The sequence below is a fragment of the Alistipes montrealensis genome (genome assembly GCF_018362775.1).
GTDB lineage: Bacteria > Bacteroidota > Bacteroidia > Bacteroidales > Rikenellaceae > Alistipes > Alistipes montrealensis.
Genome location: NZ_JAGYXY010000003.1, coordinates 393,859 through 509,201 on the forward strand (window position 1 = coordinate 393,859; position 115,343 = coordinate 509,201).

General features: G+C 59.0%; 95 protein-coding genes and 2 tRNA genes (2 of these 97 only partly in view). 46 read left to right on the plus strand and 51 right to left on the minus strand.

Translation table 11 applies throughout. From position 1 onward, the window contains the following. The 5 genes from KG007_RS07800 to KG007_RS07820 all read left to right on the plus strand — a co-directional run. On the plus strand, positions 1-2,339 hold the 3' portion of the coding sequence (locus KG007_RS07800) for a DUF748 domain-containing protein (protein WP_213348005.1). Its footprint begins 109 nt before the window's first position; the window shows 2,339 of its 2,448 coding nt (coding positions 110-2,448); the start codon falls outside the window, past its left edge; it ends in the stop codon at positions 2,337-2,339. 225 nt (positions 2,340-2,564) lie between these two features. Continuing rightward, positions 2,565-2,639, plus strand: a tRNA-Pro gene (locus KG007_RS07805). A gap of 226 nt (positions 2,640-2,865) precedes the next feature. Then, positions 2,866-2,940, plus strand: a tRNA-Pro gene (locus tag KG007_RS07810). A gap of 122 nt (positions 2,941-3,062) precedes the next feature. After that, positions 3,063-3,383: a hypothetical protein gene (locus KG007_RS07815; protein ID WP_213348007.1), complete on the plus strand. Its 321-nt coding sequence runs from the start codon at positions 3,063-3,065 to the stop codon at positions 3,381-3,383. Continuing rightward, complete coding sequence (locus tag KG007_RS07820) at positions 3,370-4,035, plus strand: ATP-binding cassette domain-containing protein (protein ID WP_195460777.1); 666 nt, start codon at positions 3,370-3,372, stop codon at positions 4,033-4,035. The genes KG007_RS07815 and KG007_RS07820 overlap by 14 nt, the downstream gene beginning before the upstream one ends. 4 nt (positions 4,036-4,039) lie before the next feature. On the opposite strand, the gene KG007_RS07825 is transcribed toward KG007_RS07820, so the two are convergent. Together KG007_RS07825 and KG007_RS07830 are read right to left on the minus strand one after the other, a co-directional pair. Beyond that, positions 4,040-5,113: a TIGR04133 family radical SAM/SPASM protein gene (locus tag KG007_RS07825; RefSeq protein WP_213348009.1), complete on the minus strand. Its 1,074-nt coding sequence runs from the start codon at positions 5,111-5,113 to the stop codon at positions 4,040-4,042. Between the two features lie 3 nt (positions 5,114-5,116). Beyond that, positions 5,117-5,407 carry a hypothetical protein gene (locus KG007_RS07830; protein ID WP_213348011.1) on the minus strand — a complete coding sequence of 97 codons (291 nt, stop codon included), beginning with the start codon at positions 5,405-5,407 and terminating at the stop codon, positions 5,117-5,119. A gap of 207 nt (positions 5,408-5,614) precedes the next feature. On the opposite strand from KG007_RS07830, the gene KG007_RS07835 reads away from it, so the two are divergent. The 3 genes from KG007_RS07835 (at position 5,615) to KG007_RS07845 (ending at position 8,206) form a co-directional block, all read left to right on the plus strand. Then, positions 5,615-5,815, plus strand: coding sequence for a cold-shock protein (locus tag KG007_RS07835; RefSeq protein WP_195460783.1), 201 nt, complete (start codon positions 5,615-5,617; stop codon positions 5,813-5,815). A gap of 143 nt (positions 5,816-5,958) precedes the next feature. Further along, complete coding sequence (locus tag KG007_RS07840) at positions 5,959-7,194, plus strand: 6-phosphofructokinase (protein ID WP_195460784.1); 1,236 nt, start codon at positions 5,959-5,961, stop codon at positions 7,192-7,194. 91 nt (positions 7,195-7,285) lie between these two features. Then, entirely contained in the window at positions 7,286-8,206 is a 921-nt protein-coding gene (locus tag KG007_RS07845) for a hypothetical protein (protein WP_213348013.1), read from the plus strand. Between the two features lie 31 nt (positions 8,207-8,237). Here the strand turns inward: KG007_RS07845 and KG007_RS07850 are convergent, their stop codons facing one another. Beyond that, positions 8,238-8,744 (minus strand): SLOG family protein, encoded by a 507-nt coding sequence (locus tag KG007_RS07850; RefSeq protein ID WP_213348015.1) that lies wholly within the window; start codon positions 8,742-8,744, stop codon positions 8,238-8,240. Positions 8,745-8,812: 68 nt separating this feature from the next. Between KG007_RS07850 and KG007_RS07855 the strand changes: the two genes are divergently transcribed. Then, positions 8,813-9,022 carry a YtxH domain-containing protein gene (locus KG007_RS07855; protein WP_195460787.1) on the plus strand — a complete coding sequence of 70 codons (210 nt, stop codon included), beginning with the start codon at positions 8,813-8,815 and terminating at the stop codon, positions 9,020-9,022. 21 nt (positions 9,023-9,043) lie between these two features. Further along, on the plus strand, positions 9,044-9,379 hold the full coding sequence (locus KG007_RS07860) for a hypothetical protein (protein ID WP_195460788.1): 336 nt from the start codon (positions 9,044-9,046) through the stop codon (positions 9,377-9,379). 234 nt (positions 9,380-9,613) lie between these two features. Here the strand turns inward: KG007_RS07860 and KG007_RS07865 are convergent, their stop codons facing one another. Both KG007_RS07865 and KG007_RS07870 read right to left on the minus strand, forming a co-directional pair. Next, positions 9,614-10,165, minus strand: coding sequence for an NADH peroxidase (locus tag KG007_RS07865; protein WP_195460789.1), 552 nt, complete (start codon positions 10,163-10,165; stop codon positions 9,614-9,616). A gap of 189 nt (positions 10,166-10,354) precedes the next feature. Then, positions 10,355-11,287: a DUF5106 domain-containing protein gene (locus KG007_RS07870; protein ID WP_195460790.1), complete on the minus strand. Its 933-nt coding sequence runs from the start codon at positions 11,285-11,287 to the stop codon at positions 10,355-10,357. A 192-nt stretch (positions 11,288-11,479) separates the two neighbouring features. On the opposite strand from KG007_RS07870, the gene gadC reads away from it, so the two are divergent. After that, positions 11,480-13,030 carry a putative glutamine/gamma-aminobutyrate antiporter GadC gene (gene gadC, locus KG007_RS07875; protein WP_353885380.1) on the plus strand — a complete coding sequence of 517 codons (1,551 nt, stop codon included), beginning with the start codon at positions 11,480-11,482 and terminating at the stop codon, positions 13,028-13,030. Between the two features lie 7 nt (positions 13,031-13,037). Then, a complete protein-coding gene (gene glsA / locus KG007_RS07880; RefSeq protein ID WP_195460792.1) occupies positions 13,038-14,021 on the plus strand; it encodes a glutaminase A in 984 nt (327 codons plus the stop codon). Positions 14,022-14,102: 81 nt separating this feature from the next. On the opposite strand, the gene KG007_RS07885 is transcribed toward glsA, so the two are convergent. From KG007_RS07885 to KG007_RS07915, 7 genes are all read right to left on the minus strand, one after another. Further along, complete coding sequence (locus KG007_RS07885) at positions 14,103-14,657, minus strand: outer membrane beta-barrel protein (RefSeq protein WP_195460793.1); 555 nt, start codon at positions 14,655-14,657, stop codon at positions 14,103-14,105. 146 nt (positions 14,658-14,803) lie between these two features. Then, complete coding sequence (locus KG007_RS07890; protein ID WP_195460794.1) at positions 14,804-16,528, minus strand: acyl-CoA dehydrogenase family protein; 1,725 nt, start codon at positions 16,526-16,528, stop codon at positions 14,804-14,806. Continuing rightward, positions 16,528-17,547 (minus strand): electron transfer flavoprotein subunit alpha/FixB family protein, encoded by a 1,020-nt coding sequence (locus KG007_RS07895; RefSeq protein ID WP_195460795.1) that lies wholly within the window; start codon positions 17,545-17,547, stop codon positions 16,528-16,530. Before KG007_RS07895 ends, KG007_RS07890 begins: the two co-directional genes overlap by 1 nt. 14 nt (positions 17,548-17,561) lie before the next feature. Then, the gene (locus KG007_RS07900; protein ID WP_195460796.1) at positions 17,562-18,440 is read right to left on the minus strand and encodes an electron transfer flavoprotein subunit beta/FixA family protein; all 879 of its coding nucleotides are present in this window, start codon (positions 18,438-18,440) and stop codon (positions 17,562-17,564) included. Positions 18,441-18,592: 152 nt separating this feature from the next. Beyond that, positions 18,593-19,858 carry an adenylosuccinate synthase gene (locus KG007_RS07905; protein ID WP_213348016.1) on the minus strand — a complete coding sequence of 422 codons (1,266 nt, stop codon included), beginning with the start codon at positions 19,856-19,858 and terminating at the stop codon, positions 18,593-18,595. A 210-nt stretch (positions 19,859-20,068) separates the two neighbouring features. Further along, the gene (locus KG007_RS07910) at positions 20,069-20,677 is read right to left on the minus strand and encodes a leucine-rich repeat domain-containing protein (protein ID WP_213348018.1); all 609 of its coding nucleotides are present in this window, start codon (positions 20,675-20,677) and stop codon (positions 20,069-20,071) included. 8 nt (positions 20,678-20,685) lie between these two features. Continuing rightward, the gene (locus tag KG007_RS07915; protein WP_195460799.1) at positions 20,686-21,021 is read right to left on the minus strand and encodes a hypothetical protein; all 336 of its coding nucleotides are present in this window, start codon (positions 21,019-21,021) and stop codon (positions 20,686-20,688) included. Positions 21,022-21,172: 151 nt separating this feature from the next. Between KG007_RS07915 and ligA the strand changes: the two genes are divergently transcribed. The 4 genes from ligA to KG007_RS07935 are packed head-to-tail and all read left to right on the plus strand — an operon-like array spanning position 21,173 to position 26,363. Further along, on the plus strand, positions 21,173-23,200 hold the full coding sequence (gene ligA, locus KG007_RS07920) for an NAD-dependent DNA ligase LigA (protein WP_213348020.1): 2,028 nt from the start codon (positions 21,173-21,175) through the stop codon (positions 23,198-23,200). A 34-nt stretch (positions 23,201-23,234) separates the two neighbouring features. Further along, positions 23,235-24,125, plus strand: a complete 891-nt coding sequence (gene dapA / locus KG007_RS07925) for a 4-hydroxy-tetrahydrodipicolinate synthase (RefSeq protein WP_213348022.1) — start codon at positions 23,235-23,237, stop codon at positions 24,123-24,125. Between the two features lie 28 nt (positions 24,126-24,153). Next, complete coding sequence (locus tag KG007_RS07930) at positions 24,154-24,891, plus strand: DUF4919 domain-containing protein (protein WP_213348024.1); 738 nt, start codon at positions 24,154-24,156, stop codon at positions 24,889-24,891. Further along, positions 24,888-26,363: a clostripain-related cysteine peptidase gene (locus KG007_RS07935; RefSeq protein ID WP_213348026.1), complete on the plus strand. Its 1,476-nt coding sequence runs from the start codon at positions 24,888-24,890 to the stop codon at positions 26,361-26,363. The genes KG007_RS07930 and KG007_RS07935 overlap by 4 nt, the downstream gene beginning before the upstream one ends. Positions 26,364-26,378: 15 nt before the next feature. Here the strand turns inward: KG007_RS07935 and KG007_RS07940 are convergent, their stop codons facing one another. Both KG007_RS07940 and KG007_RS07945 read right to left on the minus strand, forming a co-directional pair. Next, positions 26,379-27,974: an ABC-F family ATP-binding cassette domain-containing protein gene (locus tag KG007_RS07940; RefSeq protein WP_213348028.1), complete on the minus strand. Its 1,596-nt coding sequence runs from the start codon at positions 27,972-27,974 to the stop codon at positions 26,379-26,381. A 333-nt stretch (positions 27,975-28,307) separates the two neighbouring features. Next, positions 28,308-29,714: a pseudouridine synthase gene (locus KG007_RS07945; RefSeq protein WP_213348030.1), complete on the minus strand. Its 1,407-nt coding sequence runs from the start codon at positions 29,712-29,714 to the stop codon at positions 28,308-28,310. Between the two features lie 319 nt (positions 29,715-30,033). On the opposite strand from KG007_RS07945, the gene KG007_RS07950 reads away from it, so the two are divergent. Both KG007_RS07950 and KG007_RS07955 read left to right on the plus strand, forming a co-directional pair. Continuing rightward, positions 30,034-31,356 (plus strand): MATE family efflux transporter, encoded by a 1,323-nt coding sequence (locus KG007_RS07950; RefSeq protein WP_213348318.1) that lies wholly within the window; start codon positions 30,034-30,036, stop codon positions 31,354-31,356. A gap of 11 nt (positions 31,357-31,367) precedes the next feature. Next, complete coding sequence (locus KG007_RS07955; RefSeq protein ID WP_195460806.1) at positions 31,368-32,111, plus strand: AAA family ATPase; 744 nt, start codon at positions 31,368-31,370, stop codon at positions 32,109-32,111. A gap of 38 nt (positions 32,112-32,149) precedes the next feature. On the opposite strand, the gene KG007_RS07960 is transcribed toward KG007_RS07955, so the two are convergent. The 7 genes from KG007_RS07960 to uxaC form a co-directional block, all read right to left on the minus strand. Further along, positions 32,150-33,202: a pectinesterase family protein gene (locus tag KG007_RS07960; RefSeq protein ID WP_195460807.1), complete on the minus strand. Its 1,053-nt coding sequence runs from the start codon at positions 33,200-33,202 to the stop codon at positions 32,150-32,152. A 4-nt stretch (positions 33,203-33,206) separates the two neighbouring features. Next, positions 33,207-34,694 carry a UxaA family hydrolase gene (locus KG007_RS07965; RefSeq protein WP_195460808.1) on the minus strand — a complete coding sequence of 496 codons (1,488 nt, stop codon included), beginning with the start codon at positions 34,692-34,694 and terminating at the stop codon, positions 33,207-33,209. Positions 34,695-34,793: 99 nt separating this feature from the next. Next, a complete protein-coding gene (locus KG007_RS07970; RefSeq protein ID WP_195460809.1) occupies positions 34,794-36,248 on the minus strand; it encodes a tagaturonate reductase in 1,455 nt (484 codons plus the stop codon). Positions 36,249-36,261: 13 nt separating this feature from the next. Continuing rightward, a complete protein-coding gene (locus KG007_RS07975) occupies positions 36,262-37,686 on the minus strand; it encodes an MFS transporter (protein ID WP_394369666.1) in 1,425 nt (474 codons plus the stop codon). A gap of 131 nt (positions 37,687-37,817) precedes the next feature. After that, the gene (locus tag KG007_RS07980; protein WP_195460811.1) at positions 37,818-38,486 is read right to left on the minus strand and encodes a bifunctional 4-hydroxy-2-oxoglutarate aldolase/2-dehydro-3-deoxy-phosphogluconate aldolase; all 669 of its coding nucleotides are present in this window, start codon (positions 38,484-38,486) and stop codon (positions 37,818-37,820) included. Between the two features lie 158 nt (positions 38,487-38,644). Continuing rightward, positions 38,645-39,664: a sugar kinase gene (locus KG007_RS07985; protein ID WP_195460812.1), complete on the minus strand. Its 1,020-nt coding sequence runs from the start codon at positions 39,662-39,664 to the stop codon at positions 38,645-38,647. A 14-nt stretch (positions 39,665-39,678) separates the two neighbouring features. Beyond that, entirely contained in the window at positions 39,679-41,091 is a 1,413-nt protein-coding gene (gene uxaC / locus KG007_RS07990; RefSeq protein WP_213348032.1) for a glucuronate isomerase, read from the minus strand. A 204-nt stretch (positions 41,092-41,295) separates the two neighbouring features. On the opposite strand from uxaC, the gene KG007_RS07995 reads away from it, so the two are divergent. Together KG007_RS07995 and KG007_RS08000 are read left to right on the plus strand one after the other, a co-directional pair. Then, positions 41,296-42,417, plus strand: a complete 1,122-nt coding sequence (locus KG007_RS07995) for a DUF4861 family protein (protein WP_213348034.1) — start codon at positions 41,296-41,298, stop codon at positions 42,415-42,417. A 206-nt stretch (positions 42,418-42,623) separates the two neighbouring features. Continuing rightward, on the plus strand, positions 42,624-43,670 hold the full coding sequence (locus tag KG007_RS08000) for a sugar kinase (RefSeq protein ID WP_213348036.1): 1,047 nt from the start codon (positions 42,624-42,626) through the stop codon (positions 43,668-43,670). Between the two features lie 335 nt (positions 43,671-44,005). Here the strand turns inward: KG007_RS08000 and KG007_RS08005 are convergent, their stop codons facing one another. The 11 genes from KG007_RS08005 to KG007_RS08055 all read right to left on the minus strand — a co-directional run bounded on the left by KG007_RS08005 (position 44,006) and on the right by KG007_RS08055 (position 60,788). After that, positions 44,006-45,352: a tetratricopeptide repeat protein gene (locus KG007_RS08005; protein WP_213348038.1), complete on the minus strand. Its 1,347-nt coding sequence runs from the start codon at positions 45,350-45,352 to the stop codon at positions 44,006-44,008. A gap of 44 nt (positions 45,353-45,396) precedes the next feature. Continuing rightward, complete coding sequence (gene gyrA / locus KG007_RS08010) at positions 45,397-47,946, minus strand: DNA gyrase subunit A (RefSeq protein WP_195460817.1); 2,550 nt, start codon at positions 47,944-47,946, stop codon at positions 45,397-45,399. A gap of 402 nt (positions 47,947-48,348) precedes the next feature. Further along, positions 48,349-49,302, minus strand: coding sequence for a hypothetical protein (locus KG007_RS08015; RefSeq protein ID WP_213348040.1), 954 nt, complete (start codon positions 49,300-49,302; stop codon positions 48,349-48,351). Between the two features lie 46 nt (positions 49,303-49,348). Further along, on the minus strand, positions 49,349-50,263 hold the full coding sequence (locus KG007_RS08020; protein WP_213348041.1) for a glycosyltransferase family 8 protein: 915 nt from the start codon (positions 50,261-50,263) through the stop codon (positions 49,349-49,351). Positions 50,264-50,267: 4 nt separating this feature from the next. After that, complete coding sequence (locus KG007_RS08025) at positions 50,268-50,834, minus strand: LolA family protein (RefSeq protein WP_249413279.1); 567 nt, start codon at positions 50,832-50,834, stop codon at positions 50,268-50,270. Between the two features lie 159 nt (positions 50,835-50,993). Next, entirely contained in the window at positions 50,994-53,741 is a 2,748-nt protein-coding gene (locus KG007_RS08030) for an FtsK/SpoIIIE family DNA translocase (protein WP_213348043.1), read from the minus strand. Between the two features lie 225 nt (positions 53,742-53,966). Continuing rightward, entirely contained in the window at positions 53,967-54,767 is an 801-nt protein-coding gene (gene murI / locus KG007_RS08035; RefSeq protein ID WP_213348045.1) for a glutamate racemase, read from the minus strand. Further along, a complete protein-coding gene (locus tag KG007_RS08040; RefSeq protein WP_213348047.1) occupies positions 54,760-55,287 on the minus strand; it encodes a shikimate kinase in 528 nt (175 codons plus the stop codon). Before KG007_RS08040 ends, murI begins: the two co-directional genes overlap by 8 nt. A 14-nt stretch (positions 55,288-55,301) precedes the next feature. After that, positions 55,302-58,175: a DNA gyrase/topoisomerase IV subunit A gene (locus KG007_RS08045; RefSeq protein WP_213348049.1), complete on the minus strand. Its 2,874-nt coding sequence runs from the start codon at positions 58,173-58,175 to the stop codon at positions 55,302-55,304. 6 nt (positions 58,176-58,181) lie between these two features. Beyond that, positions 58,182-60,059, minus strand: a complete 1,878-nt coding sequence (locus KG007_RS08050) for a DNA topoisomerase IV subunit B (protein WP_195460824.1) — start codon at positions 60,057-60,059, stop codon at positions 58,182-58,184. 6 nt (positions 60,060-60,065) lie between these two features. Beyond that, complete coding sequence (locus KG007_RS08055) at positions 60,066-60,788, minus strand: lysophospholipid acyltransferase family protein (RefSeq protein WP_195460825.1); 723 nt, start codon at positions 60,786-60,788, stop codon at positions 60,066-60,068. 229 nt (positions 60,789-61,017) lie between these two features. Here KG007_RS08055 and KG007_RS08060 point away from each other — a divergent pair, with 229 nt between their 5' ends. Then, positions 61,018-61,848 (plus strand): MerR family transcriptional regulator, encoded by an 831-nt coding sequence (locus tag KG007_RS08060; protein WP_213348050.1) that lies wholly within the window; start codon positions 61,018-61,020, stop codon positions 61,846-61,848. A gap of 122 nt (positions 61,849-61,970) precedes the next feature. Here the strand turns inward: KG007_RS08060 and KG007_RS08065 are convergent, their stop codons facing one another. Beyond that, positions 61,971-62,315 (minus strand): DUF4377 domain-containing protein, encoded by a 345-nt coding sequence (locus tag KG007_RS08065; protein ID WP_213348052.1) that lies wholly within the window; start codon positions 62,313-62,315, stop codon positions 61,971-61,973. Between the two features lie 231 nt (positions 62,316-62,546). Between KG007_RS08065 and KG007_RS08070 the strand changes: the two genes are divergently transcribed. Together KG007_RS08070 and KG007_RS08075 are read left to right on the plus strand one after the other, a co-directional pair. Then, positions 62,547-64,907 (plus strand): outer membrane beta-barrel family protein, encoded by a 2,361-nt coding sequence (locus tag KG007_RS08070; RefSeq protein ID WP_213348054.1) that lies wholly within the window; start codon positions 62,547-62,549, stop codon positions 64,905-64,907. A 74-nt stretch (positions 64,908-64,981) separates the two neighbouring features. Next, positions 64,982-65,788 (plus strand): DUF4396 domain-containing protein, encoded by an 807-nt coding sequence (locus tag KG007_RS08075; RefSeq protein WP_213348056.1) that lies wholly within the window; start codon positions 64,982-64,984, stop codon positions 65,786-65,788. A 3-nt stretch (positions 65,789-65,791) separates the two neighbouring features. Here the strand turns inward: KG007_RS08075 and KG007_RS08080 are convergent, their stop codons facing one another. The 6 genes from KG007_RS08080 to pgmB form a co-directional block, all read right to left on the minus strand. Continuing rightward, on the minus strand, positions 65,792-66,709 hold the full coding sequence (locus tag KG007_RS08080; protein ID WP_213348058.1) for an EamA family transporter: 918 nt from the start codon (positions 66,707-66,709) through the stop codon (positions 65,792-65,794). Then, positions 66,710-67,285 (minus strand): LemA family protein, encoded by a 576-nt coding sequence (locus KG007_RS08085; RefSeq protein WP_213348060.1) that lies wholly within the window; start codon positions 67,283-67,285, stop codon positions 66,710-66,712. A 42-nt stretch (positions 67,286-67,327) separates the two neighbouring features. Further along, positions 67,328-68,230 (minus strand): TPM domain-containing protein, encoded by a 903-nt coding sequence (locus tag KG007_RS08090; RefSeq protein ID WP_213348062.1) that lies wholly within the window; start codon positions 68,228-68,230, stop codon positions 67,328-67,330. A 126-nt stretch (positions 68,231-68,356) separates the two neighbouring features. Next, on the minus strand, positions 68,357-69,637 hold the full coding sequence (locus tag KG007_RS08095) for an alpha-amylase family glycosyl hydrolase (protein WP_213348064.1): 1,281 nt from the start codon (positions 69,635-69,637) through the stop codon (positions 68,357-68,359). Beyond that, positions 69,634-71,916, minus strand: a complete 2,283-nt coding sequence (locus tag KG007_RS08100; RefSeq protein WP_213348066.1) for a family 65 glycosyl hydrolase domain-containing protein — start codon at positions 71,914-71,916, stop codon at positions 69,634-69,636. Before KG007_RS08100 ends, KG007_RS08095 begins: the two co-directional genes overlap by 4 nt. A gap of 64 nt (positions 71,917-71,980) precedes the next feature. Next, complete coding sequence (gene pgmB / locus KG007_RS08105) at positions 71,981-72,658, minus strand: beta-phosphoglucomutase (protein ID WP_249413280.1); 678 nt, start codon at positions 72,656-72,658, stop codon at positions 71,981-71,983. Between the two features lie 143 nt (positions 72,659-72,801). On the opposite strand from pgmB, the gene KG007_RS08110 reads away from it, so the two are divergent. Genes KG007_RS08110 through KG007_RS08120 form a run of 3 tightly spaced genes read left to right on the plus strand, consistent with a single transcriptional unit; the run spans position 72,802 to position 76,459 of the window. Beyond that, the gene (locus KG007_RS08110) at positions 72,802-73,599 is read left to right on the plus strand and encodes a polysaccharide biosynthesis/export family protein (RefSeq protein WP_195460836.1); all 798 of its coding nucleotides are present in this window, start codon (positions 72,802-72,804) and stop codon (positions 73,597-73,599) included. A 9-nt stretch (positions 73,600-73,608) separates the two neighbouring features. Continuing rightward, a complete protein-coding gene (locus tag KG007_RS08115; RefSeq protein ID WP_213348068.1) occupies positions 73,609-76,062 on the plus strand; it encodes a GumC family protein in 2,454 nt (817 codons plus the stop codon). A 7-nt stretch (positions 76,063-76,069) separates the two neighbouring features. After that, entirely contained in the window at positions 76,070-76,459 is a 390-nt protein-coding gene (locus KG007_RS08120) for a hypothetical protein (RefSeq protein ID WP_213348070.1), read from the plus strand. A gap of 97 nt (positions 76,460-76,556) precedes the next feature. Here the strand turns inward: KG007_RS08120 and KG007_RS08125 are convergent, their stop codons facing one another. Continuing rightward, entirely contained in the window at positions 76,557-77,468 is a 912-nt protein-coding gene (locus KG007_RS08125; RefSeq protein ID WP_213348072.1) for a nucleotidyltransferase family protein, read from the minus strand. Positions 77,469-77,600: 132 nt separating this feature from the next. Between KG007_RS08125 and KG007_RS08130 the strand changes: the two genes are divergently transcribed. From KG007_RS08130 to KG007_RS08225, 20 genes are all read left to right on the plus strand, one after another. Next, positions 77,601-78,467, plus strand: coding sequence for a murein hydrolase activator EnvC family protein (locus KG007_RS08130; RefSeq protein ID WP_213348074.1), 867 nt, complete (start codon positions 77,601-77,603; stop codon positions 78,465-78,467). A gap of 7 nt (positions 78,468-78,474) precedes the next feature. After that, the gene (locus KG007_RS08135; RefSeq protein WP_213348076.1) at positions 78,475-79,626 is read left to right on the plus strand and encodes a 1-deoxy-D-xylulose-5-phosphate reductoisomerase; all 1,152 of its coding nucleotides are present in this window, start codon (positions 78,475-78,477) and stop codon (positions 79,624-79,626) included. Between the two features lie 12 nt (positions 79,627-79,638). Further along, positions 79,639-80,949: an RIP metalloprotease RseP gene (gene rseP / locus KG007_RS08140; protein ID WP_213348078.1), complete on the plus strand. Its 1,311-nt coding sequence runs from the start codon at positions 79,639-79,641 to the stop codon at positions 80,947-80,949. A gap of 12 nt (positions 80,950-80,961) precedes the next feature. After that, complete coding sequence (locus KG007_RS08145) at positions 80,962-81,135, plus strand: hypothetical protein (RefSeq protein ID WP_213348080.1); 174 nt, start codon at positions 80,962-80,964, stop codon at positions 81,133-81,135. Positions 81,136-81,328: 193 nt separating this feature from the next. Continuing rightward, positions 81,329-81,919: an RNA polymerase sigma-70 factor gene (locus tag KG007_RS08150; RefSeq protein ID WP_249413281.1), complete on the plus strand. Its 591-nt coding sequence runs from the start codon at positions 81,329-81,331 to the stop codon at positions 81,917-81,919. A gap of 162 nt (positions 81,920-82,081) precedes the next feature. Next, entirely contained in the window at positions 82,082-83,251 is a 1,170-nt protein-coding gene (locus KG007_RS08155; RefSeq protein ID WP_213348082.1) for a FecR family protein, read from the plus strand. A 135-nt stretch (positions 83,252-83,386) separates the two neighbouring features. After that, positions 83,387-86,107 carry a TonB-dependent receptor plug domain-containing protein gene (locus KG007_RS08160; RefSeq protein WP_213348084.1) on the plus strand — a complete coding sequence of 907 codons (2,721 nt, stop codon included), beginning with the start codon at positions 83,387-83,389 and terminating at the stop codon, positions 86,105-86,107. A 14-nt stretch (positions 86,108-86,121) separates the two neighbouring features. Continuing rightward, positions 86,122-87,495, plus strand: a complete 1,374-nt coding sequence (locus KG007_RS08165; RefSeq protein ID WP_213348086.1) for a RagB/SusD family nutrient uptake outer membrane protein — start codon at positions 86,122-86,124, stop codon at positions 87,493-87,495. Between the two features lie 15 nt (positions 87,496-87,510). Beyond that, a complete protein-coding gene (locus tag KG007_RS08170; protein WP_213348088.1) occupies positions 87,511-90,996 on the plus strand; it encodes a SusC/RagA family TonB-linked outer membrane protein in 3,486 nt (1,161 codons plus the stop codon). Between the two features lie 12 nt (positions 90,997-91,008). Further along, on the plus strand, positions 91,009-92,589 hold the full coding sequence (locus tag KG007_RS08175; protein ID WP_213348090.1) for a RagB/SusD family nutrient uptake outer membrane protein: 1,581 nt from the start codon (positions 91,009-91,011) through the stop codon (positions 92,587-92,589). 13 nt (positions 92,590-92,602) lie between these two features. Continuing rightward, positions 92,603-93,343, plus strand: a complete 741-nt coding sequence (locus KG007_RS08180) for a DUF4843 domain-containing protein (protein WP_213348092.1) — start codon at positions 92,603-92,605, stop codon at positions 93,341-93,343. 13 nt (positions 93,344-93,356) lie between these two features. Beyond that, positions 93,357-94,922: a hypothetical protein gene (locus KG007_RS08185; protein ID WP_213348094.1), complete on the plus strand. Its 1,566-nt coding sequence runs from the start codon at positions 93,357-93,359 to the stop codon at positions 94,920-94,922. Positions 94,923-95,015: 93 nt separating this feature from the next. Then, positions 95,016-95,657: a YiiX/YebB-like N1pC/P60 family cysteine hydrolase gene (locus KG007_RS08190; RefSeq protein WP_213348096.1), complete on the plus strand. Its 642-nt coding sequence runs from the start codon at positions 95,016-95,018 to the stop codon at positions 95,655-95,657. A 32-nt stretch (positions 95,658-95,689) separates the two neighbouring features. Beyond that, on the plus strand, positions 95,690-98,347 hold the full coding sequence (locus KG007_RS08195) for a zinc-dependent metalloprotease (protein WP_213348098.1): 2,658 nt from the start codon (positions 95,690-95,692) through the stop codon (positions 98,345-98,347). An 11-nt stretch (positions 98,348-98,358) separates the two neighbouring features. Further along, a complete protein-coding gene (locus KG007_RS08200) occupies positions 98,359-100,890 on the plus strand; it encodes a DUF5117 and DUF5118 domain-containing protein (protein WP_213348100.1) in 2,532 nt (843 codons plus the stop codon). A gap of 147 nt (positions 100,891-101,037) precedes the next feature. Further along, positions 101,038-101,679: a lactate utilization protein gene (locus KG007_RS08205; RefSeq protein WP_213348102.1), complete on the plus strand. Its 642-nt coding sequence runs from the start codon at positions 101,038-101,040 to the stop codon at positions 101,677-101,679. Further along, the gene (locus KG007_RS08210; protein ID WP_213348103.1) at positions 101,676-102,272 is read left to right on the plus strand and encodes a hypothetical protein; all 597 of its coding nucleotides are present in this window, start codon (positions 101,676-101,678) and stop codon (positions 102,270-102,272) included. The genes KG007_RS08205 and KG007_RS08210 overlap by 4 nt, the downstream gene beginning before the upstream one ends. A gap of 7 nt (positions 102,273-102,279) precedes the next feature. Then, positions 102,280-103,653, plus strand: coding sequence for a DNA repair protein RadA (gene radA / locus KG007_RS08215; RefSeq protein WP_213348105.1), 1,374 nt, complete (start codon positions 102,280-102,282; stop codon positions 103,651-103,653). Positions 103,654-103,775: 122 nt separating this feature from the next. Next, complete coding sequence (locus KG007_RS08220) at positions 103,776-104,744, plus strand: NAD-dependent epimerase/dehydratase family protein (RefSeq protein ID WP_213348107.1); 969 nt, start codon at positions 103,776-103,778, stop codon at positions 104,742-104,744. A gap of 36 nt (positions 104,745-104,780) precedes the next feature. Continuing rightward, positions 104,781-105,107, plus strand: a complete 327-nt coding sequence (locus KG007_RS08225) for a thioredoxin family protein (RefSeq protein WP_213348109.1) — start codon at positions 104,781-104,783, stop codon at positions 105,105-105,107. Here KG007_RS08225 and KG007_RS08230 read toward each other — a convergent pair. From KG007_RS08230 to secDF, 11 genes are all read right to left on the minus strand, one after another. Beyond that, the gene (locus tag KG007_RS08230; RefSeq protein WP_213348111.1) at positions 105,104-105,760 is read right to left on the minus strand and encodes a DNA alkylation repair protein; all 657 of its coding nucleotides are present in this window, start codon (positions 105,758-105,760) and stop codon (positions 105,104-105,106) included. The genes KG007_RS08225 and KG007_RS08230 overlap by 4 nt on opposite strands. Positions 105,761-105,770: 10 nt before the next feature. Then, positions 105,771-106,664, minus strand: a complete 894-nt coding sequence (locus KG007_RS08235; protein WP_195460860.1) for a DUF4831 family protein — start codon at positions 106,662-106,664, stop codon at positions 105,771-105,773. 52 nt (positions 106,665-106,716) lie between these two features. Beyond that, entirely contained in the window at positions 106,717-107,373 is a 657-nt protein-coding gene (locus tag KG007_RS08240; protein ID WP_249413282.1) for a tRNA1(Val) (adenine(37)-N6)-methyltransferase, read from the minus strand. A gap of 81 nt (positions 107,374-107,454) precedes the next feature. Then, positions 107,455-108,219: a TIGR02757 family protein gene (locus tag KG007_RS08245; RefSeq protein WP_213348113.1), complete on the minus strand. Its 765-nt coding sequence runs from the start codon at positions 108,217-108,219 to the stop codon at positions 107,455-107,457. Between the two features lies 1 nt (position 108,220). Then, positions 108,221-109,204 (minus strand): S8 family serine peptidase, encoded by a 984-nt coding sequence (locus KG007_RS08250; RefSeq protein WP_213348115.1) that lies wholly within the window; start codon positions 109,202-109,204, stop codon positions 108,221-108,223. Position 109,205: 1 nt separating this feature from the next. Then, entirely contained in the window at positions 109,206-109,874 is a 669-nt protein-coding gene (locus KG007_RS08255) for an ABC transporter ATP-binding protein (RefSeq protein WP_213348117.1), read from the minus strand. Continuing rightward, a complete protein-coding gene (locus KG007_RS08260; protein ID WP_213348119.1) occupies positions 109,871-110,671 on the minus strand; it encodes a hypothetical protein in 801 nt (266 codons plus the stop codon). Before KG007_RS08260 ends, KG007_RS08255 begins: the two co-directional genes overlap by 4 nt. A gap of 2 nt (positions 110,672-110,673) precedes the next feature. Then, positions 110,674-111,507 carry a dihydropteroate synthase gene (folP, locus tag KG007_RS08265; protein ID WP_449500915.1) on the minus strand — a complete coding sequence of 278 codons (834 nt, stop codon included), beginning with the start codon at positions 111,505-111,507 and terminating at the stop codon, positions 110,674-110,676. After that, the gene (gene coaE, locus KG007_RS08270) at positions 111,488-112,078 is read right to left on the minus strand and encodes a dephospho-CoA kinase (RefSeq protein WP_213348324.1); all 591 of its coding nucleotides are present in this window, start codon (positions 112,076-112,078) and stop codon (positions 111,488-111,490) included. The genes folP and coaE overlap by 20 nt, the downstream gene beginning before the upstream one ends. After that, positions 112,078-112,473: a hypothetical protein gene (locus KG007_RS08275; RefSeq protein ID WP_195460865.1), complete on the minus strand. Its 396-nt coding sequence runs from the start codon at positions 112,471-112,473 to the stop codon at positions 112,078-112,080. The genes coaE and KG007_RS08275 overlap by 1 nt, the downstream gene beginning before the upstream one ends. A gap of 153 nt (positions 112,474-112,626) precedes the next feature. Then, a protein-coding gene (gene secDF, locus KG007_RS08280) for a protein translocase subunit SecDF (RefSeq protein ID WP_195460866.1) crosses the window boundary here: on the minus strand, positions 112,627-115,343 show its 3' portion. Its footprint extends 316 nt past the window's final position; the window shows 2,717 of its 3,033 coding nt (coding positions 317-3,033); the start codon falls outside the window, past its right edge — the gene reads right to left on this strand; its stop codon occupies positions 112,627-112,629.

A 115,343-nucleotide genomic window follows, 5' to 3' on the forward strand; every position in this document is an offset into this window, starting at 1 on the left:
ACGACCGCGAACTGCTGGGCCGCTCGATACGCATGGAGCGCCTGCGGATCAACATTTTCACGGGCCGCCTGCGTGTCGAAGGCCTGCGGATCGGCGGCACGAACGATTCGACGGTCTTCTTCGCGCTCGACAGTTTCGACATGCGCATGCGCATCCTGCCGCTGCTCTCGAACCGCGTCATGGTGAAGCACCTCCACTTCACGGCCCCCGACATAAAAGTCTACCAGCAGGGCAGCGCATTCAGCTTCGACGATATTCTCCGGCGTTTCGCGTCGGCGGACACCGTCGCCGCGGCCGAAGAGCCGTCGAAACCGTGGGAAATCGGGCTTTACGACATCCGCATCCGCAAGGGGCGCATTTTCTACAAAGACCTCGAACTCGACGCCATATGGGGGCTCAACGACATCGACCTGCAAATTCCGGGCGTCTACTTCGGCGGCGAAAAGACCGACGTAGGGGCCGTGCTCAACTTTGCGGAAGGCGGTTCGCTGGCGACGAGCGTAGCCTACGACATCGCTTCGTCGGAATTCGACATCGGGCTGAAACTCAAAGACCTGACCCTTACGGGAATGCTGCCCTACTTCCGCCAGTCGCTCGACATCGGAAGCGTCGCGGGACGCCTCTCGGCCGACATCCGCCTCCGCGGCGACACGGAGCACCTGCTTTCGCTGCGCACCGAAGGAACAGCTTCGCTGGCGGGATTTTCGCTGACGGACATGCAGCAACGCCCCGTGGCCGGGGTCGACACGCTGGGCATGCAGTTGGCCGAAGGCGACCTCGGAAAGATGCGCTTCCGCTTCGACCGTCTCTACGTCGGGGGATTTTCGCTCCTGGCGGAACTCACGCCCCAGGGCGACAACCTCTCGGCGCTGATGAAGCCTTCGCCCGAAACCCCTGCCGCATCGGCCGAACCGGTCCCGGAGGCCGCAGCATCCGAAGGAGGCCCTACGCTCCAGATCGCCGACCTCGAAATCGCCGGGGGACGGGTGACGCTGCGCGACCTGACGATGAACCGTCCGTTCGAATACGCCATGACCGATATCCGCATGCGAAGCCGCAACTTCGATCCCTCGGCACGCAACAACCTCCAGATCGAGGCACGGATGCAGCGCACCGGACAGGCGAAACTCCGCTGGGAAGGGACGCTCGACAACCTGAACAACCAGAACATCACACTCTGGCTTTCGAACCTCGACCTGCGCGACTTCTCGCCCTATTGCGAGCATTTCACGGCCTATCCGCTAACACGCGGCAACCTCACGTTCCGCAGCCAGAACGTCATCCGCAACCGTTACCTCGACGGCACGAACCACCTCGACGTGTTCGAACCGCGCGTGGACAAGAAACGCAAGGACCTGAAACCCGAAATGAACATTCCGCTCAAATTGGGGCTTTACGTGCTCAAAGACAAGAAAGGCCACGTCAAAATGGACCTTCCGGTGGGCGGAAACCTCGATTCGCCGGAGTTCTCCTACCGCAAAATCGTGCTCAAAGCCATCGGCAATGTGCTGCTCAAAGTCGTAACGGCGCCCTTCTCGTTCCTTTCGGGCAGCCGCGACAATCTCGAATACATCCCCGTCGATCCGGCGCAATATGCCTTCACCTCGGAGCAATACGCCTCGTTCGACCAGATTGCCCAGATGCTCAAGGACAAGCCCGAAATCCAGATCGCACTGACCCAGCGCATCAACCTCACCCGGGCCCTGCCCGCACAGGCTGCCAACGCCCTGCGGCTGGCCTACCACAACAGCCTCGCGGCGGCAGACTCGACCGGACAGCGCCCGCAGCTCTCGATGCTCGAATACGAAAAACTCCAGCAGATCGACATCCGCACCCCGGCAGTCGCGGCCTTTGCCGATTCGCTGCTCTCGGTGCAGGGACGTTCGCCGCAAGGCATGTCGCCGGATACCAAAGCCCTCGCGCTCTACCGCGAACAGGCCCTCGGACTGCTCCGGCGGATGATGGCCGCACGCGACAAAGCGTTGGCGGAGTATATGTTCACGACGCATGGAGTTCAGCCGCCGTCGTTCCGCCTGCAACCGCTGGATTCGCTCGCGCTGGCGGCCTACACGGGCCGCGACCGCTACACGATCGCCCTGGGCGTCGACGGCGAAACCATCGAGATCGGAGAAGAACAACCCGCGGAACCCGATGCCGCCGGGACTACCGCAGAATCCGGAGCCGGCACGACGGCGAATCCGCCCGCAATTCCGGCGGACAGTTTGCCGGCAACGACTCCGGCCGCACCCGTTCCGGCGACGAGCGTATCAACGGAAGCGACAGCGGGCAACGCTTCGGCGGAGGCTCCCGCAGGCGATGCCCCGGCGGTATCGTCATAACAATTTTCGGGCGAATGCTCCGGTCCCGGAACCGGGGACCGGAGTCGCCTTCAAAACAGCGCCGGAAACGTCTCCAATCCATTAGCCGCGCTTTTCCCGGCAAAAGTTTGCCGGAACGGAAAAAAGCGGTTATCTTTGCACCCCGGAATCGCAAGGTTCCCCCGACCGAAAAAGTCCGGGGATGATCCCGAAAGGATCATTCGCAGGCCTCGAGGCCGGGAACGACGGGGTGTAGCGCAGTCCGGTTAGCGCACCTGCTTTGGGAGCAGGGGGTCGTGGGTTCGAATCCCGCTACCCCGACGAAAATCGAAAAATCCTTAGCCAATCGGCTAAGGATTTTTTTTACAGACACACGGAAAGCCGCAATACATTGCAAGACTGGTTGAAAAACGACAGCAATCAAAGAAAAGTTTTCCGGCGGCACAGCCGAATTGCCCGCAAAGGGTTAATTTTTCCGGATTTTATTTTGACTTTTCGGATTTTCGGCTTATCTTTGTGCGCTCTTAAAACGATAAGGGTACTTGTTCGGGGTGTAGCGCAGTCCGGTTAGCGCGCCAGCTTCGGGAGTTGGAGGTCGCTGGTTCGAATCCAGTCTCCCCGACAAAAGAAAAACCTTTGCTCAGGCAAAGGTTTTTTGTTTTTATACATAGCCGAGCCTGTATATACCGGCAATCTCACGAACATTTACACACGGCAAACGGATTTTTTCCGTATATTTGGACAATGACCCGCAAACCGACACTCATACTCCGCTTCTACCGCTCGACGATGTTCTTCTTCTGCGCGGCGGTGAGCATAGCGTTGGCATGGGTCGCCAAGCGACACGGGGCACAGATCGTTCCGGCGCTGCTGCTGGGAAAAATCCTGATCTATCCGCTTTACCTCTATGTGTGGATCGTGCCGCGCTATTCGAACGAATTCCATTACTACCTCAACCTGGGCATCCGCCGCCGTATCCTGTTGGGCGTAAGCTGTGCGGTGGATTTCCTGCTGTGTTACCTGTTGTTGAAATGTTCCGTCGCCCTGCTGTATGCCGCCCACTGAAAAACATATCCTCGAAATCGACTCCGTAGAGTTGGCATTCGGCGAACGGAAGATTCTTTCGGGAGTTTACCTGCTCGTCGAAACAGGCGGCGTGACGGCTGTGCTCGGGCGCAACGGATGCGGAAAAAGCTGCCTGATGAAGATTCTTTCGGGGGCACTGAAAGCGGGATTTTGCTCGATGCGCATCGACGGAAAATGGCACAGGCGGTTTACCGAAAAGGAGGTTCGCTACCTTCCGCAACATCCGTTCATTCCCGGATGGCTGCGGCTGGAACGCGTGCTCGGCGATTTCGGACTGCAAAGGGAAGAACTGGAACGGTGGTTTCCGGAGTTTATTCCCCTGCGCGGAACCCGCATCAGGGAGTTATCGGGCGGGGAACAGCGGATTCTGGAATGTTTCATCATCCTGCGCAGCCCGGCCCGGTTCGTCCTGCTCGACGAGCCGTTCTCGCAGATTGCACCCCTGCACGTTGCAACGCTCCAAACACTCATTCGGCAGGAAAAGGCGACGAAAGGGATTTTGCTCACCGACCACATGTACCGCCACGTAACCGGGATTGCCGACCGGATGTACGTGATGGCCGACGGGCAGGCCTATCCGTGCGAAAACGACGAAGACCTGATACGCCGGGGCTACCTGAACCACCTCTGAGCGGTCAGAGCCGGTGGTAATGGCAGTAGAGCAATTCGCCGTCGTCGCCGCGCAGGTGCATGCCGCCGCCCTGGCAGTAGCGGAACATGCCGCAATCGGCGCATTCACCCTTGCGGGCCCATTCTCGGTCGCGGAAGGGTTCGAAACGATGCTGCCACACGTCCCAGAATTTATCCCGGTAGATATTGCCCTGGTGGTAGTTGGCACGGATCGAGGTACAGCCCGAAATGGCTCCGTCGACGCGGATCGAGGCCACCGAGACGCCTGCGGCGCATTGGTAGAACTGGTCGCGGACCTCGGCCTCATAACCGCCCAGGAAACCCTCGCAGGCATAGCTGGCGTCGATGAGGCCCTCCTGACGGGTTCGGCGGATAAACTCCAGCAGTTCCCGGAACTGGGCGTCGGTCATTCGCAGCGAAAGATCGTTCCGGGCCCGCCCCATCGGGAAGATCGAGAAAAGCCGCCAGTGGCGCACTCCCTCCGAAATAAGCATATCACGGAAAGCCTCCAGTTGCGGGATCATCGCCCCGGTCACACAGGTCACCACGTCGCAGGAGAGCGACGGTTCGCGGACGACGAGCCGCACGGCATCCAGCGCCCGGTCGTAACTGCGGGGATTGCAGCGGATGTAGTTATGTTCGCGTTCGAAACCGTCGAGGCTTACCGATACGGATTTCAGGCCTGCATCCAGCAGACGCCCGAACCGCTCCGGGGTCAGGGCCAGGCCGTTGGTCACCATGCCCCAAGGATAGCCGCGGCGCGTGACCTCGGCGCCGGCCTCTTCGAGGTCCCCGCGAACCAGCACTTCGCCGCCCGAGAAGATAATCAGCACATCGGCGGGATCGACGTGAGGCGTAACCTCCTCGTCGAGCACCTTCAGGAAGTCGGCCAGCGGCATGTCCGCAACGCCGGGGTCCACGCGGCAGTCGCTGCCGCAATGGCGGCACGAAAGGTTGCAGCGCAGCGTACACTCCCAAAAGAGCGTATCGAGACGGTGCTCACGCACCTTCGAAGCATAAAGATCGGAAAAAATATTGAGGGCAAGTCGCTTGCGAAGCCCCAGCCGGCGGGACGGCATGACTTATTTCTTGCCGGAGGAAGGGTCCTCTTCCCGGGGACGTTCGGCCACGGGAGGCAACGTATCGGGGCGCTCCAGGCGTTTGAGCCGTTCCACCCGGGCGCTGTCCTGCCTGGGCGCAGGCACACCATACATCACAACCACACGGCGGGGAAAATCGGAGGTCCCCTTCACAGCCGTCGTGTCGGCGTCCTTGGGTTGGCGGGTCTCCTCTTTAGGGGCGTTTTTCACCGATGTACAGGCCGTAGAGAATCCCAAAAGGGCTGCCAGTGCAAGTTTGATTTTCCTGTTCATATACGCGATGCGGTTTTACATTCGCCAGGCAAGACGGCGCCGAATCGATCCGACGATGCCGGAACGCAGCCTGCCCGAGCCGAAGTTTATCTCCGGCAAATATAAGAATTTTCCGTTAAAGACAAAAAAACATGCCAAAAAGTTTTGAAAGCCAGTGATTTTTACTTTACTTTGCCGAACACATTAACACTTTAATTCTCTATTTTTATGACAGGTAAGGTAAAATGGTTCGATGGCAAGAAAGGCTACGGATTCATTACAGCGGAGAACGGAAAAGAGATTTTCGTACACTTCTCGGGCATCGCTAAGGACGGTTTCAAGTCACTCAACGAAGGTCAGGCAGTCGAGTTCGAAGTTGGCACCGGAGCCAAAGGCGAGCAGGCTATTAACGTAAATGTAGTTGAGTAAATACGCAAACTATATTACAGAGATCAAAAAGGAGGCTACCTCGACGAGGAGGCCTCCTTTTTTCTTGCCCGTTTGAAAAATAAATCGTACTTTTGGGCGTCCGAAACCGAAAAAAAGGTTCTCAAAACATAAAAATTCAAATCATGAAAGAAGCAATCGCAATTCTGACCGGCGGCGGACCGGCCCCCGGCATGAATACAGTAGTGGGCAGCGTCGCCAAAACGTTCCTGCGCCAGGGCTATCGCGTCATCGGCCTTCACGAAGGCTACACGGGCCTGTTCAACCCCTCGCCCCGCACCGTAGACATCGACTACCCGATGGCCGACGGCATCTTCAACCAGGGCGGTTCGTTCCTGCAGATGAGCCGTTTCAAACCCAAGGATACGGATTTCGAAAACAACTTCAACCTCAAGTTCTTCACCGACAACAACGTGAAACTGCTCGTTACCGTCGGCGGCGACGACACGGCTTCGACCGCGAACCGCATCGCCAAGTTCCTGGAGGCCAAACAATACCCCATCGCCAACATCCACGTTCCGAAGACCATCGACAACGACCTGCCGCTTCCGAAGGGCGCGCCGACGTTCGGTTACGAATCGGCCAAGGACAAGGGCGCCGTTATCGCCCGCGCGGTCTACGTCGACGCACGCACGAGCGGCAACTGGTTCGTGCTGGCTGCCATGGGCCGCTCGGCAGGCCACCTGGCATTCGGCATCGGCGAGGCATGCCACTACCCGATGATCGTCATTCCGGAGATGTTCGACAAGACGGAGATCACCGTCGAGAAGATCGTCAACCTCGTGATTTCGTCGATCATCAAGCGTAAGATCATGGGCATGGACTACGGCGCCGCCGTCATTTCCGAAGGCGTGTTCCACGCACTGTCGGACGAGGAGATCCGCAAGAGCGGCATCCACTTCACCTACGACGACCACGGGCATCCCGAGTTGGGCAAGGTGTCGAAGGCGCACATCTTCAACGAGATGATCGAGATGAAGCTCAAGGAACTGGGCCTCAAGGTCAAGAGCCGTCCGGTGGAACTGGGCTACGAGATTCGCTGCCAGACCCCGATCGCCTACGACCTCACCTACTGCTCGGAGCTGGGTATCGGCGTCCACAAGCTCTTCGCCGAAGGCAAAACGGGCTGCATGGTTTACGTGGATTCGGAGGGCAACGTGTCGCCGCTCTACCTCAAGGACCTGCAGGACCCCACGACGGGCAAGATTCCGCCCCGTCTGGTGGACATCAAGTCGGACAAGTTCACCTCGGTGGTGGAGACGATTCTCAACGCCATCACCCCGGCCGACTACGAAGCGGCAAAGGCATACGTGCCCAATCCCGAGGAGTATGACTTCCACAAGATCCTGAACTGGAAATAATCCGTCAATGATCCGATAAAATTCCCGGAAGGCTTGCTGCTTCCCGGGAATTTTTCTATATTTATAAATCACTCAAGCATCTGAACCCATCATGAAGCAAACCCAGGAACCCGTGTTCGAGCCGATGCCCGAAACACCCCGGGAGCCGGAGTCCCCGGCCCCCGAATCCAACGCCGCCGACCGGCAGGCGGCAGAACTCTCCGAAGCCCGAAAAAACATGACCGCCGGCCTGCTGTGGTGCGGAGGCGGCCTTGCCGTGAGCTTCCTCACCTATTTCCTCGCCTCACAGGGCGGAGGGCGTTATTTCATCGCCACGGGCGCCATCATCTGGGGTTTCATCCAGGCCTGCCGGGGACTTTTCACGTGGTTGAAGATCAAATACCGGAACGGAGAATACACCGCATTTTGGCGCATGCTGGGGGCCGCTGTCTGTACGGTCGTAGCGCTGGGATGGCTGTATACCTTCTCGACGCGTTTGACGGGCGGCGAAGAGGTTGCCTATCTGGATACCGAGCAGACATACGTCTGTGTAGACGCCGGCATACGTTATACGGTTCCGGCAGGCTATACCCCGATCGAAAAAACGGTGAACCCCGAAACCCCGACCTCCTACGCAAGCTACCGAATGAGCACATGGAACGATGAAATCGGATTCATGATCGAAGGGGTTCCCGGCTTCATTCCTGCCGAAATCACCTCTATCGCCGACATCCGGGACTACTGCGCAAAACGGGATTCGGCCTATTACGACAAGGAGATCATCGCACCGACACGGCTTATCACCGTCGGCGGACGCGAAATGCTTTGCAGCGAAGGGCGCAGCGAGGAATATCCGGCCCAAATCTATACGGCTTACGATTTGATGAACGGACGAACGCTTATCAGCGTCCTGTTCTTCTACGACGAATCGGCATACGGCAAAACCGCGACCCGCCTACGGATCGAGAAACTGCTCGGAAGACTCGATTTGTTCGAAGTACAACAACCGCAAACGGCAGCGGCTGCCGAATAACACGAAAGACGGGCTTCGGCCCGTCTTTTTTTCAGAACAGCGTCGGAGCGGGAACAGGCAGGCAGGGAGCCTCCGGACGGAGGTTGACAACCTCCAGGCCACGGCGCAAGGCACGGCGAACGGTGTAGTGCGTACCGCCGGACGAGCCGTTGTACCAGGCTACAAGCACCCGGGCATTGTCGGTGAGGTAATTGTTACGGACGGCATAGCAGCCCCGGTGGTAAACCGGGGAGAGCACCACGGTTTCGGCCGCAGCGGCCAGCACGCTCCGGAAACGTTCGCGGTCGGCCGGGGAGAAGCGGTTTTCCTGCCCGTGGAAAGGAACTGCGGCGACGAGCCGCACACCGTCGCGCTGACGACCGAGTTCCAGCACGGCTTCGGCGGCTGCGAGGTCGAAACCCACGGCCATACCACTCAGGAAAGTGCGGAATCCCCGGTCGTACAACGCCTCCAACATCCGCCGCAGGGCATCGGAAGCCTCGCCGCAATAGGTGCGGTGGCCGGTGAAGGCGACGGATATGCGGGGATCGGCAATCATACGTTCAAAGGTAAGGCTTTGGCCCGGACTTTGCAAGTTCAAATGCTGAATTTAAACTTTCAGCAACTATGAAAAACACAGGAATTGCCATCGTATCGCTCGTGGGCGGCATGATCATCGGTTCGGCCCTCACAATGCTTTTCACGCCCCAGTCGGGCCCTGAACTGCGCCAGAAAATCAAAGACTCGATCGACGACGAGATCGACAAGGTGAAAGGCAAACTCAGCCGGGTGGAGGAGCAGATCGAGGAAGCCCGCTGCAAATGCGACGAGAAATGACCCGCACTACACAGTGTAACGATGGAGAATAAACCTTCCGGCGGCCGTTTTGTGACCGCACTGCTGTTCTTCGTAACGACTGCGGCCATAGCCATCCTGCTGCTGCTCACGGCACTGGTCATCTGGCTTTCGGCCGTAACAGGCTCGTTCATCGCCTCGGCGCTGATCGTAGGCGGTTTTTTCGCCGTCCTCGCAATCGTCATATACCTGTCGGCGATACGCGATGCCGTGGAACAAATCCGCCGGCAGGCCGAAACGGTTTACGAGGTGGCACGTGCAGCACAAACAGGTTACGAATGGGTCGCCGGAAAGGTTTCTCTCTTTCTAAAGCTCCGCGAGGAGTTACAGAAAAAATGAAAAATGCCGATGCAAGAAAATGCACCGGCATTTTTCAGGCCTTCCGCGAAGGGTTGCGCCGCCATCTCCGCACGGGCCTTCGCAGAACGGGCCTCTCGAACTTGCACCGAACCGCGTTTCCGATTTCAGCGGTTCGTGTTTCGGCCTAACGTAATCCGGCCCGGACGAAAAATACAAACGTATTCCCGTTCGGGCCGGACATGTCAGGGCAAAAAAGCCCTGTAAAATCGAAAACTACTTAAAGTAGCGTTTGTAGAGCCCTTCGAAGCCCTTGCCGTGGCGAGCTTCGTCCTTGGCCATCTCGTGTACGGTATCGTGCACGGCGTCGAGGTTCTCCTCCTTGGCCATACGGGCCAGGCGCATTTTGTCCTCGCAGGCGCCGCACTCGGCGTTCATACGCTTTTCGAGGTTGGTTTTGGTGTCCCAAACCACCTCGCCGATCAGCTCGGCGAACTTCGAGGCGTGCTCGGCCTCTTCCCACGCGTAACGCTTGTAGGCCTCGGCGATCTCGGGATACCCCTCGCGGTCGGCCTGACGGCTCATCGCCAGATACATGCCCACCTCGGTGCATTCGCCCATGAAATGATTCTGGAGACCTTCCCAGAGTTCTTTGCTGGCGCCCTTGCCGTCGCCGATCTTGTGTACCGTTACGAAATCCAGGTCGCCCTCGGCCTCAATGAGTTCTACGAACTTCTCTTTGCCGACTTTGCACATCGGGCACTGATCGGGAGCCTCGGGACCTTCGTGAATGTAACCGCATACGGTACAACGCCATTTCTTTGCCATAATCTTTCAAATGTTTAGTGTGTGATGTATTCTGTTTGTAGTGCAAAGATAGCAATTCAGGACGAAGCCCGTATAGATTTCCGATTGTCTTTTCTGATGGCCCGATAAGAAACGCTTATATCCCGGTGCAGAACCGGACAGGGAGCGTATAAACCGCCCGCCGCCCCTAAAGCCCGTCTCCCAGACGGGTCAGGCGTGGCGGTCGATCACCTCCTCGATGTAGGATACATCGGTCGAATCCTTCACCAGCACGCGTTTGTCGCGGTCCAGCAGGTACATCGCCGGAATAGCCCCCAGGTCGTAGAGGCTCTTTTCGCGCATGACACATCCCTTGTCATAGGCATTGATCCACGACGCCGGGATATGGTCGCGGTAGTCGCGCCACTCCCGGAGGTCCTCGTCGGGATAGAGCGCCAGCACCTTGAGCTGTCCCCGTTCGATCATCATCGAAAGCATCGGCGACGAAGTGATGGCTTCGCGGATTTCGCGGCACATCGGGCAGCCGGGATTATTGATGAACAGCAATACATATTCGGCTTTCACGCCGTAAAGCGTCCCCGAAGCCCCCGAAGCGAGCGTATAGCGGAAATCGTTGGCGGGCTGCCCGAGACGGTTCTGCATGGCCATGTTCAGGTCGTACTGCGGGGCAATGCGCTCGTATTCATCGTAAAAAGGGCTGGCAAGCTGCGCCCGAAGCACGGGGATGTAGAATTCGTCGTTGCGCAGCGGCGAGTTGGGGTCGTGCAGCACCTGATCGGCAAGCATCGCGAAATAGTCGAGCATCTGCTTCGACGACGAGGCCCGGTGCATCAGCGAATCCATCGGAGCCGAATCAGCCGGCCGGTCGGAAATCAACGCGATATAGCGGGCGTAGGCTTCGACCATCTGCACGGTGTCGGCAAGGGAGACGAAAAGCGTATCGGCGAAATCGAAGCGGTCCCAGTAGTGCCAGCGGAGGTAGTCGCGCTGCTCTTCCGGGGAGAGGCCCGAGGGGGCGATGGCCGGAAGGAAGACCCGCGGGCGGGACGCGGTGGTCTCGGTCTGCTGCGGGGAGGCGTTCCGGCGGCGGCCGCACGAGGCGACACACAGGGCCGCCAGCAGGAGGATCAGGATGCGTTGCATAAGTATCGTATTTAGGCGCAGAAACACTCCGCGTCGGGAAAAGCCGACTGTGGTCTTCGCCATTCTTTCTTTGGCAAATATAGTTTTTTTCCGGCAAGAATCAAGTGTCTCGACCCCCGAAATAAAGGTTCAAACCCGATTTGCACGGTAGTTGTAACATCCCAAAGCGTCAAAAAACCAAATTAATTCATTATGGATGTAAAGAAAACTACCACAAGTACCGGGTTCAAATTGAGTGTCATGACACTCGCAATTATGAACGTGACTGCCGTAGTGAGTTTGCGCGGACTGCCTGCGGAGGCGGTATACGGACTTTCGTCGGCATTCTATTACCTGTTTGCAGCCATCGTGTTCCTCATCCCGACGGCCATGGTCGCCGCCGAGCTGGCAGCAATGTTCTCCGACAAACAGGGCGGCGTTTTCCGCTGGGTGGGCGAAGCCTACGGCGCACGCACGGGATTCCTCGCAATCTGGCTGCAATGGATCGAGTCGACGATCTGGTATCCGACGGTGCTGACCTTCGGAGCCGTGTCGATCGCATTCATCGGCATGAACGATACGCACGACGCAGCGCTGGCCTCGAACAAGGTCTTCACGCTCTGCATGGTGCTGGCCATCTACTGGATCGCCACGTTCATCGCACTGAAAGGACTGGGATGGGTCGGAAAGATCAGTAAATGGGGCGGTATGATCGGTACGATCATTCCCGCGGGCCTGCTGATCATCCTCGGCATCATCTACATTTCGACCGGCGGGCACAACCATATGGATATGTCGCAGGGCTTTTTCCCCGACCTGTCCAAATTCGACAACCTCGTACTGGCCAGCAGTATCTTCCTCTTCTATGCGGGCATGGAGATGATGGGTATACACGTCATGGACGTGAAAAACCCATCGCGAAACTACCCAAAGGCCATCATCATCGGTTCGCTCGTAACGGTCTGCATCTTCGTGCTGGGTACGTTCTCGCTGGGATTCATCATTCCCGCCAAGGACATCAGCCTCACGCAGTCGCTGCTCGTGGGCTTCGACAACTACTTCCACTACCTCCACATTTCGTGGGCCGGACCGATCATCGCCATCGCCCTGATGTTCGGCGTGCTGGCAGGCGTGCTCACCTGGGTGGCAGGTCCCTCGAAGGGTATCTTTGCTGTGGGTAAGGCCGGTTACCTGCCCCCGTTCTTCCAGAAAACCAACAAAAACGGCGTGCAGAAAAACATCCTGCTGATCCAAGGCTGTGTCGTAACGCTGCTGGCACTGCTGTTCGTCGTGATGCCTTCGGTACAGTCGTTCTACCAGATTCTCTCGCAGTTGACCGTACTGCTGTACCTGATCATGTACATGCTGATGTTCTCAGCAGCCATCGTGCTGCGCTACAAGATGAAGGGCACGGCACGTCCGTTCCGCCTGGGCAAAGGCAACGGCCTGATGTGGTTCCTCGGATGCCTCGGCTTCTGCGGCGCATTGCTGGCCTTCATCCTGAGCTTCGTGCCGCCCAGCCAGATCGCAACGGGCAGCAACACCGTCTGGTTCTCGGTACTGATCATCGGCTGCGTGGTAGTCGTAGGCGCCCCGTTCGTCATCTACGCGATGCGCAAGCCGTCGTGGAAAGACCCCCAGGCGGCCGCCGACTTCGCCCCCTTCCATTGGGAAACGCAGGCCAAGGTCGCAGCTCCCGCAGCGGCAACAACCGCTCCGACGCAGAACCCGTCTTCAGCCAATAACAACCAATCAACGAAATAAGTAAATCATGATCCAGAAAATCGACAAACAAGCGGTTCAGGAGGCCATCCAGATGGCTTACGACCGCTGCAAAAGCGAAACCGGCGGCAAAAACGCCGACTATATACCCTACCTGGCCAACGTACCGTCGAACCTCTTCGGCGTCGCAGCCTGCCTGCCCGACGGCGACGTAGTAGCCGTAGGCGACGTGGACTACAAATTCGGTATCGAATCGGTATCGAAGGTCCCCACGGCAATCCTCGCCATGAACCAGTACAGCGGACAGGAGATTCTCGACAAGATCGGCGCCGACGCCACGGGACTCCCCTTCAACTCGATCATGGCCATCCTGCTGGAAAATGACCATCCCTCGACGCCGCTCGTAAACGCCGGAGCCATTTCGGCCTGCTCGATGGTCAAGCCCGTGGGCGACAGCGACGGCAAATGGAAATCCATCATTTCGTTCATCGCCGACCTGGCGGGTTCGGACGTGGAGGTGATCGACGAACTCTACAAATCGGAGACGGCTACCAATTTCAACAACAAGTCGATCGCGTGGCTGCTGAAGAACTACAACCGCATCTACGACGATCCCGACATGGCGCTGGACATCTACACGCGCCAATGCTCGATCGGCATTACGGCCAAGCAGTTGGCCACGATGGCCGCGACGATCGCCAACAGCGGCGTGAATCCGGTGACGAAAAAGTCTGTATTCAAACCGGAACTCACGCCCAAAATCGCTTCGATGATGGCGACCGTGGGATTCTACGAGCACACGGGCGACTGGCTCTTTACGACGGGACTGCCCGCCAAAACGGGTGTCGGCGGCGGTATCATGGGCGTCGTGCCGGGCGTGATGGGCGTTGCGGCGTTCGCTCCCCCGCTGGATGGAGCCGGGAACTCGGTAAAAGCCCAGAAAGCGCTGGCCTACATCGCCGGACACCTCAACCTCAACATCTTCGGCACGACGCGCTGCGTGATGGCCGGGAAAGAGGCCGTGAAGGCATAAGAATCCGCGGGACAACCCGCAAACGAAAAGGGACGCATTCCATCGCGGAATGCGTCCCTTTTTTTCGGGTCCGTGCAAGCGTCAGAAACGATACCGGGCTCCGACCAGCAGACAACCCGACGTACCGATACCGGCTTCGGCATAAGCCGCGATGCGGCCTCCGACCTCGACGCCGACGGGAGACACCTGGAAGGCGAAGAGCGTCGATTTTTCGCTCTGGCCGTCAACCTTGGCTTTGGAGAACGCAGCGCCTGCACCGAGCCGCGAATAGAAGGAGACGACTTTCAGATTCAGCCAGTTCCACTTCACGTTGGGCAGCAGCGACCAGTAACGGTTCTTGATCTCCGAACCGACACGTTTGACCTCCTGCGTGTTCGAGGAATAGACAACCTGCGCTCCGAGGCGCAGGCTGCCGATCAGGCGGAAACTGTACCCCACCGTAACGGCGCCCCATCCTTTGAGGTCGGTATCCGAGCCCGAGAAAACCCCGGTCAGGATGTTGCTGTACGAATCGATCCAGTCGGTGACGGGAGCGACACCGTAGGAGACGGAAACCTCGCTGCGGCGCGATCCCTGGGCAAGAGCGGGCACAGCCATCAGTACGACGACTGCAACCATCAGCATTTTTCGGATCATAATTTTCTGTTTTTGGTTTTACAACGACGAATATAACAAAAATCACGCAATGAAACCAATCCGGTCAACCGACAGTAACGCACAGGCGGCAAAAAGGGGAAAGTTCATCACGAACCCTCCCCTCTTCAAACGGGCCGGAACCCGGCTCAATTCTCCTGCTCGACGGCCTTGAACAGCGCGACATCCTCCGTCGTGGAGTTCATCACGTAGGTATAGGCCTCCGAAATCTTGCTTTCGGCGAGTTTGCAGAAAATACGTGCCGAAGCGGCATAATCCTCCACCTCGCAGGCCTGGCGGGCCAGCAGATAGGTGATGATGATATGACCGGCGGTCTCGACCAGACGGCGGGCATGGAAATCCTTGAATCCGCAGACCTCCTTGTCCCCGGCCTCGACGCGGGCCTGCATCTCCGAGAACTTCACGGTCAGCTCCTTGAGCTTCGTGACCACGGGACACATCGCCTCGGTGTAGCTCTCGGCGGCGTAACGCTCGATCTGCTCCAGGAACGTGCCTTTCGTCACGGCGTTGATGGCCGCTACGACCTGCAACTGCGAGGTCCCCTCGTAGATATTCATGATGCGCGCATCGCGGTAGAGGCGCTCGCAGGGATAATCCTTCATGAAGCCCGAACCGCCGTGAATCTGGATCGCATCGTAAGCCAGTTGGTTGGCGTACTCCGACGAGAACAGTTTCACAAGCGGGGTGAAACCGTCGGCAAGGCGGTTGTAGAACTTCATCTCCTGGCGCTCCTCCGATTCGAGCGAACGCTCCTGTGCGATGTGGCCGTACTGCTTGTAGACCTCGACGAAGCGGGCGGTTTCGTACAACAGCGCACGCACGCCCTGTACTTTGGCCTTCATGTTCGAAAGCATCTCCGAAACGGCAGCGAACTGGATAATGGGTTTGCCGAACTGGGCGCGCTCGTGGGCGTATTTCAACGCTTCGCGGTAAGCGGCCTCGCACGTGCCGACCGACTGCGCGCCGATACCCAGGCGGGCGGCGTTCATCAGCGACATCACATACTTGATAAGACCCATCTTCCGGTCGCCGACCAACTGCGCCGGGGCGTTCGTGAAGACCAGTTCGCACGTCGGCGATCCCTTGATGCCGAGTTTATTCTCGATACGGCGCACCTTCACGCCGCCGTCACGCTTGTCATAGACCAGCATCGAAAGGCCGCGGGCGTCGGTCGTACCCTCTTCGGTACGCGCCAGCACGAGCGAAACCTCGCCGTCGCCGTTGGTGATGAAACGCTTCACGCCGTTCAGCAGCCACGTCTGCTTCTCCTCCGACCAGGTAGCCTTCAGCATCACGGCGCCGAGGTCCGAACCGGCATCCGGCTCCGTAAGGTCCATGGCGCAGGTAGCACCGGCCGAAACCCACGGCAGGTATTTCTGCTTGATCTCCTCCGAGGCGAATTCGTTGAGCGTCTCGGCACAGTCCTGCAAGCCCCAGATGTTCTCGAAGCTGGCATCGGCGCGGGCCACCATCTCGTTGGCCATCACGAAGCAGATGAGCGGAAAGTTCAGGCCGTCGTATTTACGCGGAAGCGTCATGCCGCTCAGGCCCGCATCGACGACCGCCTTCATGTTCACCACCGTACCCGAAGCATACTCCACATGGTCGTTGACCACACGCGGGCCTTCGTGGTCCACGCCCTCGGCGTTGGGTGCGATCACCTCGCCGCAGACCTCACCGGCGATCTCCAGCACGCGGCGGTAGTTGTCCATCGCATCGTCGAAATCCTGCGGTGCGTAGTCGTAGAGGTCCTTCTCCGCGAAACCGCGCTCTTTCAGCTCCACGATCTTGCGCATCAACGGATGCTGGAGGTGGAACTGCAAATCCTTGTTATCTGAAAAGAAATTAGCCATTACTTCGAGTTTTGTTTGTAGTACTTAATCATCTTGGGGATAATCTCATTGACATCGCCCGTGATGGCGTAGTCGGCGATCTTGTTGATCGGGGCTTCGGGGTCGTTGTTGATCGAAATGACCATTGACGACTGGTCCATGCCGGCCGTGTGCTGGATCTGCCCCGAGATGCCGCAGGCGATGTACAGTTTCGGACGTACCGTGACACCCGTCTGGCCTACCTGGCGGGCATGCTCCGTAAAGCCTGCGTCGACAGCGGCACGGCTGGCGCCCACTTCGCCGCCCAGGACATCGGCCAACTCGTGCACGAGTTTGAAGTTCTCCTTCGAACCCATGCCGTAACCGCCGGCGACGATGATGCCTGCACCCTTGATGTCGATCTTGCGCTCTTCGATCTGGCGCTCGATGATCTTCACGGCGAGGTCCGTATCTTTGACGAATTTCTTCCAGTCGATCGCCTTCACCTCACCCGCGCCGGGTTTGGCTGCATACTCCTTGCGCATCACACCCTCGCGGACGGTAGCCATCTGCGGACGGTGGTCGGGATTGACGATCGTAGCGATGATGTTGCCGCCGAAAGCGGGACGAATCTGGTAGAGGAGATTCTTATACTCCTGGCCCGTCTTGGCATCCTTATGGTCGCCGATTTCGAGCTGCGTACAGTCGGCCGTAAGGCCGCTGTGCAGCGCCGACGATACGCGCGGAGCGAAGTCGCGGCCCACGGGCGTAGCGCCGAACAAGGCGATCTGGGGTTTCTCCTGCTCGATCAGCCCGCACAGAACAGCCGTATGGGGCAGAGTGCGGAACGGGGCGAAGAGTTCGTCATCGGCCGTCCAGACGGTGTCGGCCCCGTATTTGGCCAACTCCTTTTCGATGCCTGCGAGGTTGTGGCCCAGCACGACGGCGTCGAGTTTAACCCCGAGCGTCGTGGCCAGTTCGCGGCCTTTGGTAAGCAGTTCGAGACTCACGTCGGCGACCTTGCCGCCCTCCATCTCGATATATACGAATATATTGTTCATCTCAAAAAAACGCATTAACCGAGCGTATGGCTCGCGATGAGTTCAACCATAAGGGAATTGATGTCGTTGTCGGCAGCGGTGAGTTTCTTGGCCTCCTTCGCTGCAAAAACCACGTTCTCGATCTTTTTGACCTTCGTGGGCGAGCCCGTAAGGCCGAGCTGCGACGGATCGGGATCGACATCGGCGGCAGCCCACTCCACGATGCGGAGGTACTCCTTCGCGGCGGCGCGCTGTGCGGCGGGCGATTCGGGCGCTGCGGCGATCTCCGAGCCGGCGAGAGCTCCCTTGTACTTCATCACGCGGCGGGCGTTGCGCGGGCGGCACTCGGCAGCCGAGGCATTGACCGTAACGACCGAAGGAATCGGGCATTCGACAACCTCCGTACCATGCTCCAGGCGGCGCTTGATAACCAGCGCACCCTCCTTGACTTCGAGAATCTCCTCGGCATAGGTCACCTGCGGAAGACCGAGTTTCTCGGCAACCTGCGGACCTACCTGCGCCGTGTCGCCGTCGATGGCCTGGCGGCCTGCGAAGATCACGTCGGGAGCGATTTTCTTCATCGCACACGAAAGGGCGTAAGAGGTAGCCAGCGTATCCGAACCGGCAAATTCACGGCCCGAGAGCAGGTAACCGCCGTCGGCGCCGCGGAACATCGCGTCGCGGATAACGTCGGCGGCACGCTGCGGACCCATCGTGAGGATATGGACCGTGGAACCTTCGACGCGGTCCTTCAACTGCAGGGCAGCTTCCAGCGCATTGAGGTCCTCGGGATTGAAGATGGCCGGAAGCGCGGCGCGGTTGACCGTCCCTTCGGGCGTCATCGCGTCCTTGCCCACGTTGCGGGTATCGGGAACCTGCTTGGCCAAGACAACAATTTTAAGTGGTTTTTTCATATAAGTTAAATGTTACAATTAAGTTTTCTGTTACATTTCCGCCATACGGCACGATCGCGGCATTCGGCCGCGGCTGGAATTTCGGTTGGAATACGGACGGGGATAACGCAAAAACGCATCCCGAACCACTCCTTTCAGGTCGGGATGCGATGCTAGCGAACGATGGTCTCGCCGCGGTCGGGGCCTACGGAAATAATCTTTACAGGTACACCCGTCTGCCGCTCGATAAACTCCACATAGCGTTTAAACGCCTCGGGGAACTCTTCGTAACGGGTGAATTGACGCAGGTCGCATTTCCAACCTTCGAACTCGGTGTAGACCGGTTTCAAGTCGTCGGTGATCTCGTAGGGGAACTCCGAAGTGCTGCGACCGCCGATCTCGTAGGCCGTAGCCACCTTGATCGTATCGAAATCGTTCATCACGTCGGACTTCATCATGATCAGCTGCGTCACGCCGTTGATCATGATCGAATATTTCAGGGCTACCATGTCCAGCCATCCGCAGCGGCGCTTGCGCCCCGTGACGGCTCCGAACTCATGGCCGATGCTGCACAGCCTGTCGCCCGTTTCGTCGAACAGCTCCGTGGGGAACGGTCCGCTGCCCACGCGCGTGCAATAAGCCTTGAAGATGCCGAAGACCTCGCCGATACGGTTGGGGGCGATGCCCAGTCCGGTGCAGACGCCCGCGCAGACGGTATTCGAAGAGGTGACGAACGGATAGGAACCGAAATCCACGTCCAAAAGCGTACCCTGGGCGCCTTCGGCCAGGATCGACTTGTTCTGCGAGAGGCAGTCGTTGACGAAATATTCGCTGTCGATGATGTGGAAACGGCGGAGGTATTTCACGGCCTCGAACCACTGTTTTTCCAGTTCGGTGATGTCGTATCGGTAGTCGAGGCTTTTGAGAATCTTCTCGTGACGCGCCTTGGCGGCAGCATAGATGCTCTCGAAGTCGGCGCTCAGCAGGTCGCCGACGCGCATGCCGTTGCGGCTTACCTTATCGGTATAGGTGGGGCCGATGCCCTTGCCCGTCGTACCGATCTTGGCGCTGCCCTTCGCAGCCTCGTACGCAGCATCGAGAATGCGGTGCGTAGGCAGAATCAGGTGGGCTTTTTTCGAAATGCAGAGTTGCTTGGTGAGGTCATGACCGCTGGCGGCCAGCGCTTCGGCTTCCTCGCGGAAGAGGATTGCGTCGATCACCACGCCGTTGCCGATGATGTTGGTCTTGCCGCCCTGGAAAATGCCCGAAGGGATCGAGCGGAGCACGTATTTCTCGCCGTTGAATTCCAAGGTGTGACCGGCATTGGGACCGCCCTGAAAACGGGCTACCACCTCATAGCGGGGCGTCAGCACGTCCACAACCTTCCCTTTGCCCTCGTCACCCCATTGCAGGCCGAGGATAACGTCAACTTTTTTCATTGTATCCGGTTCTGTTTTATGTTTGCAAAAGACATTTTTTGCATTCAAAGGTACGAATTATTATCCGAAACGCCCAAAGCCCCGCACAGACTTTTCAACAAATTATAAAGAAAAACGGTTTGAAAAGGAAAGCGTTTTGTCGAAAAAGGGGAAATAATGCGAACCGGGACCGGGGAAACGGAAGGCCGGTCCACCATGCCGGGGCCGATCTCAGTCCCGGACGATTTCGGTCCGCCCGTCGAACGAGACGCCCTGTGCGGCGAGGCAGCGGACAGTCGCCAGGTCGGGATTGCTCCGCACATCGGCACGCAACGCCGAGGCGCAGGCCGTCAGGTCGAGCGTCCCCGCGAGGGCATTGTCCGAACAGTCGAGCGACGCCAGCGAAGCGTTCGACTGCAAATCGAGGCGCGGCAGGCGGTTGCCGCGGCAATTCAGGTCCGTAAGGCCGCGCAAGCCGTTCACGTCGAGCGACACGAGGTCGTTGTCCGAACAGTCGAGCCGTTCGAGGCGCGTCATCGTCACATCCAACTGCGAGAGCGTATTGCCCCGGCAATCGAGCCGCTCGAGGCGCGTGAACTCCTTCAGGTCGGAAAGCGACGCAATGCCCCGCTCCGAACAGTCCATGCGCAGGACGCGCTGCGCCTCGTAGCGCGAAATGCGTCCGTCGCCGTCAACATCGAACGCTCCGAGGCAGTAAGTCTCGAAGGCCTTGTCGTAGAATGTCAGGTAGATGTATTTGTTCTTCTCGTCGCGCTCGTCTTCGGCAAGGCCGCAGGCCGTGCCGAGCAGAACAAGCAGGGCGGGAAGGGCGCGAATCATAGGCTGTGTCAGATATTCACGTCGTCGTCGGAATTATCCGCCCCGTCCGAATTGTCGTCGTCGCTCTGGATGTCGTCGGCGCCCTTGATTTCGTCGTCGTAATAGTCCTTCTCGTCGTCTTCGTGCGAATTGTCGTCGACCTTTACATCGACCTTTACCATATACGCTATTTCATCCGTATCATAGGGTACGGCATAGAAAAAATCACCGTTGGGCTTGTCGACACGAATCATCGCATCGGTGAATCCCAGCGGATATTTTGCCTTGACAGCCTCCTGCAACTCGGGGCTGAGGTTATGAAAACTGGTAGCGATATGCTTCTTCACGATATTCTGTTTAGTCATGTTAGTGTCTCGAAATTTTTTGCAATTATAAGCAAAATTTGAATATCGCACCCCATCTGCAATTATTTTTTGCATTTTTTTTGAATTTACGCCAAATTAACTCCTTCTTAAAGACAAAATATGTAACTTTACCCACGTTATTATTCATAATATGGTACGCGAACGGATCGAAGAGCTGCGCCGCCAGCTCGAACTGCATAACTTCAAATATTACGTCGAAAACGCCCCCGAGATTTCGGATTTCGAGTTCGACGCCATGATGCGCCAACTTCAGGACCTGGAGCGCGCGCATCCCGAGTATGCCGACCCCAACTCGCCTTCGGTGCGGGTGGGAAGCGACCTTACGGCTGAATTCCAGACAGTTAAGCACCGTTATGCGATGCTGTCGCTGGGCAACACCTACTCGCTCGACGAACTGCACGAGTTCATCAGCCGCATCGAACGGGAAGCCGGACCGACGGACTACGTCTGCGAACTGAAATTCGACGGCACGGCCATCTCGCTCACCTACGAACACGGACGGCTTCTGCGCGCCGTAACGCGCGGCGACGGCGTCGAGGGCGACGACGTGACGGCCAACGTCCGCACGGTGCGTTCGGTCCCCCTGCGCCTGCGCGGGGAGGACTGGCCCGATTATTTCGAAATCCGGGGCGAAATACTGATGCCCTACGCCTCGTTCGACAGGCTCAACGCCGAGCGCGAGGCCAACGGCGAGCAGCTCTTCGCCAATCCCCGCAACGCCGCCGCCGGAACGCTCAAGCAGCAGTCGTCGGCCGTCGTGGCCAAGCGCGGACTGGATTGCACGCTCTATCAACTGGCTGGCGACGAACTGCCGTTCACGAGCCATTGGGAGAGCCTCCAGAAGGCCCGCGAATGGGGCTTCAAGGTCTCGGATGCGGCGCGTATCTGCCACAACGCCGACCAGATCGACGCCTATATCAACCACTGGGACGAGGCGCGGCGCAAACTGCCCTTCCCCACGGACGGCGTAGTCATCAAGGTCAACGATTTCGCCGTGCGCCGTCAGTTGGGCTTTACAGCCAAAGCCCCCAAGTGGGCCGTAGCCTATAAATTCAAAGCCGAACAGGCCTCGACGCGTCTCGACAGCGTGTCGTTCCAGGTAGGCCGCACGGGAGCCATTACGCCCGTGGCCAACCTCGAACCGGTATTGCTGGCCGGAACCACCGTGCGGCGCGCGACGCTGCACAACGCCGAGCAAATGGCCCTCCTGGACATCCGCCCGGGCGATACGGTTTACGTCGAGAAGGGCGGCGAGATCATCCCGAAAATCATCGGCGTGGACTTCTCGCAGCGACCCGCCGACAGCCGGCCGTTCGAATACATCACCGTATGTCCCGAGTGCGGAACGCCGCTGGTGCGCTACGAGGGGGAAGCCAAGCACTACTGCCCCAACCAAAGCGGATGCCGCCCCCAGATTATCGGACGCATCATCCACTTCATCCGCCGCAAGGCCCTCGACATCGACGGCCTGGGCGAAGAGACCGTCGAACTGCTCTACGAGAATGGCCTCGTGCGCGACGTGGCAGACCTCTACGACCTGCGCGCCGAACAACTGGCCCCCCTGCCCCGGCTGGGCGAGAAGTCGGCCGACAACATCATCCGGTCGATCGAACAATCGAAGCAGGTTCCCTTCCAGCGCGTACTGTTCGGACTGGGCATCCGCTTCGTGGGCGAGACCACGGCCAAGTACCTCGCCGAGCATTTCCGATCGCTGGACGCCGTGATGAAGGCTACGCGCGAAGAGTTGGTCGAGGCCGACGAGGTGGGCGGACGAATCGCCGACGCGATCATCGAGTACTTCGCCGAGGAGGCGAACCTGCGGATTATCCGCCGCCTGCGCGAAGCCGGGCTGCAATTCGAAGCCGAAGCGCGCGAACTGGCGTCGGAAGCGCTGGCGGGAAAGAGTTTCGTGGTTTCGGGCAAGTTCACGCGGAGCCGCGACGAAATGAAGGAGCTGATCGAACTGCACGGAGGCAAGAACCTCGCGGCGGTGTCGGGCAGCGTAGACTACATCGTGGCGGGCGACAACATGGGCCCGGCAAAACTCAAGAAGGCCGAGAAACTGGGCGTAAAGATCATTTCGGAAGAGGAATTCATCCGGATGGTCGAAGGCGACGGTCCGGCCGGGGAGGCTCCGCAGCAGGGAGAACTTTTTTGAATGAAGAATTAAGAATTAAAAATTACAAGTATTTATGCTCCAATCCAAACTCGCAGGCGTAGGCGCCGCAATGATCACCCCCTTTACCGCAGACGGCCGTGTGGACTACAAAGCGCTGGCCCGCATGATCGACTACGTGATCGAAGGCGGCGTGGATTATATCGTCGCACTCGGCACTACGGCCGAAACCCCTACCCTCTATATGCCCGAACGCGCCGTGATCGCCATGTTCATCACCAACCAGATCGCCGGGCGCGTCCCGCTGGTAATGGGCTGCGGAGGTAACTCCACGTCGGAGGTGCTCGACCAGCTGCGCGAATTCGACCTGCGCGGCGCCGACGCCATCCTGAGCGTTACGCCCTATTACAACAAACCTTCGCAGGAGGGCCTTTACCAGCATTTCCGCACCGTCTCGGCCCACTCGCCCCTGCCGGTGATCCTCTACAACATCCCGGGCCGCTCGGGCGTCAACATGACGGCCGAAACCACGCTCCGGTGCGCCACCGATTTCAAGAACGTCATCGGCATCAAGGAGGCATCGGGCGACATCTGCCAGATGCAGCGCATCCTGGACAACCGTCCCGAGGGATTCCTCGTGCTGTCGGGCGACGACGGCATGACGCTCGAACTGATGCGCCGCGGCGGTGACGGCGTGATTTCCGTGGCGGCGAACGCCTTCCCGCAGCGGTTCATGGAGTGCGTAAACCTCGCCAAGGCGGGCAATTTCGAAGCAGCGGAAAAAATCTACGCCACACTCGACGAAGCCGTACACGCGCTCTTCGAGGAGGGCAACCCCGTGGGGGTGAAATGCGCCCTCTCGGTGATGAAACGCATCGGCGACACGATGCGCCTCCCGCTGGTCGCCGGATCGGAAAAGCTACGCGAAAAGTTCAAAGGACTGATCGCCAAATACGATTTGCGCTAAATTTGCGTTCGTACCAGAAACGACCGATATGAAACGATTGCTGCTTCTTATGCTGCTGGTTCCGGCACTGGCCGCCGCCAAGGTTCCCGACGAAGAGATGATCCTCGACCGGACGATGAACGCGGAATCGCCCTTCTATTACCCCGGGCTGATGATGCGTTACAACGCCGGCGACGCGACGCTGACCGACGAGGATTACCACTACCTCTACTACGGTTACGCCTACCGGGACGACTACAAGCCGCTGGCCCTGAACCCCGATCTGGACAAACTGCTGATGATGGCCTCAGGCATTAACCCCGACAAACCCGACGCCGCCACGCTGGAAACGATGATTTCGGTGGGGACCGACGCCCTGAAGCACGATCCGTTCAGCCCTAAAATCCTCAACCTGATGTCGTTCGCCTACGGAGCGCTGGGCGACAAGGAGCAGGAAAAAGCCTACTCGGACCGCATGAACGGCGTGATCCGCGCGATCCTCGCCACGGGCGACGGGTTGACGCAGAAGAGCCCGCGCCACGTGCTGATGTTCGACCACGCGCTCGATGTGCTGGCCGCCGAGGGATTCTCCTTCGGTAAAGCCCGCATCATCAGCCGCACGGTGGAATTCGTGCCGCTGACCGTCCCCTATGTGGTCGACGGCAAGAAAATCAAAGGCTATTATTTCGATTTCGGACGCGTTTACCGGAACAAGCCCGAAGGTTACACCTACCAGCGCGACCGCACCTGGCAGTTCAACAACCTCAAACCCCGCACGTATAAATGATGAAACCGCTCCGGCATACGCTCGGCCTGCTCCTGCTGCTGACACTCGCGGCCTGCGAAAAGGACCGCGAATACCGAATACAGATTTCGCCGGAAGAGATTCTCCTGGCGTGCGACGCCTCGGCCGAGGCCGTATTCACTGTTTCGGCCGATGCGGCGTGGACGCTGTCGTACACCGGAGAGGGATTCTCGGTCACGCCGGACAACGGCGCCCGCGGGGAGACGAAAGTGACGGTCAGAACGACCGAAGCCAATCCCGCCAACCAGCGCCGCAGGCTGGGCACAATCACGGTGCACTTCTCGGCCGACAAGGGCGACTACCCGGTCGGGGTCTTCCAGAAACCGGCCGTGGCGGCCCAGACCGTCCTGCTCTACATGCCCGGACGGAGTTTGATCAGCTATTACGAAAACAACATCGAGGGCGTCCGCGAGGCCGTCACCAACCAGGTTCCGGGCGACGGACGCATACTGGTCTGCTACCAGCCCGAAAAGCATTCGTCGGCGGTCCTGCAGGAGATTTATTACAATGCCGTGACCAACCGATGTGAAACGTCGGCGCTGAAAACCTACGACAGTTTCAACGCCGGGTCGGCAGTCCATGTGCAGCAGTTGTTTGCCGATGCGGCGGAACTGGCCCCGGCACAGAACTACGGACTGATCATCGGCTGCCACGGCAAAGCGTGGGTTCCGGCCAGCAGCGGCACGATTCCCTACTCAATGCGGCAGTCGCCGCCGAACGATGTCTGGACCCCGGTTCCGGGCGCCAAGCAGACACGTTCGTTCGGCGATTCGGGCTACGAACTCAACATCACGGAACTGGCTGCGGCGCTCGAATCGCTCGCCCACCGCTTCGACTACCTGATCTTCGACGACTGTTTTATGGCCAATATCGAGACGCTCTACGACCTGCGTTCGGTCGTCGGGTACATCGTGGCATCGCCCTGCGAGGTCATGGGCGACGGGTTCCCCTATACCCGGATCGTCCCCCGCCTGTTCGAGACAAGTGCGGTTTCGGAGCGGCTCGCAAAAGCCTGCTGGGAGTTCTGGAACCTCTACCAAAACGACTATCAGAATACGAAATGGAAAGAGCAGTCGGGTTGCATATCCTTGGCCGTGATGTCGGAACTGGATGCCCTGGCCGAGGTGATGCAGCGCATCAACGAAAAGGAGAAGCAGGCGTTCGACATCAACGAACTTCAGTATTACAAGGGCGGCAGCACCCCGCTTTTCTACGACCTGGGGCACTATGTCGCCCTGAGCCACAAAAACGAGCCGGCGCTTATCGACGAATTCACAGCACGACTCGACCGTGCATTTCCGGCGGAAAGCCGCCTGCACACAGCGCGGTTCTATTCGGCTTACGGACAGGGCAACCACACCGTCCATCACTATTCGGGCGTCTCCGTGAGTGAACCCTCGACCACATTCGCCGTAGAAAACCGGCAGACCGCCTGGTATCGGGATACGCATTAGCGTGCCGGAAGAGAGCTAGTGCCGCCGGGCTTCCAGTCCGACCTCCCGCGTGACACCGATATCTTCGACAAATTTCGCATCGTGGGAGATGACCAGCAGCGTTCCCCGGTAATCGCGGATCGTGGCGGTCAGGATAGCAAGGCTCTGCAAATCGAGGTTGTTGGTCGGTTCGTCGAGCAGGAACAGATCGGGAACATGGTCGGAAATCATCAGACTGCAAAGGTACAGCCGCATTCGTTCACCCCCGCTCAGCACGTTGCAGGGCTTGTCCCAAACCTCCTTCGAAAACAGGGCGCGGTGTAACCGCAGTTTGACCTCATGGTCCGAAAGATTGAGCCGGTTATGCTCCCGGGCCAGTTCCAGCACCGACTGCGGAGTATCGACCCGGCTGTACTCCTGGTCGAGACAAACGTGGGAAAAACCCACCGACTGCACCTCGCCGATTGTAGGCCGCAGTTCCCCGGTCAGCAGTTTCAGCAGCGTCGTCTTACCGCTGCCGTTATCCCCTGCTAGATGGATGCGCTCCCCGCTCCGGATTTCGATATCGAGGGGATTCTCCCAGAGCAGTCCCTCCGCACCATAGCCGAAATTAACGCCCCGGGCCGAAACCAACAATTTCCCGTCGTGCAGCCGCGCATCGTCGAAATCCAGTTTCAAAGCACACGCAGCGGGCTGTTTGAGACGCAGTTCGCCCAATCGCCGCCGGTTTTCCCCGACAATCTCCGCATGCTTCCCCTGCAATCGCGTGGCGGTCCTTTCACCGTCGTCCTTCGCCTTTTTCCGCATGGCACGGGGCAGTTCGGCCTTATTCCTTTCGCCCCGCCGGGAACGTTTTTCCTGTCTTTCACGCACCTCCTGCGCCTTTCTGCGGGCCAGCCGCAAAGCGGTCTCTTCAGCCTCGACCTGCCGGTCTAGAGCCTGTTGTTCGGTCTCTTTGCAGACTTTGTAGAATTCGTAATTACCGCCGTAGAGCCGCAGTCCGCCGGGGGTGAGTTCGCAGGTCGCCTCCATCAGATTCAACAGCGCGATATCATGGCTTACAACCAGCACGGTCGCCCGGGTATCGGCAATGAAGTCGTACAACTGCCGCCGGCCCGCGGCGTCGAGATGATTGGTCGGTTCGTCGAGCAGGACGATCGCCGGACGGTGGACCGAAATTCCGGCCAGAAAGAGTTTCGTTTTCTCGCCGCCGCTCAGCGAATCGACCGAAGCCGCCAGATCCACATCGGGCAGTCCCCACGAACCGAGCGCAGCCCGGCAGCGGGATTCGACCTCCCAGTCATCGGCCAGAATATCATAATGCACACTGTCGCCGCTGCCGTTGCAGATGGCGTGCAGGGCTTCCAGTTTTGCGTCCACACCCAACGCCCGGCCCACGGAGATACCCCTGACACCGACCTGCTGCGGAACGTACCAGGGCGCCGAAGTACAATGGATACTGCCCGAAGAGGCGCCGAACTCCCCGGCGACCAGTTTCAGGAGCGTGGATTTCCCGGTTCCGTTATTCCCGACAACGGAAACCTTCGCGCCCGCGGTCACGGACAGGCTGACATCCTCGAATAAAGTCTGCTGCTGATAGCGGAAAGATACTCCGCTAAGAATAATACTCATAGATGAACAATTAACAGGGCCTTACGGATAAGGCCATTAAACCGATAAACTTTTGGGTCGTCCCATGGTCGGTTTAATCGAAAACCGACACTGTCAATTGTTTATTCTCATCGGAGTACGTTTAGATTCACGGCAAAGGTAACAACTTGATTCCGATTTGCCAAATTTTTTCATTTCCCCGGAAAACAAGTCCCGGCAACAGGACACGGCGGGATTTCGACGCCAAAGAAACGGATGCCGGCCTGACGAAGCAAGCCCCGGACGGAGCATACCGGAGTATGTTCCATTCGGGGCGAACAAGGCAGGGCGAAAGATGCCCTCTGAAATCGGAATTTATTCGTACTGGCCGGACTTCAGGCGCTCCACTTCCTCACGGGTAAGGAACCGCCACGCTCCGCGTTTGAGGTTCTTTTTCGTAAGGCCCGCGTAATAAACGCGGTCGAGCTTGGTCACGGTGTAACCCAGGAATTCGAAGATACGGCGCACGATGCGGTTGCGGCCCGAGTGAATCTCGATGCCCACCTCCTGCTTGTTCTCCTTGACGTAGGATATCTCGTCGGCAAAAATCTCGCCGTCCTCCAGCGTAACGCCTTCGGCGATCTTGTCCATGTCGGCGCGCGTCAAGGGTTTGTCGAGCGTCACCTGGTAAATCTTCTTCTTCTTGTAGGAAGGATGCGTAAGTTGCTTGGTAAGGTCGCCGTCGTTGGTGAACAACAGCAGGCCGAGGCTGTTCTTGTCGAGACGCCCCACCGGGTAGATACGTTCCGTGCAGGCTCCGTCGACCAGTTCCATAACCGTCTTTCCAGCGTGGGGATCATCGAGCGAGGTCACATAGCCTTTGGGCTTGTTCAGCACCAGGTAGACCTTCTTCTCGCCCTGCACGCGGCTGTCGTTGAACTTCACCTCGTCAGTAGGCAGCACCTTGGTTCCCAGTTCGGTGACGATCACGCCGTTGACCGAAACGACGCCTGCCGTGATGAAATCGTCGGCCTCGCGGCGCGAGCAGATGCCCGACTGCGCGATGAAGCGGTTCAGGCGCATCTCGCCCGTCTGCTTCTCGGGATTGAACTTCGGGTAAGGCGCCGGTTTATCGTCGTGCTTCCTGCCGGGTTTGAAAGGTTTGTCGACAAACTTCCGGTCACCGAATTTCCGGTCGCCAAACTTCTTATCGCCGAATTTCTTCTCGCCATAGGGTTTATCGCCGAACTTCTTGGGACCGAACTTCTTCTCGCCGTAGGCAGGTTTGTCGCCGAACTGGCGGCGGGGACGCTCCTCGTCGTTGCGGGGGCGGTCATTATCGCCGAACTGACGGCGCGGGCGGTCGTTATCGTAACGGGGCTTGTCGCCGAACTGGCGGCGCGGGCGTTCCTCGTCATAACGGGGTTTCTCGCCGTCGCCGAACTGGCGGCGCGGACGGTCGTCGTTCTGACGCGGACGGTCGCCGTACTGGCGCGGTTTATCGTCATACTGGCGACGCGAACGGTCGCCCTCTTCACTGCGGGGTTTGTCGCCGAAACGCGGCTTCTCGAAAGCCGGACGGTTGTCGGGCGTAAAATGAGGGTTGTACGAAGCCCGGCGTTCGGGCCTGTTTTCGAAGGACGGTTGCTCCGAATCGGCAGCATCACGCTGCAAACGCGGGCGACGCTCGACACGCTCCGCCGAAGCTGTCACCATGCGCGCGCGTTTATCGCGCCCGAAACGGGTAAGCGCAGGGGTCGAGTCGTTTTTAGGATCTTTCATTGTTTATTCGTCTAATAAATTATCTGGGCCAAGTCGGTGCGAACCGAAAGCAGGACCGAACGTATTCGTATCATGCCGGGGTGCGGCCTGTCTAAGCCGGGTTTTACCCGGCAAAGTTAATCCATTTTTCCAGATTATATCACATAACGTGCCCGATTTCAAACGTTTTGGGAATAATTGGCCCGAAGCGCGACAAAACGACCGGTTTTGCCGTATCTTTACCGAAAATTTATTTTCCAACGACCTGCCGCATTCCGGTAAAAACCGCACGGAACATCATCCGGCGTCCGGTATGGGCAACGACACACGATTCTGCGTCATGAACATGAACCGCGAAATAATGCGCATCGCGCTCCCCAACATCGTCTCGAACATCACCGTACCGCTGATGGGCATCGTATCGACCGCCATCGCCGGACACTGGGGAGCCGACACGGCCGCCACGATCGGCTCGCTGGCCATCGGGGTCTCGATCTTCAACTTCATCTACTGGAACTGCTCGTTCGTGCGCATGGGAACCAGCGGACTTACGGCTCAGGCATTCGGCGCGGGCGATTTCCGCGAGTGTACCAACATGCTCCTCCGCGCGCTGTCGGTGTCGGCGGTGATGGGTGTGCTGATGGTCCTACTGCAATATCCCGTGGGCGAACTGGCCCTGTGGGCGATGAACGGCAGCCAGATGACCCGCGACTACTTCTACGCCCGCATCTGGGCCGTACCCGCAGGCATCGTGCTCTTCGGCTTCAACGGCTGGTTCACGGGTATGCAGAACGCCGTATTCCCGATGCTGACGGCCATCACGGTCAACGTCGTGCACATCCTTTGCAGCCTTTGGTTCGCATTCGGAATGGACATGGGCATCGTGGGCATCGCCTATGCCTCGGTAATCGCCCAATGGACCGGCGTGGCGCTTTCGGGGCTGCTGCTGGCGATCAAATACCGGTCGGTTCTCACAGGAATAAACTGGTCGGAGGTGCTGGACTTCAAACCGCTGAAAACGTTCTTCATCATCAACCGCGACATCATCCTCCGCACGTTCTGCATCGTGGCCGTCTACACCTTCTTCACCGGGGCGTCGGCACGCATGGACAACCCTGCGCTGCTGGCCGTCAACACCCTGCTGCTGCAACTGTTCACGCTCTTTTCCTACATGAACGACGGCTTCGCCTATGCCGCCGAAGCGCTCACAGGGCGTTTCATCGGTGCGCGCGACGGCACGTCGCTGCGCGACTGCCTGCGCCGCTGCATCTTCTGGGGGACAATCGTATCGGTGGCATTCGTGGGGATTTACCTCATCTGGTGGCGCGACCTGGTCGGACTGTTCGTCGACAGCACGGCGGCCAATGCCGGGCAGATGGTCGAACTGGCCGGGCAGTACATCGTCTGGATCATCCTGATCCCGATCGCTTCGGCCATGCCCTTCATCATGGACGGCATCATGGTCGGAGCCACCGAAACCCGCGTCATGCGCGACTCGATGTTCTGGTCCACGGCGGCCTACTTCGCCATCTACTACGCCTGCTACCCGCTGATCGGCAACAACGCACTCTGGCTGGCCTTCACGCTCTACATGTTCCTGCGCGGCGTGCTGCAATACTTCATGACCGATCACCTGAAGACCATCTACAACAAGGTTCCGTAACGATTTTTGCCATGACACTGCCCGAAGAGATGCTCTACATCAAATACGTCCGGCTGAAAGAAGACGCCGAACGCCCCGACGCCTATCCCTACACGGTTCCGGCGCTGGCGAATTTCAGCGAACTGCATTTCCGCTGTCCCGTGACTTTTATCATGGGCGAAAACGGCATGGGCAAATCGACGCTGCTCGAAGCCATCGCCGTCAAGGCCGGATTCAACGCCGAGGGCGGCTCGCGCAATTTCAACTTCGCCACGCGGCCGTCGCATTCGCAACTCTGGGAGCAAATCGTATTGGGACGCGGCCTCACGCCGCGCGACGGCTATTTCCTGCGCGCCGAGAGTTTCTACAACGTGGCGTCGGAACTGGAGCAGATCGCCGACGGGGTGCTCCGCTACTACGGCGACCGCTCGCTCCACCAGCAGTCGCACGGCGAGAGTTTCCTCGCGCTGCTCGAACACCGCCTTTTCGGCAACGGACTTTACATTTTCGACGAGCCCGAATCGGCGCTGTCGCCCGCACGGCAGATGTACCTGCTGTGCCGGATGCGGCAACTCGTCGAACGCGGCTCGCAGTTTATCGTCAGCACCCACTCGCCCATCGTGCTGGCCTACCCCGGGGCCGAAATCTACGAAATAACCGACAGCGGGCTGCGGCTCACCGAGTTGGAGCAGACCTCCCACTACATGCTGATGAAACGCTTCGTCCTCGACCGCGAAAGCCTCCTGCGGCAGATGGACCTCAGCGAAGAGTCATAAAAAAGCCCCGGAAATTCCGGGGCTTTGCATTCCGTCCGTCAGTTGACGAAATCGGTGGACCTCAACGTGGCATAGCGGATATACGACAGCCAGCAGCCGAGCAAAGGGCGCAGGTAGAGATTCGCAAGCGGCTCCCAATCGCCGCGGAACTGCTCCGAACCGGTCTTTTTGGCAAAGACCAGCTCCCAGGGCAGGTAGTCGGCCCGCTCGTCGCGTGTCAGTTCCCGCGACCACTCCACACGCCCCGAACGGTCGGCGCCGGGTCCCGTACATTCGCATTCGGCATAGTAAACGTCGCCCTTGCGGGCCGCGTCGTGCCAGTCGCGCCACCCCTCAGGGCGGATTACGGCGGGGAACTCGCATTTCCACCACACCGTGCGGGCCGTCGATTTCCACGGACGCCCCAGATAGACCTTCGTCACGTCCCCGGCCGCCGTTACGCGGCATTCGTAAAACACGAAACCGTACTTGTTGCGCTCGGTGGTCGAGGCGGCGGTGATGAAACTGTCGGCCTTGCAATGGATTTCACACCCGTCGAAACCGACGATCGAAGGCCCGAAGATGAAATCCGTGGTTCCCTCGATATAGGAATACGTCACGTAGACACGCGAAACATAGCCCCGGGCGAAGAAGGTGTCCTGATCGCCCTCGAGACGGCAACGGTCGATCCAGATGCGGTCGCCGCGGGTTTCAAGCGCCACGGCCTGCCCCACCCGCCCGGCGTCGTTCTCGACCGTAACGTGCTGCAGGAAAACATCGTCCGCCTGCAACGACATCGTGTAGGAATCGTAGGTGGTCATTTCGTAACCGTCGGCGGCCTTTCCCGAATAGTCCCCCCAGACGACACGCACGTCGCCCTGCCCTACGATCGCGACCTTGTCCTTATAGACATCCAACGTCACTTTTTCGCGGTAGGTCCCGGCCATAATCCGCACGGTGCGCCACTCCGCAGGTTTCGACGGCAGGGCGTCGAAGCAGGCCTGAATGGTTCGAAAATCGCCGCCGCCGTTGCAGTCGACGGTATAGACCGTCTCCGCCGAGGCCCAAAGGCCCCGGCAGAGCAGGATCGAAAGCAGCGCCAGCCGTCGCATGGCCTCAGAGCGTTACACCCGTCTTGAAGATGGCGATCTCCTTGAAGCCCGTCTTCTCGTGCCGGAGGTGTTCGCCGTCGGCCGTAGCCAGCACCTTGTCGATGAAACGATCCAGCACGACCTGCGGCTCCTCGTCCTCGACCAGCGTTCCGGCATTGAAGTCGATCCAGTTGGCCTTGAATTCCGCGAGCTGCGTGTTGGTCGAAACCTTCATCGTGGGCACGAACGACCCGAAAGGCGTGCCGCGTCCCGTGGTGAAAAGCACCATTTGACAGCCCGAGAGGGCCAGCGCCGATGCGGCCACGAGGTCGTTGCCCGGGGCTTGCAGGAGGTTCAGACCGGGTTTTAGGATCGGCTGCGCATAGGTCAGCACGTCGACAACCTGCTGCGCTCCGCCCTTCTGCACACAGCCCAGCGACTTCTCTTCCAAAGTCGTGATGCCGCCCTTCTTGTTGCCCGGCGAAGGATTTTCGTAGATCGGCTGGTCGTATTTGCGGAAATAGTGCTTGAAATCGTTGATCAGGCAGACCGTCTCGTCGAAAACCCGGCGGTCCGCGGCGCGGTTCATCAGGATGGTCTCGGCGCCGAACATCTCGGGAACCTCGGTCAGCACCGTCGTGCCGCCCTGGGCGATCAGCCAGTCGGAGAAAAGCCCCACCAGCGGATTGGCCGTGATACCCGAAAAACCGTCCGAACCGCCGCACTTCAAGCCCACCTTGAGGTAAGCGAGCGGAAGCGGCTGACGCTTATCGGATTTCGTCCTTTCGACCAGTTCGCGGCAGATTTCGAAACCGGCCTCGATCTCGTCTTCGACCTCCTGAGCGATCAGGAACTTCACACGCTCGTCGTCCCACTCGCCGATCACCTCTTTGAGGGCCGACACCTGGTTGTTCTCGCATCCGAGGCCCAGCACCAGCACAGCTCCGGCATTGGGGTGCTTCACCAGCGCGGCCAGCGCCCGCTGCGTATTGGCATGGTCGTCGCCCAACTGCGAACAGCCGTAGTTGTGGGTGTATACCCGCACGTCGTCGAGGTGCGAGCAGTCGCACTCGCGCTTCACCCGCTCGGCGATGGCCTGCGCCTGTCCGTTGACACACCCCACCGAAGGCACGATCCACAATTCGTTGCGAATGCCCATCGTGTCGTTGCGTCGCAGGTAGCCCATCACCTTCACGTCGCGCTTCGCGTAGTTCACATCGTAGACTTTCGGCGCATAGGTGTATTCGAGGTCGTCGCGCAGGTTGGTTTTCAGGTTGTGGGAGTGGATCCACCCGCCCTGCGGCACGGCCGCCGTGGCATGACCGATGGGATAGCCGTATTTCACGACGTTCTCGCCCCCGGCGATGTCGCGCAAGGCGAATTTATGGCCGCGGGCAATGTCCTCGCGAAGCGTCACGACAAGACCGTCGACATCGACCGTCTCGCCTTTCGGAAGGTCCGCAAGCGCCACGGCGACGTTGTCCGCAGCATTGATTTTCAGGAATCGTTTCATAGGTTCAGATTATCCAACAGTTAACCGTCGTTTAAACGACGGGGCGGTGAACCGGACCGGGAGCGCCCCGACCGGCCATCGCCCCAAAAAAATCGCTTTTTAAGCGAGGAACTTCTCCAACGCACCTTTCATACCCAGCGCCTCGATGTCGCGGACATAGCCCGCAACGGCCGGAACGAAGCCCGGAACCTCCGAGAAATCGACGGTGAAGATGCCGCTTTTGCCGACGATTTTCGCAATCGCCGCCTCCGGGTCGTTCGAATCCCAGTTCTTGCGGATATACTCCACAAACTCCTTCGTATCGTCGGGTTCGAAACCGCTCTTAGGCCCGTAAAGGGTCATCAGCGCGGCGAAGGTGAAACATTCGCGTTCGGCCAGCTTGTGCGCTTTGAACCAGTTGTCCTTCACGGTCGGATAGTTGCGCGCCTCCCATTTCGACAGCGAGTTGAGCGAAATGGACCGGAGCATGTGCTTGATAAAGGGATTATAAAAACGCTCCAGGATGCCTGCCGCAAACTTCTTCAACTCGTCCTGGTCCTCCTCGATCATCGGAATCACCTCTTCGGCGACCATTTCGTTGACGAAGCATTCGATCGCGGGCGTGTCGAAAGCGTCCATCACCGTCTCGCAGCCCATCTGCAGGGCGATGGGAACCATGCCCGTATGCGAACCGTTCAGGATGCGCACCTTCTTGTCGCGGAACTGCTTGATCGACGGCATGAAGACGACGTGCAGGCCCGCCTTGTCCAACGGAAGTTCCCGCATCACCTCCTTGTAGCCCGGGCCGCCGATGGCCCACAGGTGGTACAGCTCGGCTTTCACCACGAGGTTGTCGTCATAACCGATTTCCTCCTTGATCTGGTCGATCTGCTCGCGCGGGAAACCCGGCACGATGCGGTCGACGAGCGTATCGCAGAAGTGGCAGTTCGTTTCGACCCAGTCGATGAAATCCTGCCCCAGCTTGTGGTATCGGGCGTGTTTGATCACGTATTCGTGCAGCGTCGAACCGTTGTTCTCGATCAGTTCGCAGCAGATGATGCACAGACCCTTCGCCGGATCGCCGTTGAAGTGTTTGAAACGTTTGTACAACAGCGCCGTCATCTTTGCAGGGTACGACTTCGGGGGTTGGGCCCCGAGGTCGTCGCCCTCCTCGTAGCGGATGCCCGCCTCGGTGGTGTTCGAAATGGTGATCTTCAGTTCCGGCGAGAGGAAATACTGTTCGTATTTCGCATAGTCGACGTAGGGGTTGAACGAATCCATCACGCTTTTCACCAGCCGCACGTCCTTCTTGGGCTGTTTGTTCTCAATGCCCTCCAAATAAACATGATACATATTGTCCTGCTTGTGGAGCAGGTCGATCATACCGAGCACCTTGTGTTCGGGGTCGATAATCGGCTGGCAGACAGCGATTCCGGCGTCCATAACGCCTTTTTCATTCGCAATGTCGATCTGCCAGTCGACAAAAGCCCTCAGGAAGTTGCCTTCGCCGAACTGCAGGATACGGACAGGGCGGCCGACCTTTTCGACGGTCGACTTATTGAGTTGTTTGATCATAGCTAATTAATTGTTATTCAACAACAATAGGTCTATACTTCGGAACCAGGGCCTTCATCACGATCCAACCGATCAGATAAGCCACGGCGCAGATACAGAAGACCACGAAATAACCGGCCGGTTTACCTTCGAAGCCCATGTAAGTCATGTTGGTCTCCTCGGCATGTACGAACAGCCAGCCTGCAAACCATTGCAGGATCATCGAGCCGACGCCTCCGGCCATACCGCCGATACCCGTCACGGTAGCGATCGCCGACTTGGGGAACATGTCTCCGATCGTAGAGAAGATATTGGCCGACCACGACTGGTGCGCCGCGCCGCCCAGACCGATCAGGATGATCGGGAACCACGGCGAAATCGTACCCATCGGCTGCGCCAGCAGTACGAGCAGCGGAATGAACGCGAAGATCAGCATGGCACGCATACGTGCGGCATAGGGGTTCAGACCCGTTTTATTGATGATGATCGTCGGGAGCTTGCCGCCGTAGATCGAAAGCATCGTGATGGCGTAGAGCGTAAAGATCAGCGCGATGCCCAGTCCTTCGGAGGTCTTGATTCCGAACTGTGAATTGAGGTACGAAGGCGTCCAGAAAAGGAAGAACCACCACACGCCGTCGGTCATGAACTTACCGAAAGCGAAGGCCCAGGTCTGCTTGAAGCCGAGCGTTTTCCAGAAGGAGATCTTCTCGCCCTCCTGCTCCTTTCCGACGGCTTCGCCGTCGATCACTTCGTGCTGGTCCTGCTCGATGTACTCCAACTCGGCGGCGTTCACCTTCGGATGGTCCGACGGTCTCTTGTACATGAAGACCCAGAAGCCCATCCAGACGAATCCCAGGGCGCCGATGACGATGAAGGCCATCTCCCAGCCCCAGGCCTTGGCCAGCAGCGGAATGGTCAGCGGGGCGAACAGCGCGCCGATCGAAGCTCCGGCGTTGAAAATCGAGGTGGCATAGGCGCGGTCCTTCTTGGGGAAATACTCGGCGGTCACCTTGATGGCTGCGGGGAAGTTGCCCGCCTCACCCAGTGCGAGGATGCAGCGTGCGGCGATGAAGAAATACATGCTGACCATGGCGATGGTCGCGGCGAGGGCCGATCCGGCCTCGACGGCACGCAGCGCGGCAGCATTGGGAAGGCCTACCCACGCCTCGGTGGCGACGCCGCACAAGGCGTGCAGACAGGCGCCTGCCGACCAGACGCCGATAGCCCACAGATAACCCTTCTTGGTCCCCATCCAGTCGATGAAACGGCCGGCGAAGAGCATGCAGAGGGCATAGACGAACGAAAAGATCGAAGTGATCAGGCCGTAGTGGTACTCGTTCCAGTGGAATTCGGGTTTGATAAACTCGTCCCACGTCAGCGAGAGCACCTGACGGTCGAGGTAGTTAACGGTCGTTGCGAAGAAGAGCATCGCACAGATGACCCAGCGATACTGCGTCATCTTCCCAGCGAGAGTCGATTTGTTGTTTGTCATTATCGGATTTTTAAAAGTAGTATCGGGGTTGGGTTAGTCGCAGCGACGGCGTCCGGCGACGGCAATCCGCCGCCGAAAACCCGTCTGCGGATTTACATTCAGCGCACGCGGGCGATTACGTCGAGGGCAAAACGGCACTTTTCAGCAACAGCGTTCCAATCTTTTGCCGCTATAACCTCTTTGGGGAAGAGCTGCGAGCCCATGCCCACGCAGTAAACACCGGCCTTGAACCAGGCCGTGAGGTTCTCCTCGGTGGGTTCGACGGCTCCGGTAGCCATAATATTCGACCACGGCAGCGGGGCTTTGACGTTCTTGACGAACGACGGGCCGCCGACGTTTCCGGCGGGGAAAACCTTCGTCAGGTCGCAACCCAGTTCCTGCGCCTCGCCGATCTCAGTCACCGAGCCGCAGCCGGGCGTATAGGGAACCAGGTGGCGGTTGCAGACTTTGGCCACCTCCGGATTGAGGTAGGGACCCACGACGAAGTTGGCGCCGTACTGCATATAAAGCGCAGCCGTCGGGGCGTCGACGACAGAGCCGATGCCGAGAATCATCTCGGGACACTCCTTCGCGGCGAACTTCACCAACTGGATGAAGACCTCCGAAGCGAAGTCGCCGCGGTTGGTGAACTCGAAAGCGCGCACACCTCCCTCGTAGCAGGCTTTGAGCACCTGCTTGGCCACGTCGGCGTCGGCATGATAAAAAACGGGAACCATGCCGGTACGGCCGATGGCTTCCATGACTTGCATTTTTGAAAAACGTGCCATTATCTTATTACATTTTAATTACCAATCAAATCCATTTTGTCGTCAGGACGAGGCGGATTTCGGTTTTCGCGCCGCAGGACACGGATGGGACATAGTAGCCTATTTCCCATTCGGGGCCTGCAAGGGAAGGCCGAAAGGCGTCCGCCCTCACGGCAAAATCAGCGCTGTACGCGTCCGCTTGCATTACCTCCCGCGAGGCTCTCGACCTCCTCGACCGATACGAGGTTGAAGTCGCCGTTGATCGTATGTTTCAGGGCCGATGCCGCAACGGCGAATTCGAGGGCCTCGCCCTGCGTCGGCTTGGTCAGCAGGCCGTGGATCACACCGCCCGAGAACGAGTCGCCGCCGCCCACGCGGTCGATGATCGGGTCGATGTCGTAACGCTTCGACTCGTAGAACTCCTCTCCGTTGTAGATCATGGCTTTCCAGCCGTTGTGCGTCGCCGAGAACGACTCGCGCAGCGTCGAAATCACATACTTGAAACCGAACGTCGCAGCCATCTGGCGGAAGATGCCCTTGTAGCCTTCGGCATTCGTTTCGCCGCCCTCGACATCGGCGTCGGGTTTGAACCCGAGGCACAGCTCGGCGTCCTCCTCGTTGCCGATACAAACGTCGACGTACTGCATCAGGGGCTTCATGATCGACTGGGCTTTCTCCTTGGTCCAGAGTTTTTTGCGGAAGTTCAGGTCTACGGAGACCGTCACACCGTGACGCTTCGCGGCCTCACAGGCCAGCTTCGTCAGTTCGGCGGCCTTGTCCGAGATCGCGGGGGTGATGCCTGACCAGTGGAACCACTGTGCACCCTCCATGATAGCGTCGAAATCGAAATCGGAGGCTTCGGCCTCGGCGATGGACGAATGCGCCCGGTCGTAGATAACTTTCGAAGGGCGCATCGATGCACCGGTTTCGAGGTAGTAGATACCCACACGGTCGCCGCCGCGGGCGATGAAATCGGTACGGACGCCATATTTGCGCAGTGCGTTGACCGCCGACTGGCCGATCTCGTGCTTCGGAAGCTTCGAAACGAAGTAAGCCTCATGGCCGTAGTTGGCGCACGATACGGCTACGTTGGCCTCGCCGCCGCCATAAACTACGTCGAACGAATCGGACTGAACAAAACGCGTGTTGCCGGGCGTCGAAAGACGCAGCATGATTTCACCTAATGTTACGATTTTCATGGTATTATGATAGCTTAAAAATTGAAATAGTCCTTGGCATTGCGATAGCTGATACCCTCGATGATTTCGCGTCCGATGAAGTCGATTTCGGAAGCGGGCAGCAGGCCGTTCTCGATGTCGTTGCCCACCAAGTTGCACAGCGTGCGGCGGAAATACTCGTGCCGCGGGTACGAAAGGAACGAACGCGAGTCGGTCAGCATACCGACAAAGCGGCTCAAGAGGCCCAGCGTCGAAAGGGCGTTCATCTGTTTCTCCATGCCGTCCTTCTGGTCGAGGAACCACCAGCCCGAGCCGAACTGAATCTTCCCGGCGCCGTAGCGGCCGTCCTGGAAATTGCCGATCATCGTGGCTACGAGTTCGTTGTCGCGGGGATTGAGGTTGTAAATAATAGTCTTCGTAAGGCGGTCGTTGCGGTCGAGCATGTCGAAGAACTTCGACATGGCTTTGCCCACCGTGAAGTCGCCGATCGAGTCGAAGCCCGTATCGGCGCCCAGCCGGCCGAACATGCGGGAATTGTTGTTGCGGATGGCGCCGTAGTGGAACTGCTGGGTCCAGCCCGTCTCATGGTCCATCGTAGCGAACTCGACCATCATGGCGGTCTTGAACTTGAGAATCTCTCCGTGCGTGAGCGCATGTCCGCCGTATACCTTATTAAAAATAGCGTCGATCTCGGCCTGTGTATAATCCTCGGCGTAGAACTCCTCGATGCCATGGTCCGAAAGGCGGCAGCCGACGGATTCGAAGAATTTGTGCCGTACGCGGAGCGCGTCGATCACATCGGCGAATTTCGTAATCGTAACGCCCGAAACCGCCGAAAGTTTCTCCATATAAGCCCGGAAATCGGCCGGAACCTCCACGGCCATCGCCTTGTCGGGACGCCACGTGGGAAGCATTTTGGTCGCAAAACCGTCTTCGCGAACCTTGATATGGTGTTCGAGCGAATCCACGGGATCGTCCGTCGTGCAGACCACCTCGACATTGTAGTGCTGCATCAGGCCGCGGGCATAGTACTCGGGCTGCTGCAACAAGGCGGTACAATGGTCGTAAATCGCACGGGCCGTCGACGGGTTCAGCAAGTCGGTCACGCCGAAAGCCGTCTTCAGCTCCAGGTGGGTCCAGTGGTAGAGCGGGTTGCGCATGGTATAGGGAACCGTCTCGGCCCACTTTTCGAATTTTTCCCAATCGGAAGTATCCTTACCGGTGCAGTATTTCTCATCGACGCCGTTGGTACGCATGGCGCGCCATTTGTAGTGGTCGCCTTCGAGCCAGATTTTCGACAGGTTGTCGAAGCGGTGGTTCTCGGCGACATAGCCGGGAATCAGGTGGCAATGGTAGTCGATAATCGGCATTTTGGCCGCGTGCTCGTGGTAAAGGCGCTCGGCTGTCGGGGTCTGCAACAGGAAGTTGTCGTCGTTGAACTGTTTCATAAATTATATCGCGGGTTTAATTTCTATTCATCGGATACGAACCGTCAAAATGCTCTTTTTCACAACGTAAAAGTAGTAACTTTCCACCACTCGGAATATGAAAAATTACCGAATTAAATAGAATATTTGCCGTTTTGGTTGACCAATATACGGAAAAATTGTAAATTTGCCTACAAACAACGGAAAAACTTCAATTCTAATTTTATGAAAAACCCGATTATGTGGGCTGCAGCCGTCCTGATGGCCTCCTGCACACCCGTTTTAAAGGTCGAAGTCGCCAACACGACCCCGACCGAACGCGACGACGAAACCGTCGAAATCGCCTGGTCCGAAGTCGCCGCGCTCAAAGGCGTGACGCCGGAGAACATCATCGTCCTGAACGACGACAACGAGCAGATTCCCTCGCAGGTCGTCTTCCGCGGCGAAACCGAGCCGCAAGCGCTGATCTTCCAGACCGACGCCGACCCGATGGAGAGCAAGCGTTTCGCCCTCAAGACCGGTAAACGGGAGAACTACCCTGCCGAGGCATTCGGCCGTACGGTTCCCGAACGGTACGACGACTACGCCTGGGAAAACAACAAGGTAGCCTACCGCCTCTACGGTCCGGCGCTCGAAACCTCGCCCGAGAAGCTCATCACCCCGGGTATCGACGTATGGGTGAAGAGCACCGAGAAACTGGTGATCGACGAATGGTACGCCCGGGGCAACTACCACCACAACCACGGCGACGGCATGGATTGCTACAAAGTGGGCGTGACGCTCGGTTCGGGCGCTTCGCTGCCCTTCGTCAACGGCAAATTCTGGATGATGGGCCACAACTACGCCACGGCGCAGACGCTCGACAACGGTCCGATCCGCACCTCGGTGAAGCTGACCTACGCCCCGTTCGACGTGAACGGAACGCCCGTGAGCCTGGTCAAGATCATCTCGCTCGACGCCAACCAGCGTTTCAACCGCATGGACAACATCTATGAGGGTACATTTACCGAAATGCCGATCGCCGCGGGCTTCGTGCGCCACGATGTGAAGCAAATCCTCTCGGGCGAAGGCTGGATGGGCATGCGCGAAGCGGTATCGGACTCGAAGAACCCCGTACGCGACGGCGACATCTTCCTGGGTGTAATCCTGCCCGGCGCCGAGATGCTCACGGACACGCTGGGCCACGCCGTAGCCGTCAAGGCCGTGAAACCCGGTCAGGTGCTGACCTACTACGCCGGTTCGGGCTGGAGCCAGGGCGGTGTGGAAGACATGGACGAATGGACCGAAGAGATCACGCAGGCACAGGCCGCCGTCGTGGCTCCGCTCAAGGTGACGATCCGCAAGTAAAACAGCATATCCATACGCTGCAAGGCAGTTCAAAGCTCCTTCGGGGATTCACAACCGCCGCCTTTGGCGACGGTTGCGGCCGGAAAAACCGGAAAGCGGGATGAAAACCCTTGCAGGCTTTGCGAAACAACGCGATTTCTTCTGAAAAGTCCGGTCCAACGACCGGGCTTTTTTCGTACTTTTGTAAGACCTACCACAAAAAAATTATGAACAAACAAAAGATCGTTACTTTCGGGGAAATCATGATGCGGCTCACACCGCCCGACTACCTGCGTTTCAACCAAACCAACCTCTTCCGCGCCAGCTACGGCGGAAGCGAAGCCAACGTCGCCGTATCGCTGGCCAACTTCGGCCTCGACAGCGAATTCATCACCCGCCTGCCGGACAACCGGGTGGCCGACGCCTGTATCGACGACCTGCGCCGCTACGGCGTCGCCACGGACGGCATCCTGCGCGGCGGAAAGCGGCTGGGGCTTTACTATATGGAAGAAGCCGCTGCGATGCGTTCGTCGCACGTGGTCTACGACCGTGCCGACTCGGCCTTCGACACCCTGCAGCCGGGAATGGTCAACTGGACCGCGATTTTCCGCGACGCGGCCTGGTTCCACTGGTCGGGAATTTCGGCCGCGGTGAGCGCCGACACGGCTGCCGTATGCGCCGAGGCGATTGCAGCGGCTCGTGCGGCAGGGCTCACCGTCTCGTGCGACATCAACTACCGCAAAAACCTCTGGAAATACGGCAAGGAGCCGCAGGAGGTACTGCCGCCGCTGATGGAGCAGTGCGACGTTTTCTTCGGCACGGACGACGAATACGAAAAGGTGCTCGGCATGCAGTTACCGCAGTTCGCGGCCCGCGACGCCGCCTACCAACTCGACACGGCTGGCTACGAACGCGCCTCGGCCGAAGTTGCGGCGCGTTTCCCCCGCTGCCGGGGTATCGTCTTCGGGCTGCGCAGCGTCCTGAGCGCCAACCATCACCTGATCTCGGGAACGCTTTACACAGGCGGGCAGTTGCTCTCCACGCGCGTCTACGACATCGACCCCGTCGTCGACTGTGTCGGCGTGGGCGACGCGTTCGTGGGCGGACTGATTTACGGAATGGCCGTACATCCCGGCGACATGCAGTTTGCACTGGACTTCGGGACTGCGGCCTGTGCGCTGAAAAACACCGTACCGGGCGACTACAACCAGTTCTCGGCTTCGGAGGTCGAGCAGTTGGCCCGCGGCTCCGTCTCGGGCCGCATCACCCGCTAACCCGCCTAAGAGGCGGGACTCAGGAGGCGCAGGCAAGGTTATTCCGCTAACAATCCGGTTCTGCGCCCGGTCGCTTAAAAGACAGGATTTAGAAAGCGCAGGCAAAGTTCTCCTGCTAAAAAGCCGCTCCTGCTCCCGGCCGGCTCAGAAAGCGGAGGTCAAAGGAGAAAGCGCAGTCGGCCTCTTCCCCGAACCCGATCCCGCCCCGTCCGTTTAAACACAAAAAAGCCAGGCTTTCCAGCCTGGCTTTTTCAATTCACTGCCGAACGTTCGGCAGCGCGACTCCGTTCAAAAGCGGGAAAATCGGTCACCCTGAATCCCGCTTCTCATGCGGATTATTCGATACCCTTCACCTGCTTGTAAAGTGCATTGTAGGTGTTGTACTTGTCCATGATACCGGGTTCGTCGCGCAGACGGAAGCAAATGGACTTGAGGAACTCCAGCGTGTCGACATCGTCGGGCTTGATCTGGTGGGCCTTCTCGAACCAGGGGATAGCGGCCATATAAACGTCGTTAACGCCTTTCAGGTCGGCATCGTACACCGACTGGCTGCTATACTGCTTCTCGTTCATCTCCTTGTTGAGTCCGTCGCCCTTGATCGTGTAGAAAACTCCGAGGTAATAGTTACCCTCGAACAGATCGGGTTTCAGCTCGACAACCTTCTTGAACGAATCGATGCTCTGGTCGTAGTCCTTCAGCGCGTAGAAGATACGGCCGCGGCCGAACCACAGGTCGACGTTCGACGGGTTGTCCTGGATAGCCTTGTCGATCAGCGCGATAAGGTCGGCGGGGTCGCCGATGCCCTGCTCCGAGGTGTAGAGCTGCATCAGGCCGTCGAGGATACGCTCGTTCTTCGGGAACTTCTCGATACCGGTCAGCAGTACGTCCTTCGCCTTCATGATATTGGCCTTGTCGGCCTCCTTCTGGCCGTAGAGGCAGTGGAAGAGGTAGTAGTAGATATTACCTTCCTCGTCGGCGTAACCCAGGTCGATGGCCTTGGTCAGGTACTCGCCGCCACGGACAAACGATTTGGGATTGTTCGCTCCGTCGACGGTCAGCAGGTAGCCGGCATAGTAAAGCAGCGCGGGATCGGCCTTCTCGTAAGCCGGGCTGGACTGCGCTTCGAAAGCCGTCACATAAGCGTCGGCAGCCTCGACATAGTTGCCCGAGTCGATACCGACGTTGCCGACCTGCGAGCAGAAATCGCTGATCTGTTTCAGCCCCTCCTTGACCTTGTCAGCCGTCTTGGGATCGAGTTCGTAAGCCTTGTTATAAGCCTCGATGGCCTTCTTGGGAGCGTCTTTCATCACCCACTTGGTCTGCTTCCACGTCACAACCTTGTTGTCCTTGATGTAAGCCGTGAAATAGGGATAAACCCAGGCGTCGTACTCCGTGCCGTTGAGCGTCGCCTTGTCCGTCGACTTGGCTTCACCGACAGCGAGCTTCAGCATCGAAGGCTCCATGTTGACGAAGATGCTCTTCGTCGGCTCCACGGCCACTTCATAAAAAGCCTTGCCGCGGGCGAGCCACGTTGCGGCCTTCGTCGCTTTCTTTTCGTTGGCGATGTCGGCATCGCTCTTTTCGATCTTGGCGAGAAGGGCTTCCTTGTTCACTTTCTGGGCCTGCACGGCGGGAACTGCCACGAGCAGCGCCGCGAGAGCCGTCAAAATCGTTTTCTTCATAGTAAACTGAAATTTTAAAGTTTTTAATGTTCTACAAATCTTTTCTACTCTTCCGCGGGCAGGGTCGTCGTGGGGGTTTCGGTTCCCGTTTCAGCGCCCTCCGCGGACTGCACTTCTTCCTCTTCCCCGGCTGCCGGCACGGCCATCACCGAAGCAATGGCGTCGCCCTCGCGGAGGTTGATGATACGCACGCCCTGCGTAGCGCGGCCCGCGAGGCGGATCTGGCTGACAGCGATGCGTATGGTGAGTCCCGAACGGTTGATGATCATCAGGTCGTTTTCGTCGGTAACGGCCTGGATCGATATGAGTTTGCCTGTTTTCTCCGTAATGTTGATGGTCTTCACACCCTTTCCGCCACGGTTGGTAATACGGTATTCGTCCAGATCGGTACGCTTGCCGTAGCCGTTCTCGCTCAATACCAGTACATCCTGTTTCGAATCGGGTTCCACACAGATCATGCCGACCACCTCGTCCGACTCCTCGATCGAGATACCGCGAACACCGGCGCCGACACGTCCGATCGGGCGCACCGTCGACTCGTTAAAGCGGATGGCCTTGCCGTCCTTGGCGGCGATCATCACCTCGGCGTTGCCGCTGGTGAGCTTGGCCTCGATCAACTGGTCGCCCTCGCGGATGACGATGGCGTTGACACCGTTCTGACGCGGACGCGAGTAAGCCTCCAGCTTGGTCTTCTTGATCGTACCGTCCTTGGTACACATGATGATGTAGTTGTTGTTCACATACTCAGCATCGGCCAGACTCTTGACGTTGATGTAGGCGCGGACCTTGTCGTCCGGCTCGATCTGGATGACGTTTTGGATGGCGCGGCCCTTCGACGAGCGCGCTCCCTCGGGAATCTCGTAGACCTTGAGCCAGAAGCAGCGGCCCTTCTCCGTGAAGAAAAGCATCGTATTGTGCATCGAGGCCACGTAGATGTGCTCGATGAAGTCCTCGTCGCGCGTAGCGCTGCCCTTGGCCCCCACGCCGCCGCGGTTCTGCGTACGGTATTCGGCCAGCGGCGTGCGCTTGATGTAGCCCATGTGCGAAATGGTGATCACCATATCGTCGTCGGCGTAGAAATCCTCGGGGTTGAACTCCTCCGAAGCGTAGACGATTTCGGAGCGGCGTTCGTCGCCGTATTTCTCCTTCATCTCCAGCAACTCGTCCTTGATGATCTGCATCTGCATGCCGACGTTGGCCAGCACCTCCGTGAGGTGGGCGATCAGCTTCTCCAGTTCGTCGCGCTCGGCGATCAGCTTGCCTCTTTCGAGGCCCGTCAGGGCGCGCAGGCGCATTTCGATGATGGCCGAAGCCTGGATATCCGACAGGTCGAAACGCTCGATCATCGTCTGCTTGGCGGCGTCGGGCGTCTGCGAAGCGCGGATGATGCGCACGATCTCGTCGATGTTGTCCTGCGCGATCAGCAGACCCAGCACGATGTGCAGGCGCTCCTCGGCCTTGCGCTTGTCGAAGCGCGTGCGGCGCACGACAACGTCGTGGCGGTGCTCGATGAAGTATTTGATCAAATCGCGCATCGGCAGCATCTGCGGCCGGCCGTTGACCAGCGCGATGTTGTTCACGGCGAACGACGTTTGCAGCGGCGTATTCTTGAACAAGGTGTTCAGCACCACGCTCGCAACGGCGTCGTGCTTGAGGATGATGATGATTCGCAGGCCGTTGCGGTCCGACTCGTCGTTGATATAGGAGATGCCTTCGATCTTCTTGTCGTTGATCATGTCGGCGATCTTCTTGATCATCTCGGCCTTGTTGATCATGTAGGGAATCTCCGTGATGACGATGCACTCGCGGCCGGTCGGCGTAAGCTCGATGTCGGTCTTGGCGCGCATCATCACACGGCCGCGGCCCGTCAGCATCGCCTCCTTCACACCCTCGTAGCCGTAGATGATACCGCCCGTGGGGAAGTCGGGACCTTTGACGAAATGCAGCAGCTCCTCGCCCGTGATCTCCGGGTTGTCGATGTAGGCGCAGCAGGCGTCCACCACCTCCGAGAGGTTGTGCGGAGCCATGTTCGTAGCCATACCCACGGCGATACCGCTGGCGCCGTTGACGATCAGCAGCGGAATTTTCGTAGGCAGGACCGTAGGTTCGGGGATCGTATCGTCGAAGTTGAGCGTCCAGTCGACCGTTTCCTTGTCAATGTCGGCCATTACTTCGTCCGTGATTTTCTTCATGCGGGCTTCGGTGTAACGCATGGCAGCCGGCGAGTCGCCGTCCATCGAACCGAAGTTACCCTGGCCGTCGACCAGCGGATAACGCATCGACCAGTCCTGCGCCAGGCGGACCATCGCGTCGTAGACCGACGAGTCGCCGTGGGGGTGGAACTTACCGAGCACGTCACCGACGATACGGGCGGACTTACGGGTGGGTTTGTCGGAGTAGAGGTTGAGCTCCGCGCTCATATCGTAGAGGATGCGGCGGTGCACGGGTTTCATACCGTCGCGCACGTCAGGCAGTGCTCGCGACACGATGACCGACATCGAGTAATCGATGTACGCCGACTTCATCTGCTCTTCGATATTGATGGGGATGATACGTCCCGTCAAACCGGCATTCTTTTCTTCTTCAGTTAACATTATTTCCTTATTAAAGCTCGTTTGTTTTCTTCACAGCGGCCAATGCTGCCGACCGCTTTTGCCGCGGCATTCCGCCGCATTTGCAAATCCGACCCCAGTCCGAGCCCTTCCCCGGGAATGACTCGTCGCACGCAGCCGGGATTACCTGCCGGAATCCTCCGGAGTGCTTCCCGACCTCTCGTTCTGCAGGTCTTTTAACGAACAAAAATACGATTTATTTTCGATCTGAGCAACTCTACGGCGATAAATCTGCGTCATGCGCACGATATTTTCGGCGACGCACCCCGTTTTTGCCCCTTTTCCGGCGATCTGACGCCTTTAAAAAAATCGTCCGGCAGACTGACGGGCAAACACAGGGCTGCGGAGACGGGAAAGTCCGGCCGCAGCCGGACTTTCCGAACTTCATCCGGCATCGGAGGCGGCAACCCAGAGCCGCGAATGCCTGAAGTCGAAAATCACGCGGAACCGCTCGAAGAAAGGCAGCCCGAGGAAAGCGTCGCCGGGAAGCCGCATCGGGGTTTCGAGCAACAAGACCGGCAGGCCGGTAAAGCCGTAAGCGCCCATGAAAACGGTTTCGGCGGGTTGCAGCACCCGCATCCTCTTGCCTGCGGGGGTTACGGCATCCTGCTTCGCAATACGCGACCGGGCGACGAACCGCTTCACTTCGGGCCGATAGGCGAACAGGGCCAGCAGCGTGGCGTTGCCCAGGTCCACGACCAGCCGCACCGGGGCCTCGGTGCGACGGCCGCGGGCGTTGACGAGCGTCAGCGAACCGGCCACGCAATACATACCCGTCCGCTCGTCACGCGTCATGTCATAGGCCGTCCATTCTCCGCCGGGCGCGGGAAGCTCATCCCCGGCGAGCATCCGCAGGCTCCCGCCGCGCATGTCGAGGCCGAAGATGCCGGGCCGGGACACACTGTCGGAGGTGAAATGATTCAGCGGATAGAGCATCTCCGCGCTGTGCTTCCCCAAATCGACCACATAGGTGTCGCGCAGGCTCCGCGAAAGACCGGCGGAAAGGCCCGGCCCCAATTTATAGGAGGCGGTATAGAGGACACCGGCCGCCATGCGGAAACGCACCGGACGGTCCAGTTTTTCGGGATGGAAAAGGTCGGGATGCGACCACACGAGCGCACTGTCGATCAACGGAAAGGAAATTCCCGATTCGAGCATGATCCGCACCGGAAGCGAATCCTGCAACAACGCCTCGGTATAAAGATGCCCCCGGTGGCGGGTCAGCGGCAGCGTCTGCTGCGCCTGTGCGGGAAATGCCGCAAATAACAGGCAGGCCGCCGCACAGAGCCGGCCGAAGCGGCCCCGGACGGCGGAAAACGATGGTTTCAGCGTCTTCATAACTAATTCCGGTTTTCAATTTCCGGCAGGCAGGGCCGTCGGAAAATTATTTCAGGCGGTAGAACCATTTACCCCGCAGGCCGAGGCCAAGCACCGCCGGCAGGAACCACCGGTCGGCAAAAGCCCGGAGATAGCGCAGGCGAAGCATCGTGCCGCCGCGGACGCGTTCCAGACAGCGGTAATAGGCGATCCGGAAAGGATGTTTGCAGTCCGGGTCCCAGGGCTTGGGTTTCCACGTATAATGGAGCACCACGGGGTGCAGCAGCGTCCGGCGCAACGTCCGGTCGTAACCGAGCCGTTTCAGGACGCAGCGATGGTAAAACGCCTCTTCGACATTCCATTTGCAGTCGAGATGCAGGCATTTGGCGTGAAACAACGCATTGAGCACATCCTGGTCGTGGGCGACGATGCGGTCGTAATTCGCAGCAATGTAATCGAAAAACAGGTTCACAGAGTCGATCCGGCGCCAGTAGGCGAGGTTGACGAGCAGCACCCCGGCATTGAAATAGCCATACTGCGGATCGTAGCCCAGCCGTTCATAGACATCCGGACGGGAACACCCCATCTCCTCCACGGCAGCGAGTGCGTAACCGTCCAGCGGCGTTTCCAGCAGTTCGCGGAGCGAGCCCTCGATCACGATGTCGCAATCGAGATAAAGCACCTTGTCGATCTCCTGCGGCAGGATTTCAGCCATCAGCAGGCGGTTATAAGTCGCCAGCGAGAGGTGGTCGGTCGGCCTGATCGGGCATTTTTTCAGCAGGGCGGGATCGATCGGATAGACCCGGAAACGGCCGCCGAAGGAGCGGACCGCCTCCCCGATCGACGCGATGCCCGCATCGGACATGCTGTCCGACAAAAGGTGGACCGTAATGTCCTCCCCGCGGTTTTTCAGAAACAGCGAGGTCAGCATCACGGTGCAATGCTCTACGTAATTGGTATCGGCGGCGCAAACGATGTCCATATTCTCAGCGGAAATCGATAAATTCGTAACCCTTATAAGCGGCCTTGTCGAAGGGCCGGACATGCCCCGTGAGCGGCGCGACCTCCAGGACCTTTACCAGCACCTGCTCGCCGTCGTAGTCGTACGAAAGCGAGAGGGGGCGCATCGTGTCGGTCGAGACCGTCAGCGTCACGTTGCCCGCCGGGGAGTCGTTCCCGGCAGCAGGCGTCAGCCGCACTACGGCACGGCCTCCGGCCTCGGAGACGAGCGACGGCACGTATTCGCTGCCCAGGAAATCGAAGGCCCGGACCGGATTGTTCAGGATATTGCGGCTCGTGGTGTCGACCTCCGTAACAGTCACTTCACGGCGGCGGTTGTCGATCTCGTAGCGAACCCCGCCGTCGGCGAACACCTCGGCGTCGCCCAGTGCGAGGTAATAACCCTCCCCTTCGACGACATAGCTGCCGCGGGCCTCATAGTCACCCGAGGAGACCTCGAAATTCACGCCATAGCCGTTCATGGCCCGGAAACCCGCCGCGAGGCGTTCGAGTATCTCCGTGGCGCGAGACTCTGCCGCCCTGCTTTGCGGCATGCCGCAAAACAAGGCGGCAATGAAAAATGAAAAATGAAAAATGAAAAATTTTCTTTTCCCAATATGCTGTCGAAAGCCAGTATGTCGCGCCATTTTTAATTCTCAATTTTTAATTCTCAATTTTTAATTCTTAATCGAGATTGTTTTGAATCCTGCGATTCAAAACAATCCCAGTTCCTGCAATTTCGCTTCCAGCGAAGGCATGTCGTGGTAGAGGATGTCGCGCGGCTTGGCCCCCTGCTGGCGGCCTACGATGCCGGCGCGTTCGAGCTGCATCATGATGCGGCCCGCGCGGTTGAAGCCCACCTCGTAGTTGCGCTGGATCATCGAGGTCGAAATCTGGCCTCCCGAGACTGCGTCGCGGGCGATCTCGGCAAAGAGCGAATCGTATTTCACGGGCGCCGAGGACTCCTCGCTGCCCATTTGTCCGCCGTCGCCGCCATCGGGCGTATAGTCCGGCAGCGGGTAAGCCGCCGTGTAACCCTGCTGTTTGGAGATGTATTCGCAAATCTGCTCGACCTCCCGGGTCTCGACCAGCGCACACTGGATACGCGTCAGGTCGCCGTCCTTCGAAAAGAGCATGTCGCCGCGGCCGATGAGCTGGTTGGCTCCCGGCTGGTCGATGATCGTACGCGAGTCGATCATCTGCATCACGCGGAAGGCGATTCGGGCCGGGAAGTTGGCCTTGATACCGCCCGTAATGACCTTCACGTCGGGACGCTGTGTGGCGATAATGAGGTGGATGCCGATGGCGCGGGCCTTCTGTGCAAGGCGCATGACAGGGCCTTCGACTTCACGGGCCGTCATGATCAGGTCGGCGAATTCGTCGACCACCACCACAATATAAGGCAGATAGCGGTGACCGTTCATCGGGTTCAGCCGCCGCGAAGTGAATTTCTCGTTGTATTCGGCAATGTTGCGCGCCCCGGCCTTCTTACACAGTTCCAGACGGTTGTCCATCTCCGTGCAGAGCGAGTTGAGCGTATAGACCGCCTTCTTGGGGTCGGTGATGATGGCGTCGTCCTCCGATTCCATTTTGGCCAGGAAGTGACGTTCGATCTTGGCATAGAGCGAGAACTCGACCATCTTGGGGTCGATCATCACGAACTTCAACTGCGCGGGGTGCTTGCGGTAGAGCAGCGAGGTGATGATGGCGTTCAGACCCACGGACTTACCCTGTCCCGTAGCGCCGGCAACCAGCAAGTGCGGCATCTTCGCCAGGTCGAAAACGTAGTTCTCATTCTGGATCGTGCGGCCGATCACCACCGGCAGTTCGGCCTTCGACTCCTGGAAACGCAGCGAGCGCACGGCCGAATACATCGACACGACCTGCTTGTCGCGGTTGGGGACTTCGATACCGATGGTCCCCTTGCCCGGGATCGGGGCGATAATGCGGATACCCAGCGCCTTGAGGCTCTGGGCAATATCGTTTTCGAGGCCCTGGATCTTCGAAATCTTGACTCCCTGCGCCTGCACGATCTCGTAGAGCGTCACCGTAGGGCCTACCGTGGCCTTGATGCGCTGGATCGGAATGCCGAAGTTCTTGAGCGTATCCTCGATCTTGGTCTTGTTCTCGAAAATCTCCTCGTCCGAGACCTCCGAATCGGAAACATAATCCTCCAAAAGCGTCACGGGCGGCTTGCGGTAGTTCACGAGGTCTTTCAGCGGGTCGTAACTCTCCATGGGGATGGCGGCTTCGTCGACCAGCTTCGCTTCGTTGGCCTCGACCGTCACCACGACCCCTTCGGCTTCGGGCGCATCGTCGGCGACGATGATCTCAGTGAAGGGCGCATCGGGATCGGCCGGTTCGGCCTCCCCGCCGGCAGGTTCCTCCGGAGCAGGCGCCGCAGGCGCAATATCGCGTACCACAGGGCGGTCCAGTTCGATCAGTCCGCTGCGGCCGATCACTACACGTCCCTCGGGACGCGAAAGATCCACTTCGGTAAATTCCCCGTCTTCGACAGGAGCCGCCGTCTCTTCGGCAACGGCATCCTCACCGGCAAGGGGCTCCCCGCCGGGCGTCAGTTCCAGGAAGGGATTGTCGTCATCGACGGATTTCTTCGGCGCGACGGGCTCCGAAGGGCGCTCCACATGGATCGGGGCGGTTTTCGACGCGACGGGGTCGGCGGCTTTCTGCGCCGCAGGCTCTGCGGCCTTCGGGGCTGCGGGCTGCTGCACGACGGGCTTCGAAGCCGGTTTCGGGGCCGGTTCGGGTGCAGGTTCCCCGGCCTCTTCATCCCCCGCCGTACGGATATGCGGCACGACTTTATGTTTGAGAATCTCGACGACCTTCCCACTCTTGTCGACCATCACGTTCCCCGCCTCGTTGACTTTGTTGATAAAGTTGCGGTTGATGAAAACGCCCGTAAGTATCCATCCGCCGAGCAGCAGGATGATCGTTCCGAAAGCCCCGATATGCGTCCGCAGCAGAGCCGAGGTCTCGATGCCGAAAGCACCGCCCCACCCCGTCGAGCAGCAGAGGCTCCAGCGGTCGGCGAAGGCGGACCCCAGCGTCAGCGACCCCAGGATCATGATCAGGAACAACGAAAGGATCGAATGGTTGAACAGCAGCGGCCGCTGGCGGATAATCCTTACGCCGATCAGCACGATCATCACGGGGATCAGGATGCCGAACAGGCCGAACGAATAGTCGACCAGCAGACGCCCCAGCCGGGCCCCGGCCCAGCCGCAGAGGTTTTCCGGCTCGACGCCGAGCGTCGCCCGCTCGTCGGGCGAAAGTTTCAGGCCGCTCTGGTCGGCCGTCCAACTGAAAAACGAGAAGAACACCGCGGCGGCGGCGAACAAGCCGATGAACAACAGCAACAGCCCGGCGATCCAGCGCGCACTGTCGCTGTTGGAACGCTGAACGGCCTGCCGTCCGTTGGAGGATGTATTTTTAGATGCCATTTCCCGAATGTCGATATTGTCGAGCGAAGGTACTAATTTTTTCCGACAATTTCGGGGACATTGTGAACTTTCTTGGCGGCTGACCACGATTTTGACCCAAAAGAGACCTTCGGATAAACCGGATTGAATTACCTTTGCACACAGAAAAAAAGCGGCTCCCGCTCCGAAACCGACGAGGGAGAGCCGACAATCACAAACCCCGAACTGCTATGAATCTCCACTATTTTATCGTGGGGCGGTTCTTCCTGCAGAGAAGGATTTTGCAGCCTTCTGCTCGAGGTGGAGGCGGTAGTTCTCGCCGGCAAAAGTATGGAACGTGAAAACGGGACGGTTGTCCGCCGAAGCATGCAGGCCGTACCGGTCGAGGAGGTCCCCGACCCGGCGGGCGACGGCGGGCGACGGATCGACAATAGCAACGCCGCGGCCGGCGAGGATGCGTTCGAGGACGTGTATCAGGAAGGGATAGTGCGTGCAGCCCAGCACGATCTGGTCGGCGCCACGCGCCAGCATCGGCTCCACGGCGGCCCGGACACAGGCCTCGGCCTCGGGAGTATCTTCGCGGTCGGCCTCGACCAGTTCGACGAAACCGACGCCCGGATAGGTCAGGACCTCGATGCCGCTGCCGTATTTGGCGGCCGTGCGGCGGAACAGGTCGCCGTCGAGGCTCCGCTCGGTAGCCAGCACGCCCACCACCCCGCTGCGGGTCGCGAGGCACGCGGGTTTCACGGCCGGTTCCATGCCCACGATGGGCAGGCCGGCATATTTCTCGCGCAAAAAGTCGATGGCGGCGGCCGTAGCGGTGTTGCAGGCCACGACGACCATTTTACAGCCCAGCTCCACGAGCCGCGCAACGGCGGCATCGGCCAGCGCCTGCACCTCCCCGCGGGGCCGCGAGCCGTAGGGGCAGTTGGCGCCGTCGCCGAGGTAAACGAGCGATTCGCCGGGCAGCGCACGCCGGATTTCGCGCCAGACGGTCAGCCCGCCCAGTCCCGAATCGTAAACGCCTATGGGTCGGTTGTCAGTCACGGTCGGAAAAGGTTTTGACGATATATTCGACCAGTTCGTCGTCGGACATCGGGTCACAGTCGACAACCAGCGAAGCCTGCGTATAAAAAGGATCGCGCACCGCCATGTCGTTACGCATGAATTCCACCAGTTCGTCGTCGCTGAGGCCTTGCAGGCGGGGGCGCTTGCGGCGTCCGTAGGGGCTCAGGCGGCAGGCGATCTGCTCCGGCGAGCGGCGCAGGTAGACCGTATTGCCCACGGCGTTCATGCACGCCATGTTGTCGCTCCACGTCGGCAGTCCGCCGCCCGTGGAGACCACAACAAAGGGGTTTCCGGCAATCACCTCGTCGAGGACCCGGCGCTCGGCCTGCCGGAAGCGCTCTTCGCCTTCGTAACGGAAGACATCGGCCACGGAAGCGCCTTCGCGCTCCTCGACCAGCGCATCGGTATCGACGAAATCGACGCCCAGACGCCGTGCCAACTTGCGTCCCAGGGTGCTCTTGCCGCAGCCCATATAACCGACCAGGAATAGTGTTTTCATCGCTGGCGGCCGTTTCAGAACAGGTTCAACTGCTCGGGATCGATCATCTCGTCGGCATCGCCCTTCGCACGCTCGATCTCGAATTCCACGCCCCCGACGATCGTGCCGGGTCGGGGCGCGTCGGCCGGAGTTTTCTCCGGAGCGGATTTCGCAGCCGGTTTCGCAGCGGCCTTCGGAGCCGCTTTTTCCCCGGCGGCCTCCGCTTCGGGACTTTCCGGAGCATCTGTTTCGGGAACATCGGGCAGTTCGTCGCCGTCGAATTCCTCGTCGTCCGTCGGTTCGGGTTCGGGCGGCAGCTCGGGCTCGATCATCCGCAGGCGGTCGACATCGTAGGTCGTCAGGCGTTTGCCCTTGGCGCGGTGGCTCTTGACACCCACAAATTCGTCAACATCGACCAAATCGGCAGGACGCGTGGCATGCGCACCCTTGTAGGTGATCTCCAACTGCGCGCCGGCGCGGTCGGTGACACAGACAAAATCGGCGTCGGCGTCGAGGAAGTCCTGCATCTTGTCCGACATCTCGGCCGTGAAACGCTTCATGTAGTAATACCGCTGGTCACGGTCGTAATAGCACAGGCTGTAAACCCGGTCGGGTTCATAGCGGCTCACGCGGACGGTGTCGTCGGGGAAGTGCTGGCCCAGGTCGTAGTTGGTGATATAGTACTGATTCTTAGAGGTCCACACGATTAACTTGTCGTCGCCCTTGAACTCGCCGAGCAGCTTGCCGCGGCCGTCGGCATTGAGACGGCGCACGTCCTCGTCGAACCAGATGTTCTGCCCCCCGAGCGTCGAGGTTCCGCGCTCCTTCAGCACGATTTTATGGATGCCGTAACGCGAGAACAAATTGCCCTGGCTCTGGCGGCCCTTGATGGCAAGGGTCGAGAAATCGAGGTCGACGATCACCTTTTTCAGGCGCGGGCGGGGCTTAAAGTAAACCTTTAAGACCTCGGCCTCACCGTTCGGATTGACAGACATATAGAGTATCTCGCTCTTAGGCGTTCCCTTGGTGATGTCGTACTCCTTGTCGCGCGTGATACCCTTGATGGCGCAGCGCTTCATCATGATCGCGCCGTTCTTGCCGTCGCGGTAGAGGACGTTATAGATCGTACGGTCGTCGTTGCGTTTGAAGACCCCGATGTAGTGGATGCCCTTGTCGAAAAAAGCCTTGTCGGAAACCTTGGTGATCACGTAGCGCCCGTCCTTGGTGAAGACGATCACGTCGTCGATGTCCGAGCAGTCGCAGACCAGCTCCGCATCCTTCATCGACTTGCCGATGCCGAAGAAGCCTTCGGCCCGGTCGACGTAGAGTTTGGCGTTCGTAACGGCCACCTTCGTCGCCTCGATCGAGTCGAACTCGCGCAGTTCGGTGCGGCGTTCCTTGCCCTTGCCGTACTTGTCGCGGATACGCTCGTAGTAAGCCACGGTGTATTCGGTGAGGTGGTCGAGGTCGTACTGCGTCGACTTCATGTCCTCCTCGATCTGTTTGATCTCATTGTCGGCCTTCTCGCTGTCGTAGCGCGAAATACGGATAAACTTCAGTTCGGTAAGCTTCTGAACGTCTTCAAGCGTTACTTCACGTCGCAGCCGTTTCTTGAAGGGTTCCAGGCCTTTATCGACGGCGGCGTAGGCTTCTTCACGGCTCTTGCAGCCCTCGATGAGCTGGTAGAGTTTATTCTCGATGAAGATGCGTTCGAGCGACGCGGCGTGCCACGCCTCGTTGAGTTCGCCCAGCTTGATTTGCAGTTCGAGGCCCAGCAGCGATTTGGTATGCTCGGCCGAACGGCGCAGAATCTCGGAAACGCCCAGGAAGTGGGGTTTCTCGTCCCAGATGACGCACGAGTTGGGAGCGATCGACACCTCGCAGTCGGTGAAGGCGTAGAGCGCGTCGATGGTCTTGTCCGAGGATTCGTCGGGCGAAACCTGGATGACGATTTCGACTTTGTCGGCCGTATTGTCGTCGACCTTTTTGATCTTGATCTTGCCTTTGTCGTTGGCCTTGATAATCGAATCCTTGATCGACTCGGTAGTCGTGGTATAGGGAATTTCGGTGATGGCAAGCGTACGCTTGTCGATCTTCGAAATCTTGGCGCGGACCTTCACCGCCCCGCCCCTCAGGCCGTCGTTATAGCGGCTCACGTCGGCCATGCCGCCCGTCGGGAAGTCGGGATACAACTGGAAATCGCGGCCCTGAAGGTGCGCAATGGCGGCGTTGATCAGTTCCAGGAAGTTGTGGGGCAGGATTTTCGAAGCCAGGCCCACGGCGATGCCGTCGGAGCCCTGTGCCAGCAGCAGCGGGAATTTGATGGGCAGCGTGACGGGCTCCTCCTTGCGGCCGTCGTACGAAAGCATCCACTCCGTCGTCTTCTTGTTGAAGACCACGTCGAGGGCGAATTTCGACAGGCGCGCCTCGATATATCGGCCCGCGGCGGCCTCGTCGCCCGTGAGGATGTTGCCCCAGTTACCCTGGCAGTCGATCAAAAGGTCCTTCTGGCCCAGTTGGACCAGTGCGTCCTTGATCGAGGCGTCGCCGTGCGGGTGGTACTGCATGGTCTGTCCCACGAGGTTGGCCACCTTGTTGTAGCGGCCGTCGTCGACGACCTTCATCGCGTGGAGGATGCGTCGCTGAACGGGCTTCAGGCCGTCCTCGACATGCGGCACGGCGCGTTCGAGGATCACGTACGAAGCGTAGTCCAGGAACCAGTTCTTATACATGCCCGTGAGCTTGCGCACGCCCCCTTCCTCCTGCGTCAGGCGGTCGAACTTGCCCGCCTTGGCCGGAGCTTCGGCCACAGGGGTTTCGTCATCGGCGGCATCCGCGGTTTCGGGGGTCGAAGCGTCCTCGCTGAACGCTTCGCCGGGAATCAATTCGTCTTTATCTTTTTCTGCCATATTCCTTTAGCTGATTTTCAGGTCCTGCTCCACGATGTCCTCCTCGATGCGCAGGTTGTCGATGATGAAACCCTGCCGTTCGTAGGTGTTCTTACCCATGTAGAACTCCAGCAGGTCGTGGATCGGGTCGTCTTTCGTAATGCGGACCTTGTCGAGCCGCATGTTCTCGCCGATAAACTCCTTGAACTCGTCGGGCGAAATCTCGCCGAGACCTTTGAATCGCGTGATCTCGGCATTGACGCCGCAGCGGGCCACGGCTTTCAGGCGCTCCTCCTCCGAATAGCAGTAGAGCGTCTCCTTCTTGTTGCGCACGCGGAACAAGGGGGTTTGCAGCACGAACAAATGCCCCTGGCGGATGACCTCGGGGAAGAATTGCAGGAAGAAGGTCATCATCAGAAGGCGGATGTGCATGCCGTCGACATCGGCATCGGTGGCGATGACTACCTTGTTGTAACGCAGGTTGTCCATATCCTCCTCGATGTTCAGTGCCGCCTGCAAGAGGTTGAACTCCTCGTTCTCGTAGACCACCTTCTTCGTAAGCCCGTAGCAGTTGAGCGGCTTTCCGCGCAGCGAGAAGACCGCCTGCGTGCGCACGTCGCGGCTCTTGGTGATCGAACCCGAAGCCGAGTTACCCTCCGTGATGAAGATCATCGACTGCTCGGCCAACTCGCTCTTGTCCGTGCGGTGAATCTTGCAGTCGCGCAGTTTCTTGTTGTTCAGGCTTACTTTCTTGGCCGTTTCGCGGGCTTTCTTCTGGATGCCCGAGATCGCCTTGCGCTCCTTTTCGTTCTCGACGATCTTCTTCTGGAGAATCTGCGCCGTCTCGGCATGCTTGTGCAGGTAGTCGTCGAGGTGCTTGGTGAGGAAGTCGGCCACGAAGTTATTCACCGAGACACCCGGCTCGACCTCCTTCGAACCGTATTTGGTCTTCATCTGGTTCTCGAAAATCGGGTCGGTGACCTTGATCGAGATGGCTGCGATGATCGACGTGCGGATGTCCGAAGGATCGTAGTCCTTGTGGTAGAACTCCTTGACGGTCTTGGCAATGGCGGCGCGAAGAGCCGTCTGGTGCGTACCGCCCTGGGTGGTGTGCTGTCCGTTGACGAACGAGTCGTAGCTCTCGCCGTAACCCGTGCCGTGGGTGATCACGACCTCGATGTCCTCGCCCGAAAGGTGGATCGGGGGATAGAGCGGATCCTCGGTCATGTTGTCGTTCACCAGGTCCAGCAGGCCGTTTTTGGAAACATAGCTCTTGCCGTTGAAATTGAGCGTCAGCCCCAGGTTCAGGTAGCTGTAATTGCGGATTTTCTGCTCAACGTATTCGAGGTTGTAAGCGTATTCGCCGAAAATCTCCTCGTCGACGCGGTACGAAATGAACGTGCCGTTCTTCTCGCTGACGCCGCTCTCCCACTTGTCGCTCACTTCGAGGCCCTTGGCGAAGGTCACCGTGCGGGCTTCGCCGTCACGCACCGAACGGGCCGTAAATTCGCCCGAAAGCATGTTGACGGCTTTGACGCCCACACCGTTGAGACCCACTGTTTTCTTGAAGGCATCGCCGCCGTACTTACCGCCGGTGTTCATCTGCCCGACGGCGGCCGCAAGCGACTTGAGGGGGATGCCGCGGCCGTAGTCGCGCACCGAAACCACGTTGTCGACGATCGAAATGTCGATCTGGCGTCCGGCGCCCATGATGAACTCGTCGATCGAGTTGTCGACGACCTCCTTGATCAGCACGTAGAGCGCCTCGTCGGGCTGCGAGCCGTCGCCGACCACGCCGACGTACATGCCGGGGCGCAGACGGATGTGCTCCCTCGGGGAGAGGGTCACGATGGCGTCGTCGCCGTAATTTGCTGCGTTTGAATTGCTATTGAGTAAATCTGCCATAATTCGTTATTTGCGGATTTCGGCCAAAGCGGCGCACATCCGTTCCTGCACTTCCTGCATCAGTTCATGGGTCTCCGTCGCAGCGACCTCAGCGGCCGGGACGGGAGGCAGTACGCGGATGGTGATCCGGTTGCCCCAGTTGAAGAGCATATTCTTTTTAATCAGGGTTTTGGTCCCGTCCAGAACGACGGGAAGAATGTCGACGCCCGCCTCTTTGGCCAGCGTGAAGGCCCCGGCCTTGAAGCGGTGGATTTCACCGTCCTTCGAACGCGTACCCTCGGGGAAGATCGCCACGGAAGCCCCGCGCGAAATCCACATCCTGCCGTCGCGGATCATCTGCTCCAGCGCCTCGGTGGCTCGGCCGCGGTTGATGCAGATGTCGCCGTGCAGCAGAAGATACTGCCCAAAGAAGGGCGTCTTGAAGACCTCGCGTTTGGACACCCAGCGGAAATTGAGCGGGATATAATAGAGCGCGGGAATGTCAATGACCGTATTGTGGTTAACGACGATGACGTAACGTTTCTTTCGGTCGATCAGTTCGCGGCCGACGACTTTCTGCCGCCAGAAAGGCGGGATGAAGAAGAAAATCCGCACCAGGATGCGCGACAATTCGTGCACCACGCGGCGGCCCCGGTCAAAGGGGTAGCAGACGACCAGGGCAACGGCCGACAAAATCATGAAAAAGGTGCACAGAAGCACTAAAAAAAGGTAGTATAAGGCGCTCAACATTGTGTCTGGGGACAATTAGCCATATTAATTCAATCTGCAAATTTAGGAATTATTTCCCGGGATTCCTACCCTGCCGCCGCGCGATTTTTCAACAAAATTTCGACGGACCTATATTTTATGCAGCGAAACGGGCACAAAAAAAGCGGGCCGGAAAAAAAGTTGCGAAAAAATTTGACCCGTCCCCGGGGGAAGGGTCTATCTTTGCACCGTAAACACTTGCGCAAGGTTTATGAAGACAACGAAAATAAAACTTAAAATCGGAGAGTTTTCCAAACTCAACTTCGTCACCGTCAAGACGCTGCGGCACTACGAACAGATCGGACTGCTGATCCCCAACCACGTGGACGAATGGACGGGATACCGCTATTACGACGTATCGCAGATGCAGCGGATGGGCCGCATCCTCTACCTCAAGAAACTCGGGTTCAGCCTCGAAGAGGTCCGCGAAATCTTCGAGGAGCACGGAGGAGAGCCGCCGCTGGAGATGATCCGTGCGAAAACAGAGGAGTGCCGCACGGAGATGGCGGAACTGCGCCGGCGCATGACCCGGCTGAGCGAGTTGGGAAACAAACTCAAAACACGACAGAAAATGGAAAAAGTCATCATCAAACCGCTGCCGGCGATCGTCGTCGCCAGCCACCGCCGCGTCATATCCGGATATGCCGAGTTGTTCGACCTGTGTCCCAACATCATCGGCCCCGAAATGGCCCGCCTCGGGTGCGAGTGCCCCGAACCGGGATACTGCTACACGATCGACCACAACAAGGAATACCGCGAGCACAACATCGACATCGAATACTGCGAGCAGGTGGTCGAGAAAAAGCAGGATTCGGAACTGGTCCGGTTCAAGGAGACCGACGCCGTGCCGACGGCCGCCTGCACCAACCACTACGGCAACTACTCCGCCCTGCCGGAGGCTTTCACCAAGCTCTATGCCTACATCGAGCAGCACGGCTACAAAATCGCCGGAAGCCCCCGCTTCTGCTACATCGACGGCATCTGGAACAAAGAGTCGGAAGAGGAGTGGCTCACCGAAATCCAGGTTCCCGTAACGCGATAGCGGACCGCGGAACCGACACCTGCTATCCCCGCATCTTCACCGATGCGGGGATTTTCGCAGGACAGAACTTAAAAAAGCGCCCGGACGAGCGGGCGCTTCCATGCGCAAAGATCCTACGACGGTTACAATCCTTCGGAATCCTTTTCCGTTTTGGAAAGGAGTCGCAGCATTTTATAGCGCAGACCCGAACCGCCCGCCGGCGGGTTCTTGACCGGAATAATAGCTACGGTCAGCACACATTCATAGCCTTCTTCGAACTCAAAACCGTCGATAGATCCTATTAATTCCCATTTCTCCGATTTCCCGATTTTGCCAAGCAACACCGGAATATCCATTCCGCTCTCGCCGTCGCGCAGCATACCCATTTTCGACGCAACAGTCATTGACACGACCTCTCCGTCATCCTTGTCGCAGGAAAAGAATGAAAAAAGGAGCAGACAAAGCGTTAATGCGAATACCCTCTTCATTTTGCCAATCTACTTAAATGCGGTGCTATAACTTTTCAAAGTTAAAAAATTATGGATAATATTCTGTAACTCAAACAGAATATTTATTTCCTTCTCGAAATAATTTAATGCACTTACGCTCGTTTAAAATAGGTATCAAAAATTTTCTGAAAATTTTAGTACTATGTCTTGCATAGTATAAATATTATTACATATCTTTGCATCGACAAATAAAGTGCAAAGCAGAATATTATGAAAAGACTGATCCTCCTTATCGTAACGCTCGCAATGGGCGCAACCCAGCTCTTTGCGGCACACCTCTGCCCCTCGACGGGCCGCGTGGTCGACGAACAGGGAAAAGCCGTCGAATATGCAACGGTCGTATTGCTGAAAGGAACCGAGCAGGTGACCGGTATGGCGACCGACGCGGAAGGCCGCTTCACGCTGAAAGCAGCGCCCGGCGAATACACACTCCAGATTCAGTACCTCGGATTCGATCCCGTAAAAAAACTGGTGCGCGTAGAGCAGGAGAACGACCTGGGCGATTTCGTGATGCGCAACGCGGCGACAGGCATCGAGAGCGTAGTGGTCGCGGCGCAGTTGGTACGGCGCGAGGCGGACCGTTTCGTGGTCGACGTGGCGAACGCCCCGGCGGCGATCGGCAAGGACGGAGTCGAACTGTTGGAACGCGCGCCGGGCGTGTGGATCGACGGCGAGAAGATTTCGATCAACGGCAAGAGCGGCTCGAAGGTCTATATCAACGACCGGGAGCTGAGGATGGAACCCGAGCAACTGCTGACCTACCTCCGATCGCTGCGCGCCGAGGAGATTCAGAAAATAGAGGTCGTACCCACGAGCGGCGCCGATTACGACGCGGATTCGGCCGGCGGAATCATCCGCATCACGCTGAAAAAACGCCGCGAGAACGGCATCGACGGCTCGGTGGCATTCAACACCAGGCAGGGCGAAATGCTCCACCGCTACTCGCCCTCGGCCAACATCAACATCCATTCGGGCCGCCTGGATTTCTACGCCTCGGCGTGGGGAACTTTCGGAAAAGACAAGACGACGACCGACGAACAGACCCTTTACAACGCTGCGGACAAGACGTTGAACGCCCATTCGGAGATGAAAGGCCGCAACCGTAATTTCGGAGCCAGCGCCGGAACGGTGTTCGAAATAAATCCGCGGCACAGCGTCGGCGCAGAGGTGGAATACTGGCACGACTGGGCGCCGGAGCCCAACGACTCCTACACCGATTTCCTCGACGGCGGCACGACGACGCACACGGACAGTTATTACGACAAGTTCGACCGGCGCAACAACATTTCGGCGACGTTCAACTACATCTGGAAAATCGACACCCTCGGTTCGACCCTCAAACTGCTCCTCGACTACACGCGCCGCGAAAACGAAGGACTGAACGACAATTTCAGCCGTATCACGACCCCTGAAGCCGTCGTCGACTCGGTCTACCGCGACAATGCCGTGAGCCGCTACAACATCGCCACCGCAACGCTGGCGCTGGAAAAGAATTTCTCGCCCAAATGGTCGCTCAAGGCAGGCGCCAAGTACACCTACAACGACATGCACAACGACGCGCTTTACGAATACCGCAAGGACGACGCGTGGCTGCGCAACGACAACCAGAGCTTCACGATCAACTACACGGAGAACATCGCGGCGGCCTACGGGATCGTGTCGGCGAAACTCGGCGGCTGGAGCCTCGTGGCGGGCCTGCGCGGGGAGTACACCCACACGACGGGGAAAGGCGTCGGGCAGGACTACTTTTCGTTGTTCCCCAACGCCAACATATCCTATTCGCTGTCCAGGGAAAAGGGGTATTCGCTGATCGCGCAGTATGCACGGACCATCGAGCGGCCGCGGTTCTGGACCCTCAACCCCCAGCGGATGCAGATTTCGGACTACACCTACCAGACGGGCAATCCGTCGCTCGACCCGTCATTTAAGCACGACGTGAGCCTGACGCTGGTGATGGCCCACAAATACTCCCTCACAGGAGGCGTGCAGATCGTGAACGACGAGATTCAGCAGACGATGAAGGCCGACCCGGAGAACCCCGACCTGCTGCAACTGGCGTGGGTCAACTACGACGCGACAAAAAGCTATTACGTTTCGGCCAACCTGCCGTTCCAACCTACGAAATGGTGGCAGTTCAACGCCAACCTGACCTACATGCGCCGCGGGCAGCGGGTCGAGCAGCACGGCGCGGAAGAGTTCTTCAACTGGGGCTTCATCAACCTCTCGACGACCTTCACGCTCCCGGCGAAATTTTATATCGACATGTCCTACCGCTACCAAAGCCGCCTCGACCTGGGCAACTGCTGGGTGAAGCCGGACCACAGGGTGCAGGTCGGAGTGAAAAAGCGGTTCGGCGAGCGGTTCACCGCCTCGTTCTCGGTGGAGAACCTGCTGGACCAGGGACAGGTGATCGGAGCGCGCGGCGACGGGTTTGTCCGCACGGTCAACGTGAAGCAGATGTGGAGCAACCGCTCCTACCGCGTCGGGCTGACCTACAACTTCAAGTCGGGAAAGGCCTTCAAGCGCAAAGCCGTCGAGGCGGGATCGGCCGACGAAAAGAGCCGCCTGTAACGTCTCCCGGAAATTCGCGGCCCCGGGCCGGAACGGTACATAAATTGCTGCATAAGATGGAAAAAATCCTTCTTATGCAGCAATTTCCGTATATAGCCGAAATTTTCGTCATCGGCGGCATCGCTTCGGCGGCCGTCATCGCCGTCGACCTGCGCCAGTGCCGGCAGCCGATGCGCATCATGAACAGCGTATGGATTCTCACGGGTCTCTGGGCCAGTTTTTTCGGGCTATGGGCTTACTACGCCTTCGGGCGGGTGAAACGCTGCACGCTCGACGAAAAGCAGGAGCACGCGGGAGGCATGGACGGGATGAAATCCGGCGGAATGGAGATGAGCGGGATGGAGATGCCCGGAATGAAAACGGACGAGATGAAGTCCGGCGGAATGGAGATGGACGGAATGCGGATGGGAGAAATGGCGATGCCGCCGCGGAGCCGGTGGCAGTCGGTGGTGCTCTCGACGCTCCATTGCGGGGCGGGATGCACGCTGGCCGACCTTGTGGGAGAATGGTTTCTCTACTTCGTTCCGGTGGCGATCGGCGGCAGTCTGATCGCCGGATCATGGGTGATCGACTACATCCTCGCCCTCGGTTTCGGCATCGGATTTCAGTATGCGGCGATTCGCGGCATGGAGCCGAAGGCCCCGCGCGGAGAGATCGTGCGCCGCGCCGCGAAAGCCGACATCCTGTCGCTGACGGCGTGGCAGGCGGGGATGTACGGCTGGATGGCCGTGGTGATCTTCGCCCTCAACGACGGCTCCGCACTCCCCCGCACCTCGTTCCAGTTCTGGTTCATGATGCAGGTCGCGATGGCGTGCGGGTTCCTCGTAGCGCTGCCGGTCAACATCGGGTTGATCCGCGCCGGGATCAAAAAGGGCATGTAACCGCTACTTCGCGCGGCGCAGGCGCAGGGAGTGGGGCCAGTGGAGGCGCAGGGACTTGCCGACGATGATGAGCGTCACGGCGACGAGGATCAGCGCCACGCCCGTCACGATGCGGGGCGTGAGGCGTTCGCCGAAGACCATGACACCGAAAAACAAAGCCGTGACGGGTTCCAGCGCACCGAGGATCGCCGTGGGAGTAGAACCGATACGGCGGATTGCCCCGGCCATCGTTACCAGCGACACGATCGTCGGGAACAGCGCCAGTGAAACGGCATTGACCCACAGTGCAGGAGTCGGAACCGGTTGCAGGCCGGCGCCGAAACGCAGCCGCACGACATAGACGCTCAGGCCGAAAAGCAGGGCGTAGAACGTGAGTTTCTCGGTCGGAAGCAACTTGAGCGACGAGCGGTTGACGCCCACGATATAGATCGCATAGCAGAGCGACGAAAAGATGACCAGCATGACGCCCCAAAGGCTCAGGGTCTGCCCGTCACCCCCTTCGTAGAGCAGGGAGATGCCCCCGAAAGCCAGCGCAATAGAAAGTACCGTAGCGGCCGTGACCCGTTCGTGGAAGCCGACGGCCATGATGACGGCCACCAGCACCGGATAGAGGAACAGAATCGTAGAGGCGATGCCCGCATCCATGTGGTTATAACTCTCGAACAGGAACAGCGACGAGAAGGAAAACAACAGGCCCATGACAGCCAGCGGAGCGATGTCGCGGCGCGTGAGGGCGAACGACTGCCGCCGGAAAAGCATCAGCGCGCCCAGCATCACGACGGCCAGCAGGTAGCGGAAAAAAAGCACGGAATCCACTCCCATACCCGCCCCGTAGAGGGGCAGCGCGAAGAGCGGATTCAGTCCGTAACTGGCAGCGGCTACGGCGCCCAGCACATAGCCGCGGGAACGTTCGGAAGCCATTTAGAAGGCAACCTGCGGGGCGGTCTCGGTCCCTTCGGCCGATTCGAAATAGGGCTTCTGTTCGAAGCCGAACATCCGGGCAACGAGGTTGGCCGGGAAACGGCGCACGGAGACGTTGTATTTCTGCGCCACGTCGTTGAAATCCTTGCGGGCGACGGCGATGCGGTTCTCGGTTCCTTCGAGCTGGGCCTGCAGTTCGAGGAAATTCTGGTTGGCCTTCAGGTCGGGATAGCTTTCCGACACGGCGATAAGGCGGCCCAGCGCGGAACGCACCTGCGCCTGCGCCTGCTGGAACTGCTGGAGTTTCTCGGGCGTCAGGTCGTCGGCCGAAAGGTTGATCGAGGTAGCCTTGGCGCGGGCCTCGGTCACTTCGTTCAGCGTCTGGCTCTCGTGGGCCGCATAGCCCTTTACGGTGTTGACCAGGTTGGGAATCAGGTCCGCACGGCGCTGATACTGCGTCTCGACGTTGGACCAGGCGCTCTTGAGCCCCTCCTCCTTGTTGACGAAGCCGTTGTACGTTGCATACAGGAAAATTACCACCACGGCGACAACGCCGATCCAAATCCATTTTTTCATAATCCTTATTTTTAAATTCTCAATTTTCACATTTCCTTCGCACTACCATTTCGAGCCGGCTCCGCCGCCGCCGAAAGAACCTCCCCCGAAGCCGCCGCCGAAACCTCCGCCGCCCATGCCGCGGCCGAAGCCGCCGCCGATGATCGTGCCGCCGCCGACGCCACCGCCGAAATTGTCGTCGCGGAGGTTCCGGGCGCGCCGCTTGACCACGGCGCCGCAATTCGAACAGACATAGGTATATTCCACCAGCCGGTAGTTGTGCGTGACGCTCAGCACCTGCTGCGACTCCTGTTTCAGGGTCAGCTTATGGCACTTCGGACAGCGGTGTTTGACATAGTAGTTCACCAGCACGACACCCAGCGGGACCACGATGAAACCGACGACGACCAGGAAGATCGCCCACGCCGGAAGTTCCCCGCCGCCGTCGCCGCTGAGGTCGACCTCGCCGCCTTCGAGAATCGTGGCCGCAGCCGTAACGCCCGCGACCATGCCCGCGCTGTAATCGCCTTCGCGAAAAGCGGGAAGCATATAGTTGAGCTGGATGCGTTTGCAGAGTGCGTCGGGAAGGATGCCTTCGAGGCCGCCGCCCGTGACGAAACGGATTTCCCGCAAATCCTTCACGAGCAGGATGCCCAGGCCGTTGTTGCTTTCGGCGCCGCCCACGCCCCAACTGCGGAACAGCTCGACGGCAAACGAAAACGGATCGCCGCCGGCGATGTCGTCGACGGCAACGACGGCGACCTGAGCAAGGCCCCGCTCGCGCAGGGAAGCGCAAACGGAGTCGATGCGCGCCACGGCGCCGGGCGACAGAATGCCGTCGGGATCGGAGACATAATGCCGCCGGTCCATCTGCTGGACATTGGGAACCTGCTCCGGGCGATAAGTCCCCGCAAGGGAGGGTAACGCGCAGGCGAGCAGCAGGCAAAGGATTGCAATTTTTCTCATAACCTCGGGACAAATATACGTAAAAAAGCGGGATTTGGTATCCGGCCGAAAAGTTTTCGGATCCGGCCGGCAGGACCGCCGAAAAATTGCGGAAATACCCGCTGCCAACCACACGGGGCAGAACCGTCAGCGCGTCAGAATCCGGTAGCTCCAGGGCGCCATATCCTCCTCGACGCGGCCGCGCAGTTCGCAGGGCTCGCCCGTCATGGCGTCGGTGTACATTCCGGCGTAAATACCCGTGTAGTAGTCGGCGTGGATAGCGTAGGGCGAAAGGTTCATCACGGCGACGACGCGGTTGCCGTCCGTTTCGCGGACCATCGTCATCAGGCAGTCTTCGGCGTTGTTGCGGATTTCGATCATCGCACTCCCCCGCTCCCCCGTCGCAAGTGCCGGATTGTCGTGCCGCAGCGCCGTGAGGCGGCGGTAAAATTCCGTGAACGAGTTGGCCTCGTAAGCCGGAATCGGGTCGCGGTCGAAGAAGGCGAACGAATGGTCGTAGCCGATCTCCTGTCCGGTGTAGATCAGCGGCAGGCCGCGCGGAACGACGAAGGTGAAGACGGCCATGATCTCCCGCGCGTCGCCCAGCCGGGTGAACTCGGAACCGCTCCACGAATTTTCGTCGTGGTTCGAGGTGAAAGCAAGGCGCATCGCCGAGTCGGGATAGGCGCTGCGGTCATTATAAATATAGTCGCGCAGGGCCGTGACACGGGTCTGCTGCCGGGCTACATCGTTCATCAGGTGGTGCATCTGCCAGGCATAGCAGGCATCGAAAGCACCCTCTTCGAAGAGATTCGGCTCCTCGGCTTCGGCCAGCATAAACAGATCGGGCTTCACCTGCCTGAGGCGCCGCGAGGTCTCGTTCCAGAAGCCGATGGGGACCAGCATCGCCATGTCGCAGCGGAACCCGTCGACGGCATGCTGCGTGATCCAGAACTCCATGGCGTCGGCCTGGGCCCGCCACACGTCACGGTTGCCGTAATTGAGTTTCGCGGTGTCGGACCAGTCCCACGGCACGGCAGGCTGTCCCGAAGGGTCGCGCTCGTACCACGAAGCGGGTTCTTCGGCAATCCACCGCGCATCGCGGGCCGTATGGTTGGCAACCCAGTCGAGCAGGACTTTCAGGCCGAGGCGGTGGGCTTCGGCGACGAAGGCGTCGAAATCGGCCATCGTGCCCAGTTCGGGGTTCACGGCGCAGTAGTCGCGGATCGAATAGTAGGAGCCGAGCGATCCTTTGCGTTCGCGTTCGCCGATCGGGTAAACAGGCATCAGCCACACAGCGTCAATGCCAAGGTCTTTGAGGAAAGGGAGCCGCGCAGCGGCGGCGGCCAGCGTGCCTTCGGGCGTCAGTTGGCGCACGTTCATTTCATACAGGACGGCCTGGTAGCTCCAGTCGGGGTGCAGGTTCATCGGGCAGATTCTATTTTATGGGTTATCCGGGTCCCGACACGGCAGGGAGTGCCGCAGAGGACGATGTCGACGGGTGCGCCTTCGTTCGAGACCCCGACGGCATCGCGGGTGACCTCGACCGTGAGCACGCGGCCCCGGAAATTGATTTTGAACGCAAGGGATTCCCACGCGGCGGGCAGCTGCGGCTCGAGCGACAGCACGCCGTCCTTCACACGCGTACCCCCGAAACCCTCGACTACCGACAGCCACGATCCGGCCATCGAAGTGACGTGGCAGCCCTCCTCGACCTCGCGGTTGTAGTCGTCGAGGTCCAGGCGCGCCGTACGCAGGTAGAGTTCGTAGGCTTTGTCCAAATCGCCGATCCGCGCGGCGAGGATGGCGTGGACGCAGGGCGAAAGCGACGACTCGTGGACCGTGCGCGCTTCGTAGAAACGGAAGTTGCGGCGAAGGGTTTCGAGATCGAAATCCTCGCCGAAGAAGTAGAGGCCCTGCAACACGTCGGCCTGCTTGATCAGGCACGAGCGGAGGATGCGGTCCCACGACCATTTCTGGTTGATGGGGCGTTCGGCCGGATCGAGGTCCTTTGCCAGGACCTGCTCCTTGTCGAGGTAGCCGTCCTGCTGGAGGTAGATGCCCAGTTCGCGATCCTCGCCGAGGTACATGTTGTCGGCGATTTCACGCCACCGGGCCGTCTCGGCGGCCTCGTCGAAGGAGCGGTTCGCGCAGATGCGGGCGTAGTCGGCGGGACGGTTTTCACGCACCCACCGGGCCGCCTCCGCGGCGTAGCGCATCGACCAGCAGGCGATGTAGGAGGTATACCAGTTGTTATTGACGTTGTTTTCGTACTCGTTAGGGCCCGTAACACCCAGCATGACGTACTTCCGGCGGGCTTCGGACCACGTGATGCGCTGGGCCCAGAAACGCGCGACGGACAAGAGCACCTCCAGTCCGCAGTCGGCGAGGTACTGCCGGTCGCCGGTATAACGGATATAATTGTGGACGGCATAGGCGATCGCGCCGTTGCGATGGATCTCCTCGAAGGTGATCTCCCACTCGTTATGGCACTCCTCACCGTTGATGGTAACCATCGGATAGAGCGCCGCGCCGTCGCGAAACCCAAGTTTCGCGGCGTTTTCGATGGCTTTATCGAGTTGATTAAAACGGTAGACGAGCAGTTCGCGGGCGACGGCCTGTCCGGCAGTGGCCATGTAGAACGGCAGGCAGTAGGCTTCGGTGTCCCAGTAGGTGACGCCGCCGTACTTTTCGCCCGTAAAACCTTTGGGGCCGATATTGAGGCGGGTATCGACACCCGTGTAGGTTTGCAGGAGCATGAAGATGCAGAAGCGGATGCCCTGCTGGGCCGCGGGATCGCCCCCGATGACGATATCGCAGCCGTGCCAGCGGGCTGCCCAGGCGGCCTCCTGCTCGCGAAGCAGCGCATCGAAACCCGTCCGGAGGCCGTCGGCGGCGACGCCGCGCGCAGCGGGCATAAGCTCCGCCGGGGCATGGTTGAGCGACGAGCAGATGCCTACGTATTTATACAGGACGGCGGCACAGCCCTTTTCGCGCCGGACCACAGCGGTCGAACGAACCTTTTCGGGGCGGGTCTCGCAGCACCAGTCGGCCCCGTCGAGCTCGACGGCCTGCGCCCAGGCCGCCTCGAAACCGCTCTTCCGGGTGCGGCTCTGCACAGCGTCGGCGTCGGTCGAGACCTCCTCCCAGAACTTTTCGTCGTAATTGGCGTCGGTATTGCGCACGTCAGCGTCGATATGGGGCGAGAACGTGATCGAGACGGCCCGGTCGAGGGGCGTGACAGTATATTTCACGACGCCCAGTTCACGGCGCGCCAGCGAGAAGAAACGGACAGCCTCGACGGCCACCTCCGCGCCGTTTTTCAGTACGACCCGCATGCGGCGCGTCAGCACCGAGCGGCGCATATCCATTTCGCGGTAAAAGGCCTTTACCTCAGCGGCGGCAAGGTCGAGCGGTTCGCCGTCGACGGCGACATCGACCCCGATCCAGAAAGCCGCGTTCAGGACCTTGGCGAAATACTCCGGATAGCCGTTCTTCCACCACCCTACGCGGGTTTTGTCGGGATAGTAGACCCCGCCGATGTAGTTGCCCTGCAACGAGGGGCCCGAATAGCGCTCCTCGAAATTGGCCCGGCCGCCCATCACACCGTTGCCCAGCGCGAAAAGCGATTCGGAGGACTTTACCCGCGAAGGGTCGAAACGATCCTCGACCAGGCGCCAGGGATCGGTTTTTATAAACTCGTTCATAGCAGATTCATTTTCAGTTCCATCCCGTCGTCCGCCCGGCAAAGCAGGACCCGGGCAGGCGAAATCAGCCAATCGCCGCAATCAGTTTTTCAAACGTAAAACCCTCGAAGGTCATCAGTTGCATCGTGGCCCGGGCCAGCAGCAGACTGCCCCCGACACCCACCGAACGCATGCCGGCGCGCGCTGCGGCCTCGACACCCGCGGCGGCGTCCTCGAAGACCACACACACGGACGGATCGGCCCCCACGGCGGCGGCTCCCTTCAAAAAGACCTCCGGGTCGGGTTTGGCCCGTGCGACCTGCGTGCCGTCGACCACGGCGTCGAACAGCGCCCGGATGCCGCACCGGTCGAGGATCGTCCCCGCGTTCTTCGACGCCGAACCCAGCACCACCCGCGCGCCGTGGCTGCGAACGTCCCGCAAAAACGCCGCCACGCCCGGGAGCACCTCCGAAGGGGTCATCTGCGAAACATAATCCAGGTAACGGGCGTTCTTTTCGGCGGCGAGGCGCTCCTTTTCGGCCCCGGAAAAACGGTTCTCAAGCCCCCCGGCGCGCAGCACGATCTCCAGCGAGTCCATGCGGCTCACGCCCTTGGTGGCTTCGCCCTGCGCAGGAGTGAACTCAAAACCCAGTTCACGGGCCAGTGCGGCCCACGCCAGATAGTGGTAGCGGGCCGTATCGACGATAACTCCGTCCAAATCGAATATGCAGCAGTCGGTCATTCTCAAATTTTCGAATATCAAAGATACAATTTTTTTGCAACATCCTACGTATTATGCAACAGATTACATACACACTTGTAAAATATCAATGCCGGATAGCAGGTGTTTTTCAGAATTAATTTATATCTTTGCGCACGTATTATAATCAACGTCTTATTTTAAACATGAAGCAACTCTGCCTCCTTATCGGGACAGCGATCCTCGGTATACTGCTCGTTTCGTGCTCTGCACAGAAACGCGTGTGGTATTTACAGGACGCACAACCCTTCACACCTGAACAAATCGCCGAAAACGGCCAGATCCGCATCAAACCCCTCGACCGGCTGACGATTGTCGTCAACAGCAAGGACCCCGAGCTGGCAGTGCCGTTCAATTCGTCGACCTCCTACAACTCGCTCACGGGAACCGCCATCAGCAGCGCAGCGTCATCCCAGGCGCTCCAGATGCGCACCGTAGACGAAAAGGGCATGCTCGATATGCCCGTAATCGGCAAGATCGAATGCAAAGGCAAGACCCGCAGCGAACTGGCGCAGACCATCGCCGACAAGATCGTCGAAGGCGGATATATCAACGACCCCACGGTCAACGTACAGTTCGCCGACATGAAGATTTCGGTCATCGGCGAAGTGGCGCGCCCGGGCTTCTACGACATTACGCGCGACAAGGTCTCGATCTTCGACGCCCTGGCGATGGCCGGCGACATGACCGTATACGGCGTACGTTCGGAAGTGGCCGTGACGCGCGAAGTGGACGGCGTACGCACGATCGAATACCTCGACCTCACGTCGACCGACATCTTCGACTCCCCGGTTTTCTACCTCCAGCAGAACGATGTGGTTTACGTCAAACCCAACAAGTACAAGGCACAGGCAGGCGAAATCAGCCAGAACCGCAGTTTTTACCTCTCGCTGGTGGGAACCGCGATTTCGGTGGCGACGCTCATCGTAACCCTCACCAAATAGCCAGTCTCCATGACAGAACAACATATTACCCAGACACAGGCCAATAACGAAGAACAGGCCGGGACCATCACGCTGCACGACATCATCCGCATGGTAGTCGCCAACTGGTACTGGTTCGTGCTTTCGGCCGTATTCTGCCTCTGCGCGGCCTACTACTACCTGGCCAGCACCCCGAAAATCTACAACCGCACGGCGACCATCATGGTCAAGGACAGCCGCAAGGGCGGCGATGTCGACCTGACGGCGTTCAGCGACCTGGCCGGTTTCCAGAACCGCCGCAACGTCGACAACGAGGTCTTCATCCTCCAGTCGCGCCGCCTGATGACCGACGTGGTCAAGCGCCTGAACCTGACGATCAACTATTCGATAAGCGAGCGCCTTCGCCGGCGCGACCTCTACGGACAGGCGCCGATCGACGTGAAGTTCATCAACGACAACGACAAGCAGTCGCTGTCGATGGAGATCACGCCGCTCGAAGGCGACAAAATCCGGCTGACCGAGTTCAACGACAAATTCGTCACCAAACACGAGAGCCGCAGCGTCATCACCGCGGCTTACGGAGACACGATCCCGACCCCCGTGGGACAGGTAGTCGTGAATAAGACCCTCTACATGGCCCCCGACTACCTCGACGTTCCGATCCGCGTGAGCAAGAGGTCGCTGAGCCAGACGACCAACGCCTACCGCTCCGCCGTAAAAAGCGACGTGGCCAACAAACAGGCGTCGGTGGTGACCGTTACGATGAACAACACGGTTCCCCGGCGCGCAGAGGACGTGATCAACACCCTGATCTCGGCCTATAACGACGATGCCATCGAGGACAAGCGCCGCGTATCGGTCGCAACGGCTAAGTTCATCAAGGCCCGCCTGGACGTTATCGGGCGCGAACTGGGCGACGTGGACCGCAATATCGAGGATATCAAGAAGGACAACCGGATGGTGGACATCTCCTCGGAGGCCGCGCGCAGCGTGTCGGAGAGTTCGCGGTACAAGACCGAAGGGTTGTCGCTCGAAAACCAGATCAGCGTGGCGGAATATATCCGCGCCTACCTGAACGATCCGAAAAACGCCGGGGAGCTGATTCCGGCAGTAGCGGCGGCGGGAACCAATACGGCCATCGCAAAGCAGATCGACGACTACAACTCGGCCATCCTGCGCCGCGAAAAGCTGCTGGAGAACAGTTCGGACCGCAGCCCCGTCATCCAGGACCTCGACAACCTGCTGGCTGCCGTGCGGCGTTCGATCCTCTCGTCGCTCGACTCGAACATCTCGACGCTCGAAATCCAGCGCGACGCCATGCGCAAGGAGGAGACGCAGGCCAACAACCGGATCTCGACCATGCCTTCACAGGAGAAGGTCATCCTGGGCATCACGCGCCAGCAGAAGATCAAGGAAGAACTGTTCCTCTACCTGCTGAACAAACAGGAGGAGAACCAGCTCAACTACGCCGTAGCCGAAAGCAACTCGCGTTCGATCGACGAAGCCTACGGCAGCAACATCCCCGTTTCGCCCCGTCCGATGATGATCCTGGCCATCGCCCTGATCGTGGGTCTGGCCATTCCGTTCGGCCTGCTCTACCTGATCGGCATGCTCGACACGACCATCCGCGGACGCAAGGATATCGAGGACAACATCAATGCACCGTTCCTGGGCGACATTCCCTTCTATGAAGGCGACAGCAAGAGCGGAATCGTCGTGCGCGAAACAGGCCGCGACGCCCTGTCGGAGGCATTCCGAATCCTGCGTTCGAACATGACGTTCATGGGCGTTTCGGCAGGAACCGACATTCGCACCATCCTCTTCACCTCGTCGGACCCTCACGCCGGTAAGACCTTCGTGGCGACCAACCTGGCGATGACGCTCGCCATGGCCGGGAAGCGCGTGCTGCTGGTCGACCTCGACCTGCGCCGTCACGCCCTGTCGACCCAGTTGGGACACGGCAAGAGCAAGACCGGCATCACGGGCTACCTCGCAGGCACGATCACCGATCCGAACAGCATGATCGAAAATACCGGGTTCCACAAGAACCTCGACGTGATATACGCCGGCATTCAGCCGCCCAACCCGACGGAGATGCTGCTTTCGGAGAAACTCGACAAGCTCATCGCCCAAATGCGCGAGCAGTACGACTTCGTCTTCATAGACAGCACGCCCGCCATGTCGGTGGCCGATGCCATCATCACGGACCGGCTCGCAGACCTCTGTATATATATCGTGCGCGAGGGCGTACTCGACCGGCGCCAGTTGCCCGACATCGAGCGCCTCTACCGCGAGAAGAAGCTCCACAACATGTGCATCGTACTGAACAGCACCCGTGCGCGCCGCCACGGCTACGGATATGGTTACGGGTATGGATACGGTTACGGCTATGGCTACGGCTATGGAGACGATTATCAAGAAGTAAGCTACCGCAAGCGCATCAAGCACTTCTTCCGGTCGCTGGGACGTAAAATAAAGAAATAAGACAGTTATGGCGATTCACGATGCTATAATAGCCCTCGATTTCGACGGCACGGTGGTAACGCATGCCTATCCCGAAATCGGGGAGGACGCAGGGGCCGTGCCCGTACTGAAGGAACTGACAGACAACGGCTGCAAGTTGATTCTCTACTCGATGCGCCACGGAAAACTACTGGACCAGGCGGTGGAATGGTTCCGCTTGCGGGGCATTCCGCTCTACGCAGTGAACGAAAATCCGTCGCAGAAGCGCTGGACCTCCTCGCAGAAGATTCATGCCGACCTCTACATCGACGACTGCAACCTGGGGTGTCCCCTGCGGTTCGTCGACGGAGAAAAACGCCCGGTAGCCAACTGGGAACTGATCCGCGAGCAACTCGTCAAAGAGGGATTCCTGGACTGATGCTTCCAAAACGGGGCGGCCCAACGGCTCCCCGCCGGATAAAAAAAGGAGCGAGACCGATATGGCCTCGCTTCTTTTTTAATTCGCAGAACGGAATTTACGCCCACAAATTCCTGGGATACTTCCCTTCCGCAATCATCTTCTCGATGGCGGCCATCAGTGCGGGTTTGTCCTCCTTGTAGGTCACGCCGTGCCACTGGGCAGCCGAACGAAGCACACGAAGCGTCGCCGTACCGTCACCGATCAGTTTGTTGACCATCGTCGGGATGTAGAACTCCGATTTGATGTTATCCTTGTTGGCCTCGAACCAAACCTTGAAGTACTCCTTCGAGTAGGCGAAGAAATCGGGCGTAAAGCCGAAGAGGTTCATCGAAACGGGGGTATCCTCGGCGAGAGGCTCGTCGGCGCCGTCGTCGTGGAAAACGATCTTGCCGTCGGGCATACGCTCGATCTGCGTGCGCTCGACCATCGAGGTAAGATCGCCCTTTGCATCGACGCCGCAGACACCGCGCGAAACGGTTCCGTTCTCCGAAAGGGTCTTGTTCAAATCGTAGGCAACCATGCAGTAGCTGTTCTTGCTGCTGCCGAGCTGTGCGAGGTAGTCACCGATGGTCTTGTAGGCCTCGGCTCCGTAGAAGTCGTCGGCATTGATCACGGCAAAAGGTTCGTGAACGGCGTCGGCAGCCATCATCACAGCGTGGTTGGTCCCCCACGGCTTCACACGTCCTTCGGGAACCGAAAGGCCCTCGGGCAGGTAGTCGAGTTCCTGGAAAACGAAATCGACGGCGATGCGGCCGCCGAAGCGGTCGGCCGAGAAGACCTCGCGGAACTCCTTCTCGAAGGAGTGGCGGATAACGAATACGACCTTGCCGAAACCGGCGCGGATAGCGTCGTAAACCGAATAATCGATAATCGCCTCGTTGTTGGGGCCGACTCCGTCCATCTGCTTAAGCGACCCGTAGCGGGAGCCCATGCCCGCAGCGAGTACCAGTAATGTAGGTTTTACCATGTTGTTTTTATCTATTATGACGTTAGTTCAAAACATCTACAAAGGTAAAAAAATTAAGCGCGCGCCGCAAAGGATTAATGCATTTTTACCTATCTTTGTAAAATTAACAAAGAGAAATCGTTCCCGACAGAGATGAAATTTCTGAAATCCATACGGGTATGGTGGCGCAGCATGTTCCGTAAACGCCGCTTCAACATGCTCAACGCCACGGATAACTCCGAAGAATGGCACATGCACCTCTCCCCGGCGAGCATCTTCGCAGGACTGGTGGCATTCGTGCTGATGCTGTTTATCCTCACACTGTCGCTGGTGGCCTACTCCCCCGTGCTGGAATTCCTGCCCGGATACCGCACCGAGGCCGACCGTTCGCGCGAAAGCCTCGTGCAGAACATCATCCGGCTCGACTCGATGGAGCGCATGATGAACGACATGCTGACCTACAACGAAAACATCGCCCTGATCATGGAGGGGCGCAGTCCCGTGGTACGCGAACTCGCATCGTCGGACTCGTCGCGGATCAGCAAGGTGCTGGTGATGCCCTCGCACGAGGATTCGCTTCTGAGGGCCCAGATGGAAGGCGAAGGCGAATACGCCATCGCCGGGCAGGGCGGCTCGCGCCGGAAGGTGCGCGAAGCGATCGAGCTGGTGACGCCCGTCGAAGGGATCATCACCGGCAAATTCGACATCAAACAGGGTAACTTCGGCGTAAAGATCGCCGCAACGGCAGCCGACCGCATTGCAGCCATCGACAACGGCACGGTGGTCCAGAGCCTCTGGACTCCCGAAACGGGTTACATCGTGGTCCTGCAACATGCCGGAAACCTGATTTCGATCTACAAAAACCTCTCGCAGTCGCTCGTAACAATAGGACAGACCATTCGCTCGGGCGAACTGATCGGCTACAACGCCGAAGCGGAAAACGGCGAGGTCAAACTCTTCGAATTCGAACTCTGGAACAACGGGAAACCCGTGGACCCCGAGGGGTATATCGTCTTCTGATAAACACATGAAACAACGACTTGCCATACTGGGTTCGACCGGCTCGATCGGCGTGCAGACGCTCGACATAGCCCGTGAAAACCCCGACCGGTTCGAAGTCCGCGTCCTCACGGCCAACCGCAATTGGGAAAGGCTGGCGCAGCAGGCACGGGAATTCGACGCCGACACGGCGGTGATCGCCGACAAGCAATATTACACACGACTGCGCGACGCACTCGCAGACACCGACACCAAGGTTTACGCCGGGGACGACGCGGTGGCGCAAGTCGCAGCGGGAAGCGGAACCGACGTGGTGGTGAACGCCTTGGTAGGTTACGCCGGGCTCGCGCCCACGGTGGCGGCCATCGAAGCGGGCAAGAAACTCGCGCTGGCGAACAAGGAGTCGCTCGTAGTGGGCGGCGCCTACGTAATGCCGCTGGCGCGGGAGCGGAAAGCACCGGTGATTCCGATCGACTCGGAGCATTCGGCGATCTTCCAGTGCCTCGTGGGCGAACGCGCCCCGGTGCGGCGGCTGATCGTCACGTGCAGCGGCGGCGCATTCCGCGACCTCAGGGCCGAGGAATTGGCGAACGTCACCGTAGAACAGGCCCTGCGCCATCCCCAGTGGGACATGGGCGCGAAGATCACGATCGACTCGTCGACGCTCGTCAACAAGGGATTCGAAGTGATCGAGGCTCACTGGCTGTTCGGAACCCCGGCGGACCGGATTTCGGTGCTGCTCCACCCGCAGTCGATCATCCACTCGATGGTCGAATTCGAGGACGGCGCGATCAAGGCCCAGTTGGGCACGCCCGACATGCGCCTGCCAATCAGTTTCGCACTGCTGTTTCCCGACAGGGCGCATCGTCCCGGCGAGCGGTTCAACTTCCTGAACCATCCGCAACTGACGTTCGCCGAAGTGGACCGCGTAAAATACCCGGCGCTGGAGATCGCCTACGACTGCCTGCGGCGCGGCGGCACGGCGGCCTGCACGATGAACGGCTCGAACGAAGTGGCCGTAGCGGCGTTCCTGGCCCGCAAATGCGCATGGCTCGACATCGTGCGCACCATCGAGCACGCCCTGGAACATGCGGCATTCATCCCCTCGCCCACCCTTGCGGACTACGCCGAGGCCAATGCCGAAGCCCGCGCGCTGGCGGCGAAATTCCTTCACCTGTAAACACTTTCCAAAATGGACATTTTAGTAAAAATCATTCAGTTTTTCCTCTGTTTCACCATCCTCATCGGTATTCACGAGTTGGGACACTTCGTCATGGCACGGGTCTTCAAAATCCGCGTCGAGAAATTCTATATCTTCTTCGACCTGGGATTCTCGCTGTTCAAATTCCGGCGGGGCGACACCGAATACGGCCTGGGCTGGCTGCCGCTGGGCGGCTACTGCAAGATCGCCGGCATGATCGACGAGTCGATGGACACGGAACAGATGAAACAACCCGCCAAACCCGACGAGTTCCGGACCAAACCGGCCTGGCAGCGGTTCCTGGTGATGATCGCCGGCGTGGTGATGAACGTCGTACTGGCGGTAACGATCTACATCGGTATCTGCTACACGTGGGGCGACACCTACTTCTCGAACGCCGACGCCAAATGGGGCTATAACTTCAACGAGGCCGGGCACAAACTCGGATTCCACGACGGGGACCGTTTCGTCTCGATCGACGGCGAAGAGGTGGACGATATCAACAAGATCGTCAATGCCCTGATAATCACCGAAGGCGACCGCAGCGTCGTGGTGGAGCGCAACGGACAGCAGGTCGAACTGACCCTTCCGCTCGACGAACTGATCTCGATGCGGCAGCAGAAGGGATACGAAGATTTAATCGCACTGCGCAGGCCCTTCACGGTGGACAGCGTGATGTTCGAATCGGCAGCCGCGCTGCACGTGGGCGACGAAATTGTCGGGATCAACGACGTAGAGGGACTCGACTTCCCGGCCTACCAGAAATACCTGAAAGCATACGCCGGGGATTCGGTGCTGCTCAAGGTACTGCGCGGAGGCGACGTACTGGAGTTGTCCGTACCCTTGTCGGAAGGACGCATCGGCGTCATGACCCAATATCCGTTCGAGGTGCGCACGCAGAAGTACACGTTCTGGGAGTCGATTCCGGCAGGTATCCACAGGACAGGCAAGGTAATCGCCTCCTACTGGGACCAGCTCAAGATGATCGTGCAGCCCAAAACCAAGATGTACGAGGAACTGGGCGGATTTATCGCCATTGGCAGCATCTTCCCCTCGACGTGGGACTGGCAGGATTTCTGGATGAAGACCGCCTTCCTGTCGATCATCCTCGCGGTGATGAACATTCTGCCCATTCCGGGACTCGACGGCGGACATGCGATCTTTACCTTCTGGGAGATGATTACGGGACGCAAGGTGAGCGACAAAGTGCTGGAAGCCGCGCAGTACGTCGGGCTGATCATTATCCTGATGCTGCTGCTCTACGCCAACGGCAACGATATTTACCGGTTCTTCATCAAGTAAAACACGCCGGCCATGCTGATGGGGCACGTCCAGGAGATGATCCAGCGTCTCGCCGTCAACCGGCGCGAGGCGAAGCCCCGCAGCAAGAAGGAGAAACTGCTCGACCTGCTCGCAGGCGAACGGGACGGTCATCCGACCACCCGCCCCGAAACGGACGATACGAACAGGCTGCGCCGCACTTTTTAACGCCGCCGAAAGCACAGGACAACCGAAAGGCCCGGATTTTTCGATCCGGGCCTTTTTTTATGACCGCGCCCAACCGCAGGGAATACCCGGCCGGCCGAAGATATTTCGCCGTTTTGTAATTTTTTTTGTAATTAAATGAAAAAAAAGTATATTTGACCGCAAAGAGACGCTGCGTTCGCAGCCAGGTTAGTGAATGAGAGACGAAGAAACCATGAACAAGGACGGAACATACGAAGGACCGAACGGTTCGGTATGCCGGAATACGGGGGGGGGAAATATACCCGAGTTCTTCCGCACCTATTACGCCATGTTCGTCTCCTTTGCCCGCAATTATGTGCAGAGCCGCGAAGTGTGCGAAGACCTCGTACAGGAGGCTTTCGTAGCGCTGATCGAACAGGGCTGCACCTTTGAAAACGACTACCTCGCCAAAGGGTTTCTCTACAAAACCCTGCGCAACAAATGCCTCAACCACCTGCGCCATGAGCAGATTCGATGCCGCTATGCGGAGTCGCAGGTCGAGCATTACAAACGCGAATGCCGCGAGAAAAAAACCGAAGAATTCTTTATCGACGCCATCGTTCGCGAAGAGTCGTCGCTGATCATCTCGCAGGCGATCGAAAACCTGCCGGCGATGGGTCAGCAGGTGCTCAACATGGCGATAGAAGGCCTCTCCAACCAGGAAATAGCCGATATACTCGGTATCTCGATCAACACCGTGCGCACCCACAAGTCCCGCGCCTACAAAGCCCTGCGCATCGTGCTTTCGAATCAGTGGATGCTCTAAGACCCCGCGCGTTCCGGCGATGAAAATACCGCCGCGAGGTTACGGTTTTACACGCTTCTAACTGATGATCGGATAACTTTTTACATTTTTTTCGCATCCCGTGTCATCCTTTTCCGCTTCCGAAGTGTTATACTAACAGTGTTAGTCGGGAATATCATATCCATGATCAAGGCAGGCAGGCTGCTGGGACGTTTCTTTATATCGAAAACGTCCCCGGCGGAGCGTGAACAGCTCAAACTGCGGCTCAAAGAGTGGAAAAAGGAGGACAAGACGCGCCTTTTCGAAAACATACTCAACGCCGAAGAACTGGAGCGCCGCCGGACGGAACGTGCCGAATGCGACCCCGTGAAGGCCTGGGAGCAGGTTCAGCGCAAACTGGAGGAACGGAAAGACCGGCAGAGGATGAGGCACTACTCCGCAATGATACAAAGCGCCGCTACCGTCGCGGCGGCAGTGCTGATAGCCGCAGGAGCGATTTACTACACGCATGTCGGCTGCCAGAAACGGGTGCTGGCGCAGATCGCGCAGATCAAACCCGAAAACACACACGCGGTACTATTCCTCGCCGACGGCGAGAGCCTCGACCTGCGGATGAAGGATTCCGTAGCGGTAAAGGCCGATGTGGAGATCGTCGGCGAAAACGCACTCGAATACAAACCCCGCAAACGACAGAATCCCAAGGCCGAAGAATACAATACCCTGGTGACGCCCCGCGGCAGCGAATACAGCCTGAAACTGGCTGACGGCACGCAGGTATGGCTCAACGCAGCCTCGCGCCTGCGGTTTTTCACGGCGAACGACGGTGCGGAACGCCGCGTATGGCTCGAAGGCGAAGCCTATTTCGAAGTGGCGCACGACGCCAAACGGCCGTTCATCGTCGAGTCGGGCGGGCAGAGCATCCGGGTACTGGGCACGCGGTTCAACGTCAACGGTTACGACGGCGACCGGGCCATTTACACCACACTGGTCGAGGGTTCGGTGGCGATCACACCGCTTGCAGGCGGCGAGCAGGTGACGCTGCAACCCGGCCAGCAGGCCACATACAGCCGCCGGAACGACGACCAGATAGCCGTCGCGGCCGTGGATACCTCGCAGGCCACGGCGTGGATGACGGGAACGTTTATTTTCAACCGCGCGTCGATCACGGAGATCATGGAGAGCCTCGCCCGCTGGTACGATTTCGAATTCGAGGTGTCGCCGCTGCTCGACGGACTGCGCTTCAGCGGCCAGTTCCCGCGGTGCGAAGAACTCGATAAAATACTCACGATCATCGCATCGACCGGAACCGGCATGCAGATCGACTACGACGGCAAGCAAATCACGCTGAGATAAGAAAATACCCTTTTAAACAACTAAATTATGACGCAACCTCTACAAGCGAAAAAACGAAAACTTCCGGAAAGAGCCGCTGCGCTGCGCTGCCTGCGGCCATTGGTATTCCCGGCAGTCGTTTCAGTTCTGTTTTCCATGAGCCCCGGCGAGCTGTTTGGACAAGGAACCCACGAACGCGAGGATTTCGTCCGGAATAACTGCCGCACAATATCCGCAGGCGCTGCGGAAGCGAGTTATTCGGGTGAAGAACTACGCAGACTGCATCCGACGAATCTGCTCAAAGCCATACAACTGATCGACCCGTCCGTCTGCGGGACGGACCCCGATGAAAAATACGGAGCGGACCCGAATGCCGCTGCTGCCTCGATGAGCCTCCAGGGTACGAAATCGCTGCCCTGGAAGATGAGCAGCACGGACGCCCTGCCGCTGATCATCGTCGACGGCCACGCCGAATCGATCGACCGTTTGCAGGACTTCGACATCCTGCGCGTTGAAAATGTCACGCTGCTCAAGAATGCAACGGCAACGGCGATCTACGGCGTGCGGGCCGGAAACGGGGTGATCGTCGTCAATACGAAGATTCCGGAGCCCCACAAACTGCGCCTGACCTACAACTTCGACGGCAGTTTCCAGAAAGCGAACCTGCGGAGTTTCGACCTGATGGACGCGAACCAGAAACTCGCGTGGGAGAAGCGCATGGGAGCCTACGACGGAAACGAAGCGCTCTACAACCAGCGGATCGCCGACGTGAAGGCCAATGGCTCGACCGACTGGCTCGACATTCCGGTACGCACCTCTTTTTCGCACCGCCACCGCGTGATGGTCGACGGCGGCGACAGCAGCCTGCGTTACCGCGGCACGCTGTACATGAATCCCGTCAAGGGCGTGATGAAGGGTTCGAAGCGCACGATGTACGGCGCCTCGGCATTCATCGGCTACACGACCCGTTCGCTCCAGATTTCAAACGAACTGAGCGTCGACATGGCCGACGCATCGGAATCGACCTACGGGCCGATGTCCGGCTGGGCGCAGATGAATCCCTATTACACCCCCGCAGACGAACGTGGCAAAGCGTACGATATCCTGGGCGAAGGAACCTTCAGCGAACAGGAATCGCCGCTCTACGAGACCTCGCTCAGCAGTTTCGCCGAAAACAAAATCGCACGCGTGAACAATAACCTGACCGTACGCTGGATTATAGACAACCGTTTCAGCATCGCCGGGCAGTTCAACCTCACGCAGGACCACGACAAGCGGTCGGAGTTTACCTCGCCGATGTCGCTCCTGTTCAAGGATTACACCATCGACGAAATCGACCAGAAGGGCCGCTACCGCATCGTCCGCAACCGCCTGGCTTGTTACCAGGAGCGGCTGTGGGCCGACTACCGCCTCGAACGCGAGCGCCACACCCTGCGCGCAACGCTCGGCATGGAGGTCTACTCGGCAACGATGACCGACGACGCTTTCATGGGCGTAGGCATGTCGAGCGACCACATGGACTACGTCTCCTTCGCACAGCGCTACACCCCGGGCCGCCCCGAGGGAACAGAGACCTACGAGCGCGTGATGAGCGGCTACGGAATCGTTTCGTGGAGTTTCGACGGCAAGCTCTTCGTCGATCTCTCGGGCCGGCTGGACAAGTCCTCGATGCTGGCTCCCGACAAGCGCACGGCGGGTTCCTACGGACTGACTGCCGCCTATGACCTGAAAAAGGCCCTGATCGAAAATTCGGAACTGATCGGCAAACTCACCCTGACGGCCGGATACGGCAGTACGGCGGGCTACCAGTTCGACTACGGATTCGTCAATCCGATGTACAGCTATGACACCAGCAATCCCTACCTGAACGGCATGGGAACCGCAAAGCCTTACAACCAGGGGCTCGTGGCGCTGTTCCATACCAACTACTACAACCCCGCACTGAAATGGAAGGCGACACGGAACGTCAACGTCGGCGTAAGCGGGCGCATCAGCACCGTCGACATAGCCGTAAAATACTATAACACACTGTCGAAGGACGTATTGACGTTCGAAGAGCAGAGCACCGCCTTCGGCCCGGGACACCGCTTCGCCAACAGCGGCGCGATCCGCAATTCGGGGCTGGAATTCCTCGTATCGGCCGGGATACTCCGCAACCGCAGCGGCGTCGATCTGACGCTCTTCGCCAAAGGCGTCGTCAACCGCAGCAAGATCACCGAACTGCCCGACTACGCATCGACGCTGTACAACAACAACAGTTTCGCACAGCGTTACTACGGCGGCATGGCCGAAGGCGACGCAGCGGACGGCATCTACGCCCTGCGCTCGGCAGGAATCGACGCCGACACCGGACGCGAAAAATTCTACCTGCGCGACGGTTCGGTATCGGAGACCCCGACGGCAGCCGACCTGGAATACCAGGGCAGCATGACCCCGAAACTGCGCGGTACGTTCGGCGCAACGGCGGCCTACCGCAATTTCGATTTCGCAGCGGTGTTCTCCTACTCGCTGGGCGGGAAGTATTACGACGTTTACACCCAACAGGCCGTGGACCTGGCAGGTTACGGCGTCAACGTCCCGAAGGCCGCCGAAGGCAAATGGAGCCCCTCGAACAGGAACGCCGCCTATCAGGGCATCGACAATGCGGTCGATTACGCGTCGTCGCGCTTCGTCTCGAAGCGTAACATACTTTCGCTCTCGTCGCTGCGCATCGGCTACGCCTTCCCCCGAAAAATCGCTTCGGCAATGCGCATGCAGGGGCTGAAAGTGAGCCTCACGTGCGACGACCTCTGGTACTCCTCGTCGGTAAAGACTCCGCACGGACTCTACTACCCTTATGCCTCCAGTTTCATCCTCTCCCTCCAGGCAACTTTCTAAAACAAGCGAACAGTATGAAAAAATTGATATATACGGCACTCCTGCTCCTGGCGGCTACCTCGTGCAACAAGTGGTTCGAAGCGGAACCCAAGGGAGGAGGCACGTCGGGAAGCAAGGTTTTCGATAACGAAGCGTCCTTCCGCGACTACATGAACAGCATTTACGCCGGACTGCGCACCGACGATCTTTACGGCTCGAACCTCACGCTGGGCGGCGTGGAATTCCTCTCCCAGACATTTAGGCCCTACGCCGGGGCCGAGGGCTGGACGAAAATGGATTTCAGCGATCCGGCAGCCCGGGAAATCGCCGCAAAGGCATACACCAAACTCTATGCGGCCATCTACCAGTGTAACGACATCCTCGAACTGTTCGCAGCAAAGGGCGATGTCCTGTTCGTGGCAGGCTCGCGCGAAATGATGGTAGCCGAGGCCGAAGCCCTGCGGGCATTCCTGCACTTCGAACTCCTGAGACTTTACAGTCCGGCCTATGCGGTCGACAACACGGTGTCCAACATCCTCTGGATAGACGGCACGAAGAGCGCAGGCGTACAGATGACGACCGCACAACTCACCGACAAGGTTATCAGCGAACTGGCCACAGCGGCGACCCAGCTGAGCAGGTACGACCCGATCGTGACGGGCGTCTCATACGACGACACCACGCTGATCGGGACCGAACCCGCAAGCCGCGTCTGGAAACTCAACTACTACGCCTGCCGGGCCGCCGAAGCCCGCGCGCTGATGAGCAAAAACTCGCCGGAAAGCTACGGCGAAGCCTACAAACTGCTGGACAAAATCATCACCGAGGGCGGCTACGGCTTCGTACGCACCGTCTCGGGAACCGACTATTCGTTCTCGGCGGAATACATCTTCGCACTGCCCTCTTCGGACAAGGGTTTCTGCGCCCTGTCGGAAGAGTTGTTCGACCCCGCCAAGAAAGGCGTGACCCTCTCGGCGCAACTCGACGTAAACGACCTGAACGCCGACGACCGCCGACGCAACTGGTTCGACAGCGACAACACGATGCGCACGAAATTCGCACCGACGAGCAAACTCGACAAGTGGAACACCGTGCCGGGTATCCCCGTGATCAAGATCGGCGAGGTGTACCTCATGGCCGCGGAAGCCGCCGCCAAATCGAACCAACTGGCAACGGGAATCCTCCGGTTCAACGACTTCGCGGAAGCGCGTAACAGCGAAAGCCTCAAGTTGCCCGAAACAGCCACGGCCGCACAACTGGAAACGGCTGTCGATCTCCAGTATCGCTACGAGTTCATGGGCGAAGGCGTGCGCTTCCACTACTGCAAACGCCTCAACCAAACCGTAACGGCATACGACGGTTCGCAGATCGCCGAAGTCGGCAAAAAGTCACTACCCATCGTCAAATAACCTAAGATTAAGCAGATGAAGAACATCACCTCATACATCACACCACGCGGCGAACGGCCATTCCGGTTGCTCCGGATGTGCCTGCTGGTGGCCATCCTGGCTTGCGCCCCCGCCCGCGCACTCCATGCGCAGGAGGCCAAAGTCACGTTCCGGCTCCAGGAAAAGCCGCTTTCGACCCTGCTGTCCGAGATTCAGAAGCAGACCGGATATAAAATATTTTACAGCGATAACAACGTCGACGTTTCACGCAGGGTGAACGTTTCGGCACGGCAGGTTCCCGTGAACAAAGTGCTCGAATCGATCCTTCCGAAGCTGGGACTCGCCTATCAGTTCATCAACAACACCATCGTACTTTCGCAGGACCCCAAAGCCAAGCAGACACAGGCCGGGGGAAGCGTCATGGCCAAGGCCATCCCCGTCCGCACGGTATCGGGCGTAGTTAAGGACGAAGCGGGCAAGCCGGTGGTCGGCGTGTCGGTGGTGGCGAACAAGGACAAGCGCCGCGGAACCTCGACGGCCGCCGACGGCAGTTTTTCATTCCGCGTGCCGACGGACGAAACGCAGATCATCATATCGATGATCGGCATGAAGTCACAGACGCTCAACATCGGCGACAAGCCGCTGGAAATCACGATGAAGGCAGACGTTATCGAATCCGAAGCACTGGTGGTCACGGGCTACGTTCCCAAAGCCAAAAACAGCTTCACGGGTACGGCAACGCAGGTGAAGGGCGACGACCTGATCAAGGTCAACCCGACCAACATGCTCGAAGCGTTGCAGGTTTACGACCCTTCGTTCGTGATTTCGGACCTCAACGGAGAATTCGGTTCGAACCCCAACTACATTCCCGACCGCATCGAAATCCGCGGTGCGAACAGTATGCCCGATATCTCGGAAAATACGCTCCAGACCTACACCACGCTGCCGATTTTCATCCTCGACGGGTTCCAGGTAAATGTCGAGAAGGTTTATAACCTCGACATCAACCGCGTGGAGAGCGTCACGATCCTCAAGGACGCCGCGGCATCGTCGATCTACGGTTCGCGCGCGGCGAACGGCGTGGTCGTGATCGCAACGAAGATGCCCAAGAAGGGCAGCATCCAGATTTCGTACACGCTCAATACCAGCGTCGAATCGCCCGACCTGTCGTCGTACAACCTGATGAACTCGAAAGAACTCGTGCAGTACTACGAGAAGATGAAGGTTTTCTCGTCGTCAAACGGGACCATCGGCAGCGAGGACCCCGAACGGCGCAACCTGTTGATGCTCCTCAAGAAGGAGGCCGAAAACGGCGTGGACACCTACTGGCTCGCACAACCCCTGCGCACGGCCTTCAAACATGCCCATTCGCTCTTCCTCGAAGGCGGTACGGAGGTCGGACAGGAAGGCAGCAACCGCACGCTGCGTTACCAGATCAACCTCAACGGCAACTTCTCGGACGGCGTGATGATCGGCTCGTCGCGCAACACCTACGGCGGTGGCGCAAAGCTGATCTACGACACCCGCAAGCTCCAGTTGACGAGCGACCTGCAGGTGGGATTCACCGACACGAAGGATTCGCCCTACGGCAGCTTCTCGACCTACACCCAGTTGCTTCCGCTGTTCCGTATCAAGGACAGCAACGGCGACTATTTCCCGAGCCTTTCGGCCGGCAATATCCCGATGTTCGGCAACTTCCCCTGGACGAGTATCGGCTCCTCGGTGCTGGGAACGCAGATAAATCCCCTCTACGAGGCAAATTACCTGAACAACTTCTCGCGCGGCGACAACCTGAGCCTGTCGTACCAACTGGGGGCAAACTGGGAGATCGTCGACAACCTGCGCCTCAGGGGATCGTTCACCTACGACCGGCAGGAACGGATGAGCGAGAAGTATGTGTCCCCGTTCAGCGCAGCAGCGACTGAAGACGAGACGACCATCAACAACTCCATCGAACAGCTTTACCGCCGCGGATCCTACGAAAAAACCAGCAGTACGTCGACCAACTACTACGGCATGGTGAACCTCTCCTACCTCAAATCGTTCGGACGCCACACCGTCCAGGCTGTGCTCGGCGGCGAGATCAAGGAGGATACGACCGAGAGCGACAGCTACAAGGTGACGGGATTCCTCAACGACTCGCAGACGTTCCCCTCCGACGGCGCACAGTATCCGCTCACGGGAGGCCCCGGCGGTGCAAGCAGCATCGTGCGCACGGTAGGCACATTCGGCACGGTCAACTACTCGTTCGACAACCGCTACATGGTCGACGCCAGCTACCGCGTCGACGGCTCTTCGAACTTCGCGAGCAAACAGCGCGTATCGTCGTTCTGGGCCGTGGGCGTGCGCTGGAACCTCGCCAACGAGAAATTCATGAACCAGGACATCTTCGACAACATCGCCCTGAAAGCCAACATCGGAACGACGGGTAACTCGAACTTCGTGCTGAGCCAGATTCTGAACATGTACAAGTACCTCTCGATGTACGACGGAATCACGGGCGCCGAGCTGATGTCGCTGGCCAACCCCAACCTCAAATGGCAGACGACCCTCAAGCGGAACATCGGCCTCGAACTGGCATTCCTGAAGAACCGCGTGAACCTGGAGTTCAACTACTATTCGAACACCACGGACAACAACATCACGAACGTATCGATCCTGCCTTCGACGGGTTTTGCGACTTACACGGCCAACCAGGGCGACGTGTCGAACAAGGGTTTCGACTTCAACCTGTCGGTAACGCCCCTGCGCACGAAGGTGTGGCAGTTGAACGTGTTCGTCAACGGCCAGCATAACCGCAACAAGCTGACCAACCTTTCGGAAGCGCTTCAGGAGTACAACAAACAGATCATGGAATCGCAGGTAAACGCCAAGGGAACCAAGATCGACAACGTATTCCTCTTCGAAGAGGGCAAATCGCTCTCGGCAATCTATGCCGTACCGTCGGCGGGCATCGACCCCGGAACGGGACAGGAAGTCTTCATCACCAAGGACGGCAAGCGCACCTTCACGTGGAATGCCGCCGACCAGGTGGTCGTAGGCGACACGGAACCCGACCTGCGCGGTTATTTCGGGCTGAACCTCAGCTACAAAAACTGGTCGCTGAACACGAGCTTCGAATATTCGTTCGGCGGCGAGATGTACAACCAGACGCTGGTGGACCGCATCGAGAACACCTCGATGAACACGTCGAACAACCAGATCGCCTACAACATGGACCGCCGGGCGCTGTACGACCGCTGGTCGCAGCCGGGAGACATCGCCAAGTACCGCGGCATCAACGTGACGGGAAAGACCTATGCAAGTTCACGCTTCGTGCAGAAGAACAACTACCTGCGTATGAACTCGCTGCGCATCATGTACAACCTCAACCGCCCCGACAAACGCCTGCTGGGCATGTCGATGCTCCGCATAGCGCTCTCGGCCAACGACCTGTTCTACTCCTCGTCGATCCGGCAGGAGCGGGGCCTGTCGTACCCTTACGCCCGTACGTTTACGCTCAGTCTCCAGGCTAATTTTTAAAACATGACTCCTATGAAAATAAGATATATCGCAACCCTGCTGCTGCTCGCCGTCAGCGCCGTATCGTGCAAAGACTGGCTCGACGTATACCCCAAGTCGGAAATTACCTCGAACAAAGTGTTCGAGAACGAAGACGGCTTCTATTCCGCGCTGGCCGGACTCTACATCAAGATGGCCGACGACGAACTCTATGGATTCGACCTTACGTGCGGTTACATCGACATGATGGGAGGAGCCGTATTTACGGGCGGCGGGGCCTATCTGACCTATTACGCCAACAACTTCTACGCCGACCCGAGTTATGCCGGCATAGTAGCGCCGCTGCAGTTCCCTGCATTCAACCATACCCGCGGACAGATCCGCACCGAGCGGACCGACAACAGGTATGAAATAATCTGGACGAAAATCTACAACATCATCACCAACACCAACCTGCTGCTCGACGAACTCAATAAGGTCGACGGCGGCATGTTCGAAGCAGGGATCAAGGAGTTGCTGACGGGCGAGGCGCTGGCCGTAAGGGCCTACCTGCACCTCGACCTGGTACGGCTGTTCCAGCCGCCCTACCTCTCCGAACAGGGTAAGACCGCCAAGCGGATTCCCTACATGGAGACGCTCGACGCGCTGAAATTCGTACCCTCGTCGACAACCGACGAAATACTGGACAAAGTGGACGCCGACCTGGCCCATGCCGCCGAGATCATGAAGGACAACGACCCCATCAGTTCGGGCAAAAGTTACCACACGCTGATGTTCTCCACCAACCGCCAGTACAAGATGAATTACTACGCCGTGAAATTGCTCCAGGCCCGGTCGTTCCTCTACCGAGGCAAGGACAAAGCGGCTTACGCCGCCGCCATGGAGGTTATCGACGCCGCCCAGGGTGCAGGCATCCACTTCATCACCGAAGCCGAACGCAGCCGTGTCGACAGCTACGGAACGCCCGTGGACCGCAGTTGCCCGCAGGAGAACCTCTTTGCCCTGCTCACGGACGAGTTGTCCGAAAACTCGATCGACGCCGTAAAAATAAACGGCAGCAGCAAAAGGCTGGGAATGTACGGTCGTCTGGCTTCGAACAAATGGCTGAGTGCAACGTCCGGACTGATCCCCGAGGCTTTCTTCTCGTCGGCAAGCGACATCCGCATCAACCTCTGGAAAAGGACCGTCTATCCTTCGGGCATGGTGGGTAAATACATCCGCGAATCGAGCGACGCCGAAGACATCGCACTCTACCCCAAGCAGGCCGTAACGCTGCTCAAACTGGGCGAAGCATACCTGATCGCAGCCGAAGCGGCCATCAGCGCCGTCAGCCCGGGCGAAGGACAGCGCATCCTCAACCTGTTGCAGGCCGAACGCCGGGGAGGCATCTACCCCTCGGCAGACGAAGAGGGACTGCGGAAGGAAATCCTGCTCGAATACCGCCGCGAAACGCTCAGCGACGGACAGCTTTTCTACGCCTACAAACGGCGCAACGAACCGCAGTTGACGACACTCTACCAGACTCCGGACTATACGTATTATTTTACGATGGACGACAACAAGTATACGCCCGACATCCCCGACAAGGAGTATAACTCGGGCCGAACCTATTAACGAGATAACAACCATGAAAAAATTTATAATCCCCGTTTTTGCGATCGCCGTCGCCGTTGTCTCCTGCAACAAGGAGGACATACCGGTTTATAATTCGGAACGTCCCTCGCTGAATTTCGTGAAGTCCTTCTTTACCCCGGAGCTGAACGACGACGCCGACATGGACACTCTGAAACTCAACACCGTATACCATGCCGGACAAAACGAGATCCAATTCAGGCTCCCGGTACGCCTGTCCGGGGCCGTTGCGGACCACGACCGGAAGTACACGGTACGCATCTCGGAAGCCAAAAGCTACGGCAACCTGATCGAGGGCGTACACTACACGCTCAGCGCAGAGCAGACTTTCCACGCCGGGCAATATGCCGACTCGACGCTCGTACATGCCAATCTGGCCAAACTGGCCGAAGACAAAGTCTCCGGGACGCTGGTGATCGAACTCGTGCCGGACGAAACTTTCGACGCAGGCATCGACAATTTTCAAAGCATCGGACTGGAGATATCGGGCGCAGGATTCGTCAGCCAGCCACCGTTCTGGAACAGGAACGGGCTGGATGCCTACGGAGGCGTCTATTCCGCCGTCAAGGCCGGAAAGTATGCAGAACTGAACGGAGTGACCTCCGACGACTGGCGCGAATACAACACAGCCAAACTCTATGCCTACGGAAAGCGCACGTATGAATGGTTCCGCGACAACCCGACCTACGACAACGGGGTTCTGGTGGTCTTCCAGGGAACGATAATCTACGAATAAACACCTACCGACTATGAAAACATTCAAATACCTGATATTTCTGCTGGCAGCCGCTTTCGCAGCGACGGGCTGCTACGACGACAAGGGAAGCTACAACACCGACCCGTGGACGGACATCGTCTCGGTGGAGGGAATGACCCTGCCCGGCATCGAATCGATGTACATGCTTTCACTGATCGAAGACGAGACCTTCAGCCTCGCCCCGACCGTCCTGCTCCGCAAAGATGCGGACGAGTCGTCTTTCACCTACGACTGGGTATTGGGCCGCGACACCATCGCTTCGGGACTCAAACTCGACTGGCGGGTGACCCGCACCGAAAAAATGGAGTTCAGCGCCACAGGCGAAGCCTATTTCTGGCTGGCCATAAACAATACGGCTACCGGCGAGAACTGGCGCTATTATCTCCGAGGCAACAATAACAGCATGCTGAAGGTGAAAATCGTCCCGACGATGACGCCGAAAATCGGCATTTTCGTCTATGAAAAACCGGACGGAACCATCGAATGGGGATCGGTCAAGGGCGGCAACCCGGCATCTCCGGCCGCATTCACCACGCTCTATACCGACCTGTACACCCGCTACAACACCTCGCGTAAAATCGAAGGCAGCGTTGCCGGAGCGACTTTCAGCGGGTCTCACTTGATCGTCTATACCAACCGGGCTCCCGACTACGGCGCATTCGTACAGGCGTCGGAAACGGGAACTTATGCCCTGGGCCTCTTTATGGGTACGGTCAGCAACGAAGTGTTCCAGGGCGAACCGGATGCGGCGATCGCCGGACAGACCTTCTACAAAGGCGCTATGCAGGAGATACTGATCGGCAATTCGCTCTTCATCGCCCCGACCAGCGGAGCATACCAGATGATCCTGCCCAACGCCGTTCCGACGCAGGACAGGGTTGCCCAAATTATGGGCGCCAATCCGTATACGGACATCATGCACTTCTCCGTACAGCGCACCCTGGAGAACGAGATTTACTATTACCGGTACAACGAAAACAAGGGTTACCTGCGCCAGCCGCTGCCGGACGAAAACGGCGCGACGCTCAAAGCCGACCGGATTATCGGCGTATGCCGCCAGCCGACATTCCTTGCAAAGCAGCTCAAAATGTTCGTCACGGTGAAAACAGGCGCAGCCTACTGGCTCTACACCTACACCTACGAACAGAAAGACAGCGGCAACGACACCATCACGTTCGTCGGTAAAACCGACATAACCAACTGGACGGGAGGCATGAGCGACGACTGCGAGATATTCACCAACGCCGTCGAAGTACCGCTCAACTACCTCTACATCGCCAAAGGCCGCGACCTCTGGCGCACGAGCTACGAGTCGCAGACCGCCCCCCAGGTGGCAAAGAGTTTCCCGGCGCCGATAACGACCGCGAAAGTGGTTACGAACCTGGCAAAACCGGAAACTGCCGCCAATGAAATCTATACGGCGGTATTCACCTACGACGAAAGTACGAAAACGTCGAAAATGTACGTTCTGGACGGGAAGGCCGCAGACCTGAAAGCGTTCTCCGAAGTGGAGACCCCGATTCCGGGAAAAGCGGTTCGTTACCTGCCTTATCTGTAACAACCGGGACACAACGGGAATTATTTCCGGCAGTCCGGATCGGGCTGCCGGAATTAATCCGTAAAACGCGGGACAGGCCCGCAGATGCAAACCATGAAAAAAATAGCACTTATCATTACACTGCTCGCCGTCGGATGGGAATGTTTCGCCCAGAAACCCTTCCCGCTCGAAACGGGCGACCTGCTGTTCCAGGTGACCGGAAGAAGCGCCTACACCGAAGCCATCAGCAGTGTCACCAGGGGAATCAAAGACCTGAATTTCACCCATGTGGGCGTCGCTTACGTCGAAGACGGGAAGACCTATGTTCTCGAAGCCGTCCCGTACGGAGTGGTCAAAAGCCCGCTCGAAAAATTCTTCCGCGACGCACAGAAAAGCGACGGCAACCCGGTGGTGGTGGTCGGCAGGCTGAAACCGCGGCTGCGCGGGTGTATTCCCGCGGCCATCGAGAAGATCAAAACGCTGCTGAACAAACGTTACGATTTCGTTTTCGACCCCGACGACGACTACTATTATTGCAGCGAACTGATCTACGTTTCGTACCTCAAACCCAACGGCAAGCCGATTTTCAAGATGAAGCCCATGACCTTCAGGGACAAGCAAACCGGAGAGATCAGCCCCCTGTGGGTGGAACATTTCAAACGCTACAAGTGCGAAATCCCCGAAGGCGTGCCGGGCACGAATCCCGGCGACATGTCCCGGTCGAAGGCCATCCGCATCGTACACCACTACTTTTAATCCGACATCTACCAACAATCAACGTCAAATTTATGTTTAAACAACTGCTTGCGCTCCTGCTGTGCATACTGGTCGCCGGAACACCGGTCCAGGCCAAGAGCCCGAAAAGGAAATCCAAAAAGGCATCCACCGAAACTCCGGCAAAGCCCAAAGAGAGCGAATACGACAAGCTCTTCAAGAAAAAGCACGAAGTGGCCGAGGGTATGGTCAAGCTCCACAAAATCGACGGAAAACTCTATTTCGAATTTCCGCAGGAACTTTTCGGCCGCGAAATGCTGCTCGGATCGGTGATTTCAGAGACCTCGGACAACCTGACGGGCGTCCCGGGGTCGAAATCGTACACGCCGCTCCACATCACCTTCACCAAAACAGGCGAGAACGTGCAGATACGCGAGATCAACGCCGACAACTATACGCTGGGCGTAGACGGCAACATCCTCCGTTCGCTCGACCGCAACAACATCCCGACCATCTTCCGCAATTTCAAGATCGACGCTTACAACGCCGACTCGACGGCTGTGGTTTTCAACGTCACGGATCTGTTTGTCAGCCACGTCAAAGAGTTGTCGCCCTTCTCGTACCTCGGTGCATACGGCGGCTCGGGAACACCGTCCCTCAGCGAAACGTTCAAAAAGGAACTTTCGTCGCTGGGCGATGTCAAATCCTTTGCCGACAACCTCACGGTAAAAAGTACGCTGAGCTACACCTACTCGGTGTCGCACCCCGTGACCAAGCAGAAGTTGGTGGACAAGGCTCCGTTCACGGCCGTCATGACCCGCACGCTGGTGCTGCTGCCCCGCGAAGCCTACCGCCCGCGCATCACCGACAGCCGCATGTCGGTATTCCCGACCGGAAAATACTTGTACAGCAGCAAGGAACAGCGCGTGAAAGCCATCTACCTGGCCAACCGCTGGCGGGTGGAACCGTCGGACATGGAGGCCTGGAAGCGCGGCGAGCAGGTGACGCCCCTACAACCGATCGTCTTCTACATCGACCCGGATTTCCCCGCGAAGTGGCAGCCCGCGATCTATGAGGCCGTGACGCAGTGGAACGAGGTGTTCGCCAAAATCGGATTCAGGGACGTGGTCAAGGCGCTGCCCTACCCCACGGACGATCCGGCGTTCGATGCCGACAACATCAAGTACTCGTGCATCCGTTATGCGCCCGTACCCATCGCCAACGCCATGGGCCCTTCGTGGGTCGACCCGCGCAGCGGCGAGATCCTCAACGCCTCGGTCTATGTCTTCCACGATGTCGTGAAGATGCTCAACCGGATGATCTTCGTGCAGACGGCGCAGGCCGACGCCCGCGTGCGGCAGGTCAACATTCCCGACGAGGTGATGCTCGACGGACTCCGCTACGTGCTGACACACGAGGTGGGCCACTGCCTGGGATTCATGCACAACATGAGTTCGTCGGCCGTGATTCCGGTCGATTCGCTCCGCTCGCCGTCGTTCACCCAAAAATACGGCACGACCACCTCGATCATGGACTACGCGCGTTTCAACTACGTGGCACAGCCCGGTGACATGGAACGCGGCGTACGGCTCACCCCGCCGCGCTTCGGCGTCTACGACGATTATGCCGTGAAATGGCTCTACACGCCGGTTCCCGAAGCAAAGACCCCCGAAGAGGAGTATGAAGTGACTTCGAAATGGATCACCGAGGCTTCGGCCGACCCCACGTTCCGTTACGGCAAACAGCAGTTCGGAAGCATCGTCGATCCCAAATCCCAGACCGAGGACCTCGGCGACGACGCCGTGGCGGCATCGCAGTACGGCATCAGGAACCTGCGCTATATCCTCGCGAACCTGGACGAATGGTGCGCCGACGGGGACGACGATTTCTCCTACCGCAACGGCATGTACTCCGACATCGTGAACCAGTATATCACCTACATCGGTCACGTATACGCCAACATCGGCGGCATCTACCTGAACGAAAAGATGGAAGGCGACCCGGTGGAAGCCTACGCCTGCGTGCCGCGCGAAAAACAGCGCAAAGCCCTGAAATTCATTCTCGCGGAGCTCAAGCAGATGGAGTGGCTCGACAACGAGCGCCTGCTGGCGAAGATGTCGATGCTCGGCTCGCCCCGGGACGCCGTGCGGGAAGCCGTCATCAAAGCCGCAGTCAACGCCCCGGCCAAAAAAATCCTCGCGATCAACGCCCAACTGTCGAAGGACCCTTATACGCCCGAAGCATGCTACAAGGACGTTTCCGACTTCGTGTGGGAACCCACCGTGCGTAACCGCCGCCTCACCGGGGACGAAATGGCCATTCAGCGCGAGTTCGTCAAGGTCGTAGCCGCCAAAGCCGGGCTGAAGAACTACACCGGAAGCGGCAGTTCGGCATCGGCATTCGCAGCAACGGAAAATGCGGCGGGGAACGAAGCGGAAGACGCCGGATGGGACGCGCTCCGGGTATTCGAAAACCGGACGCCGCGCACGCCGCTGTGCAGCTGCGAAGCCTGCTCGCACGGATTCGCACCGGAACCGCAGCCTGCATCCGTCTCGGGATTCGGTTCGCCCAGATTCCAGTATTTCACGCAGAAGGATATCTCGATGCTCTACTACAACGACATCCTGCGTATCCAGAACCTGCTGCGCGGAAAGGTCGGGTCGGCAACGGGCGAAACCCGCATGCACTACCAGTACCTGCTGCACAACCTCGATAAAGCCCTCAAAAAATGATGCGTCCAGCCATGAGAACACCCCTGAACAAACCAGGCACGCTGCTGCTTGCCCTGCTTCTGGCGGCAGTTATGCTGTCCGGGCCGGCGCACGCAGCCGCAAAGGGCCGCAAAGACAAGAAAAAGAGCGAGCAACCTGCCCCCAAGAAGCCGACGGCCTACGAAAAACTCTTCAAGGACAAGGAGTGCAAGACCGCAGACGGGCTTTTCAAACTCCACCTTATCGAAGGAAAACTCTACACGGAGATTCCGCTCGACATCCTCGAACGGGAATTCGTCATCAACACCTCGATCGAGGAGTCGTCCGAAGCGAACTACGGACTCTCGGGCCAGCAACCGCTGCCGCCCTACCACATCACCTTCACCCGCAAGGATTCGCTGATCCGGATGCACGAAGTGCCCCAGCGGACGCTGGCCGACGGCGATGCACGGATCGAAAAGGCGCTGGAGATCAACACGGCGCGGCCGATCGTCGCCAGTTATCCGATCAAGGCCTACAACGCAGACTCGACGGCCGTAGTGATCGAGAACACGGCGCTGTTCATGAGCGACAACGAGCACCTCAAGGCGTTCGAGCCCCGCGGCATGAGCCCGCTGCACATCTCGACTGCGGCCTACAAGTCGGACCTTTCGCTGCTCCGCGACGTAGAGGGCGGAAAAGGGTATGCCTCGGTCCTGAGCGACATGACCTACGGCGTGACGACGCAGTACTTCATCTTCATCATCTGCAAGGACAAACCTTTCACGGCCCTGGCCCGCCGCACCGTGACGATGCTTCCCGAGCAGTGCGCGCCCGCACGCATCGCCGATCCGCGCATCGGCGTGATGCCCGTACCCTTCACGCGTTTCACCACCGGAAAAGGCAGCGAACCCGCCTACTTCGCCTCGCGGATCAACTTCCGCCCGGAGGGGAAAATCCGCTCGGTGACCTTCTACATCGACACGCTCTTCGCCCCGGCATGGCAACAGGGCATCCGCCGCGGCATCGCGCTGTGGAACGAGGCCTTCCGAAGGATCGGCATGGGCGACGTGCTCAAAGCCGAGACTTACCCTGCAGGCGGTTTCGACAGCAACAGCCCCGAGGGATTTTACGTGAAATACGTGGCTTCGTCGAATACGCGCACGACGGTCAACATCGTCGCCGACCCGCGCAGCGGCGAGATCACGGGCGGACGCATCCACATCCCGGCCAACATCGCCGACGAGATTCGCACCCGCCGCTTCATCGATCTCTCGGCGGTAGACCCCGCGGCCCGCGACATGACGCTCGACGAAGAGGAACTCGCCTCGTCGCTGGCCGTCTACACGGCACGCGGCGTCGCCCAACTGCTCGGACTGGCGACCAACTATGCCGGAGCGGCGGCTTATCCGACCGACTCGCTGCGTTCGGCGGCATTCACCCGCGAAAACGGGCTCTGCTCGTCGATCACGGCACTCAACAGCTACAACTACCTGGCACAACCCGAAGACAAGGGCGTACGGCTGGTGAACGACTGCCTCGGCAAATACGACTACTTCGCCATCCGCTGGCTCTACGGCGACATCGAAGGAGCCGAAACGCCCGCCGAAGAGCAGAAAGCACTCGCACGGATGCTTCTCGACAAAGCCGGGGACCCGGCTTATTACTACGGCAACTACTGGTACGACTATTACTTCGGCGACGTGCGCCTGGCTTATTACAACCTGGGCGACGATCCCGTGAAGCGCACCCGCTACCGGCTCAGCAACCTGCGCTACATCGCCGAGCACGCCCCGGAGTGGCTCGAAGGACGCGACAAGGACGGAAGCTACCGCGAGGAAGCCATCTCGGCCGTTGCAACGGGCGTAAGGGAGATGATCTCCTACCTGGCGGCCTACATCGGCGGCTCGTACTATACCGAGACGGCCGAAGGCGACGGACAGACCATGCTCCGCGTCGTGCCGAAAGAGGAACAACGCCGTTATGTGAAAGAGACGCTCAAGGCACTCGAAGACCTCTCGTGGCTCGACACGAAACTGACGGAAGGCCAGATGGTGAACCTTTCGGAATCGGTGTTGTCGGACTGCCTGGGAACGCTGATGAAACGGCTGGAGACCCTGCCCCGCTACCAGAACGGACTGCCGGGGGCTTACACGCCGGCCGAGATGTCGGCCGACATGGCCGAATACATCTTCAGCAAGGTAAAGGCCGGACGCAAACTCTCGGATTACGACCGGTTGCTCCAACGGGCGTTTACGGGCATCGTTATCGGAGCCTCAAAAGTGCTGGCCGAGCCGAAAGCCGCCCCGAAAACGGCTTCGGCCGGCTTCGCCGAAGATGACGAAAGTTTCATGCAGCCCGCCTACCCCTCGGAAGCCGCCGCGACGCTGGCCCCGGTGAGCGCTTACGGGAAATACAGGATGCGGTTCTATGCCAAGGATTTTTCGGAGCACGTCTACTACGGCATGCTCCTCGAAATCCGCGACATCTACCGCCGGGGTGCAGCCGTGGCGCAGGATGCTGCATCGCGCGACTTCTGCCGCTACATGCTCCGCAGGATCGAAGAGAGCCTGCGCGTCAGCTGAGGCGGCGGATATGCAAACGAAAAAAGAGGCATGGAACATTCCAGGCCTCTTTTTTCAGGGGCGATGCGACGAACGAACGATTTTGCAGGAACCGGAAAATAGTTTACCTTTGTATGACGTTATACGTATCGCAGACAACTGTTCCCAATGGCAAATCAAACAGCAGAAAAACTGGAAGCCTGCGCCGCGGCACTGCGGCGACACCATTTCGAAGCCGAGGTCGTAAAAGACACCGAAACGGCTTTCGGCGTGATGAAAGCCGTCGTGGAAGCGGAACGCCCGCAGCTCGTGTCGTTCGGCGACTCGACGACGATGCGCGCAACGGGCATCATCGAGTGGATGCAGGGCGACGGACGGCTGAAGGTGCTCGACGGATTCGACGCCTCGATGCCCTATGACGAACGGCTCGAAATCCGCCGCCAGGCCCTGTTGTCAGACCTCTTCATCACGGGCGTGAACGCCATAACGGAGCAGGGAACGCTCCACTGGCTCGACAAGGTGGGCAACCGCATCGCCCCGGTGGCGTTCGGCCCCCGCAAAGTGATTATCGTGGCGGGCCGCAACAAAATCACGGCCGACCGCGAAAAGGCCGAAGAGCGCATCCGCCGGATCGCCGCGCCGCAGAACGTCGCACGCCACCCCGGATTCCGCACGCCCTGCGCCAAAACAGGCGTCTGCATGGACTGCAATTCGCAGGACCGCATCTGCAACACGCGGATGGAAATGTTGCGCTGCTGGCCCGACAAGCGCGTGCTGGTGGTGCTGATCGATCAGGATTTAGGATTATGACAAAACAACTGAAATATTGCGCAGCCTGTCTGTTGCTGCTGGGCGCGACCGCCTGCGGAGACGACTCGGACGCGTTCTACACGACGGCATACCCCGTCGTGCGTGTCGAGGCGGAAATCACCGTCCCGACACCCGACCCCGATCCGGAAGAGCCGACCGACCCGGAGGAACCGACTGATCCCACCGATCCCACGGACCCGGCGCCCGAAACGAAAGCCGGCGAAGGAGAACCGGACCCGGTGATCGAACAGATCAGGGCCGAAATCGTTGCGACGGCCCCCGTGAAGGCGGGAGGCGGTTACACGCTGTCGTTCACCAAGTACAACGGCGGGCAACTGCGAATCAACACGGCAGCAGAGGCCGGCGAGGTGAAGGGCGTCTTTTTCAAAGACCCGGGAGCGACCGACATTTTGTTCTACTGCCCGGAACCGGCGATGGAGTACACCTGCACCGTCGCGACCTATAAAGCGGAGGACGGCACGAGCAAAGCCGTGTTGACGGTCGACCTGACCGGGCAGTACCAAGCCCTCTACCCCAATGCCGGAATCACGAAAGCCGTGCGCAAGGAGTACACCTCGGCAAACGCTAAATAGTCGGGTTATGGCAAAGGTCAAGAAAGCATTTTTCTGCAAAAACTGCGGATTCGAAGCCCCGAAATGGCTGGGACGCTGCCCCTCGTGCGGCGAGTGGAACTCATTCACCGAGGAGATCATCGCCCGCGAAAGCGGTTCGGTTCCGGCAACCGTGGCGGGGCCCCTGCCTGTGGCAAAGCCCCAGCGCGTGAGGGACATCCGCGAAAGCGAGCACATCCGGCTGGATCTGGGGAACCCCGAAGTCAACCGGGTGCTGGGCGGCGGCATGGTTCCGGGATCGCTGATCCTGGTGGGCGGCGAGCCGGGAATCGGCAAATCGACCCTCTCGCTGCAAATCGCGCTGGCGGCGAACGGGCTGAAAACTCTCTACGTATCGGGCGAGGAGTCGGCCGAACAGATCAAGATGCGCGCGGGGCGTATCGGCATCGGCAACGACGAATGCCTGATCTACCCCGAAACATTGTTGGAAAATATCGTTGCACAGATCGCCGAGCACCAGCCCGACCTGGTGGTGATCGACTCGATACAGACCATTTACACCGATCTCCTGGACTCGTCGGCAGGGAGCGTGTCGCAGATACGCGAATGCGCGGCGACGCTGCTCAAATATGCCAAATCGACGGGAACGTCGATCTTCATCATCGGACACATCACCAAGGACGGTTCGATAGCCGGCCCCAAGATACTCGAACACATCGTCGACGTGGTTTTGCAGTTCGAAGGCGACAGCAACAACATCTACCGCATCCTGCGGGGTATTAAGAACCGTTTCGGCGCAACGTTCGAAATCGGGGTTTTCGAGATGCTCGACGCCGGGCTGAGGGGTGTGGACAATCCTTCGGAAATCCTGCTGACCCACTACGAGGAACCGCTCAGCGGCATCGCGGTAGGCGCTTCGGCCGACGGCGTAAGGCCTTACCTGATCGAGGTGCAGGCGCTGGTGAGCGGCGCGGCGTACGGCACGCCCCAGCGCTCGACGACAGGATACGACGCCCGGCGCATGAACATGCTGCTGGCCGTGCTGGAGAAACGCGTGGGGATGAAGATGTTCCAGAAGGACGTATTCCTGAATTTCGCGGGCGGATTCAAGGTCGCCGACCCGGGGCTGGACCTCGCGGTCGTGGCGGCGGTGATTTCGTCCTACTACGACCGTCCCGTAGCCGAGGGTGTCTGCTGTGCAGGCGAGATCGGCCTCTCGGGCGAAGTACGCCCCGCCCCCCGCACCGAACAGCGCATCAGCGAAGCGGCCCGGCTGGGATTCCGGCGCATCGTCGTATCGGGCTACCTGGCCAAAGGCGGCAAACGCCCCAAAGGCATCGAGGTAGTTTCGATCAACAGCGTCGACCAACTCCCCAAAGCGCTATTCGCAGAATCCCTTTAAAGGGATTTTAACAGTCGGTCATACGATCTGATTCCGGCAAGGCGCGCAGAAGTGCGGCGTCTGCCGAATTGCCGTCAATATGGAATAAAATTTGCTCTTCTTCCCGTAAAAAGGGAAGAGAGATGCAAAAGAGAGTAGTCATACTGGGCGGCGTGGGATTCATCGGGACCCACCTGTGCCTGCGTCTGTTGAACGACGGGCACGAAGTCTTCTGCGTGGACATACGCGACACCGCCAATTCGCCGCTGCTGCGCGACATGCCGCCGCACCCGGAATTCCGGTACGTCCGCCACAATATCATCAACGCTTTCGGTATCCGCTGCGACGAGATTTACAACCTCGCTGCGCCGTCGCGCGTCCGTTACAACAAAGCCCTGCCTGTCGAGACGCTCAAAGTCAGCGTACTGGGGTCGATAAACGCCCTCGACACGGCCCGTGCGGAACATGCCCGCATCCTCTACGCCTCCACGGGCGACGTTTACAATACGGGCTATCGCGACACGACTGTCGAGGCCGTAAACTGCTGTTCGACGCACCACATCCTCGCCGAAGGAAAACGGGCGGGTGAAGCCCTGCACCGCGCCTACCAGTATGAATTCGGGGTCGACGCACGTATCGCACGCATCTTCAACACCTACGGCAGCGGCGCCGACCTGATGGACCAGCGCGTAGTGATGAAGATGATCGTAGCGGCATTGCAGAACCGCGACATCCTGATCAACGGCAGCGGCGAGCAGTTGCGGACCTTCTGCTGGGTGGAGGATATCGTGGACGGGCTGGTGCTGCTGATGGAGGCCCCGCCGACAGAGACGACGCGCACGGTCAATTTCGGCAGCAACCACGAAGTGACGATCCGCGCGCTGGCCGAAAAGATCGTCGCCCTGACGGGCAGCCGCTCGAAGATCGTCCACGCCGAAGCGCGTATCAACGACAGCCGCCGCCGGACGCCCGACATCTCGGCGGCACGCCGCGAACTGGGATGGACGCCCCGAACACCGCTCGCCGAGGGACTGCGGCGCACGATCGGCTATGTCGAAAAAGAGCTTTCGGACAAGGCCTACGCAGGAATATCGTGGGTGGAAATAAGCTGAGAATATACGAACGGAATGCAATCACACCGAGAAAATATGACTGACTTTGACAAGATTATCTGGCGGGACGCGCTGACGTTCATCGACTTTTTCGCCACCTGGTGCGGACCGTGCCAGTTGATGCGGCCCGCCGTCGACAAATTCCAGGAACGGATGAAAGGCCGGGTCGATGTCTATGCAATCGACATCGACGCCCCCGAGATGTCCGAAATCGTGCGGCGATACAACATCATGTCGGTTCCGACACTGATGTTTTTCTGCCGCGGGGAGGTATTGTGGCGCGAGAGCGGCCGCGTCGGCTACGACCATCTGGTCAACGTGCTGGGCGAACTCGAAAAGCGCGAGCAGGTGATGCAGCCCTAAACCTCCAATCGCCAGGCCAGCTCCTCGTGGACGTAGTCTTCGGCAGGGAGCGAGCCCAGAGAACCGGCCGCGCGAAGTACCGCCTGCCGGCTCTCTTCGTTTCGGACGCCAAGGGCCGTGAACAGCGCCACGGCTCCCTGCGCCAGCAGGTGCGCCTCCGCAGCGCCTGCAACGGCGGCACGATGCACGGCTGCGGCAGCCGGATCGGCCCACGCCGGGGAAGGCTGCGGGACACGGGCGGCGGCCATCAGAACCGCATACTGCCGCAGATATCCGGCCTCGGGAACGATCCACTCCCCGAACAGCCGGGGGAAATTCCCGATGCGGTTCAGCAATGCGAAAGCCGCCTCCCCGGCCATCTCGGAGTTGAGAAGCCCGTCGCCCCAGAAAGCGAACTCTTCGGGCGTAAGGCGCGCAGGGTCGGCGATATGCAGTGCCGCGAGGCGCAGGCAGCGTACGTCCTGCCGCCAGAGGTACTTGGCAAAATCGTAGTCGGGAGCCTCGGCGCGGGCCAGCGTGCGGAGCGTCGGGAGGCTCACGCCGTAGTTCAGCCCGTAAGGCATACCGTAAAAGCGCATCGAATCGGCAACAGCACCGTTGCGCTCGCGGCGGAACGCCCCGAGCAGTGCCGCCATGCGGGAGGTAAAATCCATCGGAATTTTTTTATTTGCGGCGCGGCAGAGCGACGTTGATCGTACGGCCGAATTCGAAGATCGGGAGCACGGCGCGGGCATATTCGCGGCCGCCCGAAATCACGATGCAGGTCGAGGGATCGGCCACGCGGCATGCCACGACGTTGGTCTCCTTCGGGCCGGCTTCGAGGTCGCTCTTCGCGGCGCCCGAAGGCTCGATCTGCAACAGCACGATGTCGCCCGAAAGGTCGGTATCGGGAAGCAGTCCGGCGGCCGGGCTGAAACGGCAGACGATGTATTGTTTCTTGTCGGCCTGCGGATAGACCACATAGCGGCGGGTTTCGGTCGAAACGACACGCTTGCCGAGGAACAGTTCCAGGTAGCTCTGTTCCATGCGGTCGATCTCCTCCAGCGCAGCCTTGAGGCCTTCGCCGAAAACGTTCTCCCCCGCTTCGCCCGTAACGAGTTCGATACGGTGGCGGCGCAGCGAGAAAATCTGCGTAGCGGCGGCGCGTGCGGCATCCTCCAGCGCAGGCGTCGTCATGTCGGTCTTGTCAGGCTGCAGGCGGGCGAATTCCTGGTCGGAAGAGGCGTGCGAGAACACACGGGCCGACGCCGGGGCGGGCGCCGCAGCATTGAGATAGGTGTCGCCGTCCAGCAGGGCGATCTGCGCCCCCGTGACGCTCCACGTCGTTTTGTCCGTAAGCGGAGCGCGCACTCCGAGGTATTTCTGCGCATAGCGCGCATAAGGGCCGCTGAGGGTCACGTCGCACTCGACGGTAACGTCGACAGCAAGGATAGTCCGGGGCTGGGCAACGGTAATGCCGCCGGCGGTTTCGTTTGCACCCTGCAGGGCGATGTATGGATTCTGGGCCGAAATGCCGCCCGAGAGCAGCAGGGCAAAAGCCAAAAGTCTGAGTTTCATGGTCCGAAAATTTTAATGCGGTTTTACAAATGTAGCTTATTTTCGCGTGTCGTCAAAATTTCAGGTAAAAATCGCGGGTCAAGGCACGGTACTCCGGGGTATAGCATTCGTGCTGGCCCGTACCGATGACCAGTTCGGACAGGTCGGGAGCCGCGGCGGTTTCACCCGCACGGGAAAACTCCATCAAGGCCCTTTTGGCCGGGCGGCGCGGCGTGGTTCGCACGTCGGTGCGGCGCAAGAGGCCGAGCCGGCCAAAGCAGATCCCGAGAAAACGGTCGGCTTCGGTCGTGGGGAGAACGACGGCGAAACGGCCCCCGGGCGCCAGCAGGCGCAGGACAGCGTCGCGCAGTTCGTCGAAGGGAAGGTGCACGGCATGGCGGGCCGTGGTGCGGCCCTCGTCGGGACAGGTGAGCGAGTCGACGAAAAACGGCGGGTTGGAGACAATCAGGTCGAACGGCTCCGGGGCTTCGAACTCCTGTACGGGGCACTGCCTGAACACGACCCGGTCACCCCAGGGCGATGCGGCGGCATTCTCGCCGGCCTGCGAGACATCGTCGATGTCGACGCCCGTAACCAGCGCACCGGGCGCACGCTGGGCCAGCATCAGGGCGATCAGCCCCGTACCCGTGCCCACGTCGAGGATTCGTTCGTCCTGCGGCCGCACCGCGGCCCATGCGCCCAGCAGGACCCCATCGGTGCCGACCTTCATCGGGCAACGGTCCTGACAAATCGTGAATTGTTTAAACCGGAAGATAATTCTTAATTTTTAATTCTTAATTCTTAATTGCGGCTATCGCAGATAGCCGTCAATGCCGGCGCCGAACAGCGAAAAATCGTACCGCGCGGGGTCCCCGGCATCGAACACACGCAGGGCGGCCGTCAGCTCCTCGACGGCACGCCAGTCGTTCTGGCGGCGGGCAAGCAGCCCAAGCGCCCGCGCCATGTCGCCGACATGAACGTCGAGCGGCAGGTAGAGGGCCGACATCGGAATCGCCTGCCACTCGCCGAAATCCACGCCCCTGTCGTCGCGGCGCACCATCCAGCGCAGGTACATGCAGAGCCGTTTGCAGGCCGCTCCCTTCTCGATCGACGAGAGGTGCTTCTCGCAGCGCGGCGCATGGTCCCCGGCGAAAAATTCGCGGCGAAAGTCGGCCAACACGGCGGGCATGCTCTGCACGGCCTCGTAACGGCTCTCGAAAAAGGCCCCGATACCGCCGTAGCGCTCCTCCATGCGCCGCAGGGCCAGCACGAAATCGCGCAGGTCCTGGCCGTTGAAGGTGCGGTGGACATAGGACGAGAGCAGGGCCAGTTCGCGTTCAGAAGCATTGCGCACGAAATCCGCCGGGGCATCGTCCATGAAGTGCATCATACGGTGGCCGCTGCGAACGATGGCTTTGCGGTTGCCCCATGCGATCGTAGCAGAGAAAAAGCCTGCGATTTCGCGGTCGGCGCGGTCCGTATAGCGATGCGGAACCGAAATCGGGTCGTCGGCAATGAAATCGGGATTGTTGTACTTGTCGTGCAGTCGTTCGAGCAGTTCGCGGAGTTGTTCCATACTATCGAAGCTGTTTCAGAATAAATTCGGTTCGGGGAACGCCGTAACCGATTTCGCAGTCGGGAGCAGCCGCATTCGTCGCCGAAGCCTGCAACAGGCGAATCAGCGATTCGCGCTCCATACGGCGGTATTCGAGCAGGCAGGCGCAGAGGCCCGAGATGACGGGAGTCGAGAAAGAAGTGCCTATCGGAGAGGCTCCGACGACCAAATCGGGTTTTACATAACCGGCATCCTCGCGTCCGACGCTGCTGGAACGGTAACGCGAATCACCGCCGAAGTCACACGCCCCGACGGTAATGACCTGCCGGACATCGGCCGGAAAGCAGATATACCGCCATTTTTTGTTGCCCTCGTTGCCGGCGCTCTGCACGAAAACCAGGTCGGGACGCGCCGTAAGCAGGCTGTCGAGGTAGCGCGAGAGCACCGAGGTGCGGCCATCGAGCATTCCGGGCGTATAGCCGTCGAAATCGTCGAACGTCGTATAGCTGAGCGACGAAGAGATCACGTCGACATCGTGCGAGAGAAGCCATTCGATGCCGCGGATCATCTGTTGTTCTTCGGCGCGCGGCTCCACCGGAGCGCAATCCGTTTTCGCAAGGTAATACGCCGCACCCCATGCCAATCCGCAGATCGTATCGCCCGAGCGCCCTCCGAGATTGACGCAGACCTTCGTGCCGTGATCCTCGGAACCGACGTCGAAAAGGGCGTCGTCCCCACCGCCCGTGAAATCCTTCCAGGCGGCGACATGCAGCGACCGCGTCCAGCGGTTGGTGCGGAATCCACCGAAACCCGCGTCCAGCACCCCGATGCGGATATTCCGCCCACTGAGGTTCAGCGAGTCGAATGCCCGGCACATGGTCTGTCCGACAGCGTGCGAATAAGTTCGGGAATAGTCCGAGGTCCAGCTCCCGCGCACTTCGCGCACGATGTCCCACAGGCCATAGCCGACAAGAACCGACAAGAGCAACCAAAGCAGTTTCTTCATGTTACCGGACCGTTTCGCCGCAAAGGATCAGCCCGTCGGACATGGTGATCTTCCGGTCGGCCATGGCGGCGAGGTTTTCGTCGTGGGTGACGATCACGACGGTTTGGCCGAGCCGTTCCCGGAGGTCGAAAAACAGGCGGTGGATTTCGTCGCGGTTGTGCGAGTCGAGGTTGCCCGAAGGTTCGTCGGCCAGGAGCACCGCAGGCGAGTTGACCAGTGCGCGGGCGATGGCCACGCGCTGCTGCTCGCCGCCCGAAAGCTGTCCGGGTTTATGGTCGCGGCGTGCCGTGAGCCCCATCATGCCGAGCAGTTCCGCGGCGCGGCGTTCGACCTCGGCACGGGGACGCCGGCCGATCAGTCCCGGGATGCAGACGTTCTCGAAGGCCGAAAATTCGGCCAGCAGGTGGTGGAACTGGAAGACGAAGCCGATGTGTTCGTTGCGGAACTGCGACAGGGCTTTGTCGCCCAAGGCCGAAACATCGCGGCCGTCGATCTCCACGCGCCCGCTGTCGGGGCGCGACAAAGTGCCGATGATTTGGAGAAGCGTGGTCTTACCCGCTCCGCTGGCCCCTACGATAGAGACCACTTCGCCCGCGGCCACGTCGAGCGAAACGCCTTTCAGTACTTCGAGCGAGCCGAAACTCTTGTGTATATCCGTGACTTTTATCATTCGAAACGGTATTTTTCGTTAATGGCGGCAATGGTTTTCGCGACACCGGCAATGTCGCTCCGCAGATAGTCGGGATAGCCGACATAGTAGGCCGACATGCCGATGAAACTGTTGCACAGCGGATCACGGAGCAGCGCCCGCCACAACTGGCGCGAGTCCATATGAAAATCGGCATGGACATCGCTGGCGGAAAAATGGTTTATCGCATTTATCTTGCTCTGGTTGTACGAATCGACCCGGTCCGCAAAAGTCCCCAGTTGCCGGTAACAGCCCAACACCTGCATCAACAACTCCTTATCCCCGACAAACTGAATCACACCCGAACTTTTCAACACTTCGAAAGCGTCGTTCTGAACTTCGACGCTGCGCATCGTGCCCAGCAGCGACACGTAACGGTCGAGCGAATCCATCGGTATGAGGTCTACGTTCCGTCCGTAATGATCGAACATCAGCATTCCGTCCTGATCGAAACGCAGCTTCTCGCAGCAGTTGTCACGCAGGCCGAGGTTGGTTTTCAACTCTTCATAAACCAACAACATAGTCGTGCGAACCTGCCGCTGGCGCTGCCAGCGCTCGATCAGGCCGCTGCCCGCAAAAGTTATCACGATACCGAGGATCACTACCGACAACTGAAGCATGTATTCGCGCCAGGTCCAGCGACCCGGTTTCCGGGCCGGGGCACTCCCCGATTGCCCGGAACGAGGACCCGAACGGCCGGAACGGTGTCCGCTGCGCCGGCCGGACGGTTTTCCGGGGGATTTTTCCGCGGCATTCGCCGCAGGTCGTTCGTTTGCCATAACTATCTGCTGTTTTGTCTGTATGCTTCGAAAAGCCGGATCGTATCCACAGCCTCCCGCACGTCGTGGACGCGCAAAATCGCCGCACCCTGGCGCAGGCACTCCCAGCCCAGGGCAACGGTTCCGGCGAGCGATTCGGCGGGTGTCGCATCGAGCACCTTATAGATCATCGACTTACGGGAAAGGCCAGCCAGCACGGGATACCCCAGCGCGCAGAGGCGGTGCAGGCCCGCGAGCAATTCGTAGTTCTGCTCCGTGGTCTTGGCGAAGCCGAACCCGGGATCGAGAACGATATTTTCCCGCCGGATACCCGCCACGAGCATCGTTTCGGTACGGCGGCGGAAGTAGTCCACGACTTCGGTGGTGATGTCGCGCCGGTAGTCGGTCTGCGACTGCATCGTCTTGGGGTCGCCCTTCATGTGCATCGCAATGTACGGCACGCCGTATTTTGCCACGACGGAGAGCATCTCAGGGTCGAGTTCCCCGGCCGAGATGTCGTTGACGACGAGCGGGCCGAACGCATCGACGGCTTTCGCGGCGACTTCCGAGCGGAAGGTATCGACCGAAACGGCCATGCCGGGAGCCACCCTCCGCACGGTCTCCACACCCAGCGTCACGCGCCGCCACTCTTCGTCGGGCGAAACCTCCCCGGCCCCCGGGCGCGAAGAATACCCTCCGACATCGATCAGCTCCGCCCCTTCGGACACCGCCTCACGGACGCGCCGTTCGACGGCTTCGGCCTCCGGGGTACGGCTGCCGGCATAGAACGAATCGGGGGTGACGTTCAGGATCGCCATCACCCGCGGTATGGAAAAATCAGGCATTACGGGCTTCATGGCTGAAAATACGATCGAGTTTCACAACGGCGGGTTCGAGGTCTTCCTCGAAAATATTGACTACGACGTAATCGGCTTTTTCGCTCAGCACATCGTCGTCCATCTGGGCGGCAATGCGGCGGCGCACCTCTTCGGGATCACGCTTGTCGCGGCGGCAGGTGCGTTCGATGCGCAGCTCCTGCGGTGCGAGGACAGCGACCGTGCGGTCGACATCGCCGTCGAATCCCGCATCGAACAGGATGGCGCTTTCGAGGATCACATAGTCGCCCTCCTGCCGCTGGGCCCATGCCGCAAAATCGGCCCGGACAGCCGGGTGGACGATGGCGTTCAGGTCGGCGAGGGCCTGTGCGTCGGAGAAGACTTTCCCGGCGAGGTAAGCGCGGTTGAGCTCCCCTTCCGAATAGGCTTCGGCGCCGAAGCGGGCAGAGATGCGCGCACGCAGGTCCGGATCGGCGGTCATCAATCGCTTAGCCCCGGCATCGGAGTCGTAGACCGCAACGCCCCGCAATGCAAAAAGGCGGCAGACAGTACTCTTGCCACTGCCGATGCCGCCTGTGATTCCGACCTTCATCATGGGTTCTCAGGAGTGTTGATTTCGGGAATGTCGCCGACAGAGATGATCTTGATGTCGCTGAAGCGCGTTGCGAGGGCATTTTGCAACGACTGGGGGTCGATGATGAGTTTACCTTCGTGCCCCTCCTCGTGCGAACGTTTCGTCTTGAGTTCCGCAAACGGAATACGCAGCGTCTTGCTCATATAGACCCGGTAGCCGAAGAGGTTCGTGCCGACGCCCTCGACCACGCACGTCACCTCGAAAGGCTGTCCGTCGACACTCACCCTGACGATCTGTTCGGTGGTGTACGTATAACTCAGTTTCGCGATATACCACAGGATGAACGACGCGACGAGCAGCGCCAAAAAGACCGGCGACACGTAGCGGTGCATCCATTTCAACCAATTTTCCATAATGCGGGACATAATATCTGTATTGCAAAGATAATACAACCCGGGAGCAATGCCAAATTTATTTGAACGTCCGGGGCCGCAGACCGTCGCCGATGTAAAAAAAACGGACCGCGCCCAAAGGTGCAGTCCGTTTCTGTCGTATATAAAGAGGTATTACTTCTCCTCGTCGATCTTGGCGCGTTTGGTCATCAGGTCGTAAGCGATCGGCGTTGCGAGGAAGATCGTGGCAGCCGTACCTACGACCACGCCGATGATCAGCGCGAAGATGAAGCCGCGGATCGTCTCACCGCCGAAGAAGAAGATAGCCAGCAGCGTCACGAGCGTCGTACCCGAGGTGTTGATCGTACGCGACAGCGTCGAGTTGATGGCGTTGTTCACGTTCTCCTTCAGGTTACGCTTGGGATACAGGCCCAGGTATTCGCGGATACGGTCGAAGACCACCACGGTGTCGTTGATGGCGTAACCGATGATCGTCAGGATCGCGGCGATGAACGCCTGGTTGACCTCCAGGTTGAAGGGCAGCAGACCGTTGAACATCGAGAAGATACCGATGATCAGCAGGGCGTTGAAGGCCAGGGCTGCGGTAGCGCCCGTAGCCCACTGCCAGCGCTTGAAACGGAAGGTGATGTAGAGACCGATGGCAATGAGCGAGAAGAGCACCGAGTAGATGGCGTTCCACGTCATGTCCTTGGCAATCGAGGGGCCGATCTTGTCGGCTGTCAGGATACCGTTTTCGTCGGTCTGGGTATTGCGGAACTGCTCGAAGGTGATGTCGTAGGTGTAGAGCGGTTTCAGCGCGTTGTAGATGATCTGCTCGACTTCGGCCGTAGCTTCGTCCGAGGTATCGTCGTAACGGTACTGCGTCACGATGCGCATCTGGTTCTCCTTACCGTACTGCTTGACTTCGGAACTGATCGCCGAAGCGTCGGCATCGGCAATCTCGGCGAAAGCCTTCTCTACGTTCGAACGCACCTCTTCGGCCGAAACGGCCTTGTCGAAGCGAACAACGTAAGCGCGGCCGCCGGTGAACTCGGCGCCGAGGTTCAGACCGCGGGCGAAGAACGAAACGCACGACAGAATCATCAGGGCGACGGCGATGTAGTAAGCGACCTTGCGAACGCGGATGAAATCGAAACGCGTATTGTTCAGGAAGTTCTCCGACCACTTGCGCGAGAAGGAGATATGACCCCATTTGCCGACGATCCATTCGATCAAGAGACGCGTGATGAAGATGGCGCAGAAGAACGAGGTGATGATACCGATGATCAGCGTCGTAGCGAAGCCCTGAACCGGACCGTTACCGAAGATGAACAGCACGATACCCGTGATGATGGTCGTCAGGTTACCGTCGATGATAGCCGAATAGGCTTTCGAGAAACCGTCCTTGATGGCCAGCGAAAGGCCCTTGCCGCCGCGAAGCTCCTCCTTGATACGTTCGTAGATGATCACGTTCGCATCGACGGCCATACCCATCGTCAGCACGATACCCGCGATACCCGGAAGGGTCAGCACGGCCCCGAACGAGACGAGCACGCCCATCAGCAGGAAGACGTTGGTCAGAAGCGCGATGTCGGACATCCAGCCCGCCGTCTTGTAGAACAGGCCCATGTACAACAGCACGAGGATAAAGGCCAGCACGAACGAAAGCATACCGGCATTGATCGACTCCTGACCCAGCGAAGGACCTACGACGGTATCCTGGATGATCTTGGCGGGAGCGGGAACCTTACCCGAGTTGAGCACGTTGGCAAGGTCCTTGGCCTCCTGGATGGTGAAATCGCCGGTGATCTGCGACTGTCCCTTGTCGATCTTGGAGTTGACGCGGGGTGCGGAGTATACGTAGCCGTCGAGAACGATGGCGATACACTTGCCGATGTTCTCGCCCGTCATGCGCGACCATTCCGAAGTACCCTCGGCGTTCATGGTCATCGAAACCTCGGCCGTAGCGCCGCGCTGGGCGTACTGCTCGGTGGCCTCCGTAACGACCGAACCGTCGAGCGGAGCCTTGCCGTCGGGCGTCGAAACCTTGATGGCATAGAGGTAGAAACGGCCGTCGATCTTGTCGTCGCCCTTGACGCCCCACTTGAACAGAACGTCGGCGGGGAACAACTCGCGGACGGCGGGCTGGGCGAGGTACTCGTTGACAGCGGCCATGTCGGCCTTATAGGCGGCGCCGATAGCGGCTCCGCCTGCATAACGCGGATTGAGGACTGCAAAAAGCGGGTTCACGGCGCGGTCGAAGTTGCCTTCCTGTACGGCACTCTCGGCCGTAGCGGTCGAATCGGCGGCGCCGACCTCGGCGATCAGGCCGTCGGCCTCGGCAGCGGGGGTTTCAGCGGCAACAGCGGCCTCGGCAACGGTAGTCTCGGGAGCGCCGGCTGCGGGAGCCTGTGCCAATTCGGCCTTGATGAGCTTATCGGCTGCCGACAGAGCGGGGAAGATTTCGTTGGCGTCGTAGGTCGTCCAGAACTCCAGCGATGCGGTTCCCTGCAGCAGGTCGCGGACACGCTGCGGCTCCTTCACGCCCGGAAGCTCGACCAGGATGCGGTGCGAGTTGGGCAGGCGCATGATGTTGGGCTGCGTAACGCCGAAGTGGTCGATACGGCTGCGCAACACGTTGAACGAAGCACCGATAGCGGCCTCGGTCTCCTTCTTGAGGATCTTCTCGACATCGGAATCGGAGCTTTCGAGCGTAATGTCCTTACGATCGGGGCTTACGAAAAGCTCGGCGATGGGACGGCCGTTCGAAATGCGCGAATACGCCTTCACGAAATCGGATACATAGTCCGTCGAAGAGCCCTGTTTCATTGCCTCGTTGGCCACGCCGATCGCCTCGATGAAAGCGGGGTCGTTCTGGCTGTCGCCGGCCA

Bases quoted from the DNA above. Each gene is read 5' to 3' on its own strand.
- KG007_RS07815 (WP_213348007.1), top strand. From the start codon at position 3,063: ATGACCCGCAAACCGACACTCATACTCCGCTTCTACCGCTCGACGATG.
- KG007_RS07820 (WP_195460777.1), top strand. From the start codon at position 3,370: ATGCCGCCCACTGAAAAACATATCCTCGAAATCGACTCCGTAGAGTTG.
- KG007_RS07825 (WP_213348009.1), bottom strand. From the start codon at position 5,113: ATGCCGTCCCGCCGGCTGGGGCTTCGCAAGCGACTTGCCCTCAATATT.
- KG007_RS07830 (WP_213348011.1), bottom strand. From the start codon at position 5,407: ATGAACAGGAAAATCAAACTTGCACTGGCAGCCCTTTTGGGATTCTCT.
- KG007_RS07835 (WP_195460783.1), top strand. From the start codon at position 5,615: ATGACAGGTAAGGTAAAATGGTTCGATGGCAAGAAAGGCTACGGATTC.
- KG007_RS07840 (WP_195460784.1), top strand. From the start codon at position 5,959: ATGAAAGAAGCAATCGCAATTCTGACCGGCGGCGGACCGGCCCCCGGC.
- KG007_RS07845 (WP_213348013.1), top strand. From the start codon at position 7,286: ATGAAGCAAACCCAGGAACCCGTGTTCGAGCCGATGCCCGAAACACCC.
- KG007_RS07850 (WP_213348015.1), bottom strand. From the start codon at position 8,744: ATGATTGCCGATCCCCGCATATCCGTCGCCTTCACCGGCCACCGCACC.
- KG007_RS07855 (WP_195460787.1), top strand. From the start codon at position 8,813: ATGAAAAACACAGGAATTGCCATCGTATCGCTCGTGGGCGGCATGATC.
- KG007_RS07860 (WP_195460788.1), top strand. From the start codon at position 9,044: ATGGAGAATAAACCTTCCGGCGGCCGTTTTGTGACCGCACTGCTGTTC.
- KG007_RS07865 (WP_195460789.1), bottom strand. From the start codon at position 10,165: ATGGCAAAGAAATGGCGTTGTACCGTATGCGGTTACATTCACGAAGGT.
- KG007_RS07870 (WP_195460790.1), bottom strand. From the start codon at position 11,287: ATGCAACGCATCCTGATCCTCCTGCTGGCGGCCCTGTGTGTCGCCTCG.
- gadC (WP_353885380.1), top strand. From the start codon at position 11,480: ATGGATGTAAAGAAAACTACCACAAGTACCGGGTTCAAATTGAGTGTC.
- glsA (WP_195460792.1), top strand. From the start codon at position 13,038: ATGATCCAGAAAATCGACAAACAAGCGGTTCAGGAGGCCATCCAGATG.
- KG007_RS07885 (WP_195460793.1), bottom strand. From the start codon at position 14,657: ATGATCCGAAAAATGCTGATGGTTGCAGTCGTCGTACTGATGGCTGTG.
- KG007_RS07890 (WP_195460794.1), bottom strand. From the start codon at position 16,528: ATGGCTAATTTCTTTTCAGATAACAAGGATTTGCAGTTCCACCTCCAG.
- KG007_RS07895 (WP_195460795.1), bottom strand. From the start codon at position 17,547: ATGAACAATATATTCGTATATATCGAGATGGAGGGCGGCAAGGTCGCC.
- KG007_RS07900 (WP_195460796.1), bottom strand. From the start codon at position 18,440: ATGAAAAAACCACTTAAAATTGTTGTCTTGGCCAAGCAGGTTCCCGAT.
- KG007_RS07905 (WP_213348016.1), bottom strand. From the start codon at position 19,858: ATGAAAAAAGTTGACGTTATCCTCGGCCTGCAATGGGGTGACGAGGGC.
- KG007_RS07910 (WP_213348018.1), bottom strand. From the start codon at position 20,677: ATGATTCGCGCCCTTCCCGCCCTGCTTGTTCTGCTCGGCACGGCCTGC.
- KG007_RS07915 (WP_195460799.1), bottom strand. From the start codon at position 21,021: ATGACTAAACAGAATATCGTGAAGAAGCATATCGCTACCAGTTTTCAT.
- ligA (WP_213348020.1), top strand. From the start codon at position 21,173: ATGGTACGCGAACGGATCGAAGAGCTGCGCCGCCAGCTCGAACTGCAT.
- dapA (WP_213348022.1), top strand. From the start codon at position 23,235: ATGCTCCAATCCAAACTCGCAGGCGTAGGCGCCGCAATGATCACCCCC.
- KG007_RS07930 (WP_213348024.1), top strand. From the start codon at position 24,154: ATGAAACGATTGCTGCTTCTTATGCTGCTGGTTCCGGCACTGGCCGCC.
- KG007_RS07935 (WP_213348026.1), top strand. From the start codon at position 24,888: ATGATGAAACCGCTCCGGCATACGCTCGGCCTGCTCCTGCTGCTGACA.
- KG007_RS07940 (WP_213348028.1), bottom strand. From the start codon at position 27,974: ATGAGTATTATTCTTAGCGGAGTATCTTTCCGCTATCAGCAGCAGACT.
- KG007_RS07945 (WP_213348030.1), bottom strand. From the start codon at position 29,714: ATGAAAGATCCTAAAAACGACTCGACCCCTGCGCTTACCCGTTTCGGG.
- KG007_RS07950 (WP_213348318.1), top strand. From the start codon at position 30,034: ATGAACATGAACCGCGAAATAATGCGCATCGCGCTCCCCAACATCGTC.
- KG007_RS07955 (WP_195460806.1), top strand. From the start codon at position 31,368: ATGACACTGCCCGAAGAGATGCTCTACATCAAATACGTCCGGCTGAAA.
- KG007_RS07960 (WP_195460807.1), bottom strand. From the start codon at position 33,202: ATGCGACGGCTGGCGCTGCTTTCGATCCTGCTCTGCCGGGGCCTTTGG.
- KG007_RS07965 (WP_195460808.1), bottom strand. From the start codon at position 34,694: ATGAAACGATTCCTGAAAATCAATGCTGCGGACAACGTCGCCGTGGCG.
- KG007_RS07970 (WP_195460809.1), bottom strand. From the start codon at position 36,248: ATGATCAAACAACTCAATAAGTCGACCGTCGAAAAGGTCGGCCGCCCT.
- KG007_RS07975 (WP_394369666.1), bottom strand. From the start codon at position 37,686: ATGACGCAGTATCGCTGGGTCATCTGTGCGATGCTCTTCTTCGCAACG.
- KG007_RS07980 (WP_195460811.1), bottom strand. From the start codon at position 38,486: ATGGCACGTTTTTCAAAAATGCAAGTCATGGAAGCCATCGGCCGTACC.
- KG007_RS07985 (WP_195460812.1), bottom strand. From the start codon at position 39,664: ATGAAAATCGTAACATTAGGTGAAATCATGCTGCGTCTTTCGACGCCC.
- uxaC (WP_213348032.1), bottom strand. From the start codon at position 41,091: ATGAAACAGTTCAACGACGACAACTTCCTGTTGCAGACCCCGACAGCC.
- KG007_RS07995 (WP_213348034.1), top strand. From the start codon at position 41,296: ATGAAAAACCCGATTATGTGGGCTGCAGCCGTCCTGATGGCCTCCTGC.
- KG007_RS08000 (WP_213348036.1), top strand. From the start codon at position 42,624: ATGAACAAACAAAAGATCGTTACTTTCGGGGAAATCATGATGCGGCTC.
- KG007_RS08005 (WP_213348038.1), bottom strand. From the start codon at position 45,352: ATGAAGAAAACGATTTTGACGGCTCTCGCGGCGCTGCTCGTGGCAGTT.
- gyrA (WP_195460817.1), bottom strand. From the start codon at position 47,946: ATGTTAACTGAAGAAGAAAAGAATGCCGGTTTGACGGGACGTATCATC.
- KG007_RS08015 (WP_213348040.1), bottom strand. From the start codon at position 49,302: ATGAAGACGCTGAAACCATCGTTTTCCGCCGTCCGGGGCCGCTTCGGC.
- KG007_RS08020 (WP_213348041.1), bottom strand. From the start codon at position 50,263: ATGGACATCGTTTGCGCCGCCGATACCAATTACGTAGAGCATTGCACC.
- KG007_RS08025 (WP_249413279.1), bottom strand. From the start codon at position 50,834: ATGCCGCAAAGCAGGGCGGCAGAGTCTCGCGCCACGGAGATACTCGAA.
- KG007_RS08030 (WP_213348043.1), bottom strand. From the start codon at position 53,741: ATGGCATCTAAAAATACATCCTCCAACGGACGGCAGGCCGTTCAGCGT.
- KG007_RS08040 (WP_213348047.1), bottom strand. From the start codon at position 55,287: ATGAAAACACTATTCCTGGTCGGTTATATGGGCTGCGGCAAGAGCACC.
- KG007_RS08045 (WP_213348049.1), bottom strand. From the start codon at position 58,175: ATGGCAGAAAAAGATAAAGACGAATTGATTCCCGGCGAAGCGTTCAGC.
- KG007_RS08050 (WP_195460824.1), bottom strand. From the start codon at position 60,059: ATGGCAGATTTACTCAATAGCAATTCAAACGCAGCAAATTACGGCGAC.
- KG007_RS08055 (WP_195460825.1), bottom strand. From the start codon at position 60,788: ATGTTGAGCGCCTTATACTACCTTTTTTTAGTGCTTCTGTGCACCTTT.
- KG007_RS08060 (WP_213348050.1), top strand. From the start codon at position 61,018: ATGAAGACAACGAAAATAAAACTTAAAATCGGAGAGTTTTCCAAACTC.
- KG007_RS08065 (WP_213348052.1), bottom strand. From the start codon at position 62,315: ATGAAGAGGGTATTCGCATTAACGCTTTGTCTGCTCCTTTTTTCATTC.
- KG007_RS08070 (WP_213348054.1), top strand. From the start codon at position 62,547: ATGAAAAGACTGATCCTCCTTATCGTAACGCTCGCAATGGGCGCAACC.
- KG007_RS08075 (WP_213348056.1), top strand. From the start codon at position 64,982: ATGCAGCAATTTCCGTATATAGCCGAAATTTTCGTCATCGGCGGCATC.
- KG007_RS08080 (WP_213348058.1), bottom strand. From the start codon at position 66,709: ATGGCTTCCGAACGTTCCCGCGGCTATGTGCTGGGCGCCGTAGCCGCT.
- KG007_RS08085 (WP_213348060.1), bottom strand. From the start codon at position 67,285: ATGAAAAAATGGATTTGGATCGGCGTTGTCGCCGTGGTGGTAATTTTC.
- KG007_RS08090 (WP_213348062.1), bottom strand. From the start codon at position 68,230: ATGAGAAAAATTGCAATCCTTTGCCTGCTGCTCGCCTGCGCGTTACCC.
- KG007_RS08095 (WP_213348064.1), bottom strand. From the start codon at position 69,637: ATGAACCTGCACCCCGACTGGAGCTACCAGGCCGTCCTGTATGAAATG.
- KG007_RS08100 (WP_213348066.1), bottom strand. From the start codon at position 71,916: ATGAACGAGTTTATAAAAACCGATCCCTGGCGCCTGGTCGAGGATCGT.
- KG007_RS08110 (WP_195460836.1), top strand. From the start codon at position 72,802: ATGAAGCAACTCTGCCTCCTTATCGGGACAGCGATCCTCGGTATACTG.
- KG007_RS08115 (WP_213348068.1), top strand. From the start codon at position 73,609: ATGACAGAACAACATATTACCCAGACACAGGCCAATAACGAAGAACAG.
- KG007_RS08120 (WP_213348070.1), top strand. From the start codon at position 76,070: ATGGCGATTCACGATGCTATAATAGCCCTCGATTTCGACGGCACGGTG.
- KG007_RS08125 (WP_213348072.1), bottom strand. From the start codon at position 77,468: ATGGTAAAACCTACATTACTGGTACTCGCTGCGGGCATGGGCTCCCGC.
- KG007_RS08130 (WP_213348074.1), top strand. From the start codon at position 77,601: ATGAAATTTCTGAAATCCATACGGGTATGGTGGCGCAGCATGTTCCGT.
- KG007_RS08135 (WP_213348076.1), top strand. From the start codon at position 78,475: ATGAAACAACGACTTGCCATACTGGGTTCGACCGGCTCGATCGGCGTG.
- rseP (WP_213348078.1), top strand. From the start codon at position 79,639: ATGGACATTTTAGTAAAAATCATTCAGTTTTTCCTCTGTTTCACCATC.
- KG007_RS08145 (WP_213348080.1), top strand. From the start codon at position 80,962: ATGCTGATGGGGCACGTCCAGGAGATGATCCAGCGTCTCGCCGTCAAC.
- KG007_RS08150 (WP_249413281.1), top strand. From the start codon at position 81,329: ATGAGAGACGAAGAAACCATGAACAAGGACGGAACATACGAAGGACCG.
- KG007_RS08155 (WP_213348082.1), top strand. From the start codon at position 82,082: ATGATCAAGGCAGGCAGGCTGCTGGGACGTTTCTTTATATCGAAAACG.
- KG007_RS08160 (WP_213348084.1), top strand. From the start codon at position 83,387: ATGAGCCCCGGCGAGCTGTTTGGACAAGGAACCCACGAACGCGAGGAT.
- KG007_RS08165 (WP_213348086.1), top strand. From the start codon at position 86,122: ATGAAAAAATTGATATATACGGCACTCCTGCTCCTGGCGGCTACCTCG.
- KG007_RS08170 (WP_213348088.1), top strand. From the start codon at position 87,511: ATGAAGAACATCACCTCATACATCACACCACGCGGCGAACGGCCATTC.
- KG007_RS08175 (WP_213348090.1), top strand. From the start codon at position 91,009: ATGAAAATAAGATATATCGCAACCCTGCTGCTGCTCGCCGTCAGCGCC.
- KG007_RS08180 (WP_213348092.1), top strand. From the start codon at position 92,603: ATGAAAAAATTTATAATCCCCGTTTTTGCGATCGCCGTCGCCGTTGTC.
- KG007_RS08185 (WP_213348094.1), top strand. From the start codon at position 93,357: ATGAAAACATTCAAATACCTGATATTTCTGCTGGCAGCCGCTTTCGCA.
- KG007_RS08190 (WP_213348096.1), top strand. From the start codon at position 95,016: ATGAAAAAAATAGCACTTATCATTACACTGCTCGCCGTCGGATGGGAA.
- KG007_RS08195 (WP_213348098.1), top strand. From the start codon at position 95,690: ATGTTTAAACAACTGCTTGCGCTCCTGCTGTGCATACTGGTCGCCGGA.
- KG007_RS08200 (WP_213348100.1), top strand. From the start codon at position 98,359: ATGAGAACACCCCTGAACAAACCAGGCACGCTGCTGCTTGCCCTGCTT.
- KG007_RS08205 (WP_213348102.1), top strand. From the start codon at position 101,038: ATGGCAAATCAAACAGCAGAAAAACTGGAAGCCTGCGCCGCGGCACTG.
- KG007_RS08210 (WP_213348103.1), top strand. From the start codon at position 101,676: ATGACAAAACAACTGAAATATTGCGCAGCCTGTCTGTTGCTGCTGGGC.
- radA (WP_213348105.1), top strand. From the start codon at position 102,280: ATGGCAAAGGTCAAGAAAGCATTTTTCTGCAAAAACTGCGGATTCGAA.
- KG007_RS08220 (WP_213348107.1), top strand. From the start codon at position 103,776: ATGCAAAAGAGAGTAGTCATACTGGGCGGCGTGGGATTCATCGGGACC.
- KG007_RS08225 (WP_213348109.1), top strand. From the start codon at position 104,781: ATGACTGACTTTGACAAGATTATCTGGCGGGACGCGCTGACGTTCATC.
- KG007_RS08230 (WP_213348111.1), bottom strand. From the start codon at position 105,760: ATGGATTTTACCTCCCGCATGGCGGCACTGCTCGGGGCGTTCCGCCGC.
- KG007_RS08235 (WP_195460860.1), bottom strand. From the start codon at position 106,664: ATGAAACTCAGACTTTTGGCTTTTGCCCTGCTGCTCTCGGGCGGCATT.
- KG007_RS08240 (WP_249413282.1), bottom strand. From the start codon at position 107,373: ATGAAGGTCGGCACCGATGGGGTCCTGCTGGGCGCATGGGCCGCGGTG.
- KG007_RS08245 (WP_213348113.1), bottom strand. From the start codon at position 108,219: ATGGAACAACTCCGCGAACTGCTCGAACGACTGCACGACAAGTACAAC.
- KG007_RS08250 (WP_213348115.1), bottom strand. From the start codon at position 109,204: ATGAAGAAACTGCTTTGGTTGCTCTTGTCGGTTCTTGTCGGCTATGGC.
- KG007_RS08255 (WP_213348117.1), bottom strand. From the start codon at position 109,874: ATGATAAAAGTCACGGATATACACAAGAGTTTCGGCTCGCTCGAAGTA.
- KG007_RS08260 (WP_213348119.1), bottom strand. From the start codon at position 110,671: ATGGCAAACGAACGACCTGCGGCGAATGCCGCGGAAAAATCCCCCGGA.
- folP (WP_449500915.1), bottom strand. From the start codon at position 111,507: ATGAAGCCCGTAATGCCTGATTTTTCCATACCGCGGGTGATGGCGATC.
- coaE (WP_213348324.1), bottom strand. From the start codon at position 112,078: ATGAAGGTCGGAATCACAGGCGGCATCGGCAGTGGCAAGAGTACTGTC.
- KG007_RS08275 (WP_195460865.1), bottom strand. From the start codon at position 112,473: ATGGAAAATTGGTTGAAATGGATGCACCGCTACGTGTCGCCGGTCTTT.